We start from the raw sequence: 114099 nt of genomic DNA on the forward strand, positions 1-114099 counted from the left end.
CTACATCTACGGCACCGTCATCATCGCGTGCACGATCAACCTGGTGATCAATCTCGTGGGCTAGGCGTGGACCGCGCGCGCCCTCTGGTACCGCGCCGTGTGAAAGTCGCGGTTGCCGAACTCGGACTCAATTACAGTGAGGCGCTTGAAGTAATGCCCGATGGCCAGCTCCTCGGTCATGCCCATGCCGCCATGGAGCTGGACGGCCTCCTGCCCCACCAGACGCGCCGCACGAGCGATCGTCGCCTTGGCGGCCGACACCGCGCGGGTGCGACGCGGGCCATCGAGGTTCAGTGACGCCAGGTACGAGGCCGCGACCGCCTGTTCGACCTCGATATGCATATTCACCATGCGATGTTGCAACGCTTGGAAATTGGAGATCGCGACCCCGAATTGCCGGCGCTGTTTGGTGTATTCGACCGTATCGGCGAGGACCTTGCGCAGTATGCCGACAGCCTCGGCCACCGTGGCGGCTGTGGCCTCGTCCAGCGCCGCGTCGATCACTGGCCACGCCCGGTCCACCTCCGAGATTCGCGCCGAATCAGGCAGGCGCAGATCGGTCATCACCAGGTCGCTGGCATGGTGGTCATCGATCGTGCGGTAATGATGCGCCTCGATTCCGTGGGGTGGGCCGGCCGGATCGAACGGTATCGCGAACAGTGTGAGACCGGACGTATCGGCGTGATCGCCGGCGGTGCGCGCGGTGATGATCAGATGCGTGGCGATCGGTGCGTCGCTCACCACGATCTTCTCGCCGTCGAGCACCCAGTCCTGACCTTCGCGCCGCGCGGTCGTGCGCACCGAATGGAACGACTGGCCGGAGGTGGGTTCCAGGGCTGCGAATCCGGTCACCACGTCACCAGCGGCAATACCACCGATGAGGTCATGGGCCACCTCGGAATTCGATCGGCGCAGCAAGCCGCCACCGAGCACCACCGTGCCGATGAACGGTTCGACGACGAGATGCTGTCCGAGCACCTCGGAGATGACGAGAACTTCTTCGGCGCCACCACCGAGGCCGCCGCGGTTCTCCGGCAGTGGCGCGGCGAGGATCCCGAGCTCTTCGGCGAAGGACTTCCACAGCTGCGGTTGCCAGCCGGTGCCCGAACGCGCCGCACGTCGGCTGGTGTCCAGGGCGTACCGATTCGACAGGAAGTCCGAAACGGAATTCTTCAGGAGTTGTTGTTCGTCGGTGAGGCTGAAATCCATGGTGATTTTCGCTCTTGTCTGTCAGAGGCCGAGTTGGGCCTTGGCGAGGATGTTGCGTTGAATCTCGTTGGAACCGGCGTAGATTGACCCGGCCCGGTCGTTGAAATAGTGCAGCGGCGCCACCGCTTGCCACAGCTCGCCGCTGTGATACCCATCGACGGGCGGGGTGTACTCAACCACCGGACCACCCGGCTTTGTGACGTGGGGCTGATACACGCGGCCGCGCGGACCTGCGGCCTCCAACGTGAGCGTGGTCAACGCCTGCGACAACTCGGTGCCCAGGATCTTGAGCATCGAGGAGGCCGTGCCGGGATTGCCGCCGCCGGCGACGACCGCTAGCACCCGGTGTTCGAGAACCTCCAGCACGTCGACTCGAATCGCCAGATCGGCGAGCTTGGCGCGAAACACGGGATCGTCTGCCAGGGTGCCGTTCTCGGTGGGTACCGACTGTGCATCCGCACTCAGCTGATCGAGACCCACCTGGAGCATGGGGGCCACTGCCCCGCCGCCACGTTCGAACTCGAGGAGGTACTTCGCCACGGTCCACCCGTCGTCGATCTCGCCGAGAACATTCGCCTTGGGGACGCGTACATTGTCGAAGAACACCACGTTCTGCACCTCCTCTCCTGAGCTCATCACCAGCGGTTTGACGTCGATACCGGGTGAGGTGAAGTCGATCAGAATGAAGGTGATACCGAGCTGCTTCTTGGGGCCCTTGGTGGTCCGGACAAGCGCGAACATCCAGTTCGCTTCGCGCGCGTGGGTAGTCCAGATCTTGGATCCGTTGAGGATCACATCGTCACCGTCGGAGACCGCCGACATTTGCAGCGAGGCCAGGTCCGACCCGGACTCGGGCTCGCTGTATCCCTGGCAGAAGAACACCTCTCCCGTCAGGATGCGGGGCAGGAAGAACTCCTTCTGCTGCGGTGTGCCGAACTTGACGATGGCATGCGCGACCATCCGAATTCCCATGGGCGACAAAGCGGGTGCCCCGGCAATCATGGATTCGACCGAGAAGATGTAGTGCTGCGCGACACTCCAGGGCTGACCTCCGTACTTCACCGGCCAGGCGGGCGCCGCCCACCCCTTCTCATGCAGGATCGCCTGCCACTGCATGCTCGCCTCGTGATCGCTGTACACACTGGTCTGCAAACGCCCGGCGGCCCGGAGGCTCTCAGAGAGATTCTCGTCCAGGAACTCCCGGACTTCGGTGCGGAATTGTTCTTCCTCAGCAGAGAAGGCCAGGTCCATGTGCACTCCGTCGTGTCAAGTCTGCGGTGGTCAAAGCGATGGTTGCGGCCAATCTGGATGCAAGTGCATTCAGATTAATGCCCGTTCCCTTCCCGGGCAATACCGGCTCCTGCAAGACTGGGCAGGTGTCGTCTCCAGCCGGCCGCTCGTACAGCGGCCTCCCCGCCGACGAGCGCCTGGCCCGGCGCCGACAGCGACTGCTGGAGGTGGGCCTGGACATCCTTGGCGCTCCGGATGGGCTCGGTGACCTCACGCTGCGCACCGTGTGTCAGCGCTCCGGCCTGGCGCAGCGGTACTTCTACGAGAGTTTCGCCGACAAGGACGAGTACGCCGTCGCGATCTTCGATTGGGCGGTCGAGGGCCTGGCGTCCACCATCGAGGCGAAGGTGGCGGCCGCTCCGCCGCGTCTACAGGTGCGGGCGGGTATCACCAGCGTGGTGCGGGCCGTCAACGCCGATCGTCGCATCGGGCAGCTGTTGTACAGCCCAACCCAGGTGAACCCGCTGCTGGTTCGCCGTAGGTTCGAAGCGACGGCGATGTTCGTCTCGCTATTCGCCCAGCACCTACGCGACTGGTTCCGCCGCGACGATCAAGGAAACCTGCCCGTGCTGGCTCATTTCATCGTCGGGGGCGTTGGGCAGGCCGTCACGGCGTGGCTGCATCGGGACGTTGAGGTCAGCGAGGACGAACTGATCGAGCAGCTGGTCGACATGCTGTTGGCTCATGGCCCGGAAGGTTCGGCACAGCTCTAGCGATCCCCAGATCGTGCGGAAATGGCGACTGTTGTTGGAAATCAAGGCTTGTCGCAGTGCGCTAGCTCAATGCCAAAGCGACAGGCACTAGCCCAGACCGTCGACGAGAACGATTACCGCATCCGAGCCGGCTCGCCGATCGATCGAAACCTCCTGATAATCAGTTGATTCCGACCAGGACCGAAAAGCGGCCCCCGGCGGTTACCTTGCGGTGACGTCGTACCGCGTCACGATTGGCGCAGGTGTGATCGGAATGCCCGAGTCGACCTATTTGACAGTTTATCCTGCGCAGTTTAATCTGCTTATATGCCCGAACGTGCGAGTGCACCGTCCCTGACAGCTGCGCGATCCGCCTACAATTTGCGGCTGTTGGTCAGCCGACTGCGTCGTCGCCTCAAGGGGGTATACGACAACCAGGACATGACGCCCTCACAGATTTCGGTGATCAGCCGTCTGTCGCACGACGGGCCAGCGTCCACCAGCGATCTCGCTGTCGCCGAAGGTGTGCGACGTCAATCGATGGCCACCATCATCGCCGCCCTCGAAGAGCGTGGAGCGATTCATCGGACACCCGATCCGCTCGATGCGCGCCGCCAGCTGATCATCCTGTCCCCCAGCATTATCGAGGAGCTAGAAGGAAGCCGGCAGCTGCGGGACCGGTGGCTTGCCGATGTGTTGGACGAGGCCTACGACGATGAGGAACTCGAAATCATAGACCGCGCCCTGGTCTTGCTCGAGCGAATCGCAACCGTCGGTCATGATTCGGAGGCGGGCGAACGATGACCGCGGCAGCTACGCTCAAGGATTTGATCCAATCCCCCGAAATAGTGGTGATGCCAGGAGTTTTCGACCCGTTTAGTGCCAGGTTGGCGGAACGGGCGGGCTTCCCTGCCCTGCAATGCAGCGGGGCGGCCATCTCCGGAGTGCATTTCGGGCGGCCGGACTACTCCTTGATCTCCATGGAGGACATGGTGGCGTGCACTGCGCGTATCGTCCGCAGTGTGCGCGTGCCGGTAATGGCCGATGGCGACAACGGGTTCGGCAATGCTGTGAACACTCATTACACGGTGCGGGCCTTCGAAGAAGCCGGGGCCGCGGGGGTGAACCTGGAGGACCAGGTCACCCCAAAGCGGTGTGGCCACCTCGATGGAAAGCACATCCTCGACCTGGAGGAGGCCGCCGTCAAGGTTCGAGCGGCCGCCGAAGCCCGCACCGACCCTGACTTTGTCATCAACGCACGAACGGATGCGCTCGCCGTCGAAGGTATCGCCGGGGCCATCCGCCGTGGCAACGCGTATCTGGAGGCAGGCGCCACAATGATCTTCGTGGAAGGTGTCACCTCCCGCGACGAGATACGCGCAGCGGTGGCAGGAATTGACGGCCCGGTAGCCGTCAACGTGATCGAAGGCGGGAAATCGCCACATCACTTGACCTTTCGCGAGCTCCAGAATCTTGGTGTGGCCCGGGTCAGCCTGCCCGGAGCCCTCTTGATGTCGGCGTTGGGCGGGATGCGCAATGCGCTCGAACGTATCCAGGCCGACGGCGGCACTGCCGACCTGGATGACCTCTTTCTGCCCTTCCGTGAGGCGCACGACCTCATTGGCATGCGCGAAATCGAAAGCCTCGAAAGACGTTATCTCGCATGATCACACGGCCTCGCACGATCGTCGAGAAGATCTGGGACCAGCACACCGTCGATGAGCTATCTGACGGCAGCTGCCTGCTCTACATCGACCGCGTCCTTCTGCACGACCGTAGCGGCGGCTTGGCGCTGCGGTCGTTGCGCGATGACGGCCGCGAAGTGTTCGACAAGAAACTGGTCTTCGGAACAATGGACCATGTTGTTGATACTCGAGCAGGCCGCGACTCGACGACTCCGGTACCCGCTGGGTCGATGTTCATCGACGCCTTCCGGACAGAAGCACGCCGGCAAGACATCACCTTGTTCGACATCGGTGATGATCGTCAGGGCATCTCCCATGTGGTGTTTCCCGAACAGGGCATCGCCTTACCCGGCACCACAATGATCTGTGCCGACTCACACACCCCCACTCTCGGAGCCGTCGGTGCGCTCGCATGGGGAGTCGGCGTCACCGAATGCGAACACGCCCTCGCCACCCAGACGCTCGTGATGCGCAGACCCGCCACAATGCGAGTCGAGTTTACGGGAACTCCGGGAAAGCATGTATACGCCAAAGATCTTGTGCTGGCGCTCATCGCGGCTATTGGCGCGGGCGGTGCAACAGGATATGCGATCGAGTTCAGCGGTCCGGCGGTCGAACTACTCGATGTGGAGGCACGACTTACGCTATGCAACATGGCAACTGAGGCCGGTGCCCGCACCGGTCTGATCGCACCCGACGCGACCCTGCTGAGGTATCTGCAAGGACGCCCCTTCTGCCCCGTAGGCGACGAATGGGAGATTGCCGCACACGCGTGGCTGGATTTGCGCAGCGACCCCGGCGCCGCCTATGACCGCACTGTGCGACTCGATGCTGGAGCACTGGCGCCCCAGGTGACATGGGGTACCAGTCCGCAGCACGCATCGAGAATCGATGCGACGATCCCGCTTCCCGAGGACACCTCCGACCCCGTGGCGGCACAGCGTGCGCTGGACTACATGGCGCTGCGGCCGGGCATGTCACTCGCCGGGTTGCCCGTTGACGCAGTCTTCATCGGGTCCTGCACCAACGCCCGGTTGAGCGATCTCCGGGTTGCGGCCGATGTGTTGCGCGGCCGCAAGGTAGCCGCGGGAGTCACGGCTCTGTGCACGCCCGGATCCACGGGGGTGCGCCGAGCGGCCGAAGCCGAAGGCATCGACAAGATCTTCATCGACGCGGGCTTCCAATGGCGTGAATCCGGTTGTGGGTTGTGCTTTTACGCCGGGGGCGACCACTTCGCGCCGGGTACCCGGGTTATCAGTTCCACCAATCGGAACTTCGAGAACCGTCAAGGACCCGGTGTGCGAACACATTTGGCCAGTCCCGCGACGGTGGCCGCATCGGCCGTCGCCGGATGCATCAGCGACCCCAGGCGGATGTGAGTCCATGGAGCCCTTCACGTATGTCGCCGGTATCGCGGCGCCGCTGTTGCGTGCCAATGTCGACACCGATGCCATCTGCCCATCGCATTTCAAACCCGCCGAATTGTCCAAGCACGGGTTTGGGGACGCTTTGTTCCTGGACTGGCGGTACAACCCCGACGGAACCGTCAACTCCGGCTTCGTGCTCAATCAGGATCGCTACCACAAGGCGTCGATCCTGATTGCGGGGCCGAATTTTGGCTGCGGAAGCTCCCGGGAAACTGCGGTATGGGCGCTGCGCGACGCCGGCTTTCGGGCGGTCATCTCCCCTAGCTTCGCGCTGATTTTCGAAACCAACTGCATACGCAATGGGATTCTGCCCCTGGCAATCCCGGCAGATGTGCACAGGAAACTCGTTGACGAGACCTTCGGATCAAGTATCCAATCCGTGATCAGTATCAACCTCGTGGATCAGCTGGTCGGAATACCGGAGGGTCCGCGACACGGCTTTACCATCGATGCCAGAACGCGCGCGCAGCTGATCGGCGGCCTGGACACAATCGGTCAGACGCTTGCGCACCGTAGTCGTATCGATGACTTCCGGAGCCTTGACGAACAGCGCCGCCCCTGGGTCTACGGCGACCCGGGCCGGAAGGCAACTGCCCCATGACACTGTCGCTTGATTCACATTCCGCACTGGTACTCATCGACCTGCAAAAGGCTATCGCGCAGGCTGCGCCCGCGCGGCCCGTCATCAAACACGCGGCACGACTTGCCGCCGCATTCCGGCACTGCGGACTGCCCGTCGTGCTCGTCGGGCTGGCGTCGCGGGATGGTTCGGCTCCCCCGGGCCGGACCGACCGACCACGACTCCAACTGCCAACCAGGGCAACACCATCGGATGGACACCACTTCGTCGACGACCTATCCAGGCACCCAGACGACATCGTCATCACCAAACGAAACTGGGGCGCGTTCTATGGAACCGACCTCGACCTGCATCTACGACGCCGAGGTGTTACCCAGATCGTTCTCGGTGGAGTCGCCACCAGTATCGGTGTCGAGTCCACCGCCCGTTCAGCCCATGAACACGGCTACCACCTGGCACTCGTCGCCGACGCCATGGCCGACCTGGATTCCGACGCGCATCGGCACACCGTCGACAAGATCTTTCCCCTCATCGGCCAAATAGGTACCACCGCTGAGGTTCTGGCCCTCCTCGAATCGACGAAGAAGGTGGCGCCATCGTAGGCCGCGACCACGGTCAGGGCGTATCGGCCTCGCTGCCGCCGTCGAGTGCTGACGAGCCGACCGGGAGCGGCGTTCGTCGCTGACGGAACGCGCGTACACCGACGTGAAATGTTTTCAACATCGATCGTTCACCAACGTTGCCGCAGTTGACAATGACATCTGAAAAAGTCTTGAGAAGACGGCTTCCACCGCTAAGGATGTAGGCGTGAATTACGGTGAGGTACTTGAGCGGTTGGTCGGGTGGGCGGCCGAAACGGACGCAGTCCGGGCGGTCATCGTCGCCGGATCCGGCGCCAATGGGGACCCGCATCCCCTGTCGGACCGGGATATCGAGCTCTATGCCTCCGACCCCGACGACTTGGCCGACGAGGAGTCTTGGTGGTCAGGGCTGGGCGAGGTCCTCGTGGTCGAGCGTCTGGAAGACGAGGACTCGGGGTACCCGACCCTGCTGATCTACTACGCGGGCGGCAAGCTCGACTTCACCCTGATTCCTGCTGAAGATCTATCCACGATGGAGCATGACAGGCCTTTCCAGGTCTTGCTCGACAAGGACGGTCATGCACCCGACCCGGATTCGGTGAGCACACCACAGGGCCAGCTACCTGACGAAGAAGAGTTCGAGGAATGCGTGAACTGGGGCTACGCCGCCGCCCTGATGTGCGCGAAAGCTGTGGTGCGCGACGAACTCTGGTCAGCGAAGCTACGTGACCAAGACCTCAAGGAAGAACTGCTGCGGATCATCGAATGGGATCACCTGATTCGGTACGGCACCGCCCACGACAGGCGGTACCTCGACGCCGGGATAAACAGCTGGGTGGATAGCGATATCCGCGATGAACTCAACGAGTGCTGGGGGCACCTCCAGGCCGATGACACTGTCAGGGCACTGCGACAAACGGTTGACCTGTTCGCCCGGCTCGCCACACGCGCGGGCACCAGTCTCGGTCAGCAGCCCTTCGACCACGACAGGCTTCGCCGTGAGCTTGACGCGATCTTGGCGCTGCGCGACATCCCGGTGCGCTCGTAGTTTGAGGCTCTAGTAGACGTCGCGCACGTATCGGTGGCTCTTGATGAGGTCGTTGACGTACGCATGCGCTCCGTCGGCGCCGAGCCCGCCGCAGTGGGCCACGATGTGGTGCAATGTGGCGTCGACATCCTTGGCCATGTGGTCGGCATCGCCGCACACATATAGATACGCGCCATCCTGCAGCCAGGCGAACAGTTCCGCGGCACTCTCCGACATACGATGCTGGACATACTGTTTGGGATCCCCCTCGGACCCGTCGCGGGAAAACGCAAGATCGAGTCGAGTCAGGGTGCCCGAGTCGACAAAGCCCTGCAATTCCTCGCCGTAAAGGAAACTGGTGGCTCGGTGCCGGTCGCCGAAGAACAGCCACGAGCGCCCCGACGCACCTGCGGCCTGACGTTCCTGGAGGAAACCACGAAATGGCGCGATCCCGGTTCCCGGCCCGACCATGATGATCGGGACATCGGGTGCGGGCAGCCGAAAGGTGTGGTTCGGCCGCAGATGTACCCGCACCGCCTGCCCGCGGTCGGCCAGGAATGTGGACGCCACACCGCCATATGTGCGGTCGGCGTCGGTGTACCGGATTGTCGCAACGGTCAGGTGAACGGTGTCGGGATGAACGGCCGGGCTTGACGCAATGGAGTAATCACGGAACTGAAGCGGGCGCAAATTGTCGAACAGCTCCTCAACGGTCAACTCCCCCAGCTTGATCAGGTCCAGGACGTCCTTGCCGTACAACCATGAACCCGGCGCCGGATTGACATCGCCGCCGAGTGCGGCAATCGCGTCCGCATTGTCGGTACGGGTGGCCACCAACGCCCGCAGGGTCCGGGACGGGGTGCGGATCTCCAGACGATCGGACAACAGCTCTCCGAGCGGCTCATCGTGACCGGTCACCCGGTGCGCGGCGTCGACGCGCAACTCGGCGAGTATGGCGGCGACCAGCGCAGGATCATTGGAGGCGTGCACGGCAATCGAATCACCTGCCTCATAGGAGATTCCGGAGCCGGCGAGGTCCACCTCGTAATGGCGCACCTCTTTGTCTGACTCGGCGGTGGTGAGCAGTCGGTTGACGACAAGCCGGGCCTCGACGGTTTCGTTGCGCTCGCGCTTGGGTTGTGCAGGAGCCTCGGCGACGACGGCAGGTTCCGCCGAATTGATATGCCCCGCCGAGAGTCGCTTCACCAGATCGGTGGTCCACTCCTTGGACGGTTGTAGGTAGGGCCCGTCGATATCGACGCGTTCGGTCAGCCGCGTCGCACCCAAGGCATGCAGGCGCTCGTCGAGCAACAGGCCGGCGTTGCAAAAGAATTCGTAACTGCTGTCACCGAGTGCGAGCACCGCGAAATTCAGATGCTCAAGCCGGCCTGCCGCGTCGGCGCTTATCGCCTCCCAGAACAGCAGCGCGTTGTCGGGAAATTCGCCGTCGCCGAATGTCGAAACCACCACCACGAAGTGTGATGCCGATTGCAGCTCGGCGATATCGACCTGGTTGAGTTCGACCGCCTCGGACTTGATGCCGGTGGCCTCCTCCAGCACTTCGCAGAACGACATGGCAGCGTCCTCGGCGTTGCCCATATCGGTGCCGTAGCCGACGATCAACGAAAAATCCGGCTGGGCGGTCACAGCACTCCCTCGCTCGCGCGCGGGTCTGGTCCCAGCGCTGGGTAAGGGCGACCTTACTTTGGCCGGAGTCGTTGTGGGGGCCTCCCCCTGATTTTCCCTGCATGGACGGCCTGTCAACCCGCTAGCATCCGAACGTGGCCTGGCTGAGTACCTGGTGGCACTACGACGTGGTGAATGGTTACAAGGGTCCCTTGCTGCTGGGCTTCGTGGCATTCGTGGCCACCTTTGCGGTGACCCGCACGATCACTCGGCTCATCCGCGACGGTAAGGGCCCCTTTCACAATATTTCCGGTGGTGGTGTGCACATCCACCATTCGGTGCCGGGCGTGGTACTACTGATCATCGGCGGCTTCACGGCCCTGGGCTCTCCACCGTTGTCGGTGTGGACGTATCTGGCAGGCCTGTTGGTGGGGATCGGCGCGTCGTTGGTGCTCGACGAGTTCGCGATGATCTTCCACTTGGAAGATGTCTACTGGTCGAACGAGGGACAGCTGTCGGTGGATGTGGTCACGTTGGCCACCGCCTGCATCGGTCTGGCGGCGGTTGGGGTTTCACCGCTGAACGTGGACGGTCTGACCGGTGTCATCGCCATCGCACGTGGCGTGGCGATGATGTTGCTGCTGATCCACCTGGCGCTGGTCGCGATCACCGCGCTGAAAGGCAAATATCCCACCGCGATGCTGGGGATCTTCTTGGCCCCCATCGCGTGGGTGGCGGCCGCTCGTCTCGCCCGCCCGACATCCCCGTGGGCGCGATGGCGTTACACACCGGCGAAACTCACGCGGGCTAAGCAGCGAGCCCTGGAATTTGATCGCCGGTGGGGTCCGGTGAGACGGCGCTGGCTCGACGCGATCGGCGGTACGCCCACACCTGAACTGACTCACCCACCGACGGATTCGCGGACTCGGTGAGCAATCCGGGCCAGTGTTGATTCCGTGTGTATCGATGCGGCCCACTGCGGGTCCGCAGCCAGCTGTACCCAACTGGAGCAGCCGCGATGTTCATCTCCACGGTGAATTCGCAGGGGTTCGACCAAGGGGTACGCGCGTACGACCAGCACCGTGAGACGGTGCTTCGGCCGAAAATCCAAGCGGTCCGCGCGAACTGATTCGGTGGTCCAGATGTGCAGTGCGGCAATATCTTCGAGCGCCTCAGGACGGTTGACCTCGATCGCGGCAACAACCTCGGCCCCGGCACGCACCACAACCTGGGCTTCGGTGCTATCGGCGGCGGCGCGTTCCAAAAGGTCGTGATGTTCCAGTCGCACCCGCTCGGCGTGACCGTGCACGGCTGTCGGAAACAGCAGGAACCGCGAATCGGCAAGCGTGAAACGCTTCTCGTGAATTCCACCCTTGCGTAGCAGGACTGTCTGCCGGCCGTCGAGCAAGGCATGCACCGCCGCGCTCCATTCCTTCAGGGCGGTGGTCACTCTGCGAGACTACGACCGGGGCGTCACCAGCACCGGGCAGGTGGCCTTGTGTATCAGTGCATGGCTGGTGGATCCGAGGAAGAAGCCCGCGATATCGCCGCGTCCGCGACTTCCGGTGACGATCAACTGAGCGCCTGCGGCCTGATTGAGCAGAACGTCGGCGGGGTGCCCGACCGCCACACGCCGGCGAACCGGAACATCCGGGTATTTCTCTTGCCATCCGGCCAGCCGCTCGGCGAGAAGCCGCTCTTGGCGCTGCTGCTCTGCGTCTGAGTCCATCGCGCTCCACGCGGTATACGCGTACACGTATCCCGGAGGAATGTTGTTCCACACATGAACCGCCACGAGTTCGGTATCGCGCATCGCGGCCTCCTCGAATGCCCACGCGATCGCGCCGTCGCTCGAATCGGAGTCGGCGACACCCACGACAATCGGGCCGCCTGCCAGTACCGGCGATTCCCTGACGACGACAACCGGGCTGTGCCCCTTCGCGGTCAACGACACCGAGACCGAGCCCGCCATCATCCCGGTGAATCCACCTAGCCCGCTGGAGCCGAGCACCGTCATGAGGGCATTTTTGGACAATTCGATGAGGATCGGTACCGGCTTGCCGATGGCTTTGACCGTGGACACTTCGACATTCGGATGCAGCGCGTAGACGTGGTCCTTGGCCTGACTGAGGAACTCGGCCCCGTCAGTCTCCAGATGCTGAAAGAAGCTCGCCGAAGCTCCCAGGTTGAACCCCTGTCCGAGGCTGCTGTGGTCGATGATGTGGACCAACGTCAACGGCAGGTGCCGACGCTGGGCTTCGGCGCCTGCCCATGTCAAGGCATGCAGCGCCGACGTCGATCCGTCGATACCGACGAGAATGTGGGCATGCGGCGTCGGGGTGGTCATGGCTCCTCCGATGTGCGATAGGGCGATTGCTCCTACCCCCAACGCTATTGACAGTTCCTCGTGGCTCCTATGGGCCAAAAGCCCCTCTGCTAGTGACTTTCAGCCGTATGAACGTGTGCTGCATCACTCAACGAGCGGGTCATTCGTGTTGGCGGAGCTCTCATTTGGAGTCGATAGCCTGGTAGATAGCAAGTCTAAGGACTCTGGTGTTCCTGCTAGCGTTGTGCGTAACGGAATCTCGCCGATCGTCGATATGGACGTCGGGGGAACTGGCGGAAGGTAGACGAAAATGGCTCTGACGGCGAAGTTGATTGTTGGTTCTGGCGCGCTGGCGATGTCGCTGGTTGCCGGTGGTGGAATCGCATCCGCCGACCCGGACGTGACCGCCATCGTGAACACCACATGCACCTACCCGCAGATCATGGCGGCACTGAACGAGCAGTCGCCCGCGGCGGCACAGCAGGTGAATGCGAACCCGATCGCAGGTGCTTGGCTGCAGCAGTTCGTGGCTTCGCCGCGCGCAAAGCGCCAGCAGATGGTCAATGAGGTCAGGGGCATGCCCGCAGTTCAGGAGTACACCGTGCTGATCAACCAGGTCGCCGGTTCCTGCAACAACTACTGATCAGCGATTTCCCGGCCGCTGCCCCATAATGGTGATGGGGTGGCCGGTCCACCGATGCGTCGGCACCCTTGCTAAGGCTGGTAGTCGGTGTGACGTATATCCCGCTGGTTATTAGACCTCAACGACTTAGGCTAGGCTTGGTTAACTGCCCCTAAGAGGCCGGGCTACCGGCGTCTGTCGGGTCGCGACCATGCGGAGCGCTGGTCAGGGCGGGTTCGCTCAACGGACGAGAGACCCAACGTCACACGCTGGATACGCCGTGCGCGGCGCTGGGTGAGGAGAATCGTCTGAACGGGCTGTATGACCAAGACCAGGAGAAAAGTAGCTGCGGCGTCGGGTTCCTGACGCGCAAGGACGGCATCCAGACCCACGATGTCGTGCGCAAGCTTCACGAAGCCCTGTGTGCCGTGCCGCATCGCGGCGGAATGTCCTCAGAGGGGGTCGGCGACGGCGCCGGCGTGAACCTCGATCTTTCCCTGCGCTTCTTCTCCGAACTGACGGGTGTTCCTGGCCTGCGGCCTGGACAGTTTGGAGTAGGCAACTTCTTCCTGCCCAACGACCCGGCATTCCATGCCGAGGCCGGGGAGGTCATCGAGCAGGCGCTACTGGCACAGGGATTCACGATCCTGCTCACGCGCGACGTGCCGGTCAACAATGCCGCGGTCCGCCCGGCGGCCATCAAGTACCAGCTGCCCATCCGGCAGTGGGTGTTTCGTTCCGATTCCGAGCGCAAGACCCATGAGGCGCTCATGGCGATCGAGGCCGTCGCCTATACGCGCCCAGAACTTCTTGGGCTCTACCCACTTTCACTCAGCACGCATACCCAGGTTCTGAAGGGGCGCCTCAACTCGAACGAGGTGGTGCCTTACTTCAGCGATCTGTCCGATCCTCGTATGGAAGTACATTCGATGTTCTTCCACACACGGTTCTCGACCAATACCGCACCGAATGCGACGATGGCACAGCCTTTCCGGCTGATGGCGCACAACGGCGAGCTCAACACCGACAAGAAAAATCGCTTGTCCGAGAACGCGATTGCGTTGGCTCGTAACCGGGCGATCATCCGCCCGGCAGGGCAATCGGACAGCTGTCGACTGGATCAGACCTTGCAGAGCAGGGTGCTGGAGGACGACCTGGACCTGGTCACCGCGGTCGTCGCCATGATGCCACCCGCGTGGGAGAACGACACGACTCTATCTCCACGGGTGACTGCCATGCTCGAGTACTTCAGTCTCTACGAGGAGAAGAACGACGGCCCGGCCGCGCTCATCTTCGGTGACGGCAACATCATCGGTGCACGCCTGGACCGGTTGGGCCTGAGGCCCCTGCGCACAGTCGAGACCGCCGAGTACTTGGGCGTGATGTCCGAGGCCGGACAGATCTATTTCGATCCCGAGACGGTGCTCGAGCGAGGTCGCATCGAGGCCGGCGGCATGCGCTATTACAACCATGCCGAGGGTCGGTCCTATGACACTGTCGAGGCGCTGGAAATGCTTGCCGCACGGCATGATTACCCGGAAATGCTGGCACAGGCCCGAGTCAACATCGCCGATCTTCCGCACGTGCCCCCGGCAGGGCAGGGCTCACCCGCGCGGTATGACGGAGACCTCGGCCGCCACCAACGGTACGTGGCTTACTCGCTCAATCAAGAGAGCTTCAAGTTCCTGATGGACCCTATGTTGGCCACCGGGCAGGAGAAGATCTCCGCGATGGGGTACGGCGCGGCCATCAATGCACTGTCGAATCAAGAAGGCGGCGTTGCGAAGTATTTCTCGCAGCGGTTCGCACAGGTGACCAATCCACCGTTGGACAGCATCCGGGAGGCCGACGGCATGACCCTGCGCGTCGCGCTCGGCGCCAAACCCAACAGTGGTGCGCAGCCTGCACCGCAGATCGTGGTGCCCTCCCCTATTCTCACGCATCTCGACATGCTCAAGATTCGCGAACAGGAGCGCACCCCCGTCAAGCGCTTCGGTATGCGCTATCGGATAGATCTCTCCGATCCCGATTCGAACGCCGACCGAATCGTGCACGCGATCGACGAACTGTGTGATGCGGTAGAGCAATTCGCGCGCGAAACGGGCGGTATCGCGGTGATCTCCGATCGTCACGTCTCCAGTGACCGTGCCGCAATGCCCCTCATCATCGTGATCTCCGCCATCAATCAGCGCCTGATCGAGGAGGGCCTGCGCCTGCGCGTCTCACTGATCGCCGAGAGCGGACAGCTGTGCTCCTCGCACCACGTGGCCTCGGTACTGGGATTCGGGGCTTCCGCGGTATACCCGCTGGCGGTGCAGATGCGGGCCGAAGAAAAGTACGGCGCGGAGGCCGACAAGGCATTCAAACACTTCGCCAAGGCTGCCGAGAAGTCGTTGATGAAGACGATGGGCCGGGTCGGGCTGTGCACCGTCGAGAGCTACATCGGCGGTGAGTTCTTCGAGCCCAACTATCTGGACACCTCGGATCCGGTGCTGCACAAATACTTCCCGAATGTGGTGTCACCGGTAGCCGGTGTCGGCTTCTCCACACTGGCGGCAGCCGTGGGCGACTGGCATGCGCGGGCGCTCGCGGTCACCGGCGAAAAAGATGTCCCACTACTGGGCCTCTTCAAGGAGCGGGCCGAAGGCGCGGGCCACTCATACGGCACCACCGCGGTGCGCGGGTTCGTGGATATGACCGAGGAAGCAATCTCGTTCGGGGATGATGCGCGACCAGAGAACCCCGATATGGCAGACCCGACGTACCTGCGGCTGTTGCCGCTGCATCAGCTTGAGGGCGCGTTCGGGCTCGACGACGAGGCATACCGCAACAACAGCTTTGACGAGCTGCCCGCGCGCGCCGTCGACAGCTTCGACATCACCCCCGGGTATCGGAGTTTTGTCCGCGCGATGAACTCGGAGCGCACCCGGCGGCCGGCGGCGCTGCGCGATGTACTGGCGTTACCGGCCGACGTGAACTTCGTACGGACGGCCGACGAGTTCCGCAGGGAAATGGGCCAGTTCGCCCGGTTTGGGAACAACGACTTCCAGGTGCGCGGGCTTTCCTGCCAGCGGTCGGACGACGGATTCGTGTTGCGGCTCGCCCACGCCCCCGAGCGGTTGGCGGCACTTGCCACCTCGCTGCGCGTGCGATTCGGTGGCGACATCACCAGCCAGGAGATTGTCGGCGACGAGCTCAGGCTGACGGCGACAGCCCAGGCCGCGGACTACCTTGCGAAGATCAGGACTGCGCCGGAGTCAATTCCGCTGTCCTCGGTACAGCCGGCGAGCGAGATCACTCCCGCGCTGACATCGGGGGCCATGAGCCACGGCGCCTTGGTGGCACCGGCGCATGAGGCGGTGGCGCACGGAACCAACCTTGTTGGCGGCCTGTCGAACTGTGGCGAAGGCGGTGAGCACATCAGCCGTTATGGCACCATCCGAGGCTCCCGTATCAAGCAGTTCGCATCCGGTCGCTTCGGAGTGTGGGCGGGCTATCTTGCCGACCCGATGCTCCAAGAGTTGGAGATCAAGATCGGTCAGGGTGCCAAACCCGGTGAAGGAGGGCAACTTCCGGCACCCAAGGTGACCGTGCAGATCGCGGCGGCCCGCGGCGGTACCCCGGGTGTCGAGCTCGTCTCTCCCCCTCCCCATCACGACACCTACTCGATTGAAGATCTCGCCCAGCTGATCCACGACTGCAAGGCTGCCCGTGTCCGGGTGATCGTCAAACTGGTGTCGTCGGAGGGTATCGGCACGATCGCGGTTGGGGTCGCGAAGGCGGGCGCCGATGTCATCAACGTCGCCGGGAATACCGGCGGCACCGGCGCGGCGGCGGTCACGAGCCTCAAGTATGCGGGCCGGTCCGCGGAGATCGGCGTCGCCGAGGTGCATCAGGCACTCTGCGCCAACGGAATCCGGGAGAAGGTGGTGCTGCGTTGCTCGGGTGCGCACCAGACCGCCAGTGACGTCATCAAGTCGGCGCTGTTGGGGGGAGACAGTTTCGAGTTCGGAACCACCGCGCTGATGATGCTCAAGTGCGTGATGGCCAAGAACTGCAACATCAAATGTCCCGCCGGCCTGACGACCAACGCCGAGGTATTCGAGGGAGACCCGCGCGCTCTGGCCCAGTACCTGCTGAACATCGCGCACGAGGTGCGCGAGATCCTGGCGGCGCTGGGGCTACGGTCACTTCGTGAAGCGCGCGGGCGTAGCGACCTGCTGCATCTCCTCGATCACCCTTCCAGCATCGGAACCCTTGACCTGCGCCGAATGCTCGCGGTCGCAAAGGAATTAGTCGTCGACAACCCCGTGTACATGGAGAAGGACTACTCGGTGGACGATGCGTTCGCCGCGCAGTTCGATGCCGACGGGGCCGTACTGCGGCCGGTGGTGCTGACCAACCAGAACAAGAGTGTGGGCGGGCAGCTAGCGATCGATATCGAGCGGATGCTCAACTACGGGGAAGTCAGCGGATCCGCGGTTGCCTCCGACGAGCGCGGCCGCCGGTATCTGCTACCGGAGAGCATCACCCTTGCCACCAGCGGTTCTGCGGGCCAGAGCTACGGCGTCTTCTGCAACGACGGCATGGTGCTCACGCATACGGGCACATGCAATGACGGCGTCGGCAAGAGCGCCTGTGGCGGCACGATCACGGTGCGCTCCCCCGGCGGCGGTTCGAGCAAGCCGGGCGGCAATGTCCTTGTCGGGAACTTCGCACTCTTCGGCGCCTCCGGCGGGCGGCTGTTCGTCGAAGGGCAGGCCGGAGACCGGTTCGCGGTCCGGAATTCGGGCGCGACGGCAGTCGTCGAAGGTGTCGGTGAATTCCTGTGCGAGTACATGACCAACGGTGCGGTGCTCAATATCGGCGACTTCGGCAAGGGCGTGGCCAACGGGATGAGCGGCGGCTTCCTGTATCAGTACGACCCGCAGGGGCAATTGCCCTCGAAGGTCAGTCACGATTCGGTGCTGGTACTGCCCATCACCGACGCCCCGTTCCATGAGGCCGCCGCACGCATCCTGCTCCAGTGGCATGTAGAGGCCACTGGATCGACCAGAGGCCAAGCCCTGCTTGATGATTGGCAGACCACAAGGGATCACCTCGTCTACACCATGTCGCGGGCACTGTTGCAGTACCAGGACTCCGACGCCATTCTGCAGGGTAAGACGCGCAAGGAACTGCTGGACGAGCTCACCGCGGCCCTGGCCGGGTACCAGGTGCACAAGTTCAAGCTGTCCTATCGTGACCAGCGCGATGTCCTCGGCGGATCGGTCCCCGCATACGGCGACACCGATACCGAGGGCATGTATGCACTGCTCAATACCTACACGGTGTTGAACATGGCCCAGCAGCTCGCCCTCTCCCGGATGCCGAATGTCACGGACGTGACCGACCCGCGGATCGGCAAGGCGGTGCGCAACCTCGTGCTCACCGAGGACTTCTTCCTGATCCAGAAGCTGCAGAAGTACGCGCGGGAGGCCATCGACGGGTACAGCGACGAAGACTTGGCCGTACTCATCGCGGACAAGCGGCTCACCGACTACAAGGACGCGCTGAGTCAGCGCAACGTCTTCTCGATGGACAGCCCCGGCACGTACGGCTGGATCCTGCACCAGAGCGCCAAGAACATCGACAAGATCGGCCGGTTGCCTTCCTTCGAGGAGCTATTCGCGCATCGAGCGCTGCCGGTCGTCGCCCTCTCCGGACCATCCCTCCAGACCACGTGAAGAAGCCATGAAGATCGCCTACATTCCCGAAGACGCACCGTTCAACGAGGACCAGAGAGCATGGCTCTCGGGGTTCCTGGCGGGACTGCATTCACGCCTGGCCATGAACCTGGCCACGCCACCACCGGCGGCCACGGCGGACCTGGCAGCCCCCCGGCCACCGCTGCGGATTTTGTACGGCACCCAGACCGGCAACGCCGAAATCGTGGCGGGCGATGCCGCGGCGGCCGCCAAGGCGCAGGGGTTCGATGTCACGGTCAGCGGCCTCGACGAAATCGCCCTGGATGAATTCGCCGGCCTGCGCTACGTCTTGATCGTCACCTCCACCTACGGCGAGGGCGAGATGCCCGATAATGCCGAATTATTCTGGGAAGCACTGTCTTCGGCTGTGGCCCCACGACTCGAAGGGGTGTCCTACGGCGTGCTCGCCTTGGGAGACACCAGTTACGACGGGTTCTGCCAAGCGGGCAAGCTGATCGACACCCGCCTCGAACAACTCGGAGCAAGCCGGGTGGTCGGGCGTACCGACTGCGATGTCGATTACGAGGCGCAGGCCGCGGAATGGGTTCAGGGCGCGGTGGGCAGCCTGGTCACCCTGGCCGGGGCCAGCGGTAGCCCGGGTACTCCCCCGCCGAGCACTGTCATGCGCTCCGGGTGGACCCGCAAGAATCCGTTCCACGCCGAGGTTCCGGTCAACCGATTGCTATCACGGGCAGGCTCGGACAAGGAAATTCGGCACTACGAGTTCGCACTTGCCGAGAGCGGTATCACCTACGAGGCGGGGGACGCGCTCGCGGTCATCCCGGAGAACGACCCCGCGCTGGTGGAGGCGATCGCCGATCACTTCCGTGTTTCGATCGGCACACTCGTCGACGGCGAACCGCTCGGTGAGCTGCTGGGGCGGCGTTACGAAATCAGCGCCCCGTCGCGAGACCTGTTGAGCGAGGTGGAGAGCCGCGCGGAAAGCGAGGAGTTCTCGCACGCCTTGCGCGGCGGCGTGAAAGAGGTGCTGGATACCTGGCTCTACGGCAAGGACATCCTCGACATCCTGCGCATCGGCGGGGATGCGCTGAGTCTCGAGGAGTTCATGGGACTACTCAAGCCCCTGCAGCACCGCGCCTACTCGATCTCCTCGAGCTCGCTGGCTCACCCCGATCGAATCCATTTGACCGTGGCCAGCGTCCGATACCAGAGCCTGGGCCGCGAGCGCGGTGGTGTGTGCTCCACCTTCCTGGCCGATCGAGGCGGTAGCGCACGAATCTTCCTGCAACCCAACAAGTCATTCCGCGTGCCCAGCGACGACGACGCTCCGATGATCATGGTGGGCCCCGGTACGGGTGTGGCCCCGTTCCGGGCGTTCCTGCAGGAACGCGAACAGCGCGGGGCCGGCGGGCGCAACTGGTTGTTCTTCGGTGACCAGCACCGCGCCCATGACTACGTCTACGAGAACGAGCTCGATGCGTGGCACTCATCCGGTCTCCTAGACCGGCTGGACCTCGCGTTCTCTCGCGACCAAGCCGAGAAGATCTATGTGCAAACGCGAATGCGCGAGCACGGCGCCGACCTGTTCGGCTGGCTGCAGGACGGCGGACACTTCTACGTCTGCGGTGATGCGACGCGGATGGCCAAGGACGTGGACAAGGCGCTGCACGAGATCGTCGCAGAACATGGCGGATTCGGTGCCGATGAAGCATCCGAATACGTGAACACCCTCAAGCGGGAAAAGCGGTACGTCCGCGATGTGTACTGACGGCCGGCGCTGCGAACACTGCCCCGCCCGACGGATCGCGGCGGGGCCCAAGGCCATTGCCGAAGCACTCCCCGCCCTCGGCACGGTCGTCGCCGTCACCGCGAACGATGCCGCCTTACTGAGCCACACCGGGGAGTACCTTGAGCCCTCGTTCCCCGGGGAGGCGCTCAGCTGCGATGACGAGCATATTGCGCTGCGGTTGAACCCGGCTCTCGTCCGAGACGCGTTCCTGGTCCCGCGCGCCCTGACGATGGTCGGTGAGACCGGCACCCACCGTGCCTATCTCACGCCGCTCACGGATCGCCTGACGGTCAGCGCCCTCGAGCTGGCGCCGGCGGCGGACCCGGAAGCGTTCCACGTCACCGATTGGACGGACATCAGCTGGCGTGACGCCGATCAGCTCACCCATCTGGACGCGCTCACCCCAGGGCGTTACCGGGTGCTGCCGTTTACCGGTGCGCGCAAGATCGATTCCGGTGTGGTGCCGCATCTGCTGGCTCACCTCGTGGATGTGGACATGCCATTCACCGTCGCGGTGCCGGGCGGTGGCTGCGTGCAGTTGCATCGCGGCCACGCCGCGATGGTCGAACAGGCGGGTGCCCATATCGCGGTCATCTTCGGGGCCTCGCGGTACGCCATGGACCCGGTGTTCATCGCGGAGAGCTGGGTGACCCAGGCGCACGGAACGCAAGGGGTGACATCCTCGGTGGAGCTCTACGACCACAGTCATCGGTGCGTCACCACCGTGACACAGACGGGGCCGATCACGGATCGCCTGCATCGCGCGTGGGAACACATGGTCGCTTCACTGCCGGGCGCCGACTAACCAGGCACACCAGGATTTTCGGCGGCCCGCTCACATCGGGTCGCTGGTGTCGTGTGAACAGATTGAGATGTCCCCGTGAATTGGGGGCAGCGTCGGGGAAATTGGATGGCCCTAGCGTATGTCCATGACAGCGACAGGCGGAGGACGCAATATGGGCGGTGACCGGTGAGCGGCCTGGTTGCGGTCGTTGATCCGATTTTTCCCGGCCGGGGCGCGGACCTGAGACAGGCGCAGTACTACCAGGACGTTCTCGGTGAGTTGCGGTCGGTGACACAACGAGAATTGGACGACCATCTCGCGGCCCTGGAGCGCAGAAGGCACAGCGGCAAGCCATCCAGCCTCGCGCGGCTGCACCGGCTGGTCGGTGCCAAGCGAGCGGAACTGGCCGTCCTGGACCAGTTACTCGTGGCGCTCAGCGATCGATTCGGTGACCATTCCACGCTGTCTGCCGGGTAGTCATGCCCGGTGACCGTCGGGCCGACGGGGGCCGTGCCTGCCGCTAAAAGCTTTGTGCTCGAAGGTATTTCAATCTCATGGCGAGCAACGGTCGGCCCGCATATCGGGCTGTGAATCCTCCAACGGGGTGAGAATGGTGGCCAGCCAGGTGACCGTCAACGTGGCAGCGGCAAGCGCTGCCATGAGCGTCCACACCAGCGGGTCGGATCCGCCGGCCGTCTGATGCCACCACAGCGCCGCCAGGCTGATCACCGTGCTGAGCGCTGCGGCGTAAGCAGCCGCGCAGCACCATCGGAAGCGTCGCCTCCGCAAGGCGATGAGCGAGACGACGCATGCCACCAGGAACATGATCGACGTCCCGGGAACCACCGCGTCGACATGTAACGACGGGCGGGCGTGTGCACCGAGGTTCGACCAGCGGCTCACGGCGGCCACACCCAGGAGGGTGGCTGCCAACAGCGCGGTCCAGCGGCGGGGTCTGCTCATCCAGACGTCCTCGAGTACGCCGCGCTCGATCGCGCGCAGTGTGTCCTCAAGCCCAACGTCGGGGCGCTGCGTCCTCACTCAATGCCTCCCATATCCGTACATCTCCGAGAGTAGAGGTCGGATGGGGCGGTGCGGGAGTTCCGTGCCACCTGGCGTTTGTTCGGCAACCATGATGCCGGACGACGGTTGGCACCCGCCCCGACCTCGGCGAATGAGGAAGTACCTGCCCGGCTGAGGACTGAGGTAACAGGTATCTAGACAGGCCGACCATTTTGCTGGGACCGCGGCTAGCATTGGGACATGACAACGCAGTTTGACGCCGTCATCGTCGGAGCCGGTTTCGGTGGGATGGGGGCGGCAATCCAGCTCAAGGAGCTGGGCCTGACCAATCTCGCGATCCTGGATCGGGAGGATGACCTTGGCGGTACATGGCACGTCAACCACTACCCCGGCCTGGCCGTCGATATCCCGTCGGCGACCTACTCGTACTCGTTCGAGCCCAACCCCTACTGGTCGCGGCTGTTCGCGCCGGGTTCCGAGCTGAAGCAGTACGCAAACCATGTGGCCGACAAGCACGATCTGCGCAAATACATGCGCTTCAACACCCCGGTATCGGGCGCGCGGTGGGACGAGGAGGAGCAGCACTGGGTCGTCGCCACCGAGTCCGGAGAGACAGTCACCGGCAAGTACCTGCTGACCGCCACCGGCTACCTGTCACAGCCGAAGATGCCCGACATCGAGGGCATCGAGTCCTTCGCGGGCACGGTCATCCACACCACCAAGTGGGACAACACCTACCGCGCCGCAGGCCACAAGATCGGGCTGATCGGCACCGGTGCCACCGCCGTCCAGCTCATCCCCGAGCTGGCCAAGGACGCGCAACACCTGACGGTGTACCAACGCACCCCTATCTGGGTAGTGCCCAAGGCCGATGCAAAGGTCCCCGGCGTCATCAAGAAGCTCTTCGCGAAGGTGCCGCGGACCCAAAAGATCGCTCGCACAGTGGGCTCGGCGATCCTCGAGGTGATCATGGTGGGCGGAGTGCTGCACTTCCGCCAGTTCCGGCAGGCCAACAACGGGGCTGCGATGCTGGCCAAGGCGCATTTGTTCGCGCAGGTGCGCGATCGCGAGCTGCGCCGCAAGCTGACACCCGACTACGACTTCGGCTGCAAGCGGCCGACCTTCTCCAACACGTACTTCCGAGCGTTCAGTAAGAAGAACGTCAGTCTTGAGACGGCATCGATCGAGCGCATCGAGCCCGACGGCATCGTCACCGCGGACGGTCGTAAGACGGTCATCGACACGCTGGTCCTGGCCACCGGTTTCAATCTGTGGGAATCAGCCTTCCCCGCGTTCGAGGTGATCGGTCGCGAGGACTACAACCTCGGAAAATTCTGGCGCGACAACAGATTCCAGGCCTTCGAAGGCATCGCTGTGCCCAAGTTCCCGAACCTGCTGACGCTCAACGGTCCGTACTCCTACAGCGGGTTGTCCTACTTCGACACCATCGAGTCGCAGATGCGGCACATCAAGCGGCTTTTCGGCGAGATGGCGCGTACCGGCACCGAGACCTTCGAGGTCACCGACGAGGCCAACACCGAATTCCTGAACCGCATGGTCGGCAATCTGGACAATTCGGTGTTCTATCTCGGCAGCTGCCAGACGGCACGAAGCTACTACTTCAATCAGCACGGCGAGGCCGCACTGCTGCGTCCGACATCGACCGCTAGTGCCTACAAGGAGCAGGAGTCCTTCCCGCTGGAGGCGTACCAACTGGCCTAGCCGGATCTGGTCGGCTTCGACTCGAGGACGCAGTCCCCACACACGGCCGAACGGTCGTCGGTGAGCTGGTAGATGAGGCAGCAGCTGCGTCGCCGGAAGTCCGGTCCCGCACGCAGCGCGCCACCATCGATACGGGGATCCCGGAGATAGGTGTTCGCGACCTCGCGGGCGGTATGGGTCAGGTCGGGTCGGGTCGCCGCGATGAGCTGCGCGGCACTGTTGGCGGCCGATCCGACGTTTCCCCACAGGACGCGCTCACTCACCCCGGTCTCGTCGAGTACGCACTGGGTGATCGATTCGATGGCAGGTCCGGGAGTGGCGGTGCCCTCCCCGTCGCGGTCGCTCGTGCCCTCTTCGAGCACGGACAGTGGAAAGGGGCCGCCTAGCTGGTCCTGCCACCACAGCTCGTTCAGCTCCTGCGAGATTCGCAGGTCACCGCATATCGCGGTGGCAATGGTCGGCGCGAGGATGCGGGCGATCACACCGAGATGAGCGACCGAGGCAGCTACCCGAGGGTCGACCTCGGCGGGGTCTTTCGCGGCGCGAGCGGCGAGACTGCTGCGGATACCGTCGATGCGGTCCCCCAAAGAGCGTGATCCGTTGGCGAGTTCTACCAAGGGGCGCCAGGGCGGCAGCGGCGTCGTGTGGGCCGCATGTCTCTCGACGGCGAAGAAGGGGCCGAAGGCTGACTGTTCCACCGCGCTCACAGGGCGATGATGCCATCAGCACGATCAAGATCACGCGCGGGCGAGGCAATGCGATTAGGTTGTTTTGCGTCCGCTCCATTGATGGGCAGTGTGCGCGAAAGGTGTATTTGGTGGCTGAGCAGGTCGGGGACCTCACGACTGTCAATTTCGAATACCACTACTCATATCCGGCCCGCAAGGTGTGGTCGATACTTATCTCGCCACAGTTGTTCGGGCAGTGGATAAAAGACTTTGAAACAACCAAATACGAGACGGGACTTACCTTTTCGTTCAGCGTCTTCCCGTTCATGGGTAGCGGGTTCATCGGTGAGATCAACGGTAGCTTCACCGAGGTTGTCGACGAGGAGCTATTGGCCTACCGGATGACCACCCGTGACGGCGCGATCACCATCGACTCTCGCTGGACGTTGAGTCCGAACTCGGGCGGAACGCGACTGTTGGTCGACGCCACCGGGTACAACCCCGATGACCAGGACCAGATGCGATTCAGACAGTTGTGCCTTGTCGGGTGGCCGGCGGTACTGGAGCGGATCGACGAGCTTCTGCGCGAACGCTGACCGCGCAGAAGCTCGCGACGTGACTCGTTACTCGATCACGCGAACCAGGTACGGGGCCATGTCGTTGAAGCGCACCTGCGATACCTGCACCGCCGGCTCGGATGCTTCCAGCATGAGGTTGTTCCCCAGGAACATAGTCACGCTCTGGCTGCCGTCGGGACCATAGAAGATGAGATCACCCGGAAGCGCCTGCGCGGGAAGGATTTTCCTTCCCGCGTTGTACTGGTCGCCAGACCTGCGAGGCAGCTTGATACCGGCGGCGGCGTAGGAGTACACCATCAGGCCCGAAGCGTCGAATCCCGGAACCTTCGGCCTGGGTGCCGCCACCGGCGCGGGGATCAATCCGAGCAGGCTCGTGGTTGCGTCCGCCGCCGCAGGCGCGGCCGGTGTGGTGTCCGTGCTGGTGGTTGGGCCATCGGTGTTGCCGCCGCCATAGGTGAAGGGCACACCGCGTTGAGACAGGCCCCGGGCGATCACCGCGTTGATGGCCTTCTGTGTGTCGACAGGACTCCGGTGGACGTCGGCGGAGGCCAATCCCGGGGTGACGAGCAGGAGGGTGACGCCGAGGATGGCCGTGACTGCGGACCAGCAGGTGCGTTTCATTCGATTGTCGCTTCTCTCCGGCCGTTAATTCTGACTTCCGGGTGGTTCTGTCCGACCGGCGATGACCACCAAGATCCTTTCTACCGTCGACGGCCCGAAGATCCCAATTGGGTTCTGCGACATGGCCAATGAGTTGTCGTACCGTGACCGAACGGTGACACTCCGAAGTTGGTGCGCAGACATGTCAACCCTTGTGCTCAACGTTTCTCGAGCGCCGTCGGCCCGCCGGTCGTAGGCTGGCGCCATGACCGATCACGACCGCCTTGCCACCCGTCGCGAGATTGCCGATGCACTCACGGGTGCCTTCGAACGGCGTCACGAAGTGCTTGACCTGATTGTCGAAGCCGATGACCGAAAGGGTGCCATCGATGCGATCGCCACCCTGCTGGGAACCTCGCATTTGGGCGGCGAAGCCGTCATGGGGATGTCGTTCGACAAGCTGACCAAGGACGAGCGCCGTAAGAACGCCGCTGAGCTCGAGGACCTCAACAGCCAACTCACCTTCACGCTCATGGAGCGTCCCGCGAGCTCGGGAGACAGCCTCGAGTTACGACCGTTTTCCGGAAACTCCGATTCCGATATCTTCGCGGTGCGCACCGAAGAGATGGGTGAGGCGGGCGACGGATCCCGGGCACCGGCGGGCGTTCTGGAAGACGAGTTGCGGGCTGCGCTGGCGCGTATCGACGACGAAGAGGCGGCCTGGTTCGTCGCGGTGGAGGGGCCGAGCAAGGTGGGCCTGGTCTTCGGTGAGCTGGTCGACGGTGAGGTGAACGTCCGAATCTGGGTCCACCCGGACCATCGAAAGAAGGGTTACGGCACAGCAGCTTTGCGCAAATCACGATCGGTGATGGCGGCCTACTTCCCCGCCGTTCCCATGGTGGTGCGGGCCCCGGGCGCTAATCCGTCCTGAGATCTCGGGGCGCCTCGCACCCATCAAGGGCATTAATCAATGTGCTTGATGCACTGATGAATTGGTGAGAATTCCCCGGCGACACGCCGCCGGTCTGCACCGCTTGGGGCGGTGGAACATCAGTGAAGTCCGCTACTGTTAGCGCGGTATGAGCACATACGAGGAATCTCCCATGGGCATTCTGGTGTCTCAGATCTATCGACTGCTGTGGTCGCGGGCCTCGGTGATCGTGCGTGACTTCGGCGTATCGGTTCCGCAGATGGAATGTTTGGCCGTGCTGTCCGCGCAGCCGGGGATATCCAATGTGGAGATTGCCGCCGAACTTCGCATCACTCCCCAGGCGGTGAGCCTGGTGCAGCGCTCGCTCGAAGAGGCGGGCCTGGTGCATCGTTCGCGCAGGCAGGCCGATGCCAGAGTGCTGACCACCGAGTTGACTGCCAAAGGGCGCAAGCTCTTCGAGCGCGCCGATGCCACACTGCGTGAGGACGACGAGGAAGTCCTCGCCAACATGACAGAGCGGGATCGTATCCAGCTGCGCAGACTGCTCGGCGGTGTGATCGAAACGATGTCGGCGAGGTAACGTCTCCCGCCTATGAGTGCAAAAGCGCTCGGTGTCAACGCCATTGATGACCTTTGTCGGTTTCTTGATGCTGGCCGGACCGGTTTCTAACCCCGCACAACTGTTTTCCGCATTTCCTGGATTCATTCCAGATAATGGCGCATACTGACCTCGTGGCCTTCACATCGGATGAGTACGCAGCGCTGCTGCGGACAGCCGATCTGCGCGTGACCCGGCCCCGGGTCGCCGTGCTGGAAGCAGTGGAAACGAACCCGCACGCCGATACCGAGACCGTTTTCGGTGTCGTACGGTCCGGGCTGCCCGAGGTGTCGCGCCAGGCCGTTTACGACGTCTTGGCGGCGCTGACCTGTGCGGGCCTGGTACGCAAGATTCAGCCTTCCGGCTCCGTCGCACGGTACGAATCGCGGGTCGGCGATAACCATCACCACGCCGTATGTCGCTCCTGCGGTGTTATCTCCGACGTCGACTGCGCTGTCGGCGCCACGCCGTGTCTCACACCCTCGGACTACAACGGTTTCGTCCTCGAAGAGGCCGAGGTCATCTATTGGGGCCTATGCCCCGACTGCGCTTCTCCGGGAGCGGCATCACGAGTTTCGGGATCACACACGTGATCACAGCCCACATCACCCCCTCCCGAAAGGAATGTTGTGTCTCAAGAACACCCACCCATTGCAGAGGCAAATAGCCAACCCTCGAATGGTTGCCCCGTCGCCGGAGGTCGCCTGAACTACCCCGTCGAGGGCGGCAACGCCAATCGCGAATGGTGGCCCACCCAGCTCAACCTGCAAATCCTGAAGAAGAATCCTCCCGCCGCGAATCCTCTTGGTGAAGACTTCGACTACGCGAAGGCCGTGCAGACCATCGATGTCGACGAGCTCAAGGCCGATGTCGGGAAGGTGCTGACCGACTCGCAGGACTGGTGGCCCGCCGACTTCGGCAACTACGGGCCGATGTTCATTCGCATGTCGTGGCATGCCGCGGGCACCTACCGTGTCGCCGATGGCCGCGGCGGCGCGGGCGCCGGCATGCAGCGGTTCGCACCGCTGAACAGCTGGCCCGACAACGTGCTGTTGGACCGCGCGCGCCGCCTGCTCTGGCCCGTCAAGAAGAAGTACGGAAACACGCTCTCCTGGGCCGATCTCATCGTCTTCGCGGGCAACCATGCCATGGACACCATGGGATTCAAGACCTTTGGCTTCGCATTTGGGCGCGAGGACCGCTGGGAGCCCGAGCAGGATGTCTACTGGGGCCCCGAGCACACCTGGCTGGGCGATGAGCGCTACACCGGTGACCGTGACCTGGAAAATCCGCTTGCCGCGGTACAGATGGGCTTGATCTACGTCAATCCCGAAGGCCCCAACGGCAATCCGGATCCGCTCGCCGCCGCGATCGATATCCGCGAGACCTTTGGCCGGATGGCGATGAACGACGAGGAAACCGCGGCGCTCATCGTGGGCGGCCACACCTTCGGCAAGACGCACGGTGCGGGCGATGCCGGTCTGGTCGGTCCCGATCCCGAGGCTGCCCCGCTGGAGCAGATGGGCATCGGCTGGAAGAGCTCGTTCGGCTCCGGTAAGGGCAATGACGCGATCGGCAGTGGACTGGAGGTTACCTGGACCCATACGCCGACCAAGTGGGACAACAGCTTCCTGGAGATTCTGTACGGCAACGAATGGGAGCTGACCAAGAGCCCCGCCGGGGCCCACCAGTGGAAGCCGAAGGACGGCGGCTGGGCCAACTCGGTGCCGATGGCTCAGGGCACCGGCAAGACGCATCCCTCGATGCTCACCACCGACCTGTCGATGCGCGTCGATCCGATCTACGCGGAGATCACCCGGCGCTGGCTCGATCATCCCGAAGAGCTCGCCGATGCCTACGCAAAGGCCTGGTACAAACTGATCCACCGCGATCTGGGGCCGCTGTCGCGCTACCTCGGCCCGCTGGTGCCCAAGGAGACGCTGCTGTGGCAGGACGTCGTGCCCGCCTCGGAAACCAATATCGGGGCCGATGACATCGCCGAGCTGAAGGCGCAGATTCTCGCTTCCGGCCTTACTGTGCCGCAGCTTGTTTCGACCGCGTGGAAAGCAGCGGCGTCGTACCGCAACAGCGACAAGCGCGGCGGTGCCAACGGCGGACGCATCCGGTTGCAACCGCAGGCCGGCTGGGAGTCCAACGAGCCCGATGAGCTCGCCCAGGTGATCCGCACACTGGAAGGTATCCAGGAGTCGTTCAACGCCGGCGGCAAGAACGTCTCGTTCGCCGACCTGGTCGTGCTCGGTGGAGCCGCCGCGGTCGAGAAGGCCGCCAAGGATGCCGGGTTCACTGTCACCGTTCCGTTCACGCCCGGCCGTGGCGATGCCACTCAGGAGCAGACCGACGTCGACTCGTTCTCCTACCTGGAGCCGACCGCCGATGGCTTCCGGAACTACCTCGGCAAGGGGGCGCAGATTCCGGCCGAGTACAAGCTGATCGACAAGGCCAACCTGTTGGCGCTTTCCCCGCCGGAACTGGCCGTCCTCGTCGGCGGTCTGCGCGTGCTGGGTGCCAACTATCAGGGTTCCGAGCTCGGTGTGTTCACCGACAAGCCCGGAACATTGACCAACGACTTCTTTGTCAACCTGGTCGATATGGGCACGGAGTGGACACCGTCGTCTGCCGATGACGGCACGTACGTGGGCACCGATCGCGCCACCGGTGCGGCGAAGTGGACTGCCAGCCGGGTGGACCTGGTGTTCGGTGCGAACTCTGAACTGCGCGCTCTGGCAGAGGTTTATGCGCAGGACGACGCCAAGGAGAAGTTCGTCAAGGACTTCGTGGCGGCATGGGTCAAGGTGTCGAACAGCGATCGGTTCGACGTCCGCTGACAGCACGCCGTCACCGGACACGTGGATGGCCGGCTCCTTCGGGGGCCGGCCATCGCGTTGTCTACGCCGGGTCGGCGTCTTTCGTCGAGGTCCGCGACGTCAGCGACACCCCGGCTTCTTCGAAGATCTCCTCGACGGCTTCCCAGTCCTTCGTGCCGACCGCGGACCTGATGCGAGGGGCGTCCTGCAGTACAAACCGGAAGGGCTCGTCCTCGGGGGTGCCGAATCCGCCGCGTAGGCAGTCGACCAGCGCGTCGAGGTTGCTGCCGAAGTAACCGCCCGGCCCGTTCACCGCGCGCCCCAGCTCGGTGAAAAAGTCCGCCCGGGTGTGGACGCGGGAGCCATCGACGACATAGGTCTTCATGCGCCTTCAACCTCACAGAATGACTGGTAGTGATCGCCCGTGTAGTAGACGTGCGGTGGATCATTCAGCGGATTGCCGCCGGTGATGATGCGACGTGTGCCCCGCGTCTTACTGCCCGGCGTGCGGACCGTGTACTCGTGGTAGTACCCGCGGGGCTCCGAAGGGAGGACCCTCTCACGGTTCTGGAACTCGACGCCGTCATTGCGTGGATACGGAAACGGTCCCCCGGCATGGATCAGATCCACGGTGCCGGCAGCTTCCGACGGCAGCCGGGAGAGATTGCACTGGGCGATGGTCGCGCGCGCCGGCGACGGCTCGCTGCAACCGATGAGTACTAGTGCGAGGAGCGCGGTACCCACCACACGCAAACGCGACGACATGGCTCGACGGTACTGCATATCCATAATAGAGCAACTGCTCTGTTACGGTGAGTCCGTGCCCAGGCCGCGCATCCACTCCGTCGATGATCTGCTCGATGCCACTGAACGCATCGCGGTGCAGGACGGTCCGGGGGCAGTGACGGTCCGCGCGGTATCCCAGGCGACCGGGGTCTCCAATGGCGCCATCTACCACGCCTTCGGATCCCGCGGAGGAATGGTCGGACGGGCCTGGTTGCGCGCCGCCCAGAGGTTTCTCGATATGCAACGCGCCGCCGTCGACGGGGCCTTCGATGCGGGTGAGTCGATTGCCGCCGCCGCGGTGAACGCCGTCGTAGCAGCCGCCGACACTCCTGCGGTGTTCTCGGAGCGCTACCCCGACTCTTCCCGACTGGTGCTCAGCGTGCGACGAGAGGACGTACTCGGCTCGGACGTTCCCGAAGACGTCTCCCGTGCCATGGCGGCGGTCGACTCCGTGCTCGTCGGACTGTTCATTCGGCTGTCGCAAGCCTTATGGGATCGGGAGGACGGTCGCGCGGTACAGGTCATCGAGGACTGCATCGTGGGATTGCCGAGCGGTCTGCTGCTGCGGGGGCGCCGTCCGCCCGACGCGGCCACGCGCTCTCGTCTCGAGGCTGCGGTACGCGCCATTCTTTCTCTGGACCCACCCCCGGCCAGCCCAAAAAGTAAGGGCGCCAATATGAAAGGAAGTATGCGATGACCCCCACGCTGGAACTTCAGGACACCATTGCGGTCCTGAATCTCGGACCCGACGAGAATCGGTTCTCCCCCGACTGGCTCGACACCGTCAACGGTCTGCTCGACGATGTCCTGACGCAGGCCCAGGCGCTGGTCACCGTGGGCGCCGGCAAGTTCTACTCCAACGGGTTGGACCTGGATTGGCTTATGTCCCACGGTGATCGCGCCGACTGGTATGTCGGACGCGTGCAGGCGTTGTTCAGCCGCGTTCTCACCTTCCCGCTGCCCACCGTGGCCGCGGTCAACGGTCACGCATTCGGTGCCGGCGCGATGCTCGCCGTCGCCCATGACTACCGGGTGATGCGGTCTGACCGCGGATACCTGTGCTTCCCCGAAGTCGATATCCACATCCCGTTCACCCCGGGAATGGCGAGTCTGATCCAGGCCAAGCTGGCGCCGCAGACAGCGGTAACGGCGATGACCACCGGACACCGCTACGGCGGAGAGGCCGCGGTAGCGGCCGGCTTAGCCGACCGTGCCGCAACCGAGCATGAAGTACGCAGTGCCGCCATCGATCTGATGCGACCCCTGGTGGGTAAGGACAGCGGGACCTTGGGCGCCATCAAGGCGACGATGTTCGCCGCGACCACCGCGGCGCTGGCGGCCTGACGCGGCGCTACTGGGGAGGAATCACCGGCGGGCGGCACACGTTGCTCACCGGGTCCCACCACGAACCGTTGTCGCAGTTCAGTGGAGTGGTCGATACCGGCGGTCGGCAGGTGTTGGCCGCCGGGTCCCACCATCCGCCCGGACAGTTGGGCACGATGGGGTCTGCCGTGCCGATCGCCGGCGAGATGCCGGATATCGCGGCCATCGGCAAGATCGCCGCGGCTGCGACGACGATCAAACGGCGGGCACTGATCTTCATGTGAACCACCTTCGTTTCGGGTAGTGCGGCTCGGGTGAGCCTACCCGGCACGCGGTACGCGAAACTTCGGCGCCAGCAGCCGCCTGGCGGCCACATCCAGGGCATATCCGAGCGCCCCGATCACGAGTATGACCGCGACGACCTGGTCATAGGCGAGCTGATCGCGTGCGTTGAGGATCTGATATCCCAAACCTGATCGCACGCCCAGCATTTCAGCGGGAACGAGGACAACCCAGGCAATGCCCAACGCGATACGTACGCCCGTCTGGATGTGGCCGCGTATTGCCGGGAGTACCACCGAGGTGAGGACCTCGACGCGGGTGGCGTGAAACGACCGCGCCACGTGCAGGTACCCGGGCTCGATCCCATGCACGCCGGCCGTGGTGTTGATGAGGATGGGCCATACCGCTGCCGCGGCGATGAGAAAAATGACCGGCTGGCTGCCGATTCCGAAGACCGCTACCGCGATGGGCGTCCACGAAAGCGGCGAGATCATCCGCAGGAACTGGATCACGGGACGTGCCGCGCGTTCGGCGGTGGTGTTCACTCCAAGGAACAGGCCCGCCGGGATGCCGATCACGGCCGCCAGGCAGAGTCCGATCAGCAATCGCCACAGACTGATTCCGGCATCCGGCAGCAATACTCCACGATTGAGCAGATCGAATACGGCGGGCACGACGGTGTCCGGAGCAGTCTGCCGCAGCAGGGAATGCGGTTGGCTCAGCACTGAGCTGGCGAGCCACCACAGCGCGATGCTCGCCGTAATGGCAAGTGCCGGCGGCCAAATCTTGGCCAGCAGCTGAGATTTGCGCGGGTCAGCTGCGTTGTCGCTGGCGATCGTGGGTGTGCGTTCGATGATGCTCACAAGGCCTGTACCTGTTCCGTTCGGGTGAAATCGGGTGTGATACCAAACGCTCTGGGTCCGCCGTGTCTGGCGATGGCGCGGCGAACGAACGTGTCGTCGACGAGGTCGTCATGCACTCGCGCCGGATCAAGTCCGTCGAGGAATCCGCGGTCGCCGTCGACAACGGTGTCATGCATTGACTCGACCAGCCGGTGGGTGAAGCTCCGATACGGAAACGGCTGATAGCCCAGCTTTTGCGGATGCCAATCCGGATGTTTCAGCGGGTAAGGAGGATTCGGATAGGTCAGTGCCGTCTGCACCGCGGGCACGGGCTGCGGCAGATACTTGCCGCCGCCGAGCGCGCTTGCCGCCGACTTTCTGTCGCCATCGATGCGCAGCTGAGCGGCTACCACTGCATCGGTAACACCCTGCACAGCCGCGGCCTGACGGGCGATCACATCCTCGCGCGTGACGAGGACGCAGCACGCATGGTCGCGCCAAACATCGCCGAGAAACGTGTGAATCCGCCCGATCTTCTTGATCTGTGCGATGGCATTGAACGGATCGGCGACCACATATCCACCGATGGATCTATTGGCCAGCGCCGGAACCATATCGGAGGGGCTCATCACAACCAGCTCGACCGTGCGCCGGGCGCGCGACGCGGTGCTCCGGATCACCGGGCGTAAACCATGGCCGCGTAAGAGCTCTTGTAACACGATGTTGTGAATGGACCACCAGAACGGAATGGCCACCTGGGTGCCCGCCAAGTCTTCGAGATGGTCGATATCCGGTGCGACGGTGAGCGCCGATCCGTTGGTGTGATTCCAGCCGAGTACCCGCACACCGTGGCCCAGCACCTGCCGGAGCTGAATGGCCATGGGCATCAACAGATGCGCGACGTCGATCTGCCCTGCCATGAAGGCCTCGGCCAATGCGGCCCAACTACGGAACAGCACCGGTTTCGCGGCACTGACGGTGCCAGCCGGATAGAGCCCGGCGGAATGCGCGAGCAGCAGTGGCGCGGCATCGGTGATCGGCAGATACCCAATTCGCAATCGACCGGTGGTGTTGGTGGCATCGGAGGTAGCGGCACGGATCAGTCCGGTGGCACCGAATAATCCTGCTGCAGTGGTGATTCCGGCTGCACCCGCCAACACGGTACGGCGCGAGGTAAGGCCGTTCACAACAGCCCGGCGACAATGGGCTGATACTGGACCAAGATCTCCGCGCGTATCCGCGGATGCTCCCCTGTGTTGTCGTCGAGTGTCCACTCCTGACGAATCCGTCCGTTGTCGCCCAGAAGAATCACTCTGTGGGCAAGGGCCAACGCCTCATCCACATCGTGCGTAACCAGGACAACCGTGACGGACAATTCGCCGGCCAGCCTCACCAGCCACGCCTGTAGATCTGCCCGCGTCACAGGATCGAGCGCGCTGAACGGTTCATCGAGCAGCAGCAGCTCGGGGCGGGTGGCCGCCGCGCGAAGGATCGCGACGCGCTGGGCCTGACCACCGGACAGTTGGTCCGGATACCGATCCGCGAGCTGTTGCAGCCCGAAATGCTGGACCAGGTTCTGCACGTACGTGTCATCGAATCCGCTGCGGTGCACCGCGAACCGTTTGGCGAAGGCGATGTTCTCGGCAACGGTCAGCCATGGCATGAGCAGGGGGTCTTGGAAAACGACACCGGTTCGGGGCCGTCCTCCGTCCGACGCCCAGACCACGGTTCCCGCGCTGAGCTCCTCCAGCCCCGCCAGCACCCGCAACAACGTGGACTTTCCGCTCCCGCTGGGGCCCAGGATGGCCAGGAACTCGCCGGAGGCCACATGGACATCGACGTCCCGGAATGCCGTCGTCGACCCGAAATGCTTGGCGCCATTCGCTATTCGTACTGCGTCAATTCCCACCGCAATTGTCCTTCCGAGGGTGACTGAATAGGGAGGAAGGCGGCCTCACGGAACCGGCGGTTCGCCGCCGTTCCCAGCGCATACCCGGCGCCGCCGGCCAAGGTGACCTCGAGCCGTGACGCCTGACCCGCGAGCCCGGCGGCACCCAACCGCAGCCGCAGCAGGTCGGCGATGCCTGGGTCCGACGGTGCGGCCGCAAAGGCGTAGAGCCGCTCGCGCAGCGCCTGGCTCCGCCGCGCGAGATCGGCCAGTTCGGTAGTGAACTGTCCCGCGAGCACGCCCCGCGCGGACCGCGCACCGTCGAGGGCGGCGACGCTGACCCCGACACAAAATGCGGTCTGCAGCAGTAGGAAGGCCGGCCGGATTCGGGCTACGAAGTCCTGCAGGTCTGTGCTGATCACGTTCTCGGCAGGGACCTGGACACGGTCCAGATGTAGGGACGTCGAGGCCGTGGCCGTCAATGCCATCAGGTTCGGCGGCCGCTCGATGCGCACCCCGTCCGCACTGACGTCAATCGCCACCACGTAGGTGGCGCCGTCCGTGCCGCGGGCCGGCAGCACCATCAGCGCGTCGGGGAAGACGTTTGACGCCCATCGGATCGGGCCGGTGACACGTAGCCCATCGGGATGCTCTGACGCCACTATCGGGACCTCCCCCAGGCCCGCCACGTGTTTGAGACCGGCAGCCATCGCGGTGACGCCAGGGCGCTGCCCGAGAGTCAGGCCGGGCAGCTGCGCGGCACGAAAGACCGCGGGAGCCAGACTCACATACTCAATGGTCATTCGATGCGCCCATGCCGCGAAGCCCACGGCCAGACTGCTGGTGGCGACGTGTTCGATCACCCGCACCATCGATGTGAGGTCCGCGCCGGTAAGGCCCGCATCGAACAGTCCCTGCGCGCCGAGCGCGGCGATATCGACGCGCACATCGGTCTGATCTGAGTCCAGAGCAGATGCCCTGCGCGCCACCTCATCGCCGACGCGTGCCAGCGCAGCGTCGACATCCCTGGCCACGGCGGCCGTCATAGCGAGATATCTCCGAGACCGTGGAGTCTGTCAACGGGGGTGTCGACGGCCTTGCGGGCACGGAGCACGGCCTGCTCATCGGGGGCGTCATAGAAACACAGGCACTTGTCCATATCTTCGCGGACATAAGTACGCAGAAAGCTGACTTCGGGGACGTCGGCGTATTTGGGTGCCTTGGCCTTCTTGCGTGCCAGGTAGGTCTCCATATCCAGCTCGGCCGGCAGATCCCATTCGACCAGATAGCCGGCCGCCGGACGCGCAGATTTCAGCTGATCGAGGTCGGCGCCCACCAGGCGGACCGAGTGCGGGCCCGAGACCGTCTCAACTCCAAGGGAATCCGCGTCCCACTGCGATGCCTCACCGTCGAATTCGGCGATGACGAAGATCCGGAGGGACTCGCGTGTCACCTGTGCTTCGATCAGCTCGCCTCCATCACGGTGAATGCGCCCGTCGATCTCCTTGATCAGCTGTGCGGCATCGGTCTTATCGGCTGAGCTAACGGTGATCTCGTAGAGGTGCAGTGTCACGGCACTCTTCCTAACTTCGGTGGGCGATTTCGATGTTCGACAACGCGACACTTACACGGACAGACCGGTCTGTCTATCGCGGTCTGGTGCGTTACCCTGCTTCCATGAGCCCCGCCGCAGCGCCCACGGCCGCCGACACCGCCTCGACTCCCCGTGTGCTCGGGCCCGCCGATCGACTGCTCCGAACTGCCGCAGATCTCTTTGCGACGCAGGGCATTCGGGCAGTGGGGATCGACCAGATCCTGCGTGAGGCAGGAGTTGCCAAGGCGAGCCTGTACAGCAGCTACGGATCCAAGGACGGGCTCATCGTCGCCTATCTCGAAGAATTGGATCAGCGTGATCGCAAACGCTGGAACGCGGCGGTCGCGGCGCAGCGCGATCCCATCGTCAAGATCCTGACATTCTTCGACCTCGCTGCCGCTGCGGGAAAGGCCAGAAACTTCCGTGGATGTCTCTACGCCAATGCCGCGACCGAATTCCCGGGAACGGAGTGGGAGCCGGTGCGTTCGCATCGTGAGTGGTTCCGCTCGACAGTGGGAGCGCTGTTACGCGCGGCCGGGCGGGCACGACCCGACGCCACCGCGCGACAGGTTCAGCTGCTTTACGACGGTGCGCTGACCGCCTCGAAGATAGAGAAATCCGTCGACCCGATAGCACTAGCGCGCAAGCTGGCTCGGCAACTGATCAGCTAGGCGCCCGGACTCTGGTTGGATGTGATGTATGACTGAGGATGTCAGAGTGGTCTCGGCCAGCCGTGAGGTGCAGGCACCGGCGGCGGTGATATTCGAGCTCATCGCCGATCCCGTGCGGCAGCGTGAATGGGATGGCAACGAGAATCTCGCCCAGGCGGCGGCCGGGCAACGAGCCCATGCCGTGGGTGATGTGTTCGTGATGACCCTGACCAATGGTGCCGACCGCGAAAACCACATCGTCGAATTCGCCGAGGGACGGCGGATCGCCTGGTTACCTTCGGAAGTAGGCAAGCAGCCGCCCGGTCACCTGTGGCGCTGGGAGCTCGAACCGCTTGATGACAGCCGTACACGGGTGACTCACACCTACGACTGGACGAATCTTTCCGACGAGAAAAGACTCGTCCGGGCTCGTCTGACCACGTCCGAGCGGTTGCAGGCATCGGTGGACAGACTCGGTGCGTTGGCAGAGTCGGGCGAATAGCAGCGAGAGGACTTCCCGCTCGGCGGGCCTTGACCTCCAGTTCACTCGAGAACCAACACTGGTCATATGACCACGCATACATCGAATGTGCGCCAGATTCGGTCCGACCTATGGGAGACGCGTACCGACAGGCCCCCTCCCGGACTGACCACCCACGCCTGCCTGTGGACCCGGCCCGCAGGGAACGTGTTGTTCTATAGCCCCGCCACCGAGGCCGACTTCGAGGCCATAGCCGAATTGGGCGGGGTCGCCCATCAGTACCGATCACATCTGGACGAGGCCGGGCCCATGCTCGCCGTGGTGAAGCAGCGCTTCGGATCCACGGCGTCGAGGTGATGCCGACGCCGGGGCATTCCGTGGGCAGCACAAGCTATCTGGTGGCGGCCCCGGGCCGGGCGATGCCGGCGGCGACGCGGCGGTGTACGAGCTCGGGCCCGGCCGGTGGCGCGAGCTCATCGAGCTGGCGCCACGCAGCGTGCGGCGCGGAGAGCGCAGTTGCTCACCCGATTTGCGCAAATTACCTTTAACCAGGCCAGATTAGGGCCGAACCGCCTGCGCGAAGCCGAACACGCCGTTCGGATCATAGCTTGACGCAACCCGCCGTAACCGCGGCAGATTTTCCCCGTAATACGCTGCGGCCCAATCGGGTAGCCGCGGGTCGATGTAGTTCACGTAGGCACCGGCTCCGCAAATCTCGCCGAGCCGGTCGCGCGCCTCATCCACGCGCCGATATGCCTCGGACGGGTCCGAACCGACACCGTGATAGATCTGAATGGAGGCGGCCGCCCCGCGATGAGGGAATGCGGTGGCGTCGGAGGGAACTCGGGTCACCGCCCCGCCCAGGCTGTCGAATATGAAAGTGAGCCTGGGCTTGTTCGTCAGGAGTGCCTCGATGCGGGCGGTATCGACGCCTGGATGAGGGACCATTCGCGAGGACGCCACAAACGCCTCGCGCTGCAACTGCCCCGGCGGCGTGCCTATCCATGACGGATGGCACTGGACCACAGTAAATGTGGAGCAACCACCCATGAACTTCATGGCGTCCAGAAAAGTCATCGCGGCGACAAATCGGTCGGTGGCGGTAACGCCGAGGGTGCCGCGCAGATCTTCGACCAAGGCGTGCGGATCGGTGCCCTGGGCGATGCATCCCACGATCCGGCATTGCGGTGTGACGTCGCCGACCGCATGCAGGGTCGTCCACAATTCATCGGGCGCAGTGGACATGAAGGCCAACCATCGACGCATTATCGCGGCCATATCCCCTGGCGCGTAGTCGAGAGTGAACACCGTCAGTTCGGTGGATTCGGCGGTTTCAAAGGTCAACTCCGTGGCAATACAGAAGTTTCCGCCGCCTGCCCCGCGGATAGCCCAGAACAGCTCGGGTTCGGAATTCGATGAGACAACCCGGATCTTGCCGTCCGCGGTCACCGCGCGCGCCGCGACGAGCTGGTCGCAGGTGAGCCCGAACTTGCGGGTGAGCACCCCTACCCCGCCGCCCATGGTCAATCCGGAGATGCCGACGGTCGGGCAGGAGCCACCGGCCAACATTCGACCGGCATCGGCGACACCGGCATAGACATCGATGAGCCGCGCTCCTGATCCGACCATGGCTCGCGTCCCGGCGACCGAGACCGCCGCCATGCGCCCGAGATCGACCACCAAACCGTCGTCGGGAATGCAATAACCCGCATAGCTGTGCCCACCGCTGCGTGCCGCTATGGGTATCCGAGCACTCGATGCGAATTCCACACACTGTGCCACATCCTCTTCGGACGCGCAGAAGGCCACCGCACCAGGGTGATTCGTGTCGAAGAGCGGATTGAATATCCGTACTGAATCGTTCATTCCGGCTTCGCCGCGCACCACGAGCGTTCCGGACAGGCTGCGGCGCAGATCATCCCATCGGAGAGCGGCAGGTACATCTGCAGGGTGATCTCGTGAGCATCCGGCGGTGCCGGCTGCGCCGAGCGCCAGCATTGCTCCAGCGGACAGCACCGCACGCCTGGTGATCAGCGCAGGACTACGCCCAGCCCGCGATTCGGGATCCATCACCCCATCTTGTCGCCTACGGCAGGTCCACATACTGCGCAACGGTAGATTGACTGATATGACGGCCAGCTCGGTACCTGATCCGGTGGCCGATATAGCGCTCAGCCCGACCGGATCGCAGGTAGGAGCCTTCTTCGACCTGGATGGCACCCTGGTGGCCGGATTCACCCCGACCGCGCATGCTCGCGATCGGATGCGGCGCCGTCAGGCCAGCGTGGGCGAGGTTCTCGGAGTTCTGGAGGCGACTTTCCGGTACAAGCTGGGTCGCATGGAATTCGAGCGCTTGGTGGTGCGTGCCGCCGGATACCTACGCGGCGACTCGCTGGCCGAACTGGAGGCCGTGGGTGAACGAATCTTCCACCAGCACAACGCCTCAATGATCTATCCGCAGATGTGCGAGCGTGTGCGGGCACATCAGGCGCAGGGGCATACCGTGGTGCTGAGTTCTTCGGCGCTGACCATTCACGCCGAGCCGGTGGCGCGTCACCTCGGGATAAACCATGTGCTGTGCAACCACTTCGACGTCGATGAGCACGGACTGCTCACCGGTGACATCCGCAAGCCGATTGTGTGGGGACGCAACAAGGCGGCAGCGGTCAGGCGGTTCTGTGAGTCCAATGCTGTTGATTTGCCGCGTAGTTACTTCTACGCGGACGGCGAGGAAGACATCGACCTCATGTCCCTGGTCGGCGAACCCTGCCCGGTGAATCCGCGCGGCAGGCTGGCCGCGATGGCGTCCGAGCAAGGGTGGCCGGTCTTGCGGTTGGACGATCCACGTCCCCGCGGGATGAGCAGGTCGTTGCGCCGGCTGGCGCACCTGGCTCGCCGATAGGCTTGATACATGGCGGGACGCTATGTGGCATTGGGAAGTTCGATGGCAGCCGGGCCGGGCATCATGCCGCGTGCGCACGGTTCACCCCGGCTGGCCGGGCGTTCGGCACGCAACTACCCGCACCATGTCGCCGAACGCAAGGGATATCAGCTGGTCGACGTCACCTACTCCGGGGCGACCACGGCACATGTTCTGAGCGATCCACAGAACACCGCCCCACCGCAGATCGACACGCTCGACGGTAGCGAGGAGCTGGTGACGGTCACCATCGGAGGCAACGACGTCGGGTATGTGCCGTTTCTGATGGCCGCCGCCCTGCCGCGCGTGCTGCGCACTTTGCCGGTCGTCGGTCGCGGCCTGGTCGAGCTGCTCGACGTCCGAAACCGGGAGGCGGCATTGACGGGGATCGGGGATTCACTACGCATGGTCGGTGAGCGGGTGCGAGACCGCGCACCGCGAGCCCGGGTGCTGTTCGTCGACTACCTCTCGTTGTTGCCGCCCGAAGGCGAGCCCGCGCCGCCGTACACCCCCGCCGAGGCCGCAACGGGGCGTCGCATCGCCGCGCAGCTCGCGGCCGCCACCGCCGAGGCCGCGCACGCCACCGGCTGCGAGATCGTCCGTGCATCAACAGCCAGCACCGATCATCACGCCTGGTCAGCGCGGCCATGGACAGCGCAGCCCGCAATCCCCTGGCCGTGGCGCCCGGCGCCGCTGCATCCCAATGAAGACGGTATGACCGCGGTCGCCGATCTGGTGGTGGCCGTATTGGACGCCGCGTCTAATGACTGAGGTTGCGCCGTGACCCGGCCACCGCATTGCGATACTTGACCCGTGCGCACAACATCCCTGCTGATGGCTCCCGTCTTCGCAACCGCGATCGGAGTCGGATTCGCCAGCCCGGCAGCGGCGGTGGCGCCCCCGGCCGACGGCACCTATCGAATGCTTGAGGACGGCGTCGGCGACGTCACCTGGACGATGTCGGCGGTCTGCGTGCAAGCCTCGGGCACCCGCATCCAATCCGACTACACCGATCCCACCATCCAGGCCGACGGCTGCACGGTCACCGTCACCAGCGCCACACCGGATGTCGTCAAGCACAGCGACAGGCTTCAGAACTACTCCATCCCGGCCAAGCTGGTCGATGACCAGTGGACGTTTCTACACGCCCGCCCGCAGGGTATGACCTGCCCGGATGGCAGCTTCGCACCCACCCAGGAGAAGTACGTCTTCAATGACGAGACCCTCACGGGCACGCACACCACCATCCACAGCGCGGTGTGCGGTGGCCAGCCGGGGATGACGAAGAAGCCCTTCAGCCTGCAATTCGTGAAACCGCTCGACGTACCCGTCGACCGCTTCCCGCAGTACTGCGACGGCTTCGCGCACTGCTGGTAGCGGGCTAGGGCAACAATGGCACCCGCCAGAGCGGCATGCCCGGCTCGATCACCAACAGGCGCGTCATCGTCAATCGTGTGATCAGCAACGCGCCCCGGATCATCACCACCGCGAGGGGCAGCTCGGCCAGCACAGCAGTCAGGATCGCCCATGGCACTTCGCTCGGTCCGGCCGTCATCACGTCGAACCAGGCGTCGCAGATCAACAGCACCCCGGTGGTGAACGCCGTCAATACGAGGAGTTGACGACGCAGTAGACCCAGCACGGCGGTGCCCACCATGAACGTCACCAACAGAATGTCGAAGCCGATCCACGTCGCGGTCCACCGCTGTGCCACATAGTTTTCAGGCAGCGTGAACGCAAGGTAGACGATCCATGGAACCAACGCGAGCGAGCCGCCGATCATCAAGCCCAGCCGCAGTGCGCGAAACCTCGCCAGATACGGCGGCGCCACCTCGCTGAGCGGGCGTTCCAGCCGCTGGATCAGGTCGCGCCGCTCGGCCGAGGACAGCGTCGCGATCATCTCATCGGACAGATAACTCTGGGTCATGTCCAGCTTCCTCCCAGGAAAAGTCATCACAATGTCAGCGTGCCACCGACTACGCCGACGCCCACTCCGGCGCCGACCCCTATCCCACAGCTACCCGCCAACGATTTCCACCAATACAGCCATGGAGTATCGGCACTCGGTGGCTGGTTCCCGATCGTCGTGCAGGTGCTCGCGGTCGTGGTTTTGCTGGTGGTCATCGGTTGGCGCAACCGCCGGTGGCGCCTGCTGTGGGTGCCGGTGAGCGTAGCCGTCGGCGCATTGGGTGCGCTGGCGGCATGGATCTACATGAATTCCGAGGGGTTGGCCTCGGACCCGGCCCCCTTCAGGCTGTGGATATGGATCGGTGTTTTCGCCACATCGGTCGCGGTCGCCGTTATCGGCTTCCGAGGTGCGCGGTGGTGGCGTCGTGGCGTATCACTGTTGGCGATTCCACTCACGCTGCTCGCGGCGCTCGTAGCGCTCAATACCTGGGTGGGCTACTACCCCACTGTGCAGGCAGCCTGGGGCGCGATTTCCGCGGGGCCGCTTCCCAATGAGGTCAATATGAGCGACCTTGCGGGCCTGCGTAATTCGAACCCCAGTACCGGAAAGCTGGTAGAGGTGGACATCCCCGCCGACGCCAGTGGATTCAAACACCGCGGTGAATACGTCTACCTGCCGCCGGCCTGGTTCGCAGGTGATACCCCGCCCCGGCTGCCGGTGGTGATGATGATCGCCGGGGAATTCAATACCCCGGCCGACTGGGTGCGCACCGGTAACGCCACCCAGATGATTGACGACTACGCAAAGTCCCATGGCGGCCAAACACCCATATTCGTCTTCGTGGACGTCGCGGGCAGCTTCAACAACGACACCGAATGCGTCAACGGGCCACGTGGCAATGCGGCGGATCACCTCACCGAAGACGTACGCCCCTACGTGGTCTCGGAGTTCAACGGATCACCCGACCCGGCCAACTGGGCTGTCGTCGGCTGGTCGATGGGCGGCACCTGCGCTGTCGACCTGACGGTCATGCATCCGGATCTGTTCTCGACCTTCGTCGATATCGCCGGCGACCACGGTCCCACCGCCGGAAACAAACAGCAGACGATTGACCGGCTTTATGGCGGCGATGCCGCTCGATGGGACGCCTTTGACCCCCGCACCGTCATGGCCAAGCATGGGCCGTACACCGGTGTGACGGGATGGTTCGAGGACGCGATACCGCCTGCCGACAGCAAGAAACCGGGTGGAGCAAAGCGGCCCACGGCCGATACTCCCACCGGAATAGGCGGGCATGACGACGTGACCGACGATGATCGGGACGGTGCCGCGCAGGATTTGTGTGCCGCGGCGCAGCAAGTCCAGATTTCTTGCTCGATTCACCAGATGATCAGCGGACACACCTGGCAATTCGCCAGCCGTACCTTCTCGGACGCACTGCCCTGGTTGGCCGCGCAGATACGCACCCCCGGATCTACCGGCTAGTCATCGGGGGGCGCGGGCGTGTCTAGAGGAAATGCACCATCGACGCCGCGCCCGCCAGCAGGCAGTACACCGCGAACGGGATCAAGGTGCGGGTGTGGAAGTACTTGGTGAGGAAGCGGACGGCCAGGTAGGCGGCCACGGCCGCGACCAACGAGCCGACCAGAACCTGTCCGAGGATGCCGTCACCTTGCGGCCCCGCCAGCGTCGGCAGCTTGAGCACACCCGCGGCCAGGATCACCGGAGTGGCGAGCAGGAACGCGAATTTGGCGGAGTCCTCGTGGTCCAGCCCACGAAACAGTCCGCCGACCATCGCCACACCCGAGCGGCTGATGCCTGCGAGCAGCGCCAGGCTCTGCGCAAGACCGATGGCACCGGCGTCGGTGTAGCTCAAGTCGGAGATCTGCTTGGTGTGCTCGGCGCTGTGCGCGTTGGCGGACTGGGCCACCTGGCGCCTGCGCAACACCTCGGCGCCGGCCAGGAGCAGCCCGTTGATGAAGAGGAACACGGCAGCAGCGCCGGGCTTCGCGAACAGTGTGCGTAGTGAGTGCTCGAGCAGGAGTCCGAGCAGCCCGACCGGAATGGTCGCGACCACGATCAACCAGCCCAGCCGCTGGGTTGATGTCTCGACCTTTCGGGTGCGTATCGATGTGACCAGTCCCCCGATGATGCCCACCCAGTCACGCCAGTAGAACACCAGCAGCGCCAGCGCGGTGGCCACATGCAGTCCGACCACGAAAGCCAGATACGGGGTTCCCTTATCCGAATCACCCTGCGTGACAAGGTTCTGCCAGGAGCCGCCAAGCCAGGCCGGCACGAGTACCGAGTGGCCGAGGCTGGACACGGGGAATAGCTCGGTGACTCCCTGCAGGGCGCCGATGACGATGGCCTGGGTGTAGGTCAACGCGGACAATGGATTTCCTTACGGGTGGGCCGGGTGGGAATTAATACGGGGGGCGGGATCGGAATTCGGCCCACACCCTGCCACAGAAAGCTGGAGATCGCCGCAGCGGGTGGCGTGCGTCCACGGTCAGCCCAGGTGCTCGCGCAACGCCCCCAGCAGGTCCTGCCACCATTCGCCGTGTCGTCGCAGAAACAGACCGTCGGGAAAGGTATGCCGTGCCACGTGGTCCTGCGGAACCGACTCCCAGCCGAGATGTTCGACCGTCACCCGCGTCTCGTCTCCGACCGCCTCGAACCGCACCTCGACGATCGTCATCTGATGGTCGGCGAAGCTCTCCTGACGCCAGGTCAGACCCAGCCGGCTGCCGGGTTCCCATGTGGTGACCGTGCCGATTTCGAACTCGGTGCCGTTCGGGTACGACTCGACGAAACGGCCGCCCAGGCTCGGCTCGATCGTCAGTGTGCCGCGCCGTCGCCTGCTGAATTGAAACAGTGTGTTGGGCTGCCACCACATCCCGATGTCGTTGACGAACACATCGAATGCGCGCGCCGGCGTGGCGCGCACCCGCAGTGAGACCACGATGCGTGACGTCATCACGCCTGCCGTTCGACATGGTCTTTGAATGCCAACAGCTTTGTGGCCCAAAGCTTCTCAATCTCGTCGAGCCATGTCTTGAGCTCGGACATGGGCGCGGGCCGAAGTGTGTAGATGCGCACTCGGGCGTCGAACTCGGGGTGGGATTCCTCGACCAGCGCACTGGCCTTGAGGGTGCGCAGGTGCCTGCTGAGTGCGGCGGGAGTCAGGCCAACTGCTTGTGCGATCTCCCCCGCGCGGCATGGCCTATCCCGCAGCACCTCGACGATTCTTCGCCGATGGGGATCGGCCAGCGCGGCCAGCGTGCGATCTAGGCTTGTGGGCATCGGCGAGGGCCGGGTCAAACCCAGCCCTCGATGTTCAGGCCGCTTGCCTTCTCGGCGTCCTCACGCGAGACCGTCCGCACCGACTGGCCGAAGGTCCACACGTGTCCCTCGGGGTCTTCGGCTCGGTATACCCGGTCGCCGTAGAACTGATCGGCGGGGCGCATCACGATCTTGGCGCCGGCCGCTTCGGCATGCCGACAGTGCGAGTCGATATCGCCGTCTATCTGAACGTGGATCGTCTGGGTGCATCGGCCGCCCAGCGACTTGGGGCTGGCGACGCTGGCATCCCACTCGGACCCGACCATGAGATAGCAATCGCCGAAACGCATTTCGGAATGTTCAAGCTTGCCGTCGCTGTCGGTGATCACCATGGAGCGTTCGAATCCGAACGCTTTCTCCAGCCACTCGAGGGCCGCCGACGGATCCTGATAGACGACGGCCGAGGCCAAACTCGGGCGTGTGCTCATTGACTTACCCTTTCGGTCCGGATACCTGACAGTTGATATTTAACGCTTGCGTTGAATATCAGTCAATGGCTATCCGGAGACATCCTTCGCGAGCAGGCACTCAATCCTACGGATGGGCCGAGATTTGTAGGGCTGAGCGCCTGCTCGTGGGAAGGATGCTTAGGGGTTGACCTTGGAGACGACGTGCTCGGCGAAACCCTCCAGGTTTCTGATCTTGGTTTCCAGCGGCTCGGTATCCGGGCCGACGATGTACGGAATGCGGAAGCCGACAATGACATCGGTTACGCCCTTGTCCTCCAGGCGCTTTACTCCGTCGACAGTAAATCCGTCGACGGAGATGACATGGACCTCGAATGGCTTGTCGGCGGTCCCCTCTTCTTCGCGGAACTTCTTCAGCTTGGCCAGCAGCTCGTCCAGGTCCTCGGTGCCGCCGCCGTGCATCCAGCCGTCGCACCGGGCCGCGCGCCGCAGCGCCGCATCAGCGTGGCCGCCGATGAGGATCGGGATGGGCCGCGTGGGCGCGGGGCACATCTTGGTCTTGGGGATGTCGTAGAACTCGCCGTGGAACTCGAAGTAGTCACCGGTGGTGAGTCCCTGGATGATCTCGATGCACTCGTCCATACGCTTGCCGCGCTTGGCGAAAGGCACATTCATGAGCTCGTAGTCCTCGGGCCAGGGGCTGGTGCCCACGCCCAGGCCGAGTCGGTTACCGGTCAATGCCGCGATGGACGAGGCCTGCTTGGCCACCAGCGCGGGCGGCCGGATCGGCAGTTTGAGGACGAAGATGTTGAACCGAAGCGTCGAGGTCACAGCGCCGAGCGCCGCGGTCAGTGTCAGCGCTTCGATAAACGGTTTGTCTTCGAGGAACTCGCGATTCCCGTCGGGTGTGTACGGATACTTCGCGTCCGACTCGTAGGGATACGCCAGGCTGTCGGCAATGGTCATCCCGTGGTATCCGGCGGCCTCGGCTGCCTGGGCCAACGGGACGTAGTACGACGGGTCGGTCATCGCCTCGGCGAAGGTGAACCGCATAGATTCCTCCTAGAGTGCCCTCCCGCAGCATCGGCGCTGTCGGTACTACGCACTCTAGCGGTTCACGAAATCTGAACTCGCATATTGGTTTTACGGTGTCACGGAGCCTTCTCGTCGGCTCCGGCAATGACGAAAAACAGCGCGGGGACCACTATTTCGACGACGAGCATGGCAATCCAGAACGGATGCGGCTGGCCCCTGTCGATGAGGGAGACGACCCGGGCGAGCCCGCCGGCCAGCAGGCCGCCCGCCAGGAATCGGATCGCGATGCCGGGGATCGGCGACAGTCGTGCCACCCAGATCCACGCCACCCCGTAGACGGCGAAGAGTCCCGCGAAAAATCGCTCTTGACTGTCGGTGCTCGCGCTGACCTCTCCGCCACCGAAAACCGTTCCAGGGCCGCCGATGACGTGATACAGCCCGATGGCCAGGCAGGTCACGCCGGTCAGGATGGCCAGGTACTTGAGCACTGTGTTCATCTCTACGTCCTTCGTGATCTGTCTTTCGTGATCTCTGACGAAGTTGATAGAACGTTCTAGTAAGACCGTACAATGTGCGATAGCCGGATACAAGGTTTCTGGGAACATCTGTAAGGACGTGCCATGCCCGCCGATACCCGTGATCGAATAGTCGCCGCCACATGCGAGCTGTTTCGTCGGCAGGGCATGACCGGCACCGGACTCAAGCAGATCGCCAGGAGTGCGGGCGCACCCTTCGGCTCGATCTATCACTTCTTCCCGGGCGGCAAGGCGCAGCTGGCCGACGAAGCGATCCGGGCGTCCGGCGCGATGTATCGGGACCTGGTACTTGCGATCTTCGATCAGGGCGGTCCCGACCTTGCGTCCACCATTCGGACCGCGTTCGCGGCCGCCGCCGAGAATCTCGTCGCGACCGACTATGCCGACGCCTGCCCCATTGCGACGATCGCGCTGGAGGTTGCGAGTACGGACGACGCACTGCGACGAGCCACCGCTGACGTCTTTACGGACTGGATCGAGCAGGGGGCCGAGCGAATTGCCGGATCGGGTCTGCCACCCGAGGCGCGCCGCAACGTCATCCTGGGATTTATCACCAGCCTGGAGGGAGCGTTCGTCCTGAGCCGGGCGTTGCGCAGCCCCGAGCCCTTGCTGGCCGCGGGCGAGACGGTGGCGGCCGCGGCGACCATTGCCCTGGCTGCCGCGGTGGAATAAAGCGGACCGCAGTCCGGTTAATGGGAGCATAGAAACAGCCACAAGGAGGTTTGCATGCCAGCTATCACCGTGTCATCAACGGACGCCCTGACTTTGCCGCGAATCCCGACTCCCGAGCCCGCCGATACCGAGCGTCCGGTGCGGTCCATCACCAGTGGTCCACGCGGATATGAGGGTGAGGGCTTCCCCGTCGTGCGCGCCTTCGGCGGCGTGCCGTCTTCCGAATTGGACCCGTTCATTCACATGGATCAGATGGGCGAGGTCGAGTATGAGCCGGGCGAGCCGCGCGGGACCGATTGGCATCCTCACCGTGGCTTCGAAACCGTCACCTACATGATCGACGGTCGGTTCGCGCATCAGGACTCGCACGGCGGAGGCGGGCTCATCCACGACGGCGCCACCCAATGGATGACCGCCGGATCCGGAATCCTGCATATCGAAACACCCCCGGCCGAGTTGGTCGAGAGTGGCGGAATCTTCCATGGCATCCAGCTCTGGGTCAATCTGCCCGCACGCGACAAGTTCTTGACTCCGGCATACCAGGCGATCGAGGGCGCGCAAACCACGTTGGTCAGCTCGCCCGACGGCGGCTCGCTGGTGCGGATCATCGCCGGCGACATCGGCCCACATCATGGGCCAGGGAGCACGCACACGCCAATCACCCTGGCGCATGCAACCATTCAACCCGGTGCGCAGCTGAATGCGCCGTGGAATCGCGAGTTCAACGCCCTCGTCTACGTGCTATCCGGGCGTGGCACGGTCGGCGCGCTGGGTCATCAGATTGAGCAGGGGCAGCTCGCCGTACTGGGCCCCGGTGACCGGATCACGGTGCACGCCAGTGCGAATCAGGATGCTAACCGTCCGGCAATGGAGGTGCTGCTGCTCGGTGGCCGGCCCATCCGTGAGCGCGTGGTGGCCTACGGCCCGTTCGTGATGAACACCAAGGCCGAGCTGATTCAGGCCGTCGAGGACTATCAAGCCGGCCGGTTCGGTGCCATTCCGCCGAATGCGCTGATGCCGCACGTCGCACGCTGAGCGCGAAGTGCCTACCGCCGGAACGCCCGGCGGTAGGCACTCGGCGTGGTGGCGGTGACCCTGCGTAGGTGCGTGCGCATCGCCGTGACGCTGCCAAATCCACATTGCGCGGCAATGGATTCCATGGTCATATCGGTGTTCTCAAGCAGTTCGCGGGCGCGAGTGGCGCGTTGCACATCGAGCCAACGCTTGGGCGTGGTGCCGACTTCCTCGCCGAAACGCCGGTTGAATGTGCGCAGGCTCAGGTGCGCGTGCCGCGCCAGTGTCGACACGTCGTCAATCTCGGCGAGGCACTCGGCCGCCCAGCTCAGCGTCGGCCCGAGGCCGCTGGAATCGTGCGAGGCCCTGGTAGGTGGGATGAACTGAGCCTGGCCACCATCGCGGTGAGGCGCCATGACATTCCAGCGGGCCATATCGGATGCCGCGGCCGCACCCAGCTCGCGCCGCACCACGTGCAGGCACAGGTCCATGCCCGCCGACAGTCCCGCCGAGGTGAGGATGTCACCGTCGTCCACATAGAGCGCGTCGGGCCGCAGATCGACCAGCGGGTAGAGCCTGCGCATGTCGTCGCAGTACTCCCAATGCGTGGTGGCGGGTCGCCCATCCAGCAGGCCCGCCGCTGCCAGCACAAACGCGCCCAAGCAGATACTGAATACCACGGCCCCGCGCTGATGTGCACTTGTCAGCGCGTTCAATACGTCATCCGGTGGTGGGGAGTCGTGCGGAGCGCGTGCGGGAACCACGACGATATCCGCGGACTCCAGCGCGTCGATGCCGTGTTCCACCTCGAGATTGAAACCGTCTGGCGTCCAGATACTTCCGGGCTGATGGCCGCAGGTCACCAGATCGAAACCCTCCGGTTGGCCCGCACGCCCCGGTCCCCTGCGGAACATCTGCACGGCGCACGCCAGGTCATAGGTGATGACGCCGTCGAGGGCCAGTGCCGCCACTGTCTTGGTGCCCATACCTCACTATGGCATGAATCCGAGTATCTGTGGCATTCATGCCACTGGCCGCTTATGGTGCACCCGTCTTGACTCAAGGGATGACGACGATCGAATTGGATTGGCACTGGGCGACCCGCACCGGCGGCGCGGTCTCCGCCGCCCAACGGCGGGTATTGCTGGGGCGCTTGATCCGAGCTCTTCCAACGATGGTCAGCGATGCCGTCAAAACGAGGATCGGGCGCCGCGGACAAGGGCGCGTGGAGTTCGGATCGATCGCGGTACCCGATTCCGCACTCGCACTGGCGGTCGAGCAGGAGGCACGCGATTCGGTCACCCCACACGTGCTCGAACACTCGTATCGCACCTACTTCTTCGGTAAGGCGCTGGCCGAGCTGGACGGCGTACGGGTCGACGATGAACTCGTATACGTCGCGAGCCTGCTGCACGATCTGCAGCTGGAGCATCCGACACCGGGACGGTGCTTCGCCGTGGTCGGCGGTGAACGGGCCGCCCAGTTTGTCAGGAATCAGGGGGCGCCCGAGGACCGTGCACAGGCGGTGGGCGCGGCGATCGCCGCGCATATCACCCTGGGGGCCAGTGAAAACCTCGCAGATCCAGGTGGTTTCGTGTCGGCGGGGGCGGGAACGGATGTATTCGGCCTGCGGCTCTCGGACCTTGATGCCGAGTGGGTGCAGGAGCTGCTGCGACGCCATCCCCGGCTGGACTTCAAGCGACACATGCTCAAGGCCTGGGCGACGGAGGGTGCCGCGGTACCGAACGGACGGGCCGCATGGCTGACCCGCTATGCGGCGTTCCCGCTGCTGGTCAAGGCCGCACCCTTCGAAGAATAGGGCTACCGCTGTAGCAGCCGACGTAGCAGATGCAGGGCGACGGTTGTCGCGCGCTCCCGAATCTGGTTGCGATTCCCCGGGATAACGACCCGTAGTTCTGCCCGCTCCCCCGCCGCAGTCTTGACGCAGAAACACACGGTGCCCACGGGCTTGTCGGCAGACCCGCCGCCCGGCCCGGCCACACCCGTCGTGGACACCGCGATATCGGCACCCAACGCCGCCAAGGCGCCGTCGGCCATCGCCTCGGCGACCTGTGGCGATACCGCGCCATGGTCGGCGAGAAGCTGCGGATCCACGTGCAGCTGGCCAATCTTGACATCGTTGGCGTAGCTGATGATGCCACCGAGGAAGTACGCGGAGGAGCCAGGGACATCGGCGAGCCGTGCCCCCAAAAGCCCTGCGGTACAAGACTCGGCGACGGCAAGGCGCCTTCCGTGCAGCAGCCCGGCCACGACTTCGTCCACCGTCCAACCATCGGAGGAGAACAGCGCCGAGCCATGCCGGCTGTGGATGAACTCGTAGAGGCTCTCCCAGACGGACCGAGCAGACGGCTCGAATCGGGTGACCACTTCCACCTCGCTGCGTCGCAGGCAGGTGGTGATTTCCAGTGCCGCAAGGCTGCCCAAGTCGTCCTCGGCGAGGCGAAGCGTCTCGGCGATGTCCGGCTCGGTGATGCCATACAGACGCAGCGTTGTCTGCTCGATTGCCGCGGCATCTTCTCCCACTAGTGCGCGAAACGGTGCGGCATCGACTGCCGACGGCCACATCCGCTGCAATTCATGTGGCGGTCCCGGTAGCACCACGATGACCACCTTGTCGGTGCTCATGATGGCGCCGGGCGCAGTGCCCACCGGGTCCAATACCTGCCCTTGCGCAGGCACGAGTGCCTGTTTGGCAATGCCGACCCGCAATGCCTCCCAGTCCACATTCTCCCAGCGATTGGCCATCGGTCGTAGCCGATCCATGATGGCCGCTTCCAGATCAGCATCGAAAATGAGTGTGGTTCCGGCGAATTCGGCCACAGTCGGCAGTGTCATATCGTCGGCGGTGGGCCCCAGGCCGCCCGAAGTCACGATGATATCGACGTCTTGATCGGTGAGAAACTGGAGCTGCGCCAGCAGATCTTCTTTGCGGTCACCGCACACACAGATATGCGCAACGTCGACACCCACTTCCCGCAGATGCTCGGAAAGCCATGGCCCGTTCGCGTCGGCGACCCGCCCGGTGAGAACTTCTGTGCCGGTGACGACGATTCCCGCGCGCAACATGCCAGCAGCCTAGGCCGGTAAGTTCGGTGCTATGACTGTGGGCATCGACGAAGGCGCTGTCATCGAATACATCGTCACGGCCTTCCCCGATCTTCAGCACGAGGTTGTCCAGGGCAATTGGTTCTTCTTCCGGGGTCCCGAACGTCAGGTGCCGGTGATCACGCTGATGTCGAATGAAGCGTTCGACACATACTCCGACTTGGGGCGCCCATCGGTGTATCGCCTCAACATCGGCATCGGTGGTGACACCTTCGCGAGCCTGGTGCGCGACCGCGGCGACGAGGTTGCCGTCGACTACACCGAGTTCGACCAGATCCTGCCGCATCCCGAATACGGCGGTGCCAAATGGATCTGTGTGGTCAACCCCGGCGAGGACACCTTCGCCGAGGTGGTGCGGCCGCTGCTGGCCGAGGCCTATACCCGCAGTAACCGGGACTAGTTCAGGCGAGGTGGACCCACAGCTGACGAGGGACACCAGACTCGCCGAGTGTGGGCAGGGTGGGCCCCTCGTTCTGGAAACCATGTGTCGTCAGGATGTCGATCAGGGGCTGAGCATCGGTGCGCGCTGCCACGACTATTCGCCTCGTGGGCGCCGGAGCCAGCGTCAAACGCGCGGCGAGATCGGCGATGGTCGGGGTGAGTGAGGCCTCGGACGCACCGGGATGGGGCCTACCGATGAGCTCGGTCGTGGAGCTGCCCAGGTCGACAGATATCTCGATAGATCCGATTGGCGTACCCGAAACCGTAACCGGGACTGTGTCCTTGGGGGCGGCACTGGCGCGCCGGCAGCGGTTGCGCAGTTCGTAGCGTGCGCACGCAAGCAGATCGCCCCAGGAGATTTTCGCGGGACGTTCCGACGCCCTGAAGGACGTCCGGGAGGCAAGGGTGTCTCGCTTGTGGCGCAACGCGACGAGGTTCTCGGCGGAGTTGGTCTGGAACCAAATCTCATGATCGGTGGGTCTGCCATCGAACATGCGCAGCTGGCGGCATGTCTGCAGCTTCTGCCAGCCCACGGCCTGCGCCAGCCGTTGTACTGGCACGTTGTGGACCGCCAGCGGTGCCACCGCATGTGGGACATCGGGATTGGTCTCGAATCCGGAGATGATGAGTGAGGATTGCGCCCACATGGTGACCGCGTGCGGAACCCCGGCCGTCCAGGTGGACACCTCGGTGCCTCCGGTACGCGGGTGCCGGCCCGCCATGGCTAGATGGCCGACCACCCGTTCGCGGGTTCCTTCCAGGTGTATGAGCAGATATGAGGCCCAGCCCCGCGCGGCATCGGACCTGGCCTGCCTCCAGGTGTGAATCCACATGTAGGGCGAGTGCGCCGCCGTCCAAGACATGTCCTGGTGGGCGAAGGCCGGAGCCAATCGTTGTTCGTAGCGCAGGTTTGTCTCTCGCCACGATGGGCCGTCGGAAAGTCGCGGCGTGCGCAGCATGACGGTCATACCGTCGACCTCGGCCGGGCCCAGGCATCCCGGGGCGATACGCCGTTCGCGTGCGCGCATCTGGGCAGGGTAGCGCACCGTACCCAGATGTAAACCCGCGATTAATCAGCTACCGCAAGAACGTGATTGCTGTGTACAGGGTGTCTATTCCGGATTCCTCAGCAGCGTCCACATCCGCCGGTTTGCTCCGCCTTCACCCCGGGTGGGCGGTGCCGCGCCCTCGTCGGCAAAACCAAGCGCCGCGAGCCTGTCGGCGAGCGTGGTGTCGGTTTCGAGTGTCGCCACGACGGTCCGGCGTGAACCGTCCGGGCGGCAGGCGAGGTGGCTTGCGAGCCCGGACACGGCAGATACGCGGGCATCGTCGGCTACCCACGAGCTGAGCCGGGGCACCAATTCCGTTGTCGATGTGCCGATATCGGAGTAGACGTCGATCGAACCTGCGGGACGTCCGATAATCGCGACACGGTATCGGCCATGACCGTCGGGTTCTATCCGAACCACTTCCCCACCGACGGAAGAGATTTCGAAGGGCGGCTCGGGCGCCGCTGTTCTCAGCGCGGAATTGAGCCGCTGACGCGCGCGGATTGCCACGAATCTGGCCCACGCCGCCAGGTATCCGACGCCCGGAACCCGGGCCGCGGGCGCTGCCAGATGCGTTCTGGTGGCCGGAATTTCGGCGAGGCGCTGCTTCACCGAATCGCGGTACTCGGGCGTATTGGCCAGGAACCAGATGTAGTGGTCCGATACCTGCCCATCATAAGGGCGCAGAGCGCGGCGCGTCTGTAGCTGGATCCAGCCCATGGACTCGACGAATCTGTTTGCGCGAACATTCGACACGGCGGTGGGCGCCAGGGCGTGCGGGAGGTCCGGGTTGCCGTCGAACGCGGACAGCACCGTGGTCAACTGTGCCCACGTGCTCACGACAGGGGGAATATCCACGGCCCACGTGGAGATCTCTGCGCCTCCGGTGCGAAAATCGCGGCCCGCCATCAAGAAATGGCCGACGACCCTTTCCACGCCGTCATCGATGCGTACCAACAGATATGAAACCCCGCCGGCCCGTGCATCAGTGATCGACGAGCGCCAGCTGTCGACCCACATGACCGGGGAATGCGCGCTTTCCCAGTCCATGTCGTCGCGTTGGAACGCCGGTGAGAGCCTCTGGGTGAACGCCAACGCGGTGTCCCGCCATGACCGTCCATCCGCCAGCCGGGGCGGTCGCAGCGCCACCGTGATGCCGTCGATCGTCACGGGGCCCAGGTCCACCGAAGACCCGGTACGGAATTTGCTGCGCACGGCGCAAGGCTACCGCAGCGGTATTCGCTCCACAGGGGTGGTCAGACGGCAGGCACCAGGACCAGCGGAACACGTCGCGCGCCGATGAGGCGATGCGATACCGACTGCCCGAGGAACGTGTCGAGTACGGAGGCCGGTCCGCCCCGCGGGCTGCCCAGAATGATCATCAGGGCGTGGCACTGTTGCGCCACGGCGAGAAGCTGGACGGCCGCGGGCCCGTGCGCGCGGTGGTACTCCCAGGACACCTCGCCGTTCGCAAGTTCTTCCCGCGCCGCGGCTTCGGCCGCCGCGACGGCCGTGTGCGACTGCGATTCCCAGCTGTCCGAGTCGGGGTCCAATGGTTCGTCGTCCATGTCCTGGATGTGCACGACGTGCACATGCGCGTCCAGCCGGCGAGCCATATCGATGGCGAAATGCAGCGCGGCAGTGCTGGGCGCGTAATGGTCCCATCCGACCACCAACTGCACTGCGGGCAACTCGCTCACAGCTCTATCCTCACGCCAGTACCCACCCCAGCGCCAGACCCGCCGCACACGCCCCGACGGTGCCCAACAAGGTGCCCACCGTGTTGTACAACGCCAGTGACCATTGTCGCTGCTCGATCAGTCGCACCGACTCGACACTGGCGGTACTGAACGTGGTGTAGCCGCCGCAAAATCCGGTACCCAGGACGACGAGCAGTTGAGGTGTCGCGTGGTGGAACACCACCAACCCGGACAGCAGGCCGATGAGGGCAGATCCGGTGAGATTGATGAACAGCGTCGTCCACGGGAACCGGGGGGTCCGTCGGTGCTTGACCGCCGAATCCACGACAAACCGCAGTACCGCGCCCAGCGCTCCGGCCAGGACGACGACCATGACGATCACTCGGGACCTCCCGCGTACCGTGCGAGGGCTCTTGCCGCCGTGGCTATCCCAACCAGCGCTGCGGCCAAACCGGCGGCTGCGCTGACCAATGCGTACGCCATGCCGGTGACCACGAAGCCGTTGCGGGTCAGGGTGCTGATCTCCAACGCGAGCGCGCTGTAGGTGGTGAATGCGCCACAGAAACCGGTTCCGAGAAACAGTCGGGTGTGCCGGCGCCAGCCGCCATCGGGCCCCAGCAGTGTGAGAGTCTCCAGCGCCGCGCCGAGGATGAATGCCCCGCACAGATTGGCCGCGAATGTCCCCCATGGCCACGACGCTCCGGAGGCCGGCCACATCTGCTCGAACCAATAGCGCAGCGCTGTACCGCATATGCCGCCGAGGAAAACCCAGAGCAGCGCGGAAGGCCGCAAATACAGTCGTGGATGTGGGGATTCTTGGTGGTCTCCAGCTGTCACATTCGGTCCCATCGTGTTACGACACATCAACACAGGAACTATCAGCCGTCAGTGGCGGTTCGGGACCAGCCCTGGCGAGATCCATCGCGCCTGACGAATATAGCGGAGGCGTGTCAATACACGTCGCGGACGTACCCGCTTTTCTACCACCAACTCCCTGCGGAACTCGAGAGCGGGGCCTCCCCCGACAGCCCCCCATGTTTCTGAGCGATGTGAGGAGCCACGGCCTGTCGCGCGCCGTAACAGCGCCGAGAAAGCGGCGTTCCATTAGCATCAGCACCGGGTCGACGCTCGTTTCCTGAAGTACAGATACTCGAAGGAGCTAGACATGGTGTTGAACATCATTTGGATGATCATTCTTGGCCTGATCGTCGGCTGGATCGCCCGCTTGATCGTGCCCGGCAAGGAGAATTTCGGCTGGATCGCGACGGCGTTGCTGGGCATCGTCGGCGGTTATGTCGGCGGGACGCTGGGCAGTCTGGTGTTCGCCCCGCATAAGTTCACCGTCACCCCGCCGATCAATCACGCCTTCCTCGGCGCCTTGGTTGGTGCGGTGCTTCTGCTGTTCGCCTACAAGTTCATCGCGGGAAAGACCAAAAGCTAGAGCCAGCATCTGGATTTAGCCACTGAAGCAGCCACCAGGCGAGGCCACAAAGCGCCGCGAGATTGTCCGCATGCCGTCGACCCCCATGCCGATCATCGCCGAAAGCCCTTCTGCCTGTCGGTACTGATTGATAGTTTCAATGAGACTTGAAATTATCAAGCGGTATGGAAGGAGGATTAGGCCATGGCAACTGCACAACCCGTAGGCGTGCGTCCGACATGGGTGGACGACGAGTTGTTCCCTTTTGAAAGCCGCTTCGTGGAGCTGGACGGCAGCGTCGTGCACTACGTCGACGAAGGCTCCGGGCCGCTCCTGCTGATGCTGCATAGCAATCCGGTCTGGTCCTTCGTGTACCGCGAAGTGATCCTCGCCCTCCGGGATCGCTTTCGGTGCATCGCTCTCGACTTTCCGGGTTTCGGCCTGTCCACCGCCGCCCCCGGCTATCGGTACCGTGCCCGGGACCAGTCCGAGCTTCTCGTGGCCTTCCTGGATCGGCTGGATCTCTCGCATCTGACACTGGTGGGCCACAGCTGGGGTGGGCCGTTCGGTCTGTACGCCGCTGCGCGGAGGCCAGACAAGTTCGAACGCCTCATTCTGGCTAACACCTGGGCATGGCCCTTGAACGGTGACCTGTCCTCCGAAGTGTTCTCCCGTGGCATGGGGAGCTCCGTCGGGCGCGCGCTCAACACGCGATTCAACCTGTTCGTCAACCACTTCATCCCCGCGGCGCACAAGCGCCGCACGCTATCCGGGGCCGAAATGGCGCACTATCGCCAGGCAACGCCCACGCGGGAAAGTCGGCGGGCCACCGCCGCGCTTCCCGCCGAACTCACCGGCGCTCGCGACTATTTCACCGAGCTCGCGGACAATCTCGGCGTCATCGCGAAGCTACCCACGTTGATCATCTGGGCCGACACAGACCCGATTTTCACCGAAAAATACCTCAGACGCTGCGAAGCCACCTTCCCCCACCACGCCACGGCGGTGCTGCGGGGAGTCGGTCATTTCCTGCAGTCCGACGCACCTGCGGAGTTCAGCGCAGCCATCGAGACGTGGTGGGCACAACCGCCCGAGGACACGACGACCTAGACCGGGACTCCGGGGGCCGGCGGCGCCGCGGGAGGTGCCGGAGCGGCGGGCGGTGCCGCAGGTGCGGGCGGTGCCGCCGGAACCGGTTCGGACGCCGGGACACCCGGGGCCGCGGGAGGCGGCGGCTGATTGGGATCAGCCGGCGGGGGTGGCGGCTGGTTCGGGTCCGCGGGCGGAGGCGGCGGCTGATTGGGATCGGCGGGCTGTGCGGCCGGCGGTGTGGGCGGGGTCGGCGGGGTCCACGGACGGATCGACTCGGTCAACGCCTTGGCCACGCCCTTATCCACCGGTGAGGCCGAGGTGCCGAGCCAGACGATGAACCAGCGGTCCTTGCCCTTGCCTACGGCCGCGGCCCAGATTTGGCCGGGTTCCTTGGCCGCGTCATCGAACTTGACCTCGTAATAGGAGGACGCCGCAGACATACCCGCCACATCGAAGCTCTGGTCTTCCTGGTTGACGCGGTTGCCCGGGTACGGCATGAAAAACTCGCCCATATCCGAGGCCAGCCTGCGTGCGGCCTTCTGATTGTCGGGCTCGGCACCGGCGAAGAGCTTGAGATCCAGACGGCCCAGCAGGATGCTTCCGTTCGGTGCTGCCGGGTTGGTCAACAGCGCCGATCCGTAGGTCAGTCTGCGCGCATCCGACTGTGTCCAACCTTGCGGCACAACGAAACTGAATCCGCCTTGATCGTTGTTGACGCGGCCGCCGTCGGCCGGGGCGCCGGGCGCGGGCGGTGTGGCCGGCGCCGGTGCGGGTGATCCGGGAGGCGGTGCGGCCGGAGGTGTTGTCACCGTCGTGGGCGACTCCGGGTTGGGTGCCGGCTGGCCCGGGGCGGGCGTTGCAGGGGGCGGAGGCGCATCGGTGGTGACCAGGTGGATATTCGCCGTGCGCACCGATGCCGGCGTCTGATCGGCAGGCATGGCCGCGAGGGTGAACGCCCCCGCTCCGGATAGCGAGGTGACCGCGATGGCCGCCGCTATCACTCGTGCCCGGTGCGCCCGCTTCGCCGCCGATGTAGCCCGTGGTTGCTGCATGCCAATGAACGTACCGTTTTGTCGTGCACGTGCAAGCGTAACGGGCAATCGGCGCGCCCGATTTACCGAAAGCTGCCGTGGGCGCCACTTCAAGATTATTTGACGCGGTGGCAAGGGGTTTGGCTGACCAGAAGCAAACATAGGTTTCCTCTCGAAGTCCCCGTCTCCAGCTATTGCGCCGCCTGAAGGACGACCTCATGGGCCTTCACGGCAAAGTATGCCGGCGCATCGGGTGCCAGCCTTAGTTCCGCCGCGGCGGCCGCGGTGATGTGTGCCGTGAATATCGCGGTCCCGACGGTTGCCGTTACAACCACGCTGTCGCCATGTACGGCGAGGCCCATGACCGATACGGCAATGACGTTGCGTGGGCTACCTCCGGGTGGGACCAGATGTACCGCGACATCACGCGGCTTGAACACCGCGACGGCGTGCCGGCCCTGCGAGGGGTTTCCGGCGCCGGACCACACGCCGTAGATGGCGAGCTCGCCGGCGTGCAGTGCCCCGTCCTCACCCACCGTGCCGTCAATGAGATTCACTCCCGCGAAACGCGCGCCAAACTGGCTGCTCGGCCGGGCGAGCACGGTGGCTGTCTCCCCCAGCTCGGCCACCCGCCCGGAGTCGAGAACCATCACGCGGTCGGCGATGGCCACCGCATCCATGATGTCGTGAGTCACGATCAGCGCGCTTTGGCCATCGCGTCCCAGCACCCGCCCGAGCAGTGCCCGGATGGCGGGCGCGCTGTCGGCGTCCAGACCCGCCAAGGGTTCATCGAGGAGCACCAGATCGGGTTCGGTCGCGAGTGCGCGGGCGATGGCGACCCGCTGGGCCTGTCCCCCGGACAGCTCGCCGGGGCGGCGTTGTGCCAGATCGCCCGCACCGACCGATTCCAGCCACCGATCGCGCGCGTCGGCGACATCGTGGCGCCGACCGCGTATCCCGAATTCGACATTGCCCGCGACCGTCAGGTGTGGAAACAGCAACGCTTCCTGCAGCAGCAAGGCAGTCCGCCTTCGGTGCGTAGGGACGAAAGTGCCAGTGGCACAGCTTGTCAGCACATGGTCGCCAAGCCGGATCTCACCGGTGTCAGGGCGCAGCAACCCGGCGATGAGCGCGAGCACCGTGGACTTGCCGGCCCCGTTGGGTCCGACGATCGCCACCGTCTCACCGGCGGCGACCGTGAAGGCCGCCTGCACATCGCGGCCCGAATGGACCGCATCGAATCGAAGCTCGCCCACTTACCGCCACCCGCCGGGACGCCAGGTCCGTGCGCCGACGACGGCCAGGACGACCGCAGCCACCGCGACCAGCAGTAGTGACAGCGCCACCGCCGACTGCGGGTCGGATTCGCGTTGCAGGTAGATCTCCAGGGGAAGGGTGCGGGTGACGCCCTGCCGCGATCCCGCGAATGTCAGGGTGGCGCCGAACTCTCCCAGTGATCGTGCGAAAGCCAGCACCGCGCCTGATACCAGCGCAGGCATCACCAAGGGCAATGACACACGGCGCAGGACTGTGGTGGGCGGTGCGCCCAAGCTGGCTGCCACATCGTCATACCGCTGTCCCGCTGTGGTCAGCGCCCCCTGCAGGCTGATGACGAGGAACGGCAGCGAGACAAAGGTCTGCGCCAGTACCACCGCCGATGTGGAGAAGGCGATGCGGATTCCCGCCGCATCCAGGTAGTGGCCGAGCAGCCCCAGTTTGCCGAAGGCGTACAGCAGCGCGATACCGCCGACGACGGGCGGCAACACCAGCGGTAGCAGGATCATCGGGCGCAGCAGCTGGGTCAGCCATCCGGGCCCGCGGGCCAGCACAACGGCCAGCGGCACCCCGAACAGCAGGCATAGTGCGGTACTGGCGAGACATGTCCGGACGCTGAGCAGTAGCGCAGCCTGCGACGCGGGGCTCGTGATCAATGCCGGGAACTGTGTCCAATCAGCCTTCACCACGAGCGCCAGCAGTGGCAGCACGATGAGTACCGCCCCGACGGCCGCGGGCACGTACACCCAGCGCGGCAGACCGGGTGCCGGGGTCACGGCGCGGAGAACCCCGCCGCCGCCAGAATCTTGTGGCCGACATCCCCGGTGACGGTCTCAATGAATTGATGCGCGCGTTCCGGGTTACGCGAATTAGCGGTCACCGCAATCGGATAGGTGTTCACGATCGACAGAGCCTCGGGGAATGTGACGGTCCCGACCTTGTCACCCGCTGCCTTCGCATCCGTGACATACACCAGACCGGCGTCCGCCTGACCCGCGATCACCTTATTCAGCACATCGGTGACCGAGGACTCCTCACTGACCGGATTTAGGTGCACCCCAGTCTCTTTGGAGGCTCTGGTGGTGGCCGACCCGCATGGGACCTGCGGTGCACACACCACGACGTCGAGGCCCGGACGGGTCAGATCGGCGAAGCCGGCGATGCCCTTCGGGTTCCCCGGCGCGACCACGATCGTCAACGTGTTGGAGGCGAAGTCGACAGGATTGATGACGGAATGCGCCTTCCACGCCTTGTCCATATTCGCCGAATCCGCGGTGGCCAACACGTCGGCCGGGGCCCCCTGAGTCAGTTGGGTGACCAGATCGGAGGAACCGGCGAAGGTGAACTCGACCGTCGTGCCTGCGTGCGTCGACTCGAAGGACTTTCCGATTTCGGTGAAGGACTTCCGCAGCGATGCCGCGGCCAGCACGTGCAATTGGACCGCCGCCGATTCCGAACCGTCCGCGGGAGCCGCTGTGCCCGCTTCGGGTGCGGTTCGTGAGCCGCAACCGGATATGGCCAGCGAACCCGCCAGAAGTGTCGCCGCGAGAACTTTCCGCGCTCTACTGATCTGGAGATGCCATGCGCCGCCGGTCACCGGCACAACCCTAGCTGCCGCCGAGCCGATACGTGGTGGTCAAGGGTATTGCTACCGTCCAGTAATATTGGGCGTCAAACCCGTGCGACCCGGCCGCCAAATCCGGGGTATGAGGTCCGGGTTGTGTCACGATCAAGCTGATCAGGCCTGGCCCCAGGTGCGGATTGGTAAGGCTTGCAGGAAGGTGAGGAAGGTACCGCCATGGACGTACTGGTAACCGGAGCGGTTAACGAGATCGGCCGGGCGGTGGCTGCGGAGTTCCGCAACGCCGGCCATCGGGTCGTCATCACCGGCCCCAACGCCGATGAGCTGGAAATCGCCGCCAAGGAGCTCGAGGTCGACGCCATTGTGTGCGACAACGCCGACCCGGACAGCCTGGAAGAGAATGTCGAGCTGTTCCCCCAACACCTCGATGCCATCGTGAACATCCCCAACCCGGTCTGGAGCGAGCCGGGCCCGCATCTGGGCACGCTCACCGATACGGGCGAGGCATGGCTGTCGCGGTACGAATCGAGCGTGCTGACCGCGGTGCTGACGGTGCAGGCCATCGGTGACCACCTGCGTTCGGGTGCGGCCATCGTCAACCTGTGCACGCTGGGCACCCGTGACCGGTCCGGCGCGACCACCGCCGCCAAGGCCGCGCTGTCCGCGTGGACGGCCGAGCAGGCCGAGCGGATGGGCACCCGCGGGATCACCATCAACACCATTGCGCCCGGACAGTCGGCGGAGGCCAACTACGACGGCCTCGACAGCACCGAGAATGCGCAGGAGCTGGTTGCCGGCGAGATCGCCCGGTTGGCGTTGTTCCTCACCAGTCCGCAGGCGCGTCACATCACCGGCCAGACTCTGCACGTCAGCCGCGGCGTCCCCGCCGGCGTCAGCTGACCGAAGCTGGAGCGCACTCCAGCTCTAGATCTTCGAATTGCCTTGCGGGGCAAGACAGTAAATGCCGCATCGGCGGATCGCGCGTAGGCTGGCCGAGTGACCATTCGGCTCGGATATCAGATCCCCAACTTCTCCTACGGCACCGGCGTCGCCGAACTCTTCCCCACCGTCGTCAAACAGGTGCGCGACGCGGAAGCGTCGGGTTTCGACACGGTCTTCGTGATGGATCACTTCTATCAACTGCCCATGATCGGCACCCCCGATCAGCCCATGCTGGAGGCCTACACGGCCCTGGGTGCGCTGGCGAGTGCGACAAGCACCATTCAGCTGTCCACGCTGGTCACGGGCAATACGTACCGAAACCCGACCCTGCTCGCCAAGGCCGTCACCACCCTCGACGTGGTCAGCGGCGGACGCGCGATCTTGGGCATCGGTGCGGGATGGTTCGAACTGGAGCATCAGCAACTCGGGTTCGATTTCGGCACGTTCACCGACCGCTTCGAGCGGTTGAGCGAGGCGCTGGAGATCATTCCGCCGATGCTCCGCGGTGAGCGCCCTACCTTCGAGGGCAAGTACTACCGCACGGAATCGGCGTTGAACGAGCCCCGGATCCGGCCGAACATTCCGATCATGATCGGCGGCAGCGGCGAGAAGAAGACCTTCGGGCTGGCAGTGAAGTATGCCGATCACCTGAACCTGCTCAGTGCCCTGGACGAGATTCCGCACAAGCTGGCGGTGCTGCGCCAGCGCTGCGAGGAGGCGGGCCGCGATCCGTCCACGCTGGAAACCTCGGCCTTCTTCTCCGTCTTCATCGACGACGATTCGGCGACGGCCTGGAAACTGGCGGCCGCACAGCTGAGCAAGAACGGAATCGATCTGGACACGTTGCCGGACGAAGCCCGCGCACAGGTACTCGGGCGCACCCTGGTGGGCAGCCCCGACGAGATCGCCGAGCAGGTGCAGACCCGCGTCCTGGACCAGGGAATCGACTCCGTTACCCTCAATGCGCCCGTCAACGGACATCTCCCGGGCGTGGTAGAGCTGATCGGCAAGACTCTTCGCCCGCTGTTCAAGGACTAGTCGGCGAGATCGGGATCGGTATCCCGCTGCCCTTCGGGCAGGATGTGGGATGTGGAGACGCTGTTCGGTTTGCGGCCCGAGGCAGAGCGTTTCGCCCTCTCGCGCTGTCGTTCACCGGGGGCCTCGATCGGCTGTCCTCGGATGTTCGGCGTTTCCCTCACACGCTGGCGTGCCGGGACGTGATCTAGCCTGGCGGCCAGAGCTCATGTGAGATATTTCGCTAAGCTAACTGACGCGACGTGCGGGGAAATCCCGACTACGGTTGGGGTGTTGCACCAAGTGTCAGACAAGGTGAATAACCCCAGTTGAGACACCATTCGATGAGGAGTGATCGATGAGCACGACACCAGACGCCGCCGGTCCCGCGGCGCCTGTCGCAGCCAATCCGAAGGCCAAGATCAAAGATGCCCTGACACCGAAACACCGAGTCGTCATCATCGGGTCGGGATTCGGCGGCCTGACCGCGGCCAAGACACTCAAACGTGCCAACGTCGACGTCACGCTGGTCGCGCGTACCACTCACCACCTGTTCCAGCCGCTGCTGTACCAAGTGGCCACCGGAATCATCTCCGAGGGAGAGATCGCTCCCCCCACCCGACAGATCTTGAAGGACCAGGACAACGCTCAGGTGGTACTCGGCGATGTGACGAGCATCGACCTGGAGAACCAGGTCGTGCACTCCTCGCTTCTCGGGCATGACTACTCGACGCCCTACGACAGCTTGATCGTGGCGGCGGGAGCCGGCCAGTCGTACTTCGGCAACGACCACTTCGCCGAGTGGGCCCCGGGTATGAAATCGATTGACGACGCCCTGGAACTGCGCGGACGCATCCTCGGTGCATTCGAACAGGCCGAACGCTCCAGCGACCCGGTCCGGCGCCGCAAGCTCATGACCTTCACCGTGGTGGGCGCTGGTCCCACCGGTGTCGAGATGGCAGGGCAGATCGCGGAACTGGCCAACGAGACCCTCAAGGGCACCTTCCGGCACATCGACCCCACCGATGCGCGGGTCATCCTGCTGGATGCCGCGCCTGCGGTGCTGCCGCCCTTCGGCCCGAAGCTGGGCGACAAGGCACGCAAGCGTCTGGAGAAGCTGGGTGTCGAGATCCAGTTGAGTGCCATGGTCACCGACGTGGACCGCAACGGACTGACCGTGAAGCACGCGGACGGCACCATCGAACGCATCGAATCCTGGTGCAAGGTGTGGTCCGCGGGCGTCTCGGCAAGTCCCCTCGGCAAGAACCTGGCCGAACAGTCGGGTGTGGAGCTGGATCGTGCCGGACGCGTCAAGGTCGGGCCGGATCTGTCGATTCCGGGTCACCCCAACGTGTTCGTGGTCGGCGACATGATGGCTGTGGACGGCGTGCCCGGCGTGGCCCAGGGCGCCATTCAGGGCGGGCGCTACGCCGCCAAGCAGATCAAGGCCGAACTGAACGGGCGAAGCCCCGCGGAGCGTCCCCCGTTCAAGTACTTCGACAAGGGCTCGATGGCCACCGTGTCGCGATACAACGCGGTCGTCAAGATCGGCAAGCTGGAATTCAGCGGATTCATCGCCTGGCTCAGCTGGCTGGCGTTGCACCTGGTCTACCTCGTCGGGTTCAAGAACCGCCTGGTGACCTTGATCCTGTGGTCGATTGCGTTTGTGACGCGCTCACGCGGCCAGATGGCCATCACCGAGCAGCAGGCTTGGGCGCGAACGCGTTTGGATCAGCTTGAGGAGCTCGTCGCAGAGAAGAACGGCGACGAGGTTGAGCAGCCCGAAGAGGAAAAGGCCGCAAGCTAGCCGACCGGTAGACGCTGCCCCTGCCAGGTGAGCAGGGCGGCGTCGCCTGCCAGACTCAGCATGGTGGCGTCGTTCGGACTCAGTTCAACGAAATCAGTTGCTGGGTAACGCAGTTCACTGATGAGCGCCAGCGGGCGGCCCAGTTCGTCATCGGTCACCGAGCCGGCGCCGAGTTCGACGCGGTGCCGGAGCAGCGGCCTGTCGTCGATATCGGCATCGAGCTGGCCGCTCCAGAACCCCGACGACTCCCCCGACCTGCCGATCTGCACGCACTCCCGCAGGCGTAAACGCGCGCCCGCCGACCCACGAACGGTGACATGGGAATGGTGGGAGGCATTGGCCGCCACAATGGTTGGCGCCGGGTCCAGATCCAGCTGGCCCGCCACCGAACAGTGCCATGTCATCGACGATCGAAGGCTGTCGCGCCCGGGCAGGGCCACGGCGGCCGCCACCGATCGCACCCGCAAGAACGCGCCCTCGCCGATCTCGATGCGCACAGAAATCTCGTCGCCGCCTAGTGGATTGGCGGCCACTCCGACGAGATGCACGGTGTCCGCATCGGTGAGTCGGCCCTGCAGACTGCCCGAGCAGCGCAGCCGGGGGAACCTGCCCTTCTCCGCGATGATCTCGACGTCAGTGCGCATGGTCCGATTGCCGTGCTTCGGCAAGATGCGTACGCACCCAGGCCAGTACCTCCGCGGCGGTGGGGTCTTCGGTCAACGAGATCATCGCTGTCGGCCGGCCATCGCGCACGGCCGTGGCGTCGCGCGCCATCACGCCGAGATCGGCGCCGACCATCGGGGCCAGATCGGTCTTGTTGATCACCAGCAGATCCGAGAAGGTCACGCCGGGCCCGCCCTTGCGCGGGACCTTGTCGCCGCCGGCCACATCGATGACGAAGATCTGTACGTCGATCAGGCCAGAGGAGAAGGTTGCGGTGAGGTTGTCGCCGCCCGACTCGACGAGGATGAGGTCGAGCGGATCGTTGGTGGCGATCAGATCCTCTATCGCATCGAGGTTCGCGGTGATGTCGTCCCGGATAGCGGTGTGTGGACAGCCGCCGGTCTGCACCGCGGTGATGCGCTGGTCTGGCAATACCGCATGACGGCGTAGGAAATCGGCGTCCTCGGTCGTGTAGATGTCATTGGTCAGCACCGCCACCGAGATTTCGTCGCGCAGTGTGCGGCAGAGCGCGGCGACCAGTGCGGTCTTACCCGAGCCCACCGGTCCGCCGATCCCGATGCGCAATGGCTCTCCCGGTTGACGCACACGTCGTGGCCGATCGATGTGCTGGTGGGGCTGGCCGTCTATCAGATGCGGTGGCATGGTGATCCAATCTCGTGAGAACTACGAAACAAAAAGCGGCCGTTCACGTATCAAGTGCTGCTCGGCGAGCACGTCCAGCAGCGGGTCGGACAAGCTGGCCAGCTCGGTGGCCGCCAGGGCCGCGGTCTGCTCGCACAGGCTTGTCAGCTCCAGTGTGCCCACCGCGACCTCCGCCGGGTCCAGCGCCAGCAGGCGTTGGCCCGCGGTGGCGGACCCGGTCAACGTGGTGTAGATGACAACGAGCGCGATATCGCGCCCCGTCAATCCTGTTGCGGCTCCGATAATGCCGTACATGACCGCCAGGTGCGGCTGTCGGCCGTGCGGACTCCAATCGATATGTGGCCAAGCAATTCCGGCCAGACGCCGTAGCCCACGCCCCTGGGCGCGCGAGGCGTCCCGTGCTGCCCGCGACGGTGTGCGGGCATCCGTTTCGACATCGGCCCGCACCGCGTCCAGGCTGCCGGTGGTGATGGCAGCGGCGATAGAACCCGCGACCAGACCGTGGGTGCGAATGCGTCGTCGCAGATACGCGATGAGCGTCGCGTAGTCGCGCACCAGGCCCTGGGCGATGGCCTCCTCTACCCCACCGGAATGCACATGTGAACCGGTGGGCAATCGGGAATCAGCGAGCGACAGCAGCAGTGCGGTCGTCGAAGAAGCGGTCGTCGGCGCCATCAGAACAGGAAATATCGTTGTGCCATCGGCAATTCAGCAGCAGGCTGCTCTTCCCATATCTCGCCGTCGATGCGCACGGTGAAGGTATCGGGATCCACCCGGATGTCGGGCATGGCGTCATTGAGGGGCAGGTCGGCCTTGCCACGGTTGCGCACATCGCGAGTGGGGACAAGTCTGCGCCGCAACGCAAGTCGCGCGGCCAGGTCGTCCTCGATGGCCGTCGGTGACACGAAATGCACGGCCAAACCCGCCGCGACGGCATGCATGGCGCTGAACATCGGGCGTGGAAACACCGGTTGCGGGGTCGGGATGGATGCATTGGCATCGCCCATGGCCGCCCAGACAATGCCGCCACCCTTGATGACCGCATGCGGTCGCACCCCGAAAAAGGCCGGCTCCCATAGCACCAGATCGGCGAGCTTGCCCACTTCCACCGAACCGATTTCGTGGTCGATGCCGTGCGTAATGGCTGGGCAGATCGTGTATTTCGCGACGTACCGGCGTACCCGGTTGTTGTCGTTTCCGTGGGGTCCGGACGGGTCGCCCTGCAGTGCGCCGCGACGTTTCTTCATCACATGCGCGGTCTGCCAGGTCCGCATCACCACCTCACCGATGCGCCCCATAGCCTGGCTGTCGCTGCCGATCATCGAGATCGCGCCGATATCGTGCAACAGATCCTCGGCCGCGATGGTCGACGGCCGGATCCGGCTCTCGGCGAACGCCAGGTCCTCCGGGACGGCGGCATTGAGATGATGGCAGACCATCAGCATGTCGAGATGCTCATCGAGGGTGTTGACGGTGTGCGGGCGGGTCGGGTTGGTGGAGCTGGGCATGACATTCGGATGGCTGGCCACGGTAATGATGTCTGGTGCGTGGCCGCCGCCCGCGCCCTCGGTGTGATACGCGTGGATCGCGCGGCCGCCGATCGCGGCCAGCGTGCCCTCCACAAATCCGGTCTCGTTGAGAGTGTCCGAGTGCAACGCGACCTGGACGTCGGCCTCGTCGGCCACCCGCAGACAGGCATCGATCACCGCCGGGGTGGTGCCCCAGTCTTCGTGTAGTTTGAAACCCGCTGCCCCACCTCGCAATTGCTCCCACATGGCGGCCGGGTTGACGGTGTTGCCCTTGCCGAGCATCAGAATGTTCATGGGCCAGCCGTCGAGGGCCTGGAGCATCCGGCCCAGGTGCCACGCACCGGGTGTGACGGTTGTGGCCTTGCTGCCCTCCGCAGGCCCGGTGCCACCGCCGATCATTGTGGTGATGCCGCCGCTGAGCGCCTCGGGCATGATTTGTGGACAGATGAAGTGCACGTGACAGTCGATACCGCCGGCGGTCACGATCCGGTTGTTGCCTGCGATGATCTCGGTAGACGGCCCAACGATCAGGGCGGGGTCGACCCCATCCATGATGTCCGGATTTCCGGCCTTGCCAATGCCGACGATCCGGCCGTCGCGGATACCGATGTCGGCCTTGATGATTCCCCAGTGATCGATGATCACCGCGCCGGTGATGACGGTGTCCGGGGCTCCCCCGGCGCGGGTGAGGCGGCTCTGCCCCATCGACTCCCGCAGGACCTTGCCGCCGCCGAAGACGGCCTCCTCGCCCGCCAAACCGGGTCCGCCGCAACGGTCTTCGGTGATCTCGATGATCAGATCGGTGTCGGCCAGCCGGATACGGTCACCGGTCGTCGGTCCGTACAGCTTGGCGTAATGCTCGCGCGTCAGCCTGGTCATGTCGGTTCACCGCCGTCCAATTGCCCCGGAGCATCAAGGGTCAGCCCATGCACTTCACGACGGCCACGCAACGGCACCAGCTGAACTCTTTGGGCGACGCCGGGTTCGAAGCGCACAGCGGTACCCGCCGCGATGTGCAGCCGATGACCGTGCGCGGCGGCGCGGTCGAAGTCGAGCGCCGGATTGGACTGCGGGAAATGCACATGACTGCCCACCTGGACGGGGCGATCGCCGGTGTTGACGACGTCCAGCTCGATCACAATGGCACCCGCATTGAGCTCGATATCGTCGGATGCGAACAGGTACTCGCCGGGGATCATGTCGCTCATCCGATCGGGTGATGCACGGTGACGAGTTTGGTGCCATCGGGAAAGGTGGCCTCCACCTGGACATCCGGGATCATTTCGGGCACGCCGTCCATGACATGTTCACGTCCGAGCACCTCGCGACCGCTGACCATCAGTTCCGAGACGGTACGGCCGTCGCGGGCGCCCTCGAGGAGATGGTCGGTGATGATCGCGATGGCTTCGGGGTAGTTGAGGAGTAGGCCCCGGGACTGGCGCCGTCGCGCCAATTCCGCCGCATAGGAGATAAGCAGCCGTTCCTGCTCGTGCGGGGTCAATCGCATAAGGGGCGATCCTGCCACGATCCGGGCGGCCCGGCACTTTCACACCCAACGCACAGGCAGTAGTGAGTTTTGCAGTGCGCTTGTCATCGCGGATGCAAGAATCTCCCCGAGTTCGCTGTGTATATGGAGTCGATCAGGAGGGTGCACATGCGGTATGGAATGACGTTGGGGTGCGTGGTGTCAGCCACGGTGTTGATGGCGGGGTGTAGTCAACCCAGTGAGGGGATCAAGCCGGTGGCCGCGCCGTCCACCACTGCCGCCGACGTGCCGATGACGGCGGGCACGTCGGCTCCCCAGTCCGTCCCCGCCACCACCAGGGCGCCCGCACCACCACCTCTGGTGGTCACACCGGACAAGATTGACTCGATCCTGGGCTCGCGCGCCGACGTCGGGGAGATTCTGGGCACCACGCTGGAGTACGACAACAACAGTTCATCGCCACCCACCGACCCGATCGGCGGTGCACCCGATTGCGCGAAGCTCGACATTCCAACATCCAGTCAATTGGGATCCGAATGGACCACGTACCGGTGGAACTATTACCGCGAGACCAAGGACAACACCGCCTACATCGTGAGTCAGGTGGCGGTCCTTTACCCCACCCGCGAGGAGGCGGCGACGGCCTTCACGCAGGCGTTCCCCAAATCCGCGTCGAAGACATGCGTGGGCGCGGAGATCTCCAAACAGGATCAGAAGTGGACGATCAGCAACATCGCGGAAATCACCGATAGCGCAGCCACATGGACCCAGCTCCAGGCACTCCAGGGCACGCCCTGGCGCTGCTTCTTCGACTTCCGCAACAAGAACAACGTGCTGTTTGGGGCGTACCTATGCCAGTACGGCGATGGGGTGCCCGGCGTGACGACCATCGCCGACCGGATCGCCGCATGGATCCCGCAATGAAAGGACCAACTGTGACTCGCGAATCGGTATTGCGGAAGACCACCATCGTGGCGTGTGCCGCTGTTCTCCTGACCGGATGCTCATTCTTCGGAGGCGGCCAGAAGGGTCCGGCGTCGTCGGGGCCGTCGACGGCTTCGGGGACATCCGGTGCGTCGACGGCATCGGCGGCAACATCCACGGTCGACTCGATCAGTCCCGACAAGGCCAACTCGCTCATCGTCCCCAAGCAGGACGTGTCCGACTTGGTCGGTTCCACCCTCGACTACGAGGGCAAGGCCTCCAACCCGGCGTCGACGACGGTTGACGGCAAGGAATCGTGCCGGCCCCTGATGGTGCCGTTGACGAACGACATCGGCGACAAATGGACGACGTACCGAAACGTTTGGTACCAGGAGTCCAAGGACACCTTCTCGCACTTGGTCACCCAACGCGTGTTGCTGTACCCGTCGCGCGACGACGCCAGGGAAACGTACGCGAAGGAGTTCGCTCCCGACGTCCGCACATGCGCAGGGGAAGAACTGAAAACTGATACGGGAACCTGGCGGGCATCGGTCCCGGAGGCATCGGAGGACCACACGCGGTGGGTGCTCGACGAGATCGTCGACGGTCAGCCCTCCGGGTGGCGCTGCATGGCAGAGGCACGCATGATCGACAACCTGCTCCTCATGGTGATGAACTGCCAGCGCGGAAATGGCGGTCCCGCCGTGAAAGCGATCATGAACAGGATGGTGGCCGGCGCCACCAAGCCGAGGTAAGCAACGGGTTCTGGCGCTCGTGTAACACTGGGCGCACGCGACCCGATGTAGCCATGATTTGGGTCAATGTGAGTCATGTATCGATAGGGAGGGAATTCGATGCGTCACGTGTTGACTGCCGGATGGCTGGGACTGGCGGCGTTGCTCGCGGTGAGCTGTGGCACCGAGTCCGGTGGCATCAAACCGATTCCGGTCGGGGCCACCCAGACATCGGCCGCTGCCGATCATGGGCCGGAAGGGGCCATCGCGAGCCCCAAGTCCAGCGCCCCACCGGTGACGACCTCGCTCGAGCCGCCGGCCCCGGTGATCGTCACACCGGAAAAGGCGGACTCGGTCATCATTTCCGCCGACGACGTGGGCAGACTGGTCGGATCCCCGCTGACGTACGAGTTCAAATCCACCACTCCCAGCGACTCGCTGGCGACCGGTAAATGTAAAGCCCTCACGGGCCTGCGCAGCGAGAGCCTTGGCGACGAATGGACGACCTATCGGGGTTCTCGTCAGCAGGAAACAGAAAACCGATACGACCACATCGTGTGGCAGTCGGTCGTGCTGTTTCCCGATACGAAGGCCGCCGCGAACCAACTCCAGGCGGGGTATCCCCCGTCGCTGGCATCGTGCACGGGCTCCCGCCAAACCGAGGGCGATACCGAATGGCAGATCGGCGACGTCTCGAACAATGGCACGAGTGTGAAATGGGTGCGACAACAAACCCAGGACGGAAAGCCGTCAGGATGGCGGTGTTTCTACGACTACCGGGTGAAGAACAACGTGCTTTTCGGAAGCCTGTTGTGCCAGAACGGCAATGGCGCTCCCATAGTTTCCGCGATTGTCGATCGCATGGCGGAATGGATTCCGGCATGACCGCGGTGAAGAACACGGTAGGGGGTCTCATGAGAGGTACGGCAGTGCGGCGAGTGCTGTGTGCCACCGCGATCTCGGTGCTGGCGCTGTCTGGATGTGCCGGCCAGAAGGGGACGACCGAAACGTCGACCGCCACCACGACGACGTCGCGAAGCGTGAACGCGCCGCCTCCAGCGCTGCCGAACAGTGGCCCGGCCGGCCTGACGGGGTGGCCGGGACAGGACAAGATCACCGAGGAAGCCATAGTGTCGGCGCTGTTCACCGACGAGGAGATCGCCAAGGTCCTCGATACACGAGTCGCCAAGACGAACAAACGGGACAAGCCCTTCACCGCCACCGATTCCGATAACGCGAGCTGCAATGTGACACAAGGACTCACGGTTGAGTCGGTGGGCAAGCAGTACGAGACATTCCGTGGGACCGAGATGTTGCTCGGGGACGCCAAGAACCCGGACGCGCAGGTGTATCAGGCGATCGCGGCATATAGCGACAAGGATGCCGCGCAGACCCAGTTCTCGACGGCGACCGACGAGATCAAGGAATGCGACGGAAAAACGTACAACTTCAGCGATCCGGCCGGCACAAAGGTTCCGGTGACGGTGACGGTCTCGTCATCGAACGCGAAGAGGGTGAATTGGGCCCTGGCGTACGGGCCGAACACATACCGCTGTTTCGTGTCGTACAACGGCGTTGCCAATGTGATTGTGCAGACCCAGGTTTGCGCACGCAGTAACTCAAAGCAGCTGGTGCAGAAGATGGCCGACAGGATTGTCGACAAGCTGCAGTTGAGCTGACAAGCCTCCTGGATCTGGTGGGGACTGGATCCGGGCGGGGGGGACGAGAATGGCGGCCAGACCATCGGGGGGCCGGCCGACATCTCTCGAAAGAGCTCGGGTGGGCGCACGGGGGTCGCGCCCACCCGGGTCTCACAGGTTCTGCAGGCGCACTTGTCCGCGGGCGATGGTGCGGTCCTCGTCATCGGTGATGGTGACGAGCCACAGCTGCTGACGGCGGCCCCGATGTATGGGCGTGGATGTCGCGGTGAGGGTGCCGGTCGAGATCGCACGCAGGAAGTCGGTGTTGTTGTTGACGCCGACCACCGCGCTCTCCTGCCCCAGCACGTTGGCCCGCCAGATGAACCCGGACACGCTCGCCACACTCTCGACCACCGAGCAATACACACCTCCGTGCACGATCCCGTTGGGTTGCAACAGGTTTTCGGTGATGGTGAGGCTGGCGGTCACTCCGTCGGGTGTCAGCGCCGTGTATTCGAGGCCCACCAGCTTGTCGAAGGGCGCGTTGGGCATCTGGCTGAGGAGCTCCTGCGTGTCTGGCATTTGATGTTCATATCAGTGCGGCATCCCACAACGAAGAAGTGCCCCACCTGCCTAAGCAGGTGGGGCACTTCCTTCGAGTGGACCGGGGGTCTCTGCAGCCCTCAGGACTCCGGCACGGTCCGGGTGTCTGGTCGCGCTGTTGCGCGTTCGACAAGATTTAGGATAGGCAAGGCTGCCCTAAATTGCAAGCGCTTTATGGCGGACCGGCAATCCGAGTGTCATGAACCGGTCCAGGATCGCCTGCCCACGCCGCATCCCGTCGGTCTCACTGGACCCTGCGAGCAGCGGAACATGGGTCGCCGCGCCCACCACGGTCGAACCGACCAACTGCCACATCTGGCCGATTTCCATTGCGCCCGAACTCACTTGCGACAGGCGGGTGAACAACGGCGCCAGTGCGCGATGGCATCGGTGCGCGGTCCAGGCCGCGAGGGCGTCTTCGCCGGGGAAGACCACCACTTGGGCGCGGTCGCGGTCCGGGTCGTCGGGCAGCACCCGCAGTGTCGGATCGACGACGCCGGCCCAGTCGATGCAGCCTTCGGAGTCGAAGTACACCCACAGGTTCCCGAGTCCGGGGTCCCAGGCGCGGCCTTCCAGGACGACAAGGGCGACCAGGCGGCCGACGACGGTATGAACAAGAGCGTCCGCGAGCTGATGGACGGCAACCGCATCGCTGCCGGTCTCATCGATGGCGCGCGCATACATCTGCTCGAGCCGATCGGTGTTCAACGCACGCGCCAGCGGCCACCATCGGCGCCGGCCCACATCGGACATGACGGCGACACCGTAGGCCCGCGGGCACTCCGGGTACAGCTCGCGAAGCCGGGCGCTCGATTCGTGCAGCGGCAGTGATTGGCGGATGGACATCCCGGCGATCAGCGGATCGTCGGCGATGAGACTCCTGGTCGAAGTGCATCGATCGATGGCCAGTGTCACGGTTGGCGGCCTCCCTTCACGTAGGCAAGATAGGTAAGCCTAACCACATGTACGATGACATCGCCAGGTGCGGGTGTTGTGACTGCCCTCACCGAAGCTCCTGATCACCGGGCCGCATAGGTAAGAACGGCCCCCAGAATCCAGGGCCGAGTGAGAACGAATCGAACGCCGGAACAAAGACCGTGTCCCGGATCGTTGGCTGTCAGAAGCAGTACGACTGGATGTAGTACGGCATTGCGTCGGAGGTGAACGTAGAATGTTCGGAATGGCACGCCTGGGCGAACTTGAACGCGCGGTGATGGACCATCTGTGGTCCTCCCCCGAGCCTCAGACCGTCCGTCAGGTCCATGAGGCGCTCTCGACGCGCCGTGATCTCGCCTATACGACCGTGATGACCGTCCTGCAGCGTCTCGCCAAGAAAGACTTGGTAGTTCAGCACCGCGACGACCGCGCGCACCGCTATGCCCCTGTCCACGGCCGCGACGAACTGGTTGCCGGGCTGATGGTCGACGCATTGGCCCAAGCCAACAACTCGGGTGCCCGCGAGGCCGCATTGGTGCACTTCGTCGAGCGCGTGGGCCCCGACGAGGCCGATGCTTTGCGTCGCGCACTGGCAGATCTCGAAGCCAAAGATCCATCTGCTGGCGGTCGCCCCACCGAGTAAGGGACACTAGGTATGTGTCCGCCCTGGCGTTCGCGATACTCGCGCTGCTGCTGACCGGTCCCGTACCGGCGTTGCTCGCGCGTGCGCGCTGGCCATACCGCGCGCCACGTGCCGCCATGGTTTTGTGGCAGGCCATTGCGGTGGCCGCCGTCCTCTCCGCGTTCAGCTCCGGGCTTGCGATCGCGAGCAGACTGCTCGTGCCAGGCCCCGACGGCCACCCCACCGCCACCATCACCGGCGAAATCGACCGTCTCGGTTGGGGTTTGTGGCTGCTCTACGTCACGGTCTTCGCGATCACCATCCTCATCGGAGTCCGACTGATGGTGTCGGTCATCCGGGTAGGCGTCCGCACCCGCCGCCGCCGCGCCCGCCACCGAGCGATCGTGGACCTGCTCGATCACAAGCGTTACTGCGAGAACTGGCGCGGCGGCTACGACATCCACCATCGGCGCGATCATGATCTGCGTGTCCTGGAAGTCGACGAGCCCCTGGCGTACTGCCTGCCGGGTGTGCGCAGCCGGGTGGTCGTCAGCGAGGGCACGCTAAGCACGCTGGGACACAACGAGGTGACCGCGATCGTCGCGCACGAACGTGCGCATCTGCGGGCCCGCCATGACCTGGTGCTGGAGGCATTCACCGCCGTCCACGACGCCTTCCCGGTCATCGTACGCAGCAAGAACGCACTGGACGCGGTGAAGCTGCTGGTCGAGCTGCTCGCCGATGATGCCGCGGTCCGCACCGCAGGTCCCACGCCGCTGGCCCGCGCACTGGTCGCCTGCGCGGGTGGCCCGACTCCGGTCGGCGCCATGGCCGCAGGCGGGCCCACCACCCTCATCCGGGTCCGCCGGCTGGGTGGGAGCGGCAACAGCCTGCCGTTGTCCTGCGGCGCCTATGCCGCGGCCGCCGCGATTCTGGTGGTACCGACGCTGGCCGTTGTCATCCCGTGGTTCACCGAACTGCAGCGGCTCTTCAGTAAGTAACCTCCAAGTAGACGACCCGCGCTCGCGGGCTGATTGTGACTGCGCGAGAATCCGTGGAGCACAACACGTCAACGAAAGGATGTGCTGGTGACGGCTGCAGACGGTTCGGCGCAGGGTAAAGCTCAGATCGGCGTGACGGGCCTGGCCGTCATGGGATCGAATATCGCGCGCAACTTCGCGCGGCACGGTTACACGGTCGCACTACACAACCGATCGGTGGCCAAGACCGACGCGCTGCTCGCCGAGCACGGATCCGAGGGCAGCTTCGTCCGCAGCGAAAGCATCGAGGAGTTCGTGGCGGCGCTGGAGCGCCCGCGCCGGGTGCTCATCATGGTCAAGGCCGGTGACCCGACCGATGCGGTAATCAACGAGCTCGCCGACGCCATGGAGTCGGGCGACATCATCATCGACGGCGGCAACTCGCTCTACACCGACACCATCCGCCGCGAGAAGGCGATGGCCGACCGCGGCCTGCACTTCGTCGGCGCGGGCATCTCGGGCGGTGAAGAGGGCGCGCTGAACGGTCCCTCGATCATGCCGGGCGGGCCGAAGAAGTCCTACGAATCCCTCGGCCCGCTGCTGGAGGAGATCTCCGCACACGTCGACGGCGTGCCCTGCTGTACCCACATCGGCCCCGACGGCTCCGGCCATTTCGTGAAGATGGTGCACAACGGCATCGAGTACTCGGACATGCAGCTGATCGGCGAGGCTTACCAGCTGCTGCGCGACAGCCTCGGCATGAGTGCACCGGAGATCGCCGACGTCTTCACCGAATGGAACAAGGGCGAGCTGGAGAGCTACCTCATCGAGATCACCGCCGAAGTGCTCAAGCAGGTGGACGCAAAAACCGGCAAGCCGCTCGTCGACGTCATCGTCGATGCCGCCGAGCAGAAGGGCACCGGCCGCTGGACGGTCAAGTCAGCACTCGATCTCGGAGTGCCGGTGACGGGTATCGCCGAGGCCGTGTTCGCCCGCGCACTATCCGGATCGCGGCCGCAACGCGCGGCAGCAGCCGGCTTCGCTGCCGGCCAGCTCGGTGAAAAGCCAAGCGATGCAAAGCAGTTCATCGAAGACGTGCGTCAGGCGCTGTACGCCTCCAAGATTGTGGCCTACGCGCAGGGGTTCAACCAGATCGCGGCGGGCAGCGAGGAATACAACTGGAACGTCAAGCCCGGCGACCTGGCCACCATCTGGCGCGGTGGTTGCATCATCCGCGCGCAGTTCCTCAACCGGGTCAAGGAAGCGTTCGCCGAGCAGCCCGATCTGCCGACTCTCATTGCGGCCCCGTACTTCCGGGATGCCGTCGAGAAGGGCATCGACAGCTGGCGTCGGGTCGTGGTGACGGCGACGCAGCTGGGCATTCCGGTCCCCGGCTTCGCCTCGTCACTGTCGTACTACGACGGTTTGCGCACCGATCGCCTGCCCGCCGCACTCACCCAGGCACAGCGTGACTTCTTTGGCGCGCACACCTATGAGCGCGTCGACTCCTCCGGTAAGTTCCACACGCTCTGGAGCGGCGACCGCAGCGAGGTCGAGGCGTAAGGCCAGAACACGAGGCGTAGGGCAGTCACATCATGAAGTTTCTGGACGGGCAGCGGCCACCGTATGACCTCACCTACGACGACGTCTTCGTGGTGCCGAACCACTCGGATGTCACCTCGCGCTTCGATGTCGACCTGACCACCGTCGACGGCACCGGCACCACGATCCCCATCGTGGTCGCCAACATGACGGCGGTGGCGGGACGGCGGATGGCCGAGACCGTCGCCCGCCGGGGCGGAATCACCGTGTTACCGCAGGATCTTCCGGTGCAGGCCGTCGCGCAGACGGTCGAGTTCGTCAAGAGTCGCGACCTGGTCTACGACACTCCGGTGACGCTGGCCCCTGATGACTCGGCCGGTGAGGCGATCGCGCTGATTCACAAGCGATCGCATGGGGCCGCAGTGGTACTGGAGGACGGCAAACCGCTGGGGCTGGTCACCGAGAGCGCATGCACCGGTATCGACAGGTTCACCCGTGTCCACGACATCGCGGCGACCGATTTCGTCACGGTGCCGACGGGGACCGATCCACGGGCGATCTTCGAACGGCTGGCCGAGGCGCACGTGCCGGTGGCGGTGCTGACGCGTCCGGACGGAACCATGGCGGGCATCCTCACCCGCACCGGGGCCATTCGGGCGGGTCTGTACACGCCCGCCGTCGACGCGGACGGGCGGCTGCGCATCGCCGGGGCCGTCGGGATCAACGGCGATGTCCGGGCCAAGGCGACCGCCCTGGTGCAGGCCGGGGTGGATCTGTTGGTCATCGACACCGCGCACGGACACCAGCAGAAGATGATCGACGTGCTCACCTCGGTCGCCAAGTTGTCGCTGGGTGTGCCTATCGCCGCGGGCAATGTGGTGTCGGCACAGGGCACCCGCGATCTGATCCAGGCCGGCGCGGACATCGTGAAGGTCGGTGTGGGTCCGGGCGCCATGTGCACCACCCGGATGATGACCGGGGTGGGTCGCCCGCAGTTGTCGGCGGTCATCGAATGCGCAGCCGCGGCAAGAGAACTCGGTGCTCACGTGTGGGCCGACGGCGGGGTTCGGCACCCGCGCGATGTCGCGCTGGCGCTCGCGGCCGGTGCCGCCAACGTGATGATCGGCTCCTGGTTCGCCGGGACTCACGAATCCCCGGGTGACCTGCAGCTCTCACCCAGCGGCCGACGTTACAAGGACAGCTTCGGGATGGCGTCCAAACGTGCCGTCGCGGCCCGCACCACCGGTGACAGCGCCTTCGACCAGGCACGTAAGAGCCTGTTCGAGGAGGGCATTTCCACCTCCCGGATCGAATTGGACGCGCAGCGTCCCGGCGTGGAGGACCTCATCGACCACATCATCTCGGGCGTACGCAGTACCTGCACCTATGTCGGTGCGCGCACGCTGGGCGAGCTACACGAGCGGGTGGTTCTGGGTGTCCAATCAGCCGCCGGATTCGCGGAGGGACGCCCTCTTCCCGAAGGTTGGTAACCGTACGGCGACCTGCACGGTTACCATTGAGCCTCATGATGGTCACACGGTGTGACCACTTAACCTAAGGGGCCAGCAAGCGGTGACGGTCTTACTCACCGGGCTGAGCTTGCTTGCCATCGTGGCGCTGACCGCGGGCACCGCCCTTTTCGTGGCGGCAGAATTCTCCTTGACCGCGCTGGAACGGAGCTCCATCGAGGCGCGGGCCAAGACGGGTGACAGCCGGGACCGGTTGGTCAAAAGGGCGCACAGCACGCTGTCTTTCCAGCTGTCCGGGGCACAGCTCGGCATCACCATCACCACACTGGTCACCGGATACCTCGCCGAGCCGGTGATCGCGCGCCTGCTGTCGCAGTTGTTCGGATACACCGGGATTGCCATCAGCAGCGCGATATCACTGGCCCTGGCGCTGCTCATCGCCACCTCGGTATCGATGATCTTCGGTGAGCTGGTCCCGAAGAACTTCGCGCTGGCGCGCCCCATTTGGACCTCGCGCACCACCGCGGGCCCCATGGTGCTGTTCTCGGCGGTGTTCGCTTTCGCGATCCGGGCATTGAACGGGATCGCCAACTGGGTGCTGCGCCGCATGGGCATCGAACCGGCCGAGGAACTGCGCTCGGCGCGTTCACCGCAAGAGCTGGGATCGCTGGTGCGCACCTCGGCCCGCAGCGGTGCGTTGGACGAAACCACCGCGGTGCTGGTTGATCGGTCGCTGCGGTTCGGCAGCCGCACCGCCGAGGAACTCATGACCCCGCGCACCGAGATCGAATCGCTGGAAGCGACCGACACGGTGGCTGACCTGGTCGCCATCGCCGTCGAGAGCGGATTTTCCCGGTTCCCGATCACGGAAGGCGATCTTGACGCGACGATCGGGATCGTCCACGTCAAGCAGATCTTCGAGGTGCCTCGCGATCGGCGGGCCACTACGACACTGGCGAGCCTGGCCCGGCCGGTCGCGGTGGTGCCGTCCACATTGGACGGTGACGCGGTCATGGAGCAGGTACGGGCCAATGGCATGCAAACCGCGCTGGTTGTCGACGAGTACGGCGGCACCGCGGGGCTGGTCACAGTCGAGGACATGATCGAGGAGATCGTGGGCGATGTCCGCGACGAACACGATGATGCGACTCCCGATGTGGTGTCCTCCGGCGGCGGTTGGGTGGTGTCGGGTCTGCTGCGCATCGACGAGGTTTCGGCGGCAACCGGCTACCGGGCCCCCGAGGGCGAGTACGAAACGATCGGCGGGCTGGTGCTGCAGGAACTCGGGCACATCCCCACGGTGGGTGAGACCGTCGAGTTGTCGGCGGTCGTCCCGGACCATCCGTCGGCCGAACTGCCTCGATGGCGGGCTCGGGTGGCGGGTATGGACGGTCGCCGGATCGACCAGATCGAGCTCACCGAGCTGACCGACACCGACGGCCAGGGGGCTTGACCACGATGGGCAGCGACATACTTGGTGTACTACTCACCGCCGCTTTGCTTTTGGCGAACGCCTTCTTCGTCGGTGCCGAATTCGCCCTCATCTCGGCGCGCCGGGACCGGCTGGAGGCGCTGGCCGAGGCGGGCAAGAAGCGCGCCGTGACGGTGATGATGGCGGGCCAGAACCTGTCGCTGATGCTGGCCGGTGCTCAGCTTGGCATCACCATCTGTTCAATCCTGTTGGGCCGCATCGGGGAACCGGCGGTGGCGCACCTGCTGGAGCGGCCTTTCGAATTGTTGGGCGTACCGCAGGCGGTGATGCACACCGTCGCCTTCGTGGTCTCGCTGTCGATCGTGGTGCTGCTGCACGTTCTGCTCGGTGAGATGGTGCCCAAGAACATCGCCATCGCGGGCCCGGAGTCGGCGGCCATGCTGTTGATTCCGCCCTACCTGGTGTACATCCGGCTGGCGCGGCCCCTGATCGCCTTCTACAACTGGTGCGCCAACACCGCGTTGCGGCTCATCAAGGTGCCGGTGAAGAACGAGCTCGAGGTCACCGTGTCCACCGTGGAGCTCTCCGAAATGATCGCGGAGTCGCTGTCGGAGGGCCTCCTTGACGAGGAAGAACACACCCGGTTGCGCCGTGCGCTACAGATTCAGCATCGTGTGGTCGCGGACGTCGTCGTGCCCGCTAACCAGATACGGTCGATCGCCGTATCGGGCTCGGCGCAGGCGCCTTCCGTCACCGCCGTGGAGCGGGTGGTGGCCGAGACCGGATTTTCGCGATTCCCCGTCATCGGGCCGCGTGGGGATTACCTCGGCTATCTGCACATAAAGGACGTCTTGACCATGGGGGACGATCCGGACGCGATCATCGACCCCGCATTCATTCGGCCCCTGCCGCGGTTGCACGGTTCCGTTCCGCTACCGGAGGCGCTGTCGACGTTGCGTCGTAGCAACAGTCATCTGGCACTCATGTCAACCACCGACGGCAGCGTAGTGGGCCTGGTCACACTCGAAGATCTGGTGGAGGATCTCGTCGGCACCGTGCGTGACGGAACTCACCGCATATAGCGCGGTTTCGGGGTTGATGGCTACCAATGAGTAGGATCATTGTTCACCGATTCGCACGAGCGTCCGGTCCCAGACCCACAAACAACACAGAGGAGTTGCGATGAGTGATCGCGTCGATGTGGGCAACCTGCGCGTGGCGCGGGTGCTATACGACTTCATCACCAATGAGGCCCTCCCGGGCACCGGTGTGGATGCCGACGCTTTCTGGGCTGGGGTCGACAAAGTAGTCACCGATTTGGCTCCGCGGAACCGAGAGCTCCTCGATCGGCGCGACGACCTGCAAACTCAGATTGATCGCTGGCACCGGCAGCGCGCCATCGAGCCGCTGGATCCGTCGGAGTATCGGGAGTTCCTCACCGAGATCGGATACCTGGTTCCGGAGCCTGAGGATTTCACCATCACCACCGCCAACGTGGACGACGAGATCACCACGACGGCAGGGCCGCAGCTGGTTGTTCCGATCTTGAACGCGCGCTTCGCGCTCAACGCCGCCAATGCACGCTGGGGCTCCCTTTACGACGCGCTGTACGGCACCGATGTCATCTCGGAAGCCGATGGCGCTGAGAAGGCGTCCGCTGACACTGGTGGGTACAACAGGATCCGCGGCGACAAGGTCATCGCGTACGCGCGTGAGGTGCTCGACGGTGCGGTGCCGCTGGCGGCCGGCTCGTGGAAGGACGCCGTCGGCCTGAAGATCGACGACGGTCAGCTGCTTGTCGAGCTGGGTGACGACCTCTCGACGGGCCTGCAAAACCCTGACCAGTTCATCGGCTACACGGGCAAGCTCGGCAAGCCGCAGTGGTCGGTGCTACTGATCAACCACGGTCTGCACATCGAGATCTTGATCGACCCCGACTCCCCCATCGGATCGACCGACAAGGCCGGCATCAAGGATGTGGTGCTGGAGTCGGCGATCACCACGATCATGGACTTCGAGGACTCGGTCGCGGCGGTGGACGCCGAGGACAAGGTGCTCGGATACCGAAACTGGTTGGGACTCAACAAGGGTGACCTGTCCGAAGAGGTCTCCAAGGGCGGTAAGACGTTCACCCGCGTGCTCAACGAGGACCGCGTGTTCACCGCCCCCGACGGCAAGGGCGAAGTGACTCTGCCCGGGCGCAGTCTGCTGTTCGTCCGCAATGTCGGTCACCTCATGACCAACGACGCCATCGTGATGCGCGGCGAGAGCGGCGAAGACATAGAGATGCCGGAGGGCATCCAGGACGCGCTGTTCACCAGCCTGATTGCCATCCATGGCCTGCGTTCCGGCAAGAAGAACGGGGCACTGAAGAACAGTCGCACCGGCTCTATCTACATCGTCAAGCCCAAGATGCATGGTCCGGACGAAGTGGCCTTCACCGCGGAGCTGTTCGGTCGTGTCGAAGAGGTGCTCGGACTGCCACACGCCACCCTCAAGGTCGGCATCATGGATGAGGAGCGCCGTACCACCGTCAACCTGAAGGCCGCCATCAAGGCCGCCTCGGACCGCGTGGTGTTCATCAACACCGGCTTCCTGGACCGCACCGGCGACGAGATCCACACCTCGATGGAAGCCGGGCCGATGTGCCGCAAGGCCGTCATGAAGTCGCAGCCGTGGATTCTGGCGTACGAGGACCACAACGTGGACACCGGACTGGGCGCCGGGTTGGCCGGCAGGGCTCAGATCGGCAAGGGCATGTGGGCCATGCCGGATCTGATGGCAGACATGGTCGCGCAGAAGATCGCGCAGCCGCGTGCGGGTGCGACCACGGCGTGGGTACCGTCCCCCACCGCGGCGACCCTGCATGCGCTGCACTACCACCAGGTCGACGTCAAAGCAGTGGACCAGGAGTTGGCGGGTAAGCACCGCGCCGAGCTCGAGTCTTTGCTCACCATTCCGTTGGCCGAGTCGCGTCATGACTGGACCGCCGAGGACATTCGCGAGGAAATCGACAACAACTGCCAATCGATCCTGGGCTACGTGGTCCGCTGGATCGACCATGGTGTCGGCTGCTCCAAGGTTCCGGATATCCACGACGTGGCGCTGATGGAAGACCGTGCCACCCTGCGCATCTCCAGCCAGCTGCTGGCCAACTGGCTGCGTCACGATGTCATCACCGAGGACGAGGTGGTCGAGGGTCTCAAGCGGATGGCCCCTATTGTCGATCGACAGAACGCCGGCGACAAGGACTACCGACCGTTGGCGCCGGACTTCGACAGCAACATTGCCTTCCAGGCCGCCAAGGAGCTCATCCTGGAGGGCAAGGACCAGCCGAACGGGTACACCGAGCCGATCCTGCACCGGCGTCGCCGCGAGTACAAGGCCGCAGGGGCCAAGTAGCGGATAGCGACTCCGACGTGCCTGGATCTCGTCGGAGGCCGTTGCCGTCCTTGTCTGCTGAGTGTCGGTTTGGCCGCGGTTTGGTGTCGCGTGCCGTGGTTCACGGGGTCTGGGACAGTAGACTCGGGCCGACGCGCAGCGCGGCTCATGGACCGCCGCTGGACAAGTACTTAGACACGATCAGAAGGGTCGCGACAACACATGGGCAGGCACAGCGCATCTGGGTCGGGTAGCCCAAACGATCCGGACGACAACGACGGTTGGGTCGCGGACCCTCAGTCAGGCCACGAAGCGAGCTCCGCACCGGAGTTCGACAGTCCAGGACTCGACAGTCCAGGAACAGGCAGCTTCGACAGTGCGGGATTGGATACAGGCAGCTGGCAGCGGTCTCATCGCCGCAGTGGTGGCAGCAACTGGGGCGTCAGTAAGGGATTGATCGGCGTCGTCGCGGCGGTACTGGTGGTGGCCGTATCCATCGGCCTGTGGTGGTACTTCGACCGGCGGACCACCGACAACCAGGCCGAGGCCGCAGCCACCTGCGTGCACGGAAACAACGCCATCGCCGTGGTTGCTGACCCGTCGATCGCGGACCGGATCGGCGAATTGTCGGAGCGGTTCAACAAGAAGCACGAGGTGATCGGCGACTTCTGCTTCACCGTCTCGGTGCGTCCCGCGGATACCGCCAATGTGATCAAGGGGCTGACAGGTCAGTGGCCCGCCGAGCTCGGTGAACAGCCGGCCTTGTGGATCCCGGGCAGCTCGATCTCTTCGGCGCGCCTGAAGGCGGCATCGAAGACCAATATCGTCAGCGACAGCCGGTCCTTGGTGAGTTCGCCCGTCGTCATCGCGATGACGCCGAGGCTGCGCCAGGCCATTCCCGGCGACAAGACCTGGGCGGATGTGCCCGCACTGCAGAATGTCCCGAACTCGCTCGACGGTTTCGGCCTTCCGGGCTGGGGTTCGCTGCGGTTGGCGCTGCCGTCAAGCGGCAATGCCGATGCGACGCAGCTCGCGGCCGAAGCGGTGGCGGCGGCCAGTGTCCGCCCGGGTGACTCGCCCGAGCTGGGTGCGGGTGCGGCGGCATCGTTGGCGGCGACGGCTCCCAAGCTGCCCGCGAACAACTTGTCCGATGCCATCGGCGCGCTGCTGGACGGCGGCGAGCAGCCCGGTGCCGCAGTGCATGCGGTGGTCACCACCGAGCAGCAGCTTTATGCCCGTACTCGCAGCAACGGTGACGCCAAGAAGGTCATCGCCGCATGGCAGCCTGCCGGGGCAACCCCGATCGCCGACTACCCCACTGTGCAACTGGACGGTCCGTGGCTCTCCGAGGAGCAGCACACGGCGGCAAGCCAGTTCTCGCGTTTCCTGGGTGACAAGGACCAGCTCAAGGATCTGGCGGCCGCGGGCTTCCGCGCTGATGGCGCGGATCTGCCCAGTAGTGATGTGGTCAGCTTCGCCAAGATCGAAACGCCGCTGACCATCGAGGACAAGGTGCGCGTCGCACTGGCCGAGGGCACCTCGACAGGGTCCGGGACCACGACGATCATGCTTTCTTCCTCACCCGCTCCCGATGTGAAGCTGTCCGATATCACCGGGGCACTGGCCAATAGGGTTCGTGCCATCGCTCCGACTTCGGGTGTCGGCCTGTGGGTATACGACGGCAAGGAAGGCAACACCGTGGTGCGCCTCGGTGGCGCCGGCGATGACGTGGAAGGCATGCCCCGTTCGCAGAGCGTCGCTGATGCGCTGACGGCGCTGCAGCCCACCGGCAATGGCGCGGTGGCGTACACGACGCTGCGGGCGCTGTATCAGGACGCCGTGGGTGGTTTCCGCCCCAACCAGGTCAACTCGGTGTTGGTGGTGGCCGGGCGTTCGCACACCGACCAAACCTTGGACGGTCAGGGCCTGATCGACACCATCAACCGGCTCAAGGATCCGGCGAAACCGGTGCGCATCAACGTGATCGACTTCGGTGGCGACTCCGACCAGCAGACCTGGCAGGCACTCGCGCAGCAGACCGGCGGCGCCTATCAGAACATTCCGGCCTCGAACAGCCCGGAGCTGGTCGCGGCCATCACCCGCTTCATGTCCTAGCGCCCCCGCGAGCAGACGCTTGGTCCTTCCACATCCTCGGGTTATGGAGGACCGAGCGCCTACTCGTCGTACTACTCGGCGAACGCCTCGATCGGTGGGCAGGAGCACACCAGGTTCCGGTCTCCGTAGGCTCCGTCGATGCGACGTACCGGCGGCCACACCTTGGGGCGGAAACCCTTGCCCAGCGGGTAGGCGGCCTCGGCCCGGCTGTAAGGGTGGCTCCACTCGTCGGCGATGAGGGATTCGGCGGTGTGCGGCGCCCCGCGCAGCGGGTTGTCCTCCACCGGCCAGACTCCGGAGCCCACCTTGTCGATCTCGGCCTTGATCGCGATCATGGCCTCGCAGAAGGCGTCCACCTCGGCCAGGCTCTCACTTTCGGTGGGCTCCACCATGAGCGTGCCGGCCACCGGGAAGCTCATCGTCGGCGCGTGGAAACCGTAGTCCGCCAGACGCTTTGCGACATCGTCGACGGTGACTCCAGTGTTCTTGGTGATGTCCCGCAGGTCCAGGATGCACTCGTGGGCCACCATGCCGTTGTCGCCGGTGTAGAGCACCGGGTAGTACTCATCGAGACGTCGCGCCAGGTAGTTGGCCGAGGCGATCGCCGTCAGTGATGCCGCCCGCAGGCCGTCGGGGCCCATCATCCGGATGTAGGCCCAGGTGATCGGCAGGATCGATGCCGAACCGTAGGGCGCCGAAGAGACGACGGCGCCACCGGGCAATTCGTCGGCGTACGGGTGCCCCGGCAGGTACTGCGCGAGGTGGCTGCGCACCGCGACAGGCCCGACGCCGGGGCCCCCGCCGCCGTGGGGGATGCAGAACGTCTTGTGCAGGTTCAGGTGGCTGACGTCGCCGCCGAAGCGTCCGGGGCGGGCAAGCCCGACAAGAGCGTTCAGATTGGCACCGTCGACGTACACCTGTCCCCCGGCATCGTGCACGGCCGCGCAGATGTCGGCGATGTCGTGTTCGTAGACACCGTGAGTAGACGGGTAGGTGATCATGATCGCGGACAGCGCACTGGCATTCTTGGTGATTTTCTCGCGCAGGTCGTCCAGGTCGACATCGCCGTTCTCGCGGCACGCCACCACCACAACGCGCATGCCGGCCAGCGCGGCCGAGGCAGCGTTGGTGCCGTGCGCACTCGACGGGATCAGGCACACGTCGCGATCGCTGTCGCCACGGTCAATGTGGTACTGCCGGATGGCCAGCAGACCCGCGTATTCACCCTGCGACCCCGCGTTGGGCTGCAAGCTCACCTTGTCGTAGCCGGTGATATCGGCCAGCCAACCCTCGAGATCGGAGATCAGGGTGCGCAGGCCGCGTGAATCGCTCGCAGGCGCGAACGGATGCTGTGCGGCGAATTGTGGCCAGGTGATGGGTTCCATCTCTGCGGCTGCGTTGAGCTTCATGGTGCAGGAACCGAGTGGAATCATGCTGCGATCCAACGCAATGTCCTTGTCGGACAGCGCACGCAGGTACCGCATCATCTCCGTCTCGCTGTGGTAGCGATTGAACGCCGGATGAGTCAGATAATCGGAGTCGCGGGTCGCGATGTCCGAGGTGTGCGGGGCCTCCAGGGTGCCCTCGAACATCTCGGTTCCGAATGCTCGCAGCACCGAGACCAGGTGCGGCAGCGTCGTCGCCTCATCGCAGGCGATCGAGACGTGGTCGCCGTCGGGGCACCAGATGTTGACACCCTCGGCCTTGGCGGCGGCCTGGATCTGAGCAGCCTTGCCGGGAACGTGCACCAGCACGGTGTCGAAGAAATGGTCGTGCACCACGGTGTGGCCGTCGCGGGTCAGCCCGGAAGCCAGCAGCTGCGCATTGCGATGGACCCGGGTAGCAATGGCGCGCAACCCTTCTGGTCCGTGGTAGCTCGCGTACATGGCGGCCATCACGGCCAGTAGCACCTGCGCGGTACAGATATTGCTGGTGGCCTTGTCCCGACGGATGTGCTGTTCGCGGGTCTGCAACGAGAGTCGATACGCGGGCGAGCCGTCCGCATCCACCGATACCCCGACGAGGCGTCCCGGCAGTTGACGGGCATGCGCGGTGTGCACCGCGAGGTACCCGGCGTGCGGTCCGCCGAATCCCATGGGTACACCGAAACGCTGGGTGGTGCCAAAGGCCACGTCGGCGCCGATGTCTCCGGGCGGGGCAACAAGGGTGAGGGCCAGCAGGTCGGCGCCGACCGCCACCAGCGCGCCGCGCTCATGGGCCTCGGAGATGAGCGACGTCCAGTCGTGCACCACCCCGGACGCGCCGGGCAGCTGCACGATTACCCCGAAGAACTCTCCTTCGGGCAGTCCCCCGGTGAGATCGGCGGTCACCACCTCGATGCCGAGTGGTTCGGCGCGGGTGGCGATCACGGCGGCGGTCTGTCCGTACAAGTCGGCATCGATGACGAGGCGATGGGAACCGGACTTCACGGCGCGATGCATGAGCGTCATCGCCTCCGCGGCCGCGGTGCCCTCGTCGAGCATGGAGGCATTCGCGATATCCAGACCGGTGAGCTCGGCGACCATGGTCTGGAAGTTCAGCAATGCCTCGAGGCGGCCCTGGCTGATCTCCGGCTGGTAGGGCGTATAGGCGGTGTACCACGCCGGGTTTTCGAGGATGTGGCGGCGCAGCACCGGCGGGGTGAGCGTGTCGAAGTAGCCCTGCCCGATCATGGACACGGCAATCGTGTTGTGGTCGGCGAGTTTTCGCAGCGCGTCCAGGGCTTCGTGTTCGGAGGCTGCCGCGGGAAGCGCGTCGAGTCCGCTGGCCAGCCCGCCCTGCAGTGCGTCCAGGATGCTGGCCGGAACCGCCTTGTCGGCGAGTTCGTCGAGGCTGGCTACGCCGATGGTGGCGAGCATGGTGTCGATATCGGCGGTGGTCGGACCGATGTGGCGGTCAGCGAACGTCATGGCGCTCCCGGAGGGTCGAGTCGCGCGGCAGGCACGCGACAGCGTCTCCCCTCCCTCTGTCATCAACCCGTGCCGGGTGCCTGAGAGATTCGGTCGTCCTGGCTGGTGAATCTCCAGCTAGGCGCCTTTCCCCGTCGGCGGGCGGTCCGGTCGTACAACCGGATCGCCGCTTTTCAGAGGCATCGGGGCCGAGAGCGGTTCGGGGGCCTGAGAGATTGACGGAGAGGTGTTGCTCCTTCGGCGGTCATGACTGGCGGTCACGACACTCTCCCGCCCACGGGCGATGCGGGACCAGTTTACGCCAGTTAACGAGCTGGTTCAGACCGGAGCGAATGCGGCGCCGGATCAGCCGATCTTGCGGGCGCGATCCTTGCGGCGAGAGGCCAATTCGTCCTCCGGCGCCTCGATGGCTTCGCCGCCGTCGGCACGCTCCCCGGGGAACTCGGCGATTGCGCCGGTCAGTTCGCGCATGGCGCCGCTGACCGCGATGCCGAACACACCCTGCCCGCCCTGCAGCAGGTCGACGACCTCTTCGGCGGAGGTGCACTCGTAGACGGTGGTGCCGTCCGAGAACAGTGTGATGTTGGCCAGGTCCTCGACCCCGCGCTGGCGCAGGTGCTCGACGGCAACCCGGATGTTCTGCAGCGAGATACCGGTGTCCAGCAGTCGCTTGACGATCTTCAGGACCAGAATGTCCTTGAACGAGTACAGGCGCTGGCTACCCGAACCGGCGGCGCCGCGAATCGAGGGAACCACGAGCGAGGTGCGGGCCCAGTAGTCCAGCTGGCGGTAGGTGATACCAGCAACCTGGCAGGCGCTCGGGCCGCGGTAGCCGACGAGCTGATCGGGAACTGAGTTATCCGGGAAGAGACCCGGCTGGACAGGCCCGGAAGATGCGGAGGACTCGGAGGACTCGGACGAACCCGCCGCTCCTGACTCCAGCGTCATCTCCAGCTGCCCCTCATGCGGCTGTTCGACCACTTCTGCTCCCTCTCGCCGATCGCTTCGCCGGCTCTCGTGGCGCGGTCCTGAGAAATCCCCTGAGAGATTTCACGGTACCGAGTCCGCCGGTAGTGCGTTCGTCCAAGCACGAATTCTCCGAGCATACGCCCCTTGCGCTGCCCCGTGCCGGCCGCTGAGTCAAATTATGACCCTCGTGAAATTACGGTCAATGCGACGCGCCCGGGCTGCGACTGTCAAGGTCAGGTTGAGACTTACTCGTTACTTAAGGCCCTGTCACGGGCCTTCCGTGGCCTTGAAGTCATCGGGCGAGACGCTGTCCAGGAACTCCTTGAACTTCTCCACCTCGTCTTCGCGCAGTGCTCCGCCGGAGTCCTCGTCGTCCTCGTCGGGAATGATCAAGCCCGCCTCGGCGAGCACGGCTTCCTCGACGTAGATCGGCACCCCGACACGCAGCGCGATCGCCACCGAATCCGATGGCCGCGCGGACACTCGGATGTCGCTGTCGAACACCAGATCCGCGTAGAACGTGCCCTCTTGCAGATCCACAATCCGGACTTCCTTGAGTGAATGCCCAAGGGCCACAATGAGATCACGAATCAGGTCATGGGTGAGCGGCCGCGCCGGCTCCACCCCTTGCTGCTCCAGTGCGATGGCAGCAGCCTCCGACTGGCCGATCCAAATCGGCAGGTAACGATCCCCCGCGGACTCGCGCAGCAACAACACCGGCTGGTTCTGGGGCTGTTCCACGCGGATTCCCACGACTCGAACTTCGCTCATCGTGCCTCCAACACCAGTACTTCTGTCGTACCGCGAGTCTAGTACTCAGCGATCGAGGACGCCGCGCACCGCCGACTTGATCATGGCGCCGTGGAGCGCGATCGACAGCGCCGCCACTTCCCGGATCAGGTCATCAGCGCGGTCGCGCGCTCCTGCCTTGTTGGCCTTGACGGTCGGGCCCACGATCTGGGCGATCAGGTCCGTCTCGCGGTCGACAGCCGACCGGAAGGTGCGCAGGTGCCGCGGCTCGACACCGTAATCGGCCAGCTCGGCGGCGCACTGGACGATCAGTACCGTGTATTCGTCGAAAAACCCGGCGGGTCCGGCCGTGATGATCCCCGCCTTGATGAGCGAGGTCAGCAGCACCTCGTCGGCGCCCGAGCGCGACAGTAGATCCTCGCGGCTCAGCCGCGTGGGCCGCGAGGAGGATGGGAATCCTTGACGGGCAACACCGTTGGTGTCGTCACCGTCGGTGATGGCGAACAGCCTGGGGCCGCCGCCGAAGCCCGCTACATCGGGCAACGCTCCGTCGGGCTGCGCGTCGAGTTGCTCCTTGATCACCTTCAACGGCAGGTAGTGATCGCGTTGCGCGGTCAGGATGAAACGCAGCCGCTCGGCGTCATAGGCCGAAAACCGGCGATACCCCGACGCGCTACGCGACGGGGTAACCAGTCCCTCCGATTCGAGGAATCGAATCTTCGAGATCGTGACGTCCGGAAACTCCGGACGCAACAGGTCGAGTACCGACCCGATCGACATTCCGGTGAGAGCCGGCCGGTCGGGAGCTGTCACTGGCCACCCGAGGCGGAATCATCGCCGGCCGACTTCGGTCCGGTCAGGAAGACCAGCCGGAACTTTCCGATCTGCACTTCGTCGCCGTTGGCGAGGACCGCCGAATCGACGGGCTCGCGGTTGACGTAGGTGCCGTTCAGGCTGCCCACGTCCACGACCTGGAATTCGTCACTGTCAAGCCGGAATTCGGCGTGACGACGGCTCACCGTGACGTCATCGAGGAAGATGTCGCTATCGGGGTGCCGGCCGGCCGATGTGGTTGCCTGATCGAGCAGAAAGCGTGATCCGGCGTTGGGGCCGCGCTTGACCACCAACAGTGCCGATCCGGCGGGCAATCCTTCGACACCGGACACGTCGGCACCGGCCTGCGCGGGCGCCTCTAGCTCGGTGGCGAAATCGGCGCGGAACACCGAGGTCGTCTCCGCGGTGACCTCGCCTGACGTGTCGTCCTTGTCGTTATCGGTCACCATCGCTCCTTCTTCCTCGCCCCTGGGAGGATTCGATTGTCAGTGCGGATCCCGCTGAGCGTGATGCTCATCGCGACCCTCATCTGCCCTCATGCTCTTCGCGGCGAGCGTTCATCGCCGCTCGTTTCCGACCGTACCGTCTGACTGCCCGTAACGGGTCACCTCTGCCGTATCCGCCAGTGGTCCACCCGAAATTATGGCCGTCGGACTGGTTGGAGAACCTGTGCCCTCCTAATCGGTGGCGTCACCATATCCCGATGCGTCTAAGAGGTCATTAAGAGCCGCATCGAGATCGGCCGCGCTGGCGGCTTCAAGGTCGACCAACCAGCCCTCGCCGTAGGGATCTGAATTGACCAGCTGCGGGTTGGAATCCAAATCGCCATTCGCGGCAACGACTTTCGCGGTGATGGGCGCGAACAGGTCAGATACCGATTTCGTGGATTCCACCTCGCCGAATGTGGAGCCGGCGGTCAGATCGGAGCCGGCATCCGGGAGCTGGACAAACACCACGTCACCGAGTTGCGACTGTGCGTAGTCGGTGATTCCGATGCGCACGGTGGTTTCGCCGGTGCGCCGCACCCATTCGTGTTCCTCGGTGTAATGCAGGTCGGCAGGAATTTCGGTCACGGTGAGTCGTCCTTGCTCTCGGTCAGTGGTCTGTGTAGTCGCTAGGCCCTCAGGGCTACTTGCCGGGCTGAGCGTATTGGCGAGGTTTCGGTTCTCGCAAGGTGGTGATGTCAACGCGCGCCGGCTGGTCGATGGTAACGCTGCCGCCCACCCGCGACACGGTGTCGACGGCGCCGCCGGGAATGTTCATCGCCGCCGCGAGTGTCGGTGGATCGCCTATCGCCAGAACCGAATACGGGGGCGCCAGGGCCGTGCCGTCCACGACGAGCTGTCCGGGGGTGCCGACGACCCACGAATCGGCACCGACGCGTACGGATTTGTCGCCCGCCCTGATCTCGATGGCTTCGGCTCCGGCCGCCCGCAGCTCGTTGACGATGTCGAGCAGCGTTTCCGCGCCCAGTCCCTGTCCGGGATCGGTGATGGTCAGGACGACGCCCGGTCCGGTAGCGCCGACGGTCCCCGCCATGATGGACAGCGCAGACAGCCGTGCCTTGGCGTCGTTGATCACGGCCTGATTGCCGGTTCCGCTGGCGCGCATGGTGATCAGGCTCTGTTGTAGATCCGCGATCTCCTTGTTGAGATTGGCGTCTCGCTGCTGCAAGGAGTCGAGTAGCACGAGCAAATCGGCAGGCCGAGCGGTATCGAGCCCGTCGCCCGATTCGGTCTGACGCACCTGGGTGGTGATCGCCAGGCCCAGTAGTGCGCACAGTGCCACACCCAGCACGCCGAAGGTGATCTGACTGCGCGTCGGTGGCCGACGCCTCTTGGGCATTTCGTGCTTGCCGGGATGTGGTTCGTGTCGTGAATCCGGCTGCGCGGGATGAGATTGGTTCACTGGCTCACGCCCCAAACAACCTGCGCCGCAGGGCGGCAGCGTTCCCGAAGATTCGGATGCCGAGAACGACGATGATGGCGGTGGATAGCTGTGTACCGACCCCGAGCTGGTCGCCCACGAACACGATCAGCGCCGCCACCAGCACGTTGAAGACGAAGGACACCACGAAGACCTTCGAATCGAATATCTGGTCCAGGTAGGCCCGGGCGCCGCCGAAGAGTGCGTCGAGCGCCGCCACCACCGCGATCGGCAAGTACGGGGCGACGGCGTCAGGCACGTTCGGGTGAAACACCAACCCCAGAACCACGCCGATCGCCAGCGCGACTATGCCGATCATCGTCCACTTCCTTTCCACATCACGGTCGGGCCCACCTCACCGATTGCCCGCCGGAATCTCTTTGGCGTATTTGACATCCCGGCTGGCTGCCGGGGCCATCTGCACGTTCTCCTGGGTGGCCAGGGTGAGCCGTATGCCATACGACTTCTGCAGGAGCCGCATCCTAGCCATTCCCGGACTACGTTCGAACGCAGACTTGATGGTGTTGGCCGGTCCGATGGCCACGATCCGGTACGGCGAACTGGTGGGCTGATTGTCGACCAGGATCGCTCCCCCGGCCTGACGCATCGTCACGTTGGGGCCGATACGCACATCGGATACCGAAATCGCCTCCGCACCACTGGTCCACAGCGAGTTCACCACGAGTTGCATGTCGCGGTCCAGAATGACCTGCTGGCTGCGTGGGATGCGTTCCTTGGAGACGTCCGAAAGGTCGCCGCCGCTGCCCGGGTCCGCCAGCGTGACGATGAGCGCGGGTCCTCGTACCTCGGTGCTCGCGGCGGCAAGGCCCAACTGGTCCAACCGATTCAGCAGCTCCTTGCCCTGTTCGTTGCCTTCCAGCTGACTGCGCCGGGCTCCGGCCACCTGCGAGGAAAGCTGGTCACGAGTGGATTCCAGCGCTCCCGAATCGCGTTGTTCACTGCGGATGCTGGCGAGCAGCCCCTGCTTCTCCTGCATCACGCCGGGCGCGATGCGTGTGGTCTGAGCGACGGCGGCCGCGAAGACTACCGCGATGGCGATGGCAGCGATTGCCTGCCAACCCCATTCGGCCAGCCGCCCACGCGGCGCGCCCCCATTCTTGCGAGCCTCGGCGGCCTCCAGGTATCCGGCGTCCAGGTGATCGGAGAGCAGTGTGCGCAGCAGCGAGGGCACCGGATTGCGCTTGGGGCGGTTGGCGGTGTGGTGGCCCAGCCCCTCCTCGGGCTCGAAACCACCCATGAGGTGCGGCCCATTTCCGTGTATCTGGGGGTCCTTCCCGCTCGCGGGGGTGTCCGGTGTATCCATGTCAGGTAGTCACCTTGGGCAGTTGCCGCACCACCATCACGATCTGCGCGACGTAGAGCACGAACGTCCACAGGTACATGCCCAGGCCCCAGATGAGGAACGCCCAGCCGCACGGGCCGATCACCCTGCCCCACAATGAGTCCCATTCGCCGATCAGGATGAGCGGGAACGCCGACATCAACGCGAAGGTGGCGGCCTTGCCGATGTAGATGACCGGAAGGGCCTCGATGCCGCGGCTGCGCACGATGGGCAGCCCGAGGGTGAGAATGAGATCGCGGGCCATCAGGGCGATGACGATCCACCACGGCACGATGTCCCGGATCGCGAAGGCGATCGGCGTGGTCACCATGTAAAGGCGGTCGGCGGCCGGGTCCAGGAGCGTTCCGAGGTGCGACGACTGGTTCATCAGCCGGGCGATCTTGCCGTCCGCCCAGTCCGTGAAGCCGCTGAGCATCAGGATGGTGACGGCCCATCCGTCGGCGTGTTTCACCAGCAGCAGGTACAGGAACAGTGGGATGAATGCCAGCCGAATGACGCTCAGCAGGTTGGGGACCGTCAGTATCCGGTCGTCTCCAGTGGACGGCTCCGCGGTTCCCATCCGGCCAGCCTCTCATATTCGCGAGGTGATACCCCGCGCAAATGGGCTCCCTTGTCGTCAGCTGAATACGCCGGGCAGGTTCAGGATCGAGAGGCTGTCGTTCTTGCGCGGGTCGTCGTGGATCATGTAGGTCCACGTCGAGGTCGGCCGGGCGAGTTTGGACAGATCCAATCCCTGTTCCTCGTCAACCAGATTCGCGGTGTCAAAGGTCTGCTGGGCGGCTTCCACGGCGTCGGCGGCCAGCGACGCGAAGGCGTCGACGGCGAGCCGGTGGAACTCGTCGATCGGGTTCTGTCGTCCGAGGGCGCGCAGGTGGATGCTTTCTCGCACGTCGGAGAGGTACGCCAGGTGGTCGGCCCAGCCCCGGTCCAGGTGGTACAGCATGATCTGCCGCGCGATGCGCTCCAGCCGCTCTTCGGAAAGTTCCTCGGCCAGCTCGTCATAGCGCTCGGGCGAACGCTCCTGCAATTCCTTGCGGGCGGTGTCGGTGCGCAGCAGGGTGTCCCGGCGGTCGGAGATGATGGCGCGCTGCTGGGCGATCAGCTGGTTGTATCGCCAGGTGTTGGCGTGCAGGTCGAGCATCGCGCCTTCGGCCACCCGCTGGGCGTGGTCGATCAGACCGCCGGCCTTGGCGCTGACGATCTGCCCGTCGTCATCGGTTTCGGTGGGCAGCTTGGCCGAATCCAGGTGCGCCACAACGACCTCGTCCTCCCAGCTGGAGAAGAAGACCGACGATCCCGGGTCACCCTGGCGCCCGGCTCGTCCGCGCAGCTGGTTGTCGAGCCGCTCGGTGCGATGCCGCCCGGTGCCGACGACGTGCAGCCCGCCGGCCTCGACGACAGCGTCGTAGTCGGTCTCCTCGGATCCGCCCAGGCGGATATCGGTACCGCGGCCGGCCATTTGGGTGGAGACCGTGACGGCATTGAGCGCGCCCGCCTCGGCGATGACGCGGGCCTCCTCGGCGTCGTTCTTGGCGTTCAGCACGACGGCGGGAACGCCCGCGCGGACCAGTCGGTGATGCAGCGCCTCGGATTCGGCGACATCGTGGGTGCCGACGAGCACCGGCTGACCGGTGGCATGGATCTCGGCGATATGCGCGACGATGGCGTCGTTCTTGCTTGCCTCGGTGATGTACACACGGTCGGGCTGGTCTTCGCGAATGTTCGGGGTGTTCGGCGGGATCGGCGAGACTCCCAGCTTGTAGAACTGGCGCAGCTGTTCGCCGGCGGCGAGCGCGGTACCGGTCATTCCGCAGACGCGCGGGTAGCGGTTGATCAGCGCCTGCACGGTGATGGTGTCGAGAACCTCGCCGGTGTCGGTGGTTTCGATGCCTTCCTTGGCTTCGACCGCCGCCTGCAAGCCATCGGGCCAGCGTTGCAGGGTGGCGATGCGGCCGCGTGAGGAGTTGATGAGGTGTACGGCGCCGTCACGCACGATGTAGTGCACATCGCGCTCGAGGAGCACGTGTGCGTGCAGTGCGACGTTGACCTCGGTGAGAATGGTGCCGACGTGGTGTTCGGAGTACAGGTCGATGTTTCCCAGCTGCTTTTCCAGCTTCCGGGCGCCGATGTCGGTCAGGAAGATGTTGCGGCGATCGCTGTCGGCCTCGTAGTCCTCGCCGGCGATCAGCTCGCGTACCGCCTCGATGACCTCCGAGCTCGGGGCTTCCCGATGACTGGTACCGGCCAGCACCAGGGGCACCAGGGCCTCGTCGACGAGCACCGAGTCGGCCTCGTCGACCACGGCGACGTCGGGGCTCGGTGACACCAGGTCGTCGACGTCGATTGCCAGCTGGTCGCGCAGCACGTCGAAGCCGATCTCGTTGACCGACCCGTAGGTGACGTCGCAGGCGTAGGCCTTGCGGCGCTCGTCGGCGGTGGATTCCTCGGTGATCCAGCCGATCGTCAGGCCAAGCCGCTCCAGGAACGGTCCCATCCATTCGGCGTCGCGCCGGGCCAAGTAATCATTGACGGAGATGACGTGCACGCTGCGCCCGCCGAGGGCGTATCCGGCGGCGGTGATGGCGCCGGTGAGGGTCTTACCTTCGCCGGTGGCCATCTCGATGACGTCGCCGTCGAGCATGCGCAGCGCACCCAGTAGCTGAACGTCGAACGGACGCTCGTCGATGGTCCGTTCGGCCGCCTCACGCACGATCGCCAGGAATTGGCCGATGTCCTTGGACTCGAGGCCCTCGGAGAGGTCGAGCTTCTTGGCCGCCTTGGTGAGCTGCTCGTCGGTGAGGTCCTTGGCCTTCTCGTCGTACTTCTTCGAGGTCTCCACAAGGGCCAGCGACTCGCTCTGGTTCTTGTCCGTGGATGCACCGAGCAGTTTCCAGAACTTCTCGGTGAACCGTGAGGCGGTGTTCGACTTGCGCACATGCACACGGTACGTGAGGTTCCGAGGGGCCCCGATAAGCACCGTCAGGCGAGCTCCCGGACCCATCTGCGATACCCGTGTGATGGATGCGACACGATCGGCGGAGTACTGCGGCCCGGTAGGGACCCCATACTCCGCCGATCGTGTCGAAGGTGTGCCGCGTGTGATGCCGGCGCGGATGTCGCGAGCTCGTTACCGTGCCACTTGCCGTGCTATTTGCCGGCCAACAGCCCCTTGGCGATGTGGGTGATCTGCACTTCGTTGCTGCCGGCGTAGATCATCAGAGACTTGGCATCGCGCGCCAGCTGCTCGACGCGGTACTCGGTCATGTAGCCGTTGCCGCCGAAAAGCTGCACGGCGTCCATCGCGACATCGGTGGCGGCCTCCGAACAGTAGAGCTTGATGGCGGAGGCCTCTGCCAGGGACGGCGTCTTGTTCTCCGAGAGGCTCTCGATGGCATGGAACAGCATGTTGCGCACGTTGAGCCGGGCCACTTCCATCTTGGCCAGCTTGAGCTGGATGAGCTGGAACTGGGCAATTTCCTTGCCCCACAAGGTGCGGGTCTTGGCGTAATCCAGTGAGAGACGCAGGCACTCCTCGATGACCCCCAGCGCGAGTGCCGCCACCCCGATGCGTTCCATCGAGAAGTTGGCGCGCGCACTGTCTCGGCCGTCGCCCTGATCGTTGGTCTCTGTTTCGCCGAGGAGCCGGTCCCTGCCGAGGCGCACGTTCTCAAAGAACAACTGGCCGGTACGGGAGCTGTGAATACCCATCTTGCGGAAGGGTTTCGACTGCGTGAAGCCTTCCATGCCCTTGTCCAGCACGAACGTCAGCACCTTGCGATCGCGCGGATCAACCGGTTCCTGCGCTGTGTCTTCGTTCAACTTGGCGTAGACCACGATCACATCGGCATCGGGCCCGTTGGTGATGAACGTCTTCTGCCCGTTGAGGATGTAGTCCTCGCCGTCGCGCGTCACATATGTCTTCATGCCGCCGAACGCGTCGGAGCCCGAATCGGGTTCGGTGATGGCCCAGGCACCCACCTTCTCGTAGGTGACCAATTCGGGCAGCCAGCGTTCCATTTGCGCGGCGGTGCCGCGCGAAGCGATGGTCGGCACCGTCAGCCCCATGCTCACGCCCATACCGGTCACCAAACCCATGCAGACCCGGGAAATTTCGCTGGTGAGGACGAATCCCATACCGGCGGACCCACCGGCGAGGCCCATTGCTCCCCCGCCGCTGTCGGATTTCTTCGAATCGTCCAACGGTTCCCCGGCCGCCAGTGCGGCCTCACGGGTTTTCTTCTTCTCTATCTGCTTCTGCAGCGCCTCTTTGGCAAGAGCGTCGATGCCGAAGGTGGCGAACATCTTCCGGATGATGGGGTACGGCTCCATCTCGCCGGACTCCAGTGCGTCGACATGCGGTCTGACTTCCTTGTCGATGAACTGGCGAACGGCGTCACGCACCGCAAGGTCAATGGGTGACCAGTCGAGCATGTGTCCTGCTTTCTTCGGTGAAAGTGGTCGATATCTATTGGGCGCGGTGGCGCGTGCCTAGCCGAGCTCCCTGGCCAGCAATTCCTTGAGTCGCGCAACGGAGTTTTCGAGCTCTTCCTGCACGGCCTTGTCGATCGCGGTACCGATTGCTCCGGTGAGCATTTGCCCGGTGAAGGACGAGTCCACGTTCACTCTGGTGTTGTCGGCGTCGATTTCTTCCACGCTTGACTTGATGATGGCCTCGACTCCGGCCATGCCCGTGCCACCCAGCTTGAAGGCGCCCTTCTTGGCGGCCAGCACCTCATCGGCCGGGGTGAATTCCTGCACGGTCCACTCGACCGTGTTGGCCATCCCCATCAGGGTGACGATTTCGGAGAATTTGGTGCCGACCTTGATGTCGTCGATCGAGGGAACATCGCCTTTGAATCCGGTGTGGATGGTCATCCACTCGTCGTATTTGTTGAGGTCCGGCAACACCGACCAGAGCTTGTCGATGCTGTACGGGAGGTCGATGCTGGAGTGCAGCTCAGACATGGGCGAAAGACTCCTTTGTCATTGGTCTGGCTCGGATTGATGTCAACGGTTCCGAACGTAACATACATACCCTCGTGTATGTAAGATGCAATTACCGCAGATCTCGCACTCGAAACCGACTAAATGCAGGTGTATGGCGGTCAAATACCGACAGGCCTGTGGGTGATGGAATGGGGTTCGCCGGTTACCGAGCGGTAGCTCGGGCGCACGTTACATACAACTGTGCTCGTATGTATTACAGTGGCGCTCATGAGCACCCCCGAGGGCGCGGGCAACGACGCGGCGCCCCTCGCTGCCGGATTGTCCGAGAACGGGAGGCGGCAGCCCGCCGCCCCGGAATCTACCTCGGAGCCACCCTCCGCGGGGGCAGATTCGGCCCCTGCCGGCGCCACGATCGATATCGAGATCACCCGACCGAGGGTCAAACTGCATTCGCCGCCACTTCGTGTGGAGGCCGGGCGTTTTGGTCTCACGGTCGCCCGGCTGGTGGGATCGGGTGCGCGCCTGCTGGTGAAGCCCCGGCGCGGAAGGTCCCTGGAAGTGCGTGCCGCGCACGAGCTGCGGCGCACCTTCGCCCTCATGGGCCCGACCTACGTCAAGCTCGGCCAGCTCGTCGCGTCCTCCCCCGGCGTGTTCCCCGAAACGCTTTCCAACGAGTTCCGCACGCTACTCGACAGGGTGCCGCCGGCATCCTCGGAGCTGATTCGCCAGACCGTGCGCGAGCAGTTAGGTGCCGATCCGGCAACCATATTCGCGACTTTTGACGATCATCCGTTCGCTTCGGCGTCTATCGCTCAGGTTCACCACGCCACCCTCAAATCCGGCGAACGAGTGGTGGTGAAGATCCAGCGCCCCAAGATCCGCACCAGGCTCGCCGCCGATGTCCGGATCATCGGACGTCTGGCGCGCTTGATGGTCAAGACCGATCTGGGCCGGGCCACCAATGCCACCGAGATCGTCGAGGACTTCGAACAGAACCTCAACGAGGAGCTGGACTTCGCGGCCGAGGGCCATGCCATGGAGCAGTGGATCGCAAGCCTTGCCGACACCGAATACGGCGATAAGGTACGCGTTCCCAAAGTGTTCTGGGAGTACACCACCGAGCGGGTGCTGACGATGGAGTACGTCGAAGGCATCCGGATCGACAACATCGCCGAACTCGACTCGGCGGGCTTCGACGGGGTCGGATTGGTCAAGGCCATCGTCTATTCGCTGTTCGAGACCGGATTTCACAAGGGGCTGTTCCACGGAGACCTACACGCGGGCAATCTGCTCGTGGACTCTACCGGTCGGATTGTGTTCCTGGACTTCGGCATTGTCGGACGTATTGACGGACGCAGCCGCAAGATCTTTACCGAGATCATGGTCGACCTCTTCGTGAAGAATGATCACGCGGCAGTGAGTCGGGGCATCTACAAGCTCGGCGCCATCGGCGATCGGGCCAAGTCTGTCGACCCCACGGCGGCGGGCAAGGATATCTCCAATTTCACCAGCCCCCTGCAGCAGTCCAAACTTTCGGCCATCGAATACGGTCAGCTCGGCAAGCAGCTGGCCGTGATGGCCAAGCAGTACGACGTGCGGCTGCCCCGAGAGCTGGTGCTGATTTCCAAACAACTGCTGTACGTGGAGCGCTACATGAAGCTGTTGGCACCCGATTGGGCGCTGCTCTCGGATCCGTCGTTCATCGGATATTTCGGGAACATGGTCATCGCGGCCGAGCAATCGCGCATGGAAGAAGCGGCCGCGCGGGAGTCGGCGCGCGGAGGCTAGTCGGAAATGGTGAGCCTTCCGGTGTCCATGGTGCGTAACGCCGAGTCGAGCGGTGCGCCGACAGTCGGTGACTCGACGATGTTGAGCAGCATCGCCTTGGCCCGGGCCCAGCGCTGATCACGAACTTCCTGCGGTGCGTTCATGCTGTTGACCAGGATTCCGCGCACGGCATCCATCGCGGTGAGGGTGATGTTACGGATGACACGCAATTCCTCGTCGCTCTGACTCACCGATTGGCCCAGTGTGGAGAATTGTTGCATCACAATGAATTCGAACTGATCCATCTGGGCGGACAGCTCGGGATCGGTGCGTGCGGCGATCCATAGTTCCATGGTGGCGACGAACATCGACCCCTGGTGCATACGCCAGAGCGCGTCCAGGCAGCGGCTGATGAAGTCGGCGTCACTGTCACGGTCCAGCGCGATGAGTTCGGAGAGGATCTCCTGCCCCTGCTTGAACGCCAAGTGCCGCACCGACTCTCCGAGAAGCTCGGATTTCGACTGGAAATGATGGACCAGGGCGCCGCGGGTGACGCCGGCGCGTTGTGCCACCCGGGTGGTGGTGGTGCCCGCATATCCGTACTTGACCAGGCAGTCCACCGTGGCATCAAGCAGCCTGCTGCGCATGGCGGCGCTGCGTTCCTCCTGGGTCCGCCGCTCGACACGTTGGGTGCGCGCGGTCGACCGTGCTGGGCTATCGGCGGTGCGTGTCATTCTTGGGGCCCGTCTGTGTCGTTCTTGCTGTCCTTGATTTCTTCGCGGGCCTGTTGGTACTCCGATATCAAGGTGCCGAAGTAGGTGAGAATTTCCGGGTCGCCCACCGGCTGCCATTCGGGCGCCAGCAGTTTGGTGTACCGCTCGACGTAGAGCAACTGCTTACCGACCAGGATGAACTCCTTGGGGAGGATCGCGTCGTGCTCGCGGCCCAACGCGGTGAGCTGGCGGCCGATGGTGCCGTAGGAGATCTTGCCCAACGAGGTACCCATGGGGCGGGTGACCTTGCGAAGCGACTCGGCGACCTTGGCGGGGTCGGCGTGGGGATCGATGGCCCCGAGTTTGATCAGCGTGCGCGCCGCCGCCTCGTCGTCGGGTTCGAGAATGAGCGCGCCGATCAGCTCCCGCAGCGTCTTACGGGTCCGCTCATCGAGGCGACCCACGATTCCGAAGTCCAGGAACACAATTCGACCTTGTGGGTCGACCATCAGGTTTCCGGCGTGCAGGTCGCCATGGAAGGTGCCCGCGGCGAACGCGGAGTCGAACAGGGTGAGCATCAGGGTCTTCACCACTGCGGGGCCGTCGAACCCCGCGGCGCGGATGGCGTCCGCGTCGTCAATCCTGATCCCGTCGACGTATTCCATGGTGAGCACCTTGTCGGTGCATAGATCCGAATAGAGCTGGGGTACACGCACTCTCTGCGCGTACTTGGAGCCGGCGAGCCCCGCCGTCCAATCCCGCATGGCCTGGGCTTCCAGGGTGAAGTCCAGCTCCTCGGCAAGATTGGCCTCAAAGTCGCGCATCACCTCGTAGATGTTTGACATCCGGCCCATCTCGGTGAGTTCGAGACCGCGGGCGATCTGTTTGAGGATCTGCAGATCGGCGGCAAGCCGAGTGCGGATCGCGGGGCGCTGAATCTTGACGACGGCCGCCGTGCCGTCCTTGAGTGTCGCCTTGTGTACCTGGGCGATTGACGCCGATGCGAAGGGAACCTCATCGAATGACGCGAACACATCTTCCGGCGGTGCGCCGAGTTCGTCGGTCAGCATGGACCGGATGGTCTGGGGGTCCGCCGGTGGCACGTGGTCGAGCAACGACCGGAATTCCGCGGAGAGGTCCTCGGGGAACATCCCGGGTGACGAGGCGATGAGCTGCCCGAACTTGACGTAGGCGGGCCCGAGCTCGGCGAAGGACCGGCGCATCTCCTTGGCGATGACTTGGCGCAGGTCGCGTTCCGTGGGGCGTTGACTCAGGATCCGCGTTCCGGCCTTGAGTAGCTGGCCCGCCGTAGCGGCAAGTCGGTCGAACTGAATCTCGGCGGAGACCGGATCCAGTCTCCGGGGCCGCCGGGGTTCATCGGTTGCATCGCTCACCGCGACTTCCTCCGTCCACACCGGTCGTATAGGTCGGTGAGACATTACCGACAAACTGGTATGTATGTTAATCGAACGCCGGGAGTGGCTGGTGATGGTCAGCGCGGAGGCCGGGAATGAGGCCCGTGCGAGAGGTTCAGCGCAGCGCGCGCTCGATCTGGGCGATCCGGTCGTCGGCGAAGTCCAGCACGATCTTCGTGGGGTAAAGCGCGACCTTCAGAACACGAATCAGGGGGTCGACGACGTCGATGAGCGTCTCGAGGCTCGTCATCGTTCGGGCCAGCGTCGTGGTGGTTTCGGCCAGGTTGTTCAACGTGAGGTTCAGCGAATCCAGCGAGTCGTCAAGGCGCTCCAGGCTCGAATCGAGGTGATCGAGCATGCCGCCGACCCGGTCAGTGAGGTCGTGTACCTCCACCGCCATGGACTCGATGCTTCCGACGGTGCCGTCGATGTTCAACGCGACGTTGGCCAGCTTGCGGATCTTGCCGGTCGGCGCGGGCCGATGCCCGTTCCTGGTATAGACCTCCGCCATTGGAGTCACCTTTCCGTTGCTGACAGCCTAGGCGACGGGTGTGCGGACATCGATGAGCTATCCCGCCACGTGACTATTTGATGCTTTTTTGTGACGTGGCACACAGTACTGCTCACTGTGCCGACGCACGCTGCGAGGCGTGCGAACCGGCTCGCCGGCCGAAGAACGATGCTTCGCCGAGGCGGGTTCCGCTGCTATAGCCCTTGCCGTCCTGAGCAATGTTCGACGCGCTCGCGCCGGCCGCGTAGAGACCGGGAATTGACTGCCCGGATTCGGTGAGCACGCGCCCGTCGGCATCGGTGCGGAGCCCGCCGAGCGTGAATCCGGCGTACATCGCCTTGCCGAGGGTCAGATCGAATGCGCCCCAGGGGCCGGCCCCCTGCGAGGCGAGGTATTTCGGATGCTTGTGGAAGTCGGGGTCCTCTCCCCTGTCGGCGTGCTCGTTGTAGCGCTGCAGCGTCTTGTCCAGGTTGCCGGCCGGAATGCCTAGGGCTGCTTCCATTTCGGCGATGGTCTCCCAACCGTCGATGAACGGTGTCAAGGGCAGCGTCGGACGATCCATGTGTTCGGAATCGATGATCAGGTACGCGGCACTGTCGGGTTGGTCCATCACGAACCCGGATGTCCGGGAATGGTAGGAGTCCTCGGCGACGAACCGTTCACCGTTCTTGTTGACGATGATCCCGGTGAGCAGCCCCGAAGGCGGATACACCGGAGCGGTCACAAAAATCTGGTTCATGTTCCGGGTGCCGGCGCCCGCGGACACCCCGAGCCTGATGCCGAGTCCGTCGTCGTAGGTGCTGCCGAGTACGAATGGCTTCTCGGCGAGCTTGGGGGTGTACTGGGCCACCATAGCGGGGTTCATCACGAAGCCGCCGGCGGCAATGATCACCGACTTGGCCCGTATCGCACCGGTTTCCGCGAAGTGTTTCCATGTCGTACCCACGACCGCTCCCCCCTTGTCGAGGATGAGCGCGGTTGCTCCGGTCTCATAGCGGATGGGCACACCAAGGTCGCCGGCGCGTTGGGCGAGCAGGTCCACAACCATGCCCGCGCCACCGGTGTCACCGGGTTTGGGAACCTTATGCCCGCGCGGCGCGGGGACGGCTTCGTCGCGGTACGGCCACACCAGCTCGTTCCCCGTGAACATCAGCCCCTCGGTATTGGGCTGGATGACGGCCTTCTCCGGATAGAAACTGCGCTCGAACTGAAAGCCCAGCGCCTCAAGCCAATTGAAATGCTCGACGCTTCCCTCGCAGTACAGGCGGATCTTCTCCGGATCCGGATCCGGAGATACCGCCATCAGGTACTTGTACATCTCGTCGGCGCTGTCGGCATGCCCGGTGGCCTGCTGAACGGCGGTGCCGCCGCCCAGATAGAAGTGCCCACCCGCCATTGCGGTGGTACCACCCGCGGAGGCGGCGCGCTCGAGTACGAGCACCTGCGCACCGGTTTCGGCAGCCGATACAGCTGCGCATCCCCCGCCCATGCCAAAGCCGACGACGAGTACGTCCACCTCGTCAGACCACTCCGTGATGTCTTGGACCGCTACGGTTTCCGGTATCGCTGCGCTCATGCCTGCTCACTCTTGATGTAGTCGTAGAACGCCCGGATTTCGGGCGGGACAAAGGCCAGTTCCATGTAGGGCAAGGCGGCTGTGGGGGCCGATAGATAGGCAAAGCGCATGCCGCCGGGCATCACACCGGCCTGGACAACCTCCATGCCGCGTGCGACGGCATGATCGAGCGCCGCGTCAAGGTCGAGTGGTTCGACGCATACGTGATGCAGTCCCGCAGGATTGCGCTCCAGAAACTCCGAGTAGACGCTTGTCCCACTGACCGGGAGGATCAGCTCGAGCTGCATGTCGTCGAGATAGCTCAGTGCGATGGTCGCCGTGAAATCGGCCGGCCCGCCACGATACGTGCACGTCTCAGGACCAAAGTGCACATCTGGAATTCGCGTCCATTTCTTGACTCCGAATACGGTGCTGAGCATGCCTTCGGTGGCATCGAGATCATCAGTAACCCAAGCAATTTGGGTGACGCGTCCAAATCCAGAAACATCCGGCGGCACTGCCGATGTGGTCATGGGCCGATAGTAGCGTCCGCTGTGGCACAGGCCACCCCAGCCCACCTCAGCCCGCGGTATAGGCCTGTGTGGTGCGATCGGCCATCGCGCGGGCTTCCGCGGGGTCGATACCCGCGGCGACGGCGGCGTCGTACCACCGCTCACTGGAGCCGGTCATGAATGCGCGGCCCTCCTGGCTGGCCGCCCAGGCCGCGCCCTCCTCGGGGGTGATGCGATCTTCGGGCGAGGCGAGATATCCGGCCAGGCCAAGAAGTCCAGAATCCCAACCGACTCCGACGGCGCCCGGTCCGAACTGCAGCCAATGCTCGTCATCGTCGTTGATATCGGAGATGTGTTCCAGGGTGAAGGTGGCACGACCCTCGGGGTTTTGCGCCTCCGGCGCGATGGTCACCTCGATCCAGCTGGTGCCGCCGCATTCCCACGTTGCCGTGAAGGCACGGGGCGGATCGCAGGTGAGTACTTTTCCGGATGCGTTGCCCTCCAACGAGTAGTGGCCGCCGACGGACAAGTCGCCCGAGACCGGCAGGAACCATCGAGGAATGCGCTCGGCATTGGTGCACGCGTCCCACAGGTCTTCGGCATCGGTGTCGTAGGTCTGGCTGACGGTCACTACCCGCGCCTCGCGGGCCTCGAATGTCCTGGTTCCGACGGTGCGGCGGACGGAGTTGAGTTGGTGCTGAACATCGATCACGAGGCGCTCTCCTTGGGTGTGGTGGGGGCATTTCGGCGTTGTCGCTTGCCGCGGGCGATCTCCGTGGCCAGTGCGTCCAGGTGTGGAGTCCAGTTGCGGCGAAAGATGGCCAGCCATTGATCGACCTCGCGCAGCGGCGTGGTGTCAACGCGGTACAGCCGGCGCGTCCCCTCGGTGCGCACGGTGGCGAACCCGTTGTCGCGTAATACCTTCAGGTGCTGCGACACGGCCGGTTGGCTGATCGCGAACTCCGCCCGGATGACCTCGGCGACCGCACCGGAGGTCACCTCCCCCGCGTGGATCAGCTCCAGGATGCGCCGGCGCACCGGGTCGCCCAGGACATCGAAGGCGTGCATGTTGTCGACATTAGAAGTACAAACTTATATAAGTCAAGAATGAAATTCTAACCCCAGGTCAGTGGATCCAACCGCAGATAGAACGCCAAGCGCTCGGGGTCGGCTGGTGTTCCGTAGGCGTCCAGGAACCGCGCCTGACCGCTGATCGCGCGAGTCTCTTCGGTCCATGTTTCGCGGGAATTGGCGAAGAGCAGGGCGAGATCGGCGTGCCGGTCCGCCACCCCGAGTCTGCCGAGGTCGATAAAGCCGGCCACCGAGAAGTCCTCCGGCGAGATCACGATGTTCGGCAAACACAGGTCCCCGTGACACACGACCAGATCGCCGGGTTCCTGAGCCAGACGCTCGGCCAGTTGGGCGGTGACGCGTGACAACAACTGCTGGGTGGGTATCCCTCGGTCCTCGTCGGACAGGAAATCCGGGTTGACGGCGCGACGGGCGACCACATCCCGTGCCAGCGCCACCGTCGCGGCCAGGTCGCGGGAAAAGGGGCAGCAAGTCGTCGGCAGCGAGTGCAGCCGTCGCACCGCGTCGGCGATGGCAGGCCACGCCCTGTCCAGGTCGTCGGCGTCGAGCTGGTCGGCGGATATGCCCTCGACCGCCGAGGTGATCAGCACCGGACCGCCCGGTGCGGTCGACCACTCGAGCCCGGACGGGCCCGGGATCTGTTGACTGCTAAGCCATTCGATGCGGTCTCGTTCGGCCGCTAGGTCGATGCCACCTGTTTTCGCATAGCGCGAGTGGTCCGGTGATCGATAGACCCGGGCGCCGGACTCCCCCGTCGTGACGGGTTCCCAGGCCGAGAGGTCGATCAAACGCCCGTCCACGCCGCGTCGAGCCGGTGGGCGACGTCGATCGTGCGCGCCGCCATCGCCTTCGGATTGTTGACCTCCTGGGCCACATAGCTGGCGATGAATCGGCTGATCAGCTGGTCGACTCCCGCCAAGATGCGCAGTAGCTCCCCGCGGATCGTGTTGGAGGACACATCGACCGTGATGTCCGAGGGGCCGGGCGGCGCGACATCGATGACCAACTGCAGCGGTGCGGCGGCGCGGGCGGTGGCCTTGAGGGAGATGTTGCCCGCGACCTTGAATCGGCTCTTGTCGAGCTTCAGGTCGATCAGCAGATCGATGGCCAGCGGCACCTGGATGTCGAAGGTGATGGTCGGCCCATCGTTCCGGGTGACGACCGGGTCCAGGATCTGGACTTTCGCGGTCACTTTCGCAATCTTGCCGGGCCCCTGGGCCATGGGGCCGACTTCGAATGGCTCGCCCGCGATCGAGGCGACCGCAGCCCTTACCCGGGCTTCGCTGACGGCTATCTCGAAGAACGCCCTGCCAAATTCCTCGTAGGTGAGGTACTGGTGGTCAACTGGTTCGCTGTCCATAGTGAGAGATACCGTCTCATGGACCGGGCTAGAAGTGTGAACCGCCGGGGCATCCGTGTGTCTGAAACGTCGAACCTCCAGCAATCGGAATCGCCATCGCATCCGTAGCAAATATGTGACAGATGTTACGTAGCACGTAGGTGGCCAGAAAACCCATATGCGGCTATATAAGGTCTGCTGTTGCGCTCTGAGCTATCAGCAGCGGGACGCCGCACTGGGCGACTGCCGGAGACTTCGGCGGGGATCAGTCGCTGCGGCTTTGGGCAAGAGCTTCGGGGGTGATTGCCTGGCGGACGCTGGCCCGTCGTTCTTCGATCGTGCGGCCGAACTCCTGCATGAGCACCGGGTTGCGGTGCACCAGTGTCTCGACCTGTTCCCGTTCAATCTGTACGACGGTGACCTCACCCACCGCATAGGCGCGGCCGACCACGGGCTGGCGGGTCAGCGTGCTCTGCCCGAGGAAGGAGCCCTCATCGAGAGTGGCCACCGATATCTCCGTGCCGTCGGCCGTGACCGCGGTCAGTAACACGCGGCCCGAGACGATGAACAACATATGATTCGGCACCTCGCCGGAGTCCTGGATCTTCTCGTCGGCGCCGTACCTCTGGAGTGTCGAGTGCGCGATGAGCGCCTGCTGGTCTTCGGGGCCTATCCGCAATGTCGGTGCGACCACGGTCTGTATCGCGTCTGCGACTCGTTCGGGTGTGGACCACGCCTCGGTGGCGTGATCGAGGTGAAGCCCTTCCCGCCGAGCGGCATACCAGATCCAGCGCAGGAAGGTCGCCTTCGCTTGGCCGTCATTGTCGAAGGACCGCAGCGGAATGGTGGTGCGATACTCAATGCCACCCAAAGGGATTGACGAAGGTTGCGCGCCTTCGCGGAGTTGTGGCAACCCGGCGGCCACCTTCAATAGCGTGGCACAGACCTGATCTGGCGGATCGTCCAGGGAGAAGACGCTGACGATCGCGATCTTGTGCTTGCCCTCGGGGCGGCTCACGTTGGTGAACGACGCGGTTGCCAACACTGAGTTCGGAGTGATCTGGAGTCCACTGTCAGTCTGGAGATGTACGGCACGCCAATTGACTTCGACTACGTGGCCGTGTGCGGTCGGGGTATCCAACCAGTCCCCTATCCGAAACGGTTGCTCGAAGAGCATCAACAGACCAGAGACGATCTGACCGACAGACTGTTGCAGCGCGAGCCCCATCACGATGGATGTCACCCCGAGCGCGGTGAACAGTCCCCGCACGTTGGCGCCCCAGATATAGGAAAAGATCATCCCCAGACCGACGACGATCACGACGAACCGTGCGACGTCGACGAAGATGATGGGGACCCGTTTGCGCCACGTTCCTTCGGGGGCACCGTGGAAGAGAGTGGCACTCACACCCGAGAGCACCAGCACCAACACCACGAATGCGAAGAGGGTGCCCACCAGCCGCACTGACGTTGCCTCGGGCGGGATCTGCTTCGCCTCGATCAGGAGCAGCAGCAGGGCGCCCAGTGGGAGCAGATAGTTGCGCAGGACAGTGACCGGCCGCACCAGGACGCTGCGCTTGGCGCGCAATGCCTGCTGCCACTCCGTCAGCACTATCAACCCCAACGGAAGCCCAAGGGCGATACCAACTGACCAGAAAAACCAGGGTGACGTGAGGATGTCGGTCATCACTGCTGCTCCGACAACCGCCAGATAGGTTGTTCTTCCCCGTCGACGGTGACCACTCCGGCCGGTGTGAAGTCGAACGTTTCCTGGAGGGCATCGTGTACTCGCGACGTGACGTAGATTCCCTGCTGCGGCGAACCACTTTTCACCTGATATGCGAGATTGACTGCTGCCCCCCACATTTCGTAGACCATCGTGGGACGGCCGACCAGTCCGCTGCTGACCGTGCCGGTGTCCACACCCGCCCTCAGGCTCAGTTCGTACCCGGTCTCGCTGTTGAACCGCCTGATGATTCCCTGGCATGCGAGGGCGAAATCGACGATCCTGCGCACATTGTCCAGCCGTGGAGTATTGAGACCACAGCTTCCCAGATAGCCGTTGTGTGCTGTGCGTACCCGCTCGATTCCGAGATCTTCGGATACCGCATCGAGCTGGCGGACAAGATCATTGACAAGTGCGAGGGAATCCTCGGATGCCAGCTCAGCCTGGAGGCGGTCCAGACCGACGATATCGGCGAATACGACCGACACGTCGTGACGTTCGGTGGCGATAAGCTCCTCGCCTTGCCGGTACCGCTGAGCGAAAGGTTCGGGCATCAATGACCGTAGTAGCCGGTCGTTCTCTTGACGCTGTTCGGTGAGCAGGTCTTCCTTGACAGTCAGACTCCTGCTCATTTCATTGAATGCTCTTGTCAGATCTGCGATTTCGTCGCGTGTTTCGATCGGGATGGCGACTGTGTAGTTGCCGGCACTGATTCTCTGTGCCCCCTCTTCCAGCCGCCTGATCGGCCGAACGAAGAGCTGTGCGAAAAACGCCGCGGCCAGGCAGACGGCGAAGATAATGCCGGTGGTCGAGACCACGATGGTCTTGGTGAATGACACCTCGCGCTCGAACGCCTCCGCGGTGTCGACCGTAGCGATCACCGACCAGTGCACATCGGAATCCGGCAGCTTCAGCGGCGCATACGACTGCAATGTCTGCTGGCCTAGGTAGTTGGTCGCGATGAGGGTTCCCGATTGACCGCGTTGCGCTGCCTGGGTGGCTTCGGAATCCACCGGTTGGACCAGTGTCGTGCCGCCGAGCCGGATGGCCTGATCGGCCACATCGGCAGGAGTGCCCGCCGCGACGACATCGCGCTTGTAGCTCTGCGGATTTTCCAGGAACAGGCGCGAATCCGAGCGCATCAGACCATCCGGGCCGGCGAGATAGGATTCCCCCGTCCTGCCCATACCCACAGCCTCCCAACGTTTCTCGAAAGTCATCAGCCTGTTGATCTTGGACGCCGGAAACTGCAGGGCGAGCACGCCCGTCGCCCTGCCATTGGCGATGACAGGCGCCACGATCCAGGCGGTGGGCTCGTTCTCGGCTGGCTGGTAGATCTCGAAGTCGGTGAACAGTACAAAGTTCGAATCATTGGACGTCAGCGCTCGTTGATACGCGTCATGCAGTTTGGATCCGTTGTATGGGCCCGTCAGAATGTTGGTACCCAAGTCGACATCTTTGAACGCCGTATAGACGACGTTTCCGCGAGCATCGAGTAGCAGTGCGTCCTGAAACTCGAAGCGGGTAGCGATCTCACGGAAGTACTCCTGATAACGGGCGTTCGCCGCCGACCAGGCGCTGCCGTCATGGGCATCGTTGATGGTGATGGCTACGTCGTCGGATTTCCGGTGAGCCGTATAGACGGCCTGCAGATAGCGTTGGGCGTTTGTCGTGGGCAGTACGGCCTCGGCGTCGAGTTTGATTCCGCTGTTCTGCTCGGTCTGCTTGAGGAAGTTGCTGTTGTAGTAGTTGACGATCGATTGCCACTGCGCGGGGTCGACGGTCGCGTTGGACAACTGGTCAAAGCCGGTGGTGAAGGCATCGAGGGCTGCGGGGACCGTTGTCCCGTGGGAATAGATGGCCAGTGAGTTCTTCAGATCCGAAAGCTGCTCGGTGAGTGCCCGCGATTGCGACTCGCGTAACTCTGTAAGCCGGGTGAACACGGTCGTACGCAGTCCATTGCGGCCAACCTGAAAGGCGATGATCCCGACCACCGCGGCACCCACGATGGTGCACACCACCATCATCGCAATCAGTTTGGACTGAATGCTGACCCTCGTCAGTGGGCGGAAGCGCAGCAGTCTGAACCTTCTGGCTTCACCGGACTCCGGTGCCTGCCCCTCGGCCTCGCGTGTAACCCGCACCCTCGGCGTCCCTTCGACGGCCCAGCTAGACGACTGCTCAGTGTGGCAGAAAGGGATGCTCCTGGGACCGACTCTGATCAAGATCGGCGAGAACACGTTGGTCGGCAGCCAGCCTCAACTGGTGGCTTGCCCGCCACCCGGCTATCGGCGGTGGCCAAACCCTTTGAATACCAACGCGATGAACGCGGGACTTTCCTACTTACAGGATGTAGAGCATTTCCTGGTAGGTCGGCAGCGGCCACAGGTCATCGGCCACTATCCCTTCGAGCGTGTCGGCGGCGGCCCGCACCGCATCCATGGCAGGTAGCAGGCTCTTGGCGTGCTCCGCTTCTTCCAGCGCGCTGACGGCGGAGTCGCTCTCGATTCCCTTCTTCAGGTCGGCAAGGGCGGCGACAAGGTCGGCGATGGGGGCCGATATGTCCTCCAGCAAGGTGGTGCTCGGCGTCATCCCGGC

The 114099-nt window shown here is 64.3% G+C and carries 117 protein-coding genes, 2 pseudogenes and 2 riboswitches (1 of these 121 only partly in view); of the genes and pseudogenes, 50 read left to right on the plus strand and 69 right to left on the minus strand.

Annotated elements, in window-relative coordinates:
• Positions 1-60: 60 nt before the first annotated feature.
• Positions 61-1209, minus strand: a complete 1149-nt coding sequence (locus tag B4393_RS24110; protein WP_078336283.1) for an acyl-CoA dehydrogenase family protein — start codon at positions 1207-1209, stop codon at positions 61-63.
• A 21-nt stretch (positions 1210-1230) separates the two neighbouring features.
• Positions 1231-2460: an acyl-CoA dehydrogenase family protein gene (locus tag B4393_RS24115; protein WP_078336284.1), complete on the minus strand. Its 1230-nt coding sequence runs from the start codon at positions 2458-2460 to the stop codon at positions 1231-1233.
• 125 nt (positions 2461-2585) lie between these two features.
• On the opposite strand from B4393_RS24115, the gene B4393_RS24120 reads away from it, so the two are divergent.
• On the plus strand, positions 2586-3212 hold the full coding sequence (locus tag B4393_RS24120) for a TetR/AcrR family transcriptional regulator (protein WP_109558580.1): 627 nt from the start codon (positions 2586-2588) through the stop codon (positions 3210-3212).
• Positions 3213-3299: 87 nt separating this feature from the next.
• On the opposite strand, the pseudogene B4393_RS28325 reads toward B4393_RS24120, so the two are convergent.
• Positions 3300-3392: pseudogene (locus B4393_RS28325) on the minus strand (DUF1330 domain-containing protein); the annotation flags it as partial.
• 126 nt (positions 3393-3518) lie between these two features.
• Here B4393_RS28325 and B4393_RS24125 point away from each other — a divergent pair.
• The 6 genes from B4393_RS24125 (at position 3519) to B4393_RS24150 (ending at position 8512) form a co-directional block, all read left to right on the plus strand.
• Positions 3519-3995, plus strand: coding sequence for a MarR family winged helix-turn-helix transcriptional regulator (locus B4393_RS24125; protein WP_078336285.1), 477 nt, complete (start codon positions 3519-3521; stop codon positions 3993-3995).
• Positions 3992-4858 (plus strand): isocitrate lyase/PEP mutase family protein, encoded by an 867-nt coding sequence (locus B4393_RS24130; protein ID WP_078336286.1) that lies wholly within the window; start codon positions 3992-3994, stop codon positions 4856-4858. The genes B4393_RS24125 and B4393_RS24130 overlap by 4 nt, the downstream gene beginning before the upstream one ends.
• A complete protein-coding gene (locus B4393_RS24135) occupies positions 4855-6255 on the plus strand; it encodes a 3-isopropylmalate dehydratase large subunit (protein WP_078336287.1) in 1401 nt (466 codons plus the stop codon). Before B4393_RS24130 ends, B4393_RS24135 begins: the two co-directional genes overlap by 4 nt.
• Before the next feature lie 4 nt (positions 6256-6259).
• Positions 6260-6904 carry a 3-isopropylmalate dehydratase small subunit gene (gene leuD, locus B4393_RS24140; protein ID WP_078336288.1) on the plus strand — a complete coding sequence of 215 codons (645 nt, stop codon included), beginning with the start codon at positions 6260-6262 and terminating at the stop codon, positions 6902-6904.
• Complete coding sequence (locus B4393_RS24145; protein ID WP_078336289.1) at positions 6901-7485, plus strand: isochorismatase family protein; 585 nt, start codon at positions 6901-6903, stop codon at positions 7483-7485. The genes leuD and B4393_RS24145 overlap by 4 nt, the downstream gene beginning before the upstream one ends.
• Before the next feature lie 205 nt (positions 7486-7690).
• The gene (locus B4393_RS24150; RefSeq protein WP_078336290.1) at positions 7691-8512 is read left to right on the plus strand and encodes an aminoglycoside 6-adenylyltransferase; all 822 of its coding nucleotides are present in this window, start codon (positions 7691-7693) and stop codon (positions 8510-8512) included.
• A 9-nt stretch (positions 8513-8521) separates the two neighbouring features.
• Here the strand turns inward: B4393_RS24150 and B4393_RS24155 are convergent, their stop codons facing one another.
• Positions 8522-10138, minus strand: coding sequence for a diflavin oxidoreductase (locus tag B4393_RS24155; RefSeq protein WP_078336291.1), 1617 nt, complete (start codon positions 10136-10138; stop codon positions 8522-8524).
• A gap of 134 nt (positions 10139-10272) precedes the next feature.
• Here B4393_RS24155 and B4393_RS24160 point away from each other — a divergent pair, with 134 nt between their 5' ends.
• A complete protein-coding gene (locus tag B4393_RS24160) occupies positions 10273-11049 on the plus strand; it encodes a hypothetical protein (protein WP_078336292.1) in 777 nt (258 codons plus the stop codon).
• On the opposite strand, the gene B4393_RS24165 is transcribed toward B4393_RS24160, so the two are convergent.
• Both B4393_RS24165 and B4393_RS24170 read right to left on the minus strand, forming a co-directional pair.
• The gene (locus tag B4393_RS24165; protein WP_078336293.1) at positions 11019-11567 is read right to left on the minus strand and encodes a DUF1802 family protein; all 549 of its coding nucleotides are present in this window, start codon (positions 11565-11567) and stop codon (positions 11019-11021) included. The genes B4393_RS24160 and B4393_RS24165 overlap by 31 nt on opposite strands.
• 9 nt (positions 11568-11576) lie before the next feature.
• The gene (locus B4393_RS24170; RefSeq protein ID WP_078336294.1) at positions 11577-12464 is read right to left on the minus strand and encodes a universal stress protein; all 888 of its coding nucleotides are present in this window, start codon (positions 12462-12464) and stop codon (positions 11577-11579) included.
• A 289-nt stretch (positions 12465-12753) separates the two neighbouring features.
• Here B4393_RS24170 and B4393_RS24175 point away from each other — a divergent pair, with 289 nt between their 5' ends.
• The 5 genes from B4393_RS24175 to B4393_RS24200 all read left to right on the plus strand — a co-directional run bounded on the left by B4393_RS24175 (position 12754) and on the right by B4393_RS24200 (position 21823).
• A complete protein-coding gene (locus B4393_RS24175; protein ID WP_078336295.1) occupies positions 12754-13086 on the plus strand; it encodes a hemophore-related protein in 333 nt (110 codons plus the stop codon).
• Positions 13087-13373: 287 nt separating this feature from the next.
• The gene (locus B4393_RS24185) at positions 13374-18791 is read left to right on the plus strand and encodes a glutamate synthase-related protein (protein WP_078336296.1); all 5418 of its coding nucleotides are present in this window, start codon (positions 13374-13376) and stop codon (positions 18789-18791) included.
• A gap of 7 nt (positions 18792-18798) precedes the next feature.
• Positions 18799-20541, plus strand: a complete 1743-nt coding sequence (locus tag B4393_RS24190; RefSeq protein WP_078336297.1) for a diflavin oxidoreductase — start codon at positions 18799-18801, stop codon at positions 20539-20541.
• Positions 20531-21367 (plus strand): ChuX/HutX family heme-like substrate-binding protein, encoded by an 837-nt coding sequence (locus B4393_RS24195; RefSeq protein ID WP_078336298.1) that lies wholly within the window; start codon positions 20531-20533, stop codon positions 21365-21367. The genes B4393_RS24190 and B4393_RS24195 overlap by 11 nt, the downstream gene beginning before the upstream one ends.
• 165 nt (positions 21368-21532) lie before the next feature.
• Positions 21533-21823, plus strand: coding sequence for a hypothetical protein (locus B4393_RS24200; protein ID WP_078336299.1), 291 nt, complete (start codon positions 21533-21535; stop codon positions 21821-21823).
• A 75-nt stretch (positions 21824-21898) separates the two neighbouring features.
• On the opposite strand, the gene B4393_RS24205 is transcribed toward B4393_RS24200, so the two are convergent.
• A complete protein-coding gene (locus tag B4393_RS24205) occupies positions 21899-22387 on the minus strand; it encodes a hypothetical protein (protein WP_078336300.1) in 489 nt (162 codons plus the stop codon).
• A gap of 222 nt (positions 22388-22609) precedes the next feature.
• Between B4393_RS24205 and B4393_RS24210 the strand changes: the two genes are divergently transcribed.
• Positions 22610-24091 carry a flavin-containing monooxygenase gene (locus B4393_RS24210; RefSeq protein WP_078336301.1) on the plus strand — a complete coding sequence of 494 codons (1482 nt, stop codon included), beginning with the start codon at positions 22610-22612 and terminating at the stop codon, positions 24089-24091.
• Here the strand turns inward: B4393_RS24210 and B4393_RS24215 are convergent.
• A complete protein-coding gene (locus B4393_RS24215; protein WP_078336302.1) occupies positions 24088-24798 on the minus strand; it encodes a (2Fe-2S)-binding protein in 711 nt (236 codons plus the stop codon). The two genes, B4393_RS24210 and B4393_RS24215, sit on opposite strands and share 4 nt — an antisense overlap.
• Before the next feature lie 110 nt (positions 24799-24908).
• Between B4393_RS24215 and B4393_RS24220 the strand changes: the two genes are divergently transcribed.
• Complete coding sequence (locus B4393_RS24220) at positions 24909-25355, plus strand: SRPBCC family protein (protein WP_078336303.1); 447 nt, start codon at positions 24909-24911, stop codon at positions 25353-25355.
• 27 nt (positions 25356-25382) lie between these two features.
• Here B4393_RS24220 and ripD read toward each other — a convergent pair whose 3' ends face one another.
• Positions 25383-25958 (minus strand): NlpC/P60 family peptidoglycan-binding protein RipD, encoded by a 576-nt coding sequence (gene ripD / locus B4393_RS24225; RefSeq protein WP_078336304.1) that lies wholly within the window; start codon positions 25956-25958, stop codon positions 25383-25385.
• A 244-nt stretch (positions 25959-26202) separates the two neighbouring features.
• Between ripD and B4393_RS24235 the strand changes: the two genes are divergently transcribed.
• From B4393_RS24235 to katG, 4 genes are all read left to right on the plus strand, one after another.
• On the plus strand, positions 26203-26868 hold the full coding sequence (locus tag B4393_RS24235; protein WP_078336305.1) for a GNAT family N-acetyltransferase: 666 nt from the start codon (positions 26203-26205) through the stop codon (positions 26866-26868).
• A gap of 172 nt (positions 26869-27040) precedes the next feature.
• Positions 27041-27448, plus strand: a complete 408-nt coding sequence (locus tag B4393_RS24240; RefSeq protein ID WP_078336306.1) for a MarR family winged helix-turn-helix transcriptional regulator — start codon at positions 27041-27043, stop codon at positions 27446-27448.
• A 134-nt stretch (positions 27449-27582) separates the two neighbouring features.
• Positions 27583-28059, plus strand: coding sequence for a Fur family transcriptional regulator (locus B4393_RS24245; RefSeq protein ID WP_109558576.1), 477 nt, complete (start codon positions 27583-27585; stop codon positions 28057-28059).
• A 36-nt stretch (positions 28060-28095) separates the two neighbouring features.
• Complete coding sequence (gene katG / locus B4393_RS24250) at positions 28096-30312, plus strand: catalase/peroxidase HPI (RefSeq protein WP_078336307.1); 2217 nt, start codon at positions 28096-28098, stop codon at positions 30310-30312.
• Between the two features lie 61 nt (positions 30313-30373).
• Here katG and B4393_RS24255 read toward each other — a convergent pair whose 3' ends face one another.
• Together B4393_RS24255 and B4393_RS24260 are read right to left on the minus strand one after the other, a co-directional pair.
• On the minus strand, positions 30374-30676 hold the full coding sequence (locus B4393_RS24255) for a barstar family protein (protein ID WP_078336308.1): 303 nt from the start codon (positions 30674-30676) through the stop codon (positions 30374-30376).
• A complete protein-coding gene (locus B4393_RS24260; RefSeq protein WP_078336375.1) occupies positions 30673-31074 on the minus strand; it encodes a guanyl-specific ribonuclease in 402 nt (133 codons plus the stop codon). The genes B4393_RS24255 and B4393_RS24260 overlap by 4 nt, the downstream gene beginning before the upstream one ends.
• A gap of 37 nt (positions 31075-31111) precedes the next feature.
• Here B4393_RS24260 and B4393_RS24265 point away from each other — a divergent pair, with 37 nt between their 5' ends.
• Together B4393_RS24265 and B4393_RS24270 are read left to right on the plus strand one after the other, a co-directional pair.
• Positions 31112-31774, plus strand: coding sequence for a TetR/AcrR family transcriptional regulator (locus tag B4393_RS24265; protein ID WP_078336309.1), 663 nt, complete (start codon positions 31112-31114; stop codon positions 31772-31774).
• The gene (locus tag B4393_RS24270) at positions 31771-32421 is read left to right on the plus strand and encodes an enoyl-CoA hydratase-related protein (RefSeq protein ID WP_078336310.1); all 651 of its coding nucleotides are present in this window, start codon (positions 31771-31773) and stop codon (positions 32419-32421) included. The genes B4393_RS24265 and B4393_RS24270 overlap by 4 nt, the downstream gene beginning before the upstream one ends.
• Before the next feature lie 7 nt (positions 32422-32428).
• Here B4393_RS24270 and B4393_RS24275 read toward each other — a convergent pair whose 3' ends face one another.
• The 6 genes from B4393_RS24275 to B4393_RS24300 are packed head-to-tail and all read right to left on the minus strand — an operon-like array spanning position 32429 to position 36985.
• A complete protein-coding gene (locus B4393_RS24275) occupies positions 32429-32680 on the minus strand; it encodes a hypothetical protein (protein ID WP_078336311.1) in 252 nt (83 codons plus the stop codon).
• A gap of 40 nt (positions 32681-32720) precedes the next feature.
• Positions 32721-33545, minus strand: coding sequence for an ABC transporter permease (locus B4393_RS24280; RefSeq protein WP_109558575.1), 825 nt, complete (start codon positions 33543-33545; stop codon positions 32721-32723).
• Positions 33542-34711 carry an ABC transporter substrate-binding protein gene (locus tag B4393_RS24285; RefSeq protein WP_078336312.1) on the minus strand — a complete coding sequence of 390 codons (1170 nt, stop codon included), beginning with the start codon at positions 34709-34711 and terminating at the stop codon, positions 33542-33544. The genes B4393_RS24280 and B4393_RS24285 overlap by 4 nt, the downstream gene beginning before the upstream one ends.
• Positions 34708-35433, minus strand: coding sequence for an ABC transporter ATP-binding protein (locus tag B4393_RS24290; protein WP_078336313.1), 726 nt, complete (start codon positions 35431-35433; stop codon positions 34708-34710). Before B4393_RS24290 ends, B4393_RS24285 begins: the two co-directional genes overlap by 4 nt.
• On the minus strand, positions 35409-36458 hold the full coding sequence (locus B4393_RS24295; RefSeq protein ID WP_078336314.1) for an acyl-CoA dehydrogenase family protein: 1050 nt from the start codon (positions 36456-36458) through the stop codon (positions 35409-35411). Before B4393_RS24295 ends, B4393_RS24290 begins: the two co-directional genes overlap by 25 nt.
• Entirely contained in the window at positions 36455-36985 is a 531-nt protein-coding gene (locus tag B4393_RS24300; RefSeq protein ID WP_078336315.1) for a DUF4242 domain-containing protein, read from the minus strand. The genes B4393_RS24295 and B4393_RS24300 overlap by 4 nt, the downstream gene beginning before the upstream one ends.
• A gap of 32 nt (positions 36986-37017) precedes the next feature.
• Between B4393_RS24300 and B4393_RS24305 the strand changes: the two genes are divergently transcribed.
• The 3 genes and pseudogenes from B4393_RS24305 to B4393_RS24315 form a co-directional block, all read left to right on the plus strand.
• A complete protein-coding gene (locus B4393_RS24305; protein ID WP_078336316.1) occupies positions 37018-37677 on the plus strand; it encodes a TetR/AcrR family transcriptional regulator in 660 nt (219 codons plus the stop codon).
• 28 nt (positions 37678-37705) lie between these two features.
• A complete protein-coding gene (locus tag B4393_RS24310; RefSeq protein WP_078336317.1) occupies positions 37706-38158 on the plus strand; it encodes an SRPBCC family protein in 453 nt (150 codons plus the stop codon).
• A 66-nt stretch (positions 38159-38224) separates the two neighbouring features.
• Positions 38225-38538: pseudogene (locus B4393_RS24315) on the plus strand (MBL fold metallo-hydrolase); the annotation flags it as partial.
• A gap of 157 nt (positions 38539-38695) precedes the next feature.
• Here the strand turns inward: B4393_RS24315 and B4393_RS24320 are convergent.
• Entirely contained in the window at positions 38696-40207 is a 1512-nt protein-coding gene (locus tag B4393_RS24320; protein WP_078336318.1) for an FAD-binding oxidoreductase, read from the minus strand.
• A gap of 58 nt (positions 40208-40265) precedes the next feature.
• Between B4393_RS24320 and B4393_RS24325 the strand changes: the two genes are divergently transcribed.
• The 3 genes from B4393_RS24325 to B4393_RS24335 are packed head-to-tail and all read left to right on the plus strand — an operon-like array spanning position 40266 to position 42434.
• Entirely contained in the window at positions 40266-41039 is a 774-nt protein-coding gene (locus B4393_RS24325) for an HAD family hydrolase (protein WP_078336319.1), read from the plus strand.
• 9 nt (positions 41040-41048) lie between these two features.
• Positions 41049-41828 carry an SGNH/GDSL hydrolase family protein gene (locus B4393_RS24330; RefSeq protein ID WP_078336320.1) on the plus strand — a complete coding sequence of 260 codons (780 nt, stop codon included), beginning with the start codon at positions 41049-41051 and terminating at the stop codon, positions 41826-41828.
• A gap of 42 nt (positions 41829-41870) precedes the next feature.
• Entirely contained in the window at positions 41871-42434 is a 564-nt protein-coding gene (locus B4393_RS24335; protein ID WP_078336321.1) for a hypothetical protein, read from the plus strand.
• A gap of 4 nt (positions 42435-42438) precedes the next feature.
• Here B4393_RS24335 and B4393_RS24340 read toward each other — a convergent pair whose 3' ends face one another.
• Positions 42439-42984, minus strand: a complete 546-nt coding sequence (locus B4393_RS24340; RefSeq protein WP_078336322.1) for a hypothetical protein — start codon at positions 42982-42984, stop codon at positions 42439-42441.
• A gap of 39 nt (positions 42985-43023) precedes the next feature.
• Between B4393_RS24340 and B4393_RS24345 the strand changes: the two genes are divergently transcribed.
• A complete protein-coding gene (locus B4393_RS24345) occupies positions 43024-44451 on the plus strand; it encodes an alpha/beta hydrolase (RefSeq protein WP_109558574.1) in 1428 nt (475 codons plus the stop codon).
• Positions 44452-44473: 22 nt separating this feature from the next.
• Here the strand turns inward: B4393_RS24345 and B4393_RS24350 are convergent, their stop codons facing one another.
• The 6 genes from B4393_RS24350 to B4393_RS24375 form a co-directional block, all read right to left on the minus strand.
• Positions 44474-45361, minus strand: coding sequence for an undecaprenyl-diphosphate phosphatase (locus tag B4393_RS24350; protein WP_078336323.1), 888 nt, complete (start codon positions 45359-45361; stop codon positions 44474-44476).
• 117 nt (positions 45362-45478) lie between these two features.
• Positions 45479-45946, minus strand: a complete 468-nt coding sequence (locus B4393_RS24355) for an SRPBCC domain-containing protein (protein WP_078336324.1) — start codon at positions 45944-45946, stop codon at positions 45479-45481.
• Positions 45946-46272: an ArsR/SmtB family transcription factor gene (locus B4393_RS24360; protein ID WP_078336325.1), complete on the minus strand. Its 327-nt coding sequence runs from the start codon at positions 46270-46272 to the stop codon at positions 45946-45948. Before B4393_RS24360 ends, B4393_RS24355 begins: the two co-directional genes overlap by 1 nt.
• A 14-nt stretch (positions 46273-46286) precedes the next feature.
• Positions 46287-46739: a VOC family protein gene (locus B4393_RS24365; protein WP_078336326.1), complete on the minus strand. Its 453-nt coding sequence runs from the start codon at positions 46737-46739 to the stop codon at positions 46287-46289.
• Between the two features lie 159 nt (positions 46740-46898).
• Positions 46899-47771 (minus strand): LLM class flavin-dependent oxidoreductase, encoded by an 873-nt coding sequence (locus B4393_RS24370; protein ID WP_078336327.1) that lies wholly within the window; start codon positions 47769-47771, stop codon positions 46899-46901.
• A gap of 98 nt (positions 47772-47869) precedes the next feature.
• Positions 47870-48250 carry a DUF4345 domain-containing protein gene (locus B4393_RS24375; protein WP_078336378.1) on the minus strand — a complete coding sequence of 127 codons (381 nt, stop codon included), beginning with the start codon at positions 48248-48250 and terminating at the stop codon, positions 47870-47872.
• Between the two features lie 123 nt (positions 48251-48373).
• Here B4393_RS24375 and B4393_RS24380 point away from each other — a divergent pair, with 123 nt between their 5' ends.
• Positions 48374-48961 carry a TetR/AcrR family transcriptional regulator gene (locus tag B4393_RS24380; protein ID WP_078336328.1) on the plus strand — a complete coding sequence of 196 codons (588 nt, stop codon included), beginning with the start codon at positions 48374-48376 and terminating at the stop codon, positions 48959-48961.
• A gap of 54 nt (positions 48962-49015) precedes the next feature.
• Positions 49016-49996 (plus strand): pirin family protein, encoded by a 981-nt coding sequence (locus tag B4393_RS24385; protein ID WP_078336329.1) that lies wholly within the window; start codon positions 49016-49018, stop codon positions 49994-49996.
• A gap of 11 nt (positions 49997-50007) precedes the next feature.
• Here B4393_RS24385 and B4393_RS24390 read toward each other — a convergent pair whose 3' ends face one another.
• A complete protein-coding gene (locus B4393_RS24390) occupies positions 50008-50961 on the minus strand; it encodes a GlxA family transcriptional regulator (RefSeq protein ID WP_078336330.1) in 954 nt (317 codons plus the stop codon).
• 38 nt (positions 50962-50999) lie between these two features.
• Between B4393_RS24390 and B4393_RS24395 the strand changes: the two genes are divergently transcribed.
• Positions 51000-51794 carry an HD domain-containing protein gene (locus B4393_RS24395; protein WP_413816166.1) on the plus strand — a complete coding sequence of 265 codons (795 nt, stop codon included), beginning with the start codon at positions 51000-51002 and terminating at the stop codon, positions 51792-51794.
• Positions 51795-51796: 2 nt separating this feature from the next.
• On the opposite strand, the gene B4393_RS24400 is transcribed toward B4393_RS24395, so the two are convergent.
• Positions 51797-53062 carry a competence/damage-inducible protein A gene (locus B4393_RS24400; RefSeq protein ID WP_078336332.1) on the minus strand — a complete coding sequence of 422 codons (1266 nt, stop codon included), beginning with the start codon at positions 53060-53062 and terminating at the stop codon, positions 51797-51799.
• A 31-nt stretch (positions 53063-53093) separates the two neighbouring features.
• Between B4393_RS24400 and B4393_RS24405 the strand changes: the two genes are divergently transcribed.
• The gene (locus B4393_RS24405) at positions 53094-53501 is read left to right on the plus strand and encodes a DUF6194 family protein (protein WP_078336333.1); all 408 of its coding nucleotides are present in this window, start codon (positions 53094-53096) and stop codon (positions 53499-53501) included.
• A 1-nt stretch (position 53502) separates the two neighbouring features.
• On the opposite strand, the gene B4393_RS24410 is transcribed toward B4393_RS24405, so the two are convergent.
• The 5 genes from B4393_RS24410 to crcB (B4393_RS24430) all read right to left on the minus strand — a co-directional run bounded on the left by B4393_RS24410 (position 53503) and on the right by crcB (B4393_RS24430) (position 57140).
• Complete coding sequence (locus B4393_RS24410; RefSeq protein ID WP_083069993.1) at positions 53503-54570, minus strand: GNAT family N-acetyltransferase; 1068 nt, start codon at positions 54568-54570, stop codon at positions 53503-53505.
• 84 nt (positions 54571-54654) lie between these two features.
• Entirely contained in the window at positions 54655-55806 is a 1152-nt protein-coding gene (locus B4393_RS24415; protein ID WP_078336335.1) for a GNAT family N-acetyltransferase, read from the minus strand.
• Between the two features lie 41 nt (positions 55807-55847).
• Entirely contained in the window at positions 55848-56291 is a 444-nt protein-coding gene (locus B4393_RS24420) for a universal stress protein (protein WP_078336336.1), read from the minus strand.
• Positions 56292-56301: 10 nt separating this feature from the next.
• Positions 56302-56664 (minus strand): fluoride efflux transporter CrcB, encoded by a 363-nt coding sequence (gene crcB / locus B4393_RS24425; protein ID WP_413816167.1) that lies wholly within the window; start codon positions 56662-56664, stop codon positions 56302-56304.
• Between the two features lie 5 nt (positions 56665-56669).
• Positions 56670-57140 (minus strand): fluoride efflux transporter CrcB, encoded by a 471-nt coding sequence (gene crcB, locus B4393_RS24430; protein WP_078336338.1) that lies wholly within the window; start codon positions 57138-57140, stop codon positions 56670-56672.
• A gap of 13 nt (positions 57141-57153) precedes the next feature.
• A riboswitch (Fluoride riboswitch) is annotated at positions 57154-57226 on the minus strand.
• 230 nt (positions 57227-57456) lie between these two features.
• Between crcB (B4393_RS24430) and B4393_RS24435 the strand changes: the two genes are divergently transcribed.
• Positions 57457-57732, plus strand: a complete 276-nt coding sequence (locus B4393_RS24435; protein ID WP_078336339.1) for a GlsB/YeaQ/YmgE family stress response membrane protein — start codon at positions 57457-57459, stop codon at positions 57730-57732.
• Between the two features lie 183 nt (positions 57733-57915).
• Positions 57916-58821, plus strand: coding sequence for an alpha/beta fold hydrolase (locus tag B4393_RS24440; protein ID WP_078336340.1), 906 nt, complete (start codon positions 57916-57918; stop codon positions 58819-58821).
• Here B4393_RS24440 and B4393_RS24445 read toward each other — a convergent pair.
• The 4 genes from B4393_RS24445 to modA form a co-directional block, all read right to left on the minus strand.
• Complete coding sequence (locus tag B4393_RS24445) at positions 58818-59855, minus strand: APA family fibronectin-binding glycoprotein (protein ID WP_078336341.1); 1038 nt, start codon at positions 59853-59855, stop codon at positions 58818-58820. The two genes, B4393_RS24440 and B4393_RS24445, sit on opposite strands and share 4 nt — an antisense overlap.
• 170 nt (positions 59856-60025) lie before the next feature.
• A complete protein-coding gene (locus B4393_RS24450) occupies positions 60026-61090 on the minus strand; it encodes a sulfate/molybdate ABC transporter ATP-binding protein (RefSeq protein WP_078336342.1) in 1065 nt (354 codons plus the stop codon).
• The gene (locus tag B4393_RS24455) at positions 61091-61885 is read right to left on the minus strand and encodes an ABC transporter permease (protein ID WP_078336343.1); all 795 of its coding nucleotides are present in this window, start codon (positions 61883-61885) and stop codon (positions 61091-61093) included.
• Entirely contained in the window at positions 61882-62706 is an 825-nt protein-coding gene (modA, locus tag B4393_RS24460) for a molybdate ABC transporter substrate-binding protein (RefSeq protein WP_109558577.1), read from the minus strand. Before modA ends, B4393_RS24455 begins: the two co-directional genes overlap by 4 nt.
• A gap of 201 nt (positions 62707-62907) precedes the next feature.
• On the opposite strand from modA, the gene B4393_RS24465 reads away from it, so the two are divergent.
• The 3 genes from B4393_RS24465 to B4393_RS24475 all read left to right on the plus strand — a co-directional run bounded on the left by B4393_RS24465 (position 62908) and on the right by B4393_RS24475 (position 66454).
• Positions 62908-63591 (plus strand): SDR family oxidoreductase, encoded by a 684-nt coding sequence (locus B4393_RS24465; RefSeq protein WP_070939945.1) that lies wholly within the window; start codon positions 62908-62910, stop codon positions 63589-63591.
• 96 nt (positions 63592-63687) lie between these two features.
• On the plus strand, positions 63688-64671 hold the full coding sequence (locus B4393_RS24470; protein WP_078336345.1) for an LLM class F420-dependent oxidoreductase: 984 nt from the start codon (positions 63688-63690) through the stop codon (positions 64669-64671).
• A gap of 334 nt (positions 64672-65005) precedes the next feature.
• Positions 65006-66454, plus strand: coding sequence for an NAD(P)/FAD-dependent oxidoreductase (locus tag B4393_RS24475; protein ID WP_109558573.1), 1449 nt, complete (start codon positions 65006-65008; stop codon positions 66452-66454).
• Here B4393_RS24475 and B4393_RS24480 read toward each other — a convergent pair.
• Genes B4393_RS24480 through B4393_RS24505 form a run of 6 tightly spaced genes read right to left on the minus strand, consistent with a single transcriptional unit; the run spans position 66451 to position 70816 of the window.
• Positions 66451-67098 (minus strand): urease accessory protein UreD, encoded by a 648-nt coding sequence (locus tag B4393_RS24480; protein ID WP_078336346.1) that lies wholly within the window; start codon positions 67096-67098, stop codon positions 66451-66453. The genes B4393_RS24475 and B4393_RS24480 overlap by 4 nt on opposite strands.
• The gene (gene ureG, locus B4393_RS24485) at positions 67088-67780 is read right to left on the minus strand and encodes an urease accessory protein UreG (RefSeq protein WP_078336347.1); all 693 of its coding nucleotides are present in this window, start codon (positions 67778-67780) and stop codon (positions 67088-67090) included. The genes B4393_RS24480 and ureG overlap by 11 nt, the downstream gene beginning before the upstream one ends.
• Positions 67781-67801: 21 nt before the next feature.
• Positions 67802-68455 carry an urease accessory protein UreF gene (locus tag B4393_RS24490; RefSeq protein WP_078336348.1) on the minus strand — a complete coding sequence of 218 codons (654 nt, stop codon included), beginning with the start codon at positions 68453-68455 and terminating at the stop codon, positions 67802-67804.
• The gene (locus tag B4393_RS24495; protein WP_078283119.1) at positions 68455-70188 is read right to left on the minus strand and encodes an urease subunit alpha; all 1734 of its coding nucleotides are present in this window, start codon (positions 70186-70188) and stop codon (positions 68455-68457) included. Before B4393_RS24495 ends, B4393_RS24490 begins: the two co-directional genes overlap by 1 nt.
• Positions 70185-70508 carry an urease subunit beta gene (locus tag B4393_RS24500; protein WP_070940078.1) on the minus strand — a complete coding sequence of 108 codons (324 nt, stop codon included), beginning with the start codon at positions 70506-70508 and terminating at the stop codon, positions 70185-70187. The genes B4393_RS24495 and B4393_RS24500 overlap by 4 nt, the downstream gene beginning before the upstream one ends.
• Positions 70509-70513: 5 nt before the next feature.
• Complete coding sequence (locus B4393_RS24505; RefSeq protein WP_070939951.1) at positions 70514-70816, minus strand: urease subunit gamma; 303 nt, start codon at positions 70814-70816, stop codon at positions 70514-70516.
• 147 nt (positions 70817-70963) lie between these two features.
• Between B4393_RS24505 and B4393_RS24510 the strand changes: the two genes are divergently transcribed.
• The 4 genes from B4393_RS24510 (at position 70964) to B4393_RS24525 (ending at position 74132) form a co-directional block, all read left to right on the plus strand.
• A complete protein-coding gene (locus B4393_RS24510; protein ID WP_078336349.1) occupies positions 70964-71719 on the plus strand; it encodes a sensor domain-containing protein in 756 nt (251 codons plus the stop codon).
• Complete coding sequence (locus tag B4393_RS24515; RefSeq protein ID WP_078336350.1) at positions 71704-72474, plus strand: sensor domain-containing protein; 771 nt, start codon at positions 71704-71706, stop codon at positions 72472-72474. The genes B4393_RS24510 and B4393_RS24515 overlap by 16 nt, the downstream gene beginning before the upstream one ends.
• Positions 72475-72573: 99 nt before the next feature.
• A complete protein-coding gene (locus tag B4393_RS24520; RefSeq protein ID WP_070939954.1) occupies positions 72574-73338 on the plus strand; it encodes a sensor domain-containing protein in 765 nt (254 codons plus the stop codon).
• Positions 73335-74132: a sensor domain-containing protein gene (locus B4393_RS24525; protein ID WP_078336380.1), complete on the plus strand. Its 798-nt coding sequence runs from the start codon at positions 73335-73337 to the stop codon at positions 74130-74132. The genes B4393_RS24520 and B4393_RS24525 overlap by 4 nt, the downstream gene beginning before the upstream one ends.
• Before the next feature lie 132 nt (positions 74133-74264).
• Here the strand turns inward: B4393_RS24525 and B4393_RS24530 are convergent, their stop codons facing one another.
• Positions 74265-74675, minus strand: coding sequence for a PaaI family thioesterase (locus tag B4393_RS24530; protein ID WP_078336351.1), 411 nt, complete (start codon positions 74673-74675; stop codon positions 74265-74267).
• A 177-nt stretch (positions 74676-74852) separates the two neighbouring features.
• The gene (locus B4393_RS24535; RefSeq protein ID WP_078336352.1) at positions 74853-75611 is read right to left on the minus strand and encodes an iron reductase; all 759 of its coding nucleotides are present in this window, start codon (positions 75609-75611) and stop codon (positions 74853-74855) included.
• A 256-nt stretch (positions 75612-75867) separates the two neighbouring features.
• Here B4393_RS24535 and B4393_RS24540 point away from each other — a divergent pair, with 256 nt between their 5' ends.
• The 8 genes from B4393_RS24540 (at position 75868) to B4393_RS24575 (ending at position 87173) form a co-directional block, all read left to right on the plus strand.
• The gene (locus tag B4393_RS24540) at positions 75868-76275 is read left to right on the plus strand and encodes a BlaI/MecI/CopY family transcriptional regulator (RefSeq protein WP_070939957.1); all 408 of its coding nucleotides are present in this window, start codon (positions 75868-75870) and stop codon (positions 76273-76275) included.
• 14 nt (positions 76276-76289) lie between these two features.
• A complete protein-coding gene (locus tag B4393_RS24545) occupies positions 76290-77255 on the plus strand; it encodes a M56 family metallopeptidase (RefSeq protein WP_078283114.1) in 966 nt (321 codons plus the stop codon).
• A gap of 87 nt (positions 77256-77342) precedes the next feature.
• Entirely contained in the window at positions 77343-78797 is a 1455-nt protein-coding gene (gene gndA, locus B4393_RS24550; RefSeq protein WP_078336381.1) for an NADP-dependent phosphogluconate dehydrogenase, read from the plus strand.
• 32 nt (positions 78798-78829) lie between these two features.
• Positions 78830-80266, plus strand: coding sequence for a GuaB1 family IMP dehydrogenase-related protein (locus B4393_RS24555; protein WP_078336353.1), 1437 nt, complete (start codon positions 78830-78832; stop codon positions 80264-80266).
• A gap of 82 nt (positions 80267-80348) precedes the next feature.
• Positions 80349-81698: a hemolysin family protein gene (locus B4393_RS24560; RefSeq protein WP_078283112.1), complete on the plus strand. Its 1350-nt coding sequence runs from the start codon at positions 80349-80351 to the stop codon at positions 81696-81698.
• 5 nt (positions 81699-81703) lie between these two features.
• On the plus strand, positions 81704-82759 hold the full coding sequence (locus B4393_RS24565) for a hemolysin family protein (RefSeq protein ID WP_078336354.1): 1056 nt from the start codon (positions 81704-81706) through the stop codon (positions 82757-82759).
• A gap of 100 nt (positions 82760-82859) precedes the next feature.
• Positions 82860-85079, plus strand: coding sequence for a malate synthase G (locus B4393_RS24570; protein WP_078336355.1), 2220 nt, complete (start codon positions 82860-82862; stop codon positions 85077-85079).
• 201 nt (positions 85080-85280) lie between these two features.
• Positions 85281-87173 carry a vWA domain-containing protein gene (locus B4393_RS24575; RefSeq protein ID WP_078336356.1) on the plus strand — a complete coding sequence of 631 codons (1893 nt, stop codon included), beginning with the start codon at positions 85281-85283 and terminating at the stop codon, positions 87171-87173.
• A 71-nt stretch (positions 87174-87244) separates the two neighbouring features.
• Here the strand turns inward: B4393_RS24575 and gcvP are convergent, their stop codons facing one another.
• The 13 genes from gcvP to B4393_RS24640 form a co-directional block, all read right to left on the minus strand.
• Positions 87245-90082, minus strand: coding sequence for an aminomethyl-transferring glycine dehydrogenase (gcvP, locus tag B4393_RS24580; RefSeq protein ID WP_078336357.1), 2838 nt, complete (start codon positions 90080-90082; stop codon positions 87245-87247).
• Between the two features lie 185 nt (positions 90083-90267).
• Positions 90268-90365, minus strand: a riboswitch (glycine riboswitch).
• A 62-nt stretch (positions 90366-90427) separates the two neighbouring features.
• Positions 90428-91063, minus strand: a complete 636-nt coding sequence (locus B4393_RS24585) for a MerR family transcriptional regulator (protein WP_070939965.1) — start codon at positions 91061-91063, stop codon at positions 90428-90430.
• Positions 91064-91318: 255 nt separating this feature from the next.
• Entirely contained in the window at positions 91319-91822 is a 504-nt protein-coding gene (locus tag B4393_RS24590; protein WP_043078983.1) for a bifunctional nuclease family protein, read from the minus strand.
• A gap of 45 nt (positions 91823-91867) precedes the next feature.
• Positions 91868-92614 carry a transcriptional regulator FtsR gene (ftsR, locus tag B4393_RS24595; RefSeq protein WP_078336358.1) on the minus strand — a complete coding sequence of 249 codons (747 nt, stop codon included), beginning with the start codon at positions 92612-92614 and terminating at the stop codon, positions 91868-91870.
• Positions 92611-93084: a glycogen accumulation regulator GarA gene (garA, locus tag B4393_RS24600; protein WP_005075485.1), complete on the minus strand. Its 474-nt coding sequence runs from the start codon at positions 93082-93084 to the stop codon at positions 92611-92613. Before garA ends, ftsR begins: the two co-directional genes overlap by 4 nt.
• A 228-nt stretch (positions 93085-93312) precedes the next feature.
• Positions 93313-93708, minus strand: coding sequence for a glycine cleavage system protein GcvH (gcvH, locus tag B4393_RS24605; RefSeq protein ID WP_070939969.1), 396 nt, complete (start codon positions 93706-93708; stop codon positions 93313-93315).
• 55 nt (positions 93709-93763) lie between these two features.
• Entirely contained in the window at positions 93764-94543 is a 780-nt protein-coding gene (locus B4393_RS24610; RefSeq protein ID WP_078336359.1) for a DUF881 domain-containing protein, read from the minus strand.
• 4 nt (positions 94544-94547) lie between these two features.
• Positions 94548-94880: a small basic family protein gene (locus B4393_RS24615; RefSeq protein WP_005058551.1), complete on the minus strand. Its 333-nt coding sequence runs from the start codon at positions 94878-94880 to the stop codon at positions 94548-94550.
• 36 nt (positions 94881-94916) lie between these two features.
• Positions 94917-95885, minus strand: a complete 969-nt coding sequence (locus tag B4393_RS24620) for a DUF881 domain-containing protein (protein WP_078336360.1) — start codon at positions 95883-95885, stop codon at positions 94917-94919.
• Position 95886: 1 nt separating this feature from the next.
• On the minus strand, positions 95887-96483 hold the full coding sequence (locus B4393_RS24625; protein WP_078336361.1) for a CDP-alcohol phosphatidyltransferase family protein: 597 nt from the start codon (positions 96481-96483) through the stop codon (positions 95887-95889).
• Between the two features lie 57 nt (positions 96484-96540).
• A complete protein-coding gene (gene secA2, locus B4393_RS24630) occupies positions 96541-98865 on the minus strand; it encodes an accessory Sec system translocase SecA2 (RefSeq protein WP_165758513.1) in 2325 nt (774 codons plus the stop codon).
• A 206-nt stretch (positions 98866-99071) separates the two neighbouring features.
• Entirely contained in the window at positions 99072-100355 is a 1284-nt protein-coding gene (locus B4393_RS24635; RefSeq protein ID WP_078336362.1) for an acyl-CoA dehydrogenase family protein, read from the minus strand.
• 57 nt (positions 100356-100412) lie between these two features.
• On the minus strand, positions 100413-100889 hold the full coding sequence (locus tag B4393_RS24640; protein ID WP_078336363.1) for a type II toxin-antitoxin system Rv0910 family toxin: 477 nt from the start codon (positions 100887-100889) through the stop codon (positions 100413-100415).
• A gap of 249 nt (positions 100890-101138) precedes the next feature.
• On the opposite strand from B4393_RS24640, the gene B4393_RS24645 reads away from it, so the two are divergent.
• Positions 101139-102659: an ABC1 kinase family protein gene (locus B4393_RS24645; protein ID WP_078336364.1), complete on the plus strand. Its 1521-nt coding sequence runs from the start codon at positions 101139-101141 to the stop codon at positions 102657-102659.
• Here the strand turns inward: B4393_RS24645 and B4393_RS24650 are convergent.
• The 12 genes from B4393_RS24650 to B4393_RS24705 form a co-directional block, all read right to left on the minus strand.
• Positions 102656-103285, minus strand: a complete 630-nt coding sequence (locus tag B4393_RS24650; protein ID WP_078336383.1) for a TetR/AcrR family transcriptional regulator — start codon at positions 103283-103285, stop codon at positions 102656-102658. The genes B4393_RS24645 and B4393_RS24650 overlap by 4 nt on opposite strands.
• Positions 103286-103368: 83 nt before the next feature.
• Positions 103369-104745, minus strand: a complete 1377-nt coding sequence (locus tag B4393_RS24655) for an ABC1 kinase family protein (RefSeq protein WP_078336384.1) — start codon at positions 104743-104745, stop codon at positions 103369-103371.
• A 136-nt stretch (positions 104746-104881) separates the two neighbouring features.
• Entirely contained in the window at positions 104882-105277 is a 396-nt protein-coding gene (locus B4393_RS24660) for a hypothetical protein (protein ID WP_078283102.1), read from the minus strand.
• A 112-nt stretch (positions 105278-105389) separates the two neighbouring features.
• On the minus strand, positions 105390-106853 hold the full coding sequence (locus B4393_RS24665) for an FAD-binding protein (protein WP_078336365.1): 1464 nt from the start codon (positions 106851-106853) through the stop codon (positions 105390-105392).
• On the minus strand, positions 106850-107365 hold the full coding sequence (locus tag B4393_RS24670; protein WP_078336366.1) for a VOC family protein: 516 nt from the start codon (positions 107363-107365) through the stop codon (positions 106850-106852). The genes B4393_RS24665 and B4393_RS24670 overlap by 4 nt, the downstream gene beginning before the upstream one ends.
• 46 nt (positions 107366-107411) lie before the next feature.
• Positions 107412-108056: an SRPBCC family protein gene (locus tag B4393_RS24675; RefSeq protein ID WP_078336367.1), complete on the minus strand. Its 645-nt coding sequence runs from the start codon at positions 108054-108056 to the stop codon at positions 107412-107414.
• Positions 108053-108412, minus strand: coding sequence for an ArsR/SmtB family transcription factor (locus tag B4393_RS24680; protein ID WP_078336368.1), 360 nt, complete (start codon positions 108410-108412; stop codon positions 108053-108055). Before B4393_RS24680 ends, B4393_RS24675 begins: the two co-directional genes overlap by 4 nt.
• A 47-nt stretch (positions 108413-108459) precedes the next feature.
• Positions 108460-109236 (minus strand): APH(3'') family aminoglycoside O-phosphotransferase, encoded by a 777-nt coding sequence (locus tag B4393_RS24685; protein WP_078336369.1) that lies wholly within the window; start codon positions 109234-109236, stop codon positions 108460-108462.
• Positions 109221-109796 (minus strand): hypothetical protein, encoded by a 576-nt coding sequence (locus tag B4393_RS24690; RefSeq protein WP_070939980.1) that lies wholly within the window; start codon positions 109794-109796, stop codon positions 109221-109223. Before B4393_RS24690 ends, B4393_RS24685 begins: the two co-directional genes overlap by 16 nt.
• Before the next feature lie 244 nt (positions 109797-110040).
• Entirely contained in the window at positions 110041-111462 is a 1422-nt protein-coding gene (locus B4393_RS24695) for a mechanosensitive ion channel family protein (RefSeq protein WP_078336370.1), read from the minus strand.
• Positions 111462-113528, minus strand: a complete 2067-nt coding sequence (locus tag B4393_RS24700; protein ID WP_109551752.1) for an adenylate/guanylate cyclase domain-containing protein — start codon at positions 113526-113528, stop codon at positions 111462-111464. Before B4393_RS24700 ends, B4393_RS24695 begins: the two co-directional genes overlap by 1 nt.
• 316 nt (positions 113529-113844) lie before the next feature.
• Positions 113845-114099, minus strand: the 3' portion of a protein-coding gene (locus B4393_RS24705) for a glutamine synthetase III family protein (RefSeq protein WP_078336371.1). 1920 nt of this gene lie beyond the right edge of the window; the window shows 255 of its 2175 coding nt (coding positions 1921-2175); its start codon lies beyond the right edge, outside the window — the gene reads right to left on this strand; it ends in the stop codon at positions 113845-113847.

Source organism: Mycobacteroides franklinii (assembly GCF_002013895.1).
Classification (GTDB): domain Bacteria; phylum Actinomycetota; class Actinomycetes; order Mycobacteriales; family Mycobacteriaceae; genus Mycobacterium; species Mycobacterium franklinii.

Excerpts from the sequence above, each read along its gene's own strand:
- B4393_RS24590 (WP_043078983.1), bottom strand. The coding sequence starts at position 91,822 with ATGAGCGAAGTTCGAGTCGTGGGAATCCGCGTGGAACAGCCCCAGAAC.
- B4393_RS24665 (WP_078336365.1), bottom strand. The coding sequence starts at position 106,853 with ATGAGCGCAGCGATACCGGAAACCGTAGCGGTCCAAGACATCACGGAG.
- B4393_RS24355 (WP_078336324.1), bottom strand. The coding sequence starts at position 45,946 with ATGACGTCACGCATCGTGGTCTCACTGCGGGTGCGCGCCACGCCGGCG.
- B4393_RS24435 (WP_078336339.1), top strand. The coding sequence starts at position 57,457 with ATGGTGTTGAACATCATTTGGATGATCATTCTTGGCCTGATCGTCGGC.
- B4393_RS24510 (WP_078336349.1), top strand. The coding sequence starts at position 70,964 with ATGCGGTATGGAATGACGTTGGGGTGCGTGGTGTCAGCCACGGTGTTG.
- B4393_RS24660 (WP_078283102.1), bottom strand. The coding sequence starts at position 105,277 with ATGGCGGAGGTCTATACCAGGAACGGGCATCGGCCCGCGCCGACCGGC.
- B4393_RS24190 (WP_078336297.1), top strand. The coding sequence starts at position 18,799 with ATGAAGATCGCCTACATTCCCGAAGACGCACCGTTCAACGAGGACCAG.
- B4393_RS24330 (WP_078336320.1), top strand. The coding sequence starts at position 41,049 with ATGGCGGGACGCTATGTGGCATTGGGAAGTTCGATGGCAGCCGGGCCG.
- ripD (WP_078336304.1), bottom strand. The coding sequence starts at position 25,958 with ATGAAACGCACCTGCTGGTCCGCAGTCACGGCCATCCTCGGCGTCACC.
- B4393_RS24445 (WP_078336341.1), bottom strand. The coding sequence starts at position 59,855 with ATGCAGCAACCACGGGCTACATCGGCGGCGAAGCGGGCGCACCGGGCA.
- B4393_RS24520 (WP_070939954.1), top strand. The coding sequence starts at position 72,574 with ATGCGTCACGTGTTGACTGCCGGATGGCTGGGACTGGCGGCGTTGCTC.
- B4393_RS24695 (WP_078336370.1), bottom strand. The coding sequence starts at position 111,462 with ATGACCGACATCCTCACGTCACCCTGGTTTTTCTGGTCAGTTGGTATC.
- B4393_RS24115 (WP_078336284.1), bottom strand. The coding sequence starts at position 2,460 with ATGGACCTGGCCTTCTCTGCTGAGGAAGAACAATTCCGCACCGAAGTC.
- B4393_RS24670 (WP_078336366.1), bottom strand. The coding sequence starts at position 107,365 with ATGACCACATCGGCAGTGCCGCCGGATGTTTCTGGATTTGGACGCGTC.
- B4393_RS24385 (WP_078336329.1), top strand. The coding sequence starts at position 49,016 with ATGCCAGCTATCACCGTGTCATCAACGGACGCCCTGACTTTGCCGCGA.
- B4393_RS24395 (WP_413816166.1), top strand. The coding sequence starts at position 51,000 with ATGCCACTGGCCGCTTATGGTGCACCCGTCTTGACTCAAGGGATGACG.
- B4393_RS24475 (WP_109558573.1), top strand. The coding sequence starts at position 65,006 with ATGAGCACGACACCAGACGCCGCCGGTCCCGCGGCGCCTGTCGCAGCC.
- B4393_RS24390 (WP_078336330.1), bottom strand. The coding sequence starts at position 50,961 with ATGGGCACCAAGACAGTGGCGGCACTGGCCCTCGACGGCGTCATCACC.
- B4393_RS24145 (WP_078336289.1), top strand. The coding sequence starts at position 6,901 with ATGACACTGTCGCTTGATTCACATTCCGCACTGGTACTCATCGACCTG.
- B4393_RS24320 (WP_078336318.1), bottom strand. The coding sequence starts at position 40,207 with ATGGATCCCGAATCGCGGGCTGGGCGTAGTCCTGCGCTGATCACCAGG.
- B4393_RS24125 (WP_078336285.1), top strand. The coding sequence starts at position 3,519 with ATGCCCGAACGTGCGAGTGCACCGTCCCTGACAGCTGCGCGATCCGCC.
- B4393_RS24175 (WP_078336295.1), top strand. The coding sequence starts at position 12,754 with ATGGCTCTGACGGCGAAGTTGATTGTTGGTTCTGGCGCGCTGGCGATG.
- B4393_RS24370 (WP_078336327.1), bottom strand. The coding sequence starts at position 47,771 with ATGCGGTTCACCTTCGCCGAGGCGATGACCGACCCGTCGTACTACGTC.
- B4393_RS24110 (WP_078336283.1), bottom strand. The coding sequence starts at position 1,209 with ATGGATTTCAGCCTCACCGACGAACAACAACTCCTGAAGAATTCCGTT.
- B4393_RS24575 (WP_078336356.1), top strand. The coding sequence starts at position 85,281 with ATGGGCAGGCACAGCGCATCTGGGTCGGGTAGCCCAAACGATCCGGAC.
- B4393_RS24680 (WP_078336368.1), bottom strand. The coding sequence starts at position 108,412 with ATGCACGCCTTCGATGTCCTGGGCGACCCGGTGCGCCGGCGCATCCTG.
- B4393_RS24700 (WP_109551752.1), bottom strand. The coding sequence starts at position 113,528 with ATGATGGTGGTGTGCACCATCGTGGGTGCCGCGGTGGTCGGGATCATC.
- B4393_RS24440 (WP_078336340.1), top strand. The coding sequence starts at position 57,916 with ATGGCAACTGCACAACCCGTAGGCGTGCGTCCGACATGGGTGGACGAC.
- B4393_RS24500 (WP_070940078.1), bottom strand. The coding sequence starts at position 70,508 with ATGATCCCCGGCGAGTACCTGTTCGCATCCGACGATATCGAGCTCAAT.
- B4393_RS24410 (WP_083069993.1), bottom strand. The coding sequence starts at position 54,570 with ATGCGCGCACGCGAACGGCGTATCGCCCCGGGATGCCTGGGCCCGGCC.
- B4393_RS24555 (WP_078336353.1), top strand. The coding sequence starts at position 78,830 with ATGAAGTTTCTGGACGGGCAGCGGCCACCGTATGACCTCACCTACGAC.
- B4393_RS24305 (WP_078336316.1), top strand. The coding sequence starts at position 37,018 with ATGTTCGACAACGCGACACTTACACGGACAGACCGGTCTGTCTATCGC.
- B4393_RS24570 (WP_078336355.1), top strand. The coding sequence starts at position 82,860 with ATGAGTGATCGCGTCGATGTGGGCAACCTGCGCGTGGCGCGGGTGCTA.
- crcB (WP_413816167.1), bottom strand. The coding sequence starts at position 56,664 with ATGGTCGTCGTCCTGGCCGGAGCGCTGGGCGCGGTACTGCGGTTTGTC.
- B4393_RS24135 (WP_078336287.1), top strand. The coding sequence starts at position 4,855 with ATGATCACACGGCCTCGCACGATCGTCGAGAAGATCTGGGACCAGCAC.
- B4393_RS24565 (WP_078336354.1), top strand. The coding sequence starts at position 81,704 with ATGGGCAGCGACATACTTGGTGTACTACTCACCGCCGCTTTGCTTTTG.
- B4393_RS24625 (WP_078336361.1), bottom strand. The coding sequence starts at position 96,483 with ATGGGAACCGCGGAGCCGTCCACTGGAGACGACCGGATACTGACGGTC.
- B4393_RS24405 (WP_078336333.1), top strand. The coding sequence starts at position 53,094 with ATGACTGTGGGCATCGACGAAGGCGCTGTCATCGAATACATCGTCACG.
- crcB (WP_078336338.1), bottom strand. The coding sequence starts at position 57,140 with ATGGGACCGAATGTGACAGCTGGAGACCACCAAGAATCCCCACATCCA.
- B4393_RS24240 (WP_078336306.1), top strand. The coding sequence starts at position 27,041 with ATGGGCATTCTGGTGTCTCAGATCTATCGACTGCTGTGGTCGCGGGCC.
- B4393_RS24505 (WP_070939951.1), bottom strand. The coding sequence starts at position 70,816 with ATGCGATTGACCCCGCACGAGCAGGAACGGCTGCTTATCTCCTATGCG.
- leuD (WP_078336288.1), top strand. The coding sequence starts at position 6,260 with ATGGAGCCCTTCACGTATGTCGCCGGTATCGCGGCGCCGCTGTTGCGT.
- B4393_RS24325 (WP_078336319.1), top strand. The coding sequence starts at position 40,266 with ATGACGGCCAGCTCGGTACCTGATCCGGTGGCCGATATAGCGCTCAGC.
- B4393_RS24245 (WP_109558576.1), top strand. The coding sequence starts at position 27,583 with ATGGCGCATACTGACCTCGTGGCCTTCACATCGGATGAGTACGCAGCG.
- B4393_RS24480 (WP_078336346.1), bottom strand. The coding sequence starts at position 67,098 with ATGCGCACTGACGTCGAGATCATCGCGGAGAAGGGCAGGTTCCCCCGG.
- B4393_RS24465 (WP_070939945.1), top strand. The coding sequence starts at position 62,908 with ATGGACGTACTGGTAACCGGAGCGGTTAACGAGATCGGCCGGGCGGTG.
- B4393_RS24640 (WP_078336363.1), bottom strand. The coding sequence starts at position 100,889 with ATGTCTGAGCTGCACTCCAGCATCGACCTCCCGTACAGCATCGACAAG.
- B4393_RS24615 (WP_005058551.1), bottom strand. The coding sequence starts at position 94,880 with ATGATCGGCATAGTCGCGCTGGCGATCGGCGTGGTTCTGGGGTTGGTG.
- garA (WP_005075485.1), bottom strand. The coding sequence starts at position 93,084 with ATGGTGACCGATAACGACAAGGACGACACGTCAGGCGAGGTCACCGCG.
- B4393_RS24375 (WP_078336378.1), bottom strand. The coding sequence starts at position 48,250 with ATGAACACAGTGCTCAAGTACCTGGCCATCCTGACCGGCGTGACCTGC.
- B4393_RS24690 (WP_070939980.1), bottom strand. The coding sequence starts at position 109,796 with ATGGACAGCGAACCAGTTGACCACCAGTACCTCACCTACGAGGAATTT.
- B4393_RS24400 (WP_078336332.1), bottom strand. The coding sequence starts at position 53,062 with ATGTTGCGCGCGGGAATCGTCGTCACCGGCACAGAAGTTCTCACCGGG.
- B4393_RS24525 (WP_078336380.1), top strand. The coding sequence starts at position 73,335 with ATGACCGCGGTGAAGAACACGGTAGGGGGTCTCATGAGAGGTACGGCA.
- B4393_RS24260 (WP_078336375.1), bottom strand. The coding sequence starts at position 31,074 with ATGCAGTACCGTCGAGCCATGTCGTCGCGTTTGCGTGTGGTGGGTACC.
- B4393_RS24650 (WP_078336383.1), bottom strand. The coding sequence starts at position 103,285 with ATGCGCAGCAGGCTGCTTGATGCCACGGTGGACTGCCTGGTCAAGTAC.
- B4393_RS24255 (WP_078336308.1), bottom strand. The coding sequence starts at position 30,676 with ATGAAGACCTATGTCGTCGATGGCTCCCGCGTCCACACCCGGGCGGAC.
- B4393_RS24495 (WP_078283119.1), bottom strand. The coding sequence starts at position 70,188 with ATGACCAGGCTGACGCGCGAGCATTACGCCAAGCTGTACGGACCGACG.
- B4393_RS24235 (WP_078336305.1), top strand. The coding sequence starts at position 26,203 with ATGACCGATCACGACCGCCTTGCCACCCGTCGCGAGATTGCCGATGCA.
- B4393_RS24380 (WP_078336328.1), top strand. The coding sequence starts at position 48,374 with ATGCCCGCCGATACCCGTGATCGAATAGTCGCCGCCACATGCGAGCTG.
- B4393_RS24170 (WP_078336294.1), bottom strand. The coding sequence starts at position 12,464 with ATGACCACCCCGACGCCGCATGCCCACATTCTCGTCGGTATCGACGGA.
- B4393_RS24645 (WP_078336364.1), top strand. The coding sequence starts at position 101,139 with ATGAGCACCCCCGAGGGCGCGGGCAACGACGCGGCGCCCCTCGCTGCC.
- B4393_RS24360 (WP_078336325.1), bottom strand. The coding sequence starts at position 46,272 with ATGCCCACAAGCCTAGATCGCACGCTGGCCGCGCTGGCCGATCCCCAT.
- B4393_RS24490 (WP_078336348.1), bottom strand. The coding sequence starts at position 68,455 with ATGGCGCCGACGACCGCTTCTTCGACGACCGCACTGCTGCTGTCGCTC.
- B4393_RS24540 (WP_070939957.1), top strand. The coding sequence starts at position 75,868 with ATGTTCGGAATGGCACGCCTGGGCGAACTTGAACGCGCGGTGATGGAC.
- B4393_RS24270 (WP_078336310.1), top strand. The coding sequence starts at position 31,771 with ATGACCCCCACGCTGGAACTTCAGGACACCATTGCGGTCCTGAATCTC.
- B4393_RS24515 (WP_078336350.1), top strand. The coding sequence starts at position 71,704 with ATGGATCCCGCAATGAAAGGACCAACTGTGACTCGCGAATCGGTATTG.
- B4393_RS24275 (WP_078336311.1), bottom strand. The coding sequence starts at position 32,680 with ATGAAGATCAGTGCCCGCCGTTTGATCGTCGTCGCAGCCGCGGCGATC.
- B4393_RS24365 (WP_078336326.1), bottom strand. The coding sequence starts at position 46,739 with ATGAGCACACGCCCGAGTTTGGCCTCGGCCGTCGTCTATCAGGATCCG.
- B4393_RS24340 (WP_078336322.1), bottom strand. The coding sequence starts at position 42,984 with ATGACCCAGAGTTATCTGTCCGATGAGATGATCGCGACGCTGTCCTCG.
- gcvP (WP_078336357.1), bottom strand. The coding sequence starts at position 90,082 with ATGACGTTCGCTGACCGCCACATCGGTCCGACCACCGCCGATATCGAC.
- B4393_RS24295 (WP_078336314.1), bottom strand. The coding sequence starts at position 36,458 with ATGACGGCCGCCGTGGCCAGGGATGTCGACGCTGCGCTGGCACGCGTC.
- B4393_RS24635 (WP_078336362.1), bottom strand. The coding sequence starts at position 100,355 with ATGCTCGACTGGTCACCCATTGACCTTGCGGTGCGTGACGCCGTTCGC.
- B4393_RS24210 (WP_078336301.1), top strand. The coding sequence starts at position 22,610 with ATGACAACGCAGTTTGACGCCGTCATCGTCGGAGCCGGTTTCGGTGGG.
- B4393_RS24620 (WP_078336360.1), bottom strand. The coding sequence starts at position 95,885 with ATGGATACACCGGACACCCCCGCGAGCGGGAAGGACCCCCAGATACAC.
- B4393_RS24130 (WP_078336286.1), top strand. The coding sequence starts at position 3,992 with ATGACCGCGGCAGCTACGCTCAAGGATTTGATCCAATCCCCCGAAATA.
- B4393_RS24530 (WP_078336351.1), bottom strand. The coding sequence starts at position 74,675 with ATGCCAGACACGCAGGAGCTCCTCAGCCAGATGCCCAACGCGCCCTTC.
- B4393_RS24195 (WP_078336298.1), top strand. The coding sequence starts at position 20,531 with ATGTGTACTGACGGCCGGCGCTGCGAACACTGCCCCGCCCGACGGATC.
- ureG (WP_078336347.1), bottom strand. The coding sequence starts at position 67,780 with ATGCCACCGCATCTGATAGACGGCCAGCCCCACCAGCACATCGATCGG.
- B4393_RS24310 (WP_078336317.1), top strand. The coding sequence starts at position 37,706 with ATGACTGAGGATGTCAGAGTGGTCTCGGCCAGCCGTGAGGTGCAGGCA.